This window comes from Aliarcobacter skirrowii CCUG 10374 (genome assembly GCF_003544835.1).
Classification (GTDB): domain Bacteria; phylum Campylobacterota; class Campylobacteria; order Campylobacterales; family Arcobacteraceae; genus Aliarcobacter; species Aliarcobacter skirrowii.
The window spans coordinates 691,409-806,751 of sequence record NZ_CP032099.1 but is presented as its reverse complement, the minus strand read 5'-3'; the positions used below and the strand labels follow the sequence as shown (position 1 = coordinate 806,751).

Annotated in this window: 116 protein-coding genes, 2 tRNA genes and 4 pseudogenes (2 of these 122 running past the window's edge); 45 read left to right on the top strand and 77 right to left on the bottom strand. The window is 25.3% G+C overall.

Annotation, left to right across the window (positions count from 1 at the left end; translation table 11 throughout):
- Positions 1–731, top strand: the 3' portion of a protein-coding gene (locus ASKIR_RS04260) for a YihY/virulence factor BrkB family protein (protein WP_115588569.1). 43 nt of this gene lie to the left of the window's left edge; only the last 731 of its 774 coding nucleotides appear in the window; its start codon lies beyond the left edge, outside the window; its stop codon occupies positions 729–731.
- On the opposite strand, the gene ASKIR_RS04255 is transcribed toward ASKIR_RS04260, so the two are convergent.
- Together ASKIR_RS04255 and murA are read right to left on the bottom strand one after the other, a co-directional pair.
- The gene (locus ASKIR_RS04255) at positions 721–1,275 is read right to left on the bottom strand and encodes an HNH endonuclease (RefSeq protein WP_115588568.1); all 555 of its coding nucleotides are present in this window, start codon (positions 1,273–1,275) and stop codon (positions 721–723) included. The two genes, ASKIR_RS04260 and ASKIR_RS04255, sit on opposite strands and share 11 nt — an antisense overlap.
- Entirely contained in the window at positions 1,272–2,543 is a 1,272-nt protein-coding gene (gene murA / locus ASKIR_RS04250) for a UDP-N-acetylglucosamine 1-carboxyvinyltransferase (protein WP_115588567.1), read from the bottom strand. The genes ASKIR_RS04255 and murA overlap by 4 nt, the downstream gene beginning before the upstream one ends.
- Positions 2,544–2,638: 95 nt before the next feature.
- On the opposite strand from murA, the gene ASKIR_RS04245 reads away from it, so the two are divergent.
- The 8 genes from ASKIR_RS04245 to ASKIR_RS04210 all read left to right on the top strand — a co-directional run bounded on the left by ASKIR_RS04245 (position 2,639) and on the right by ASKIR_RS04210 (position 6,970).
- Positions 2,639–3,517, top strand: coding sequence for a DMT family transporter (locus tag ASKIR_RS04245; RefSeq protein WP_115588566.1), 879 nt, complete (start codon positions 2,639–2,641; stop codon positions 3,515–3,517).
- Positions 3,518–3,551: 34 nt separating this feature from the next.
- Positions 3,552–4,352 (top strand): 3-deoxy-8-phosphooctulonate synthase, encoded by an 801-nt coding sequence (gene kdsA, locus ASKIR_RS04240; protein ID WP_115588565.1) that lies wholly within the window; start codon positions 3,552–3,554, stop codon positions 4,350–4,352.
- A gap of 73 nt (positions 4,353–4,425) precedes the next feature.
- Positions 4,426–4,845 carry a hypothetical protein gene (locus tag ASKIR_RS04235; RefSeq protein WP_066350225.1) on the top strand — a complete coding sequence of 140 codons (420 nt, stop codon included), beginning with the start codon at positions 4,426–4,428 and terminating at the stop codon, positions 4,843–4,845.
- Between the two features lie 286 nt (positions 4,846–5,131).
- A complete protein-coding gene (ribH, locus tag ASKIR_RS04230; RefSeq protein WP_066160861.1) occupies positions 5,132–5,602 on the top strand; it encodes a 6,7-dimethyl-8-ribityllumazine synthase in 471 nt (156 codons plus the stop codon).
- 1 nt (position 5,603) lies between these two features.
- On the top strand, positions 5,604–5,999 hold the full coding sequence (gene nusB, locus ASKIR_RS04225) for a transcription antitermination factor NusB (RefSeq protein ID WP_115588564.1): 396 nt from the start codon (positions 5,604–5,606) through the stop codon (positions 5,997–5,999).
- 1 nt (position 6,000) lies between these two features.
- A complete protein-coding gene (gene pyrF, locus ASKIR_RS04220) occupies positions 6,001–6,699 on the top strand; it encodes an orotidine-5'-phosphate decarboxylase (RefSeq protein WP_082946356.1) in 699 nt (232 codons plus the stop codon).
- Positions 6,700–6,798: 99 nt separating this feature from the next.
- Positions 6,799–6,888 (top strand) — tRNA-Ser (locus ASKIR_RS04215).
- A gap of 5 nt (positions 6,889–6,893) precedes the next feature.
- Positions 6,894–6,970, top strand: a tRNA-Ile gene (locus tag ASKIR_RS04210).
- 336 nt (positions 6,971–7,306) lie between these two features.
- Here ASKIR_RS04210 and ASKIR_RS04205 read toward each other — a convergent pair.
- On the bottom strand, positions 7,307–8,293 hold the full coding sequence (locus ASKIR_RS04205; protein WP_083205871.1) for a replication initiation protein: 987 nt from the start codon (positions 8,291–8,293) through the stop codon (positions 7,307–7,309).
- 17 nt (positions 8,294–8,310) lie between these two features.
- A complete protein-coding gene (locus ASKIR_RS04200; RefSeq protein ID WP_066429689.1) occupies positions 8,311–8,553 on the bottom strand; it encodes a helix-turn-helix transcriptional regulator in 243 nt (80 codons plus the stop codon).
- Positions 8,554–8,899: 346 nt separating this feature from the next.
- Between ASKIR_RS04200 and ASKIR_RS04195 the strand changes: the two genes are divergently transcribed.
- From ASKIR_RS04195 to ASKIR_RS04185, 3 genes are all read left to right on the top strand, one after another.
- A complete protein-coding gene (locus ASKIR_RS04195) occupies positions 8,900–9,310 on the top strand; it encodes an ATP-binding protein (protein ID WP_128994505.1) in 411 nt (136 codons plus the stop codon).
- Positions 9,307–9,858 (top strand): hypothetical protein, encoded by a 552-nt coding sequence (locus ASKIR_RS04190; protein ID WP_066429695.1) that lies wholly within the window; start codon positions 9,307–9,309, stop codon positions 9,856–9,858. The genes ASKIR_RS04195 and ASKIR_RS04190 overlap by 4 nt, the downstream gene beginning before the upstream one ends.
- A gap of 98 nt (positions 9,859–9,956) precedes the next feature.
- On the top strand, positions 9,957–10,205 hold the full coding sequence (locus tag ASKIR_RS04185; protein ID WP_066429696.1) for a hypothetical protein: 249 nt from the start codon (positions 9,957–9,959) through the stop codon (positions 10,203–10,205).
- On the opposite strand, the gene ASKIR_RS04180 is transcribed toward ASKIR_RS04185, so the two are convergent.
- From ASKIR_RS04180 to ASKIR_RS04165, 4 genes are all read right to left on the bottom strand, one after another.
- On the bottom strand, positions 10,180–10,446 hold the full coding sequence (locus ASKIR_RS04180; RefSeq protein WP_066429698.1) for an FtsZ/tubulin family protein: 267 nt from the start codon (positions 10,444–10,446) through the stop codon (positions 10,180–10,182). The genes ASKIR_RS04185 and ASKIR_RS04180 overlap by 26 nt on opposite strands.
- 396 nt (positions 10,447–10,842) lie before the next feature.
- Positions 10,843–11,136, bottom strand: a complete 294-nt coding sequence (locus tag ASKIR_RS04175) for a plasmid mobilization protein (RefSeq protein ID WP_066429700.1) — start codon at positions 11,134–11,136, stop codon at positions 10,843–10,845.
- Between the two features lie 69 nt (positions 11,137–11,205).
- Positions 11,206–11,868 carry an AAA family ATPase gene (locus ASKIR_RS04170; protein ID WP_066429708.1) on the bottom strand — a complete coding sequence of 221 codons (663 nt, stop codon included), beginning with the start codon at positions 11,866–11,868 and terminating at the stop codon, positions 11,206–11,208.
- 99 nt (positions 11,869–11,967) lie between these two features.
- Positions 11,968–12,309 (bottom strand): hypothetical protein, encoded by a 342-nt coding sequence (locus ASKIR_RS04165; protein WP_066429710.1) that lies wholly within the window; start codon positions 12,307–12,309, stop codon positions 11,968–11,970.
- A 79-nt stretch (positions 12,310–12,388) separates the two neighbouring features.
- Here ASKIR_RS04165 and ASKIR_RS10255 point away from each other — a divergent pair, with 79 nt between their 5' ends.
- Complete coding sequence (locus tag ASKIR_RS10255; RefSeq protein ID WP_164966873.1) at positions 12,389–12,538, top strand: hypothetical protein; 150 nt, start codon at positions 12,389–12,391, stop codon at positions 12,536–12,538.
- 1 nt (position 12,539) lies between these two features.
- Positions 12,540–12,668, top strand: a complete 129-nt coding sequence (locus ASKIR_RS10400) for a hypothetical protein (protein WP_014469095.1) — start codon at positions 12,540–12,542, stop codon at positions 12,666–12,668.
- Between the two features lie 28 nt (positions 12,669–12,696).
- On the opposite strand, the gene ASKIR_RS04160 is transcribed toward ASKIR_RS10400, so the two are convergent.
- The 9 genes from ASKIR_RS04160 to ASKIR_RS04120 are packed head-to-tail and all read right to left on the bottom strand — an operon-like array spanning position 12,697 to position 25,093.
- Positions 12,697–13,014: a hypothetical protein gene (locus ASKIR_RS04160; RefSeq protein WP_066429712.1), complete on the bottom strand. Its 318-nt coding sequence runs from the start codon at positions 13,012–13,014 to the stop codon at positions 12,697–12,699.
- A complete protein-coding gene (locus ASKIR_RS04155; protein ID WP_115588563.1) occupies positions 13,004–13,420 on the bottom strand; it encodes a hypothetical protein in 417 nt (138 codons plus the stop codon). Before ASKIR_RS04155 ends, ASKIR_RS04160 begins: the two co-directional genes overlap by 11 nt.
- Before the next feature lie 13 nt (positions 13,421–13,433).
- Positions 13,434–16,136, bottom strand: a complete 2,703-nt coding sequence (locus tag ASKIR_RS04150) for an AAA domain-containing protein (RefSeq protein ID WP_115588562.1) — start codon at positions 16,134–16,136, stop codon at positions 13,434–13,436.
- Positions 16,137–16,142: 6 nt separating this feature from the next.
- Positions 16,143–17,621: a DUF2779 domain-containing protein gene (locus ASKIR_RS04145; protein ID WP_174694326.1), complete on the bottom strand. Its 1,479-nt coding sequence runs from the start codon at positions 17,619–17,621 to the stop codon at positions 16,143–16,145.
- 9 nt (positions 17,622–17,630) lie between these two features.
- On the bottom strand, positions 17,631–17,852 hold the full coding sequence (locus tag ASKIR_RS04140; RefSeq protein ID WP_115588561.1) for a hypothetical protein: 222 nt from the start codon (positions 17,850–17,852) through the stop codon (positions 17,631–17,633).
- A gap of 10 nt (positions 17,853–17,862) precedes the next feature.
- Positions 17,863–19,986: an ATP-binding protein gene (locus ASKIR_RS04135; protein WP_115588560.1), complete on the bottom strand. Its 2,124-nt coding sequence runs from the start codon at positions 19,984–19,986 to the stop codon at positions 17,863–17,865.
- Positions 19,983–20,294, bottom strand: coding sequence for a hypothetical protein (locus ASKIR_RS04130; protein ID WP_115588559.1), 312 nt, complete (start codon positions 20,292–20,294; stop codon positions 19,983–19,985). The genes ASKIR_RS04135 and ASKIR_RS04130 overlap by 4 nt, the downstream gene beginning before the upstream one ends.
- Positions 20,295–20,306: 12 nt before the next feature.
- Positions 20,307–23,888: an AAA family ATPase gene (locus ASKIR_RS04125; protein ID WP_115588558.1), complete on the bottom strand. Its 3,582-nt coding sequence runs from the start codon at positions 23,886–23,888 to the stop codon at positions 20,307–20,309.
- Complete coding sequence (locus ASKIR_RS04120; RefSeq protein ID WP_115588557.1) at positions 23,885–25,093, bottom strand: exonuclease SbcCD subunit D C-terminal domain-containing protein; 1,209 nt, start codon at positions 25,091–25,093, stop codon at positions 23,885–23,887. Before ASKIR_RS04120 ends, ASKIR_RS04125 begins: the two co-directional genes overlap by 4 nt.
- A gap of 119 nt (positions 25,094–25,212) precedes the next feature.
- Between ASKIR_RS04120 and ASKIR_RS04115 the strand changes: the two genes are divergently transcribed.
- Both ASKIR_RS04115 and ASKIR_RS04110 read left to right on the top strand, forming a co-directional pair.
- Positions 25,213–26,151 carry a tyrosine-type recombinase/integrase gene (locus ASKIR_RS04115; protein ID WP_115588556.1) on the top strand — a complete coding sequence of 313 codons (939 nt, stop codon included), beginning with the start codon at positions 25,213–25,215 and terminating at the stop codon, positions 26,149–26,151.
- Positions 26,152–26,196: 45 nt separating this feature from the next.
- Positions 26,197–26,922 (top strand): methyltransferase domain-containing protein, encoded by a 726-nt coding sequence (locus ASKIR_RS04110; RefSeq protein ID WP_115588554.1) that lies wholly within the window; start codon positions 26,197–26,199, stop codon positions 26,920–26,922.
- Here the strand turns inward: ASKIR_RS04110 and ASKIR_RS04105 are convergent.
- The 22 genes from ASKIR_RS04105 to ASKIR_RS04005 form a co-directional block, all read right to left on the bottom strand.
- Positions 26,897–27,859, bottom strand: a complete 963-nt coding sequence (locus ASKIR_RS04105) for a GNAT family N-acetyltransferase (RefSeq protein ID WP_115588555.1) — start codon at positions 27,857–27,859, stop codon at positions 26,897–26,899. The two genes, ASKIR_RS04110 and ASKIR_RS04105, sit on opposite strands and share 26 nt — an antisense overlap.
- A gap of 174 nt (positions 27,860–28,033) precedes the next feature.
- On the bottom strand, positions 28,034–29,065 hold the full coding sequence (locus tag ASKIR_RS04100) for a tetratricopeptide repeat protein (protein WP_115588553.1): 1,032 nt from the start codon (positions 29,063–29,065) through the stop codon (positions 28,034–28,036).
- Positions 29,062–30,150, bottom strand: coding sequence for a glycoside hydrolase family 19 protein (locus ASKIR_RS04095; protein ID WP_115588552.1), 1,089 nt, complete (start codon positions 30,148–30,150; stop codon positions 29,062–29,064). The genes ASKIR_RS04100 and ASKIR_RS04095 overlap by 4 nt, the downstream gene beginning before the upstream one ends.
- Complete coding sequence (locus ASKIR_RS04090; protein ID WP_115588551.1) at positions 30,150–30,413, bottom strand: hypothetical protein; 264 nt, start codon at positions 30,411–30,413, stop codon at positions 30,150–30,152. Before ASKIR_RS04090 ends, ASKIR_RS04095 begins: the two co-directional genes overlap by 1 nt.
- Before the next feature lie 169 nt (positions 30,414–30,582).
- Positions 30,583–31,350 carry a hypothetical protein gene (locus ASKIR_RS04085; RefSeq protein WP_115588550.1) on the bottom strand — a complete coding sequence of 256 codons (768 nt, stop codon included), beginning with the start codon at positions 31,348–31,350 and terminating at the stop codon, positions 30,583–30,585.
- Positions 31,351–31,398: 48 nt separating this feature from the next.
- Positions 31,399–32,136, bottom strand: a complete 738-nt coding sequence (locus tag ASKIR_RS04080; protein ID WP_115588549.1) for a hypothetical protein — start codon at positions 32,134–32,136, stop codon at positions 31,399–31,401.
- Positions 32,137–32,145: 9 nt separating this feature from the next.
- Positions 32,146–33,258 carry a glycoside hydrolase family 19 protein gene (locus ASKIR_RS04075; RefSeq protein ID WP_115588548.1) on the bottom strand — a complete coding sequence of 371 codons (1,113 nt, stop codon included), beginning with the start codon at positions 33,256–33,258 and terminating at the stop codon, positions 32,146–32,148.
- Positions 33,258–35,495: a type VI secretion system Vgr family protein gene (locus ASKIR_RS04070; protein WP_115588547.1), complete on the bottom strand. Its 2,238-nt coding sequence runs from the start codon at positions 35,493–35,495 to the stop codon at positions 33,258–33,260. Before ASKIR_RS04070 ends, ASKIR_RS04075 begins: the two co-directional genes overlap by 1 nt.
- Position 35,496: 1 nt before the next feature.
- A complete protein-coding gene (locus tag ASKIR_RS04065) occupies positions 35,497–36,141 on the bottom strand; it encodes a protein kinase domain-containing protein (RefSeq protein ID WP_164966877.1) in 645 nt (214 codons plus the stop codon).
- Between the two features lie 4 nt (positions 36,142–36,145).
- Positions 36,146–39,496, bottom strand: a complete 3,351-nt coding sequence (gene tssM, locus ASKIR_RS04060; protein ID WP_115588545.1) for a type VI secretion system membrane subunit TssM — start codon at positions 39,494–39,496, stop codon at positions 36,146–36,148.
- On the bottom strand, positions 39,493–40,335 hold the full coding sequence (icmH, locus tag ASKIR_RS04055; RefSeq protein WP_115588544.1) for a type IVB secretion system protein IcmH/DotU: 843 nt from the start codon (positions 40,333–40,335) through the stop codon (positions 39,493–39,495). The genes tssM and icmH overlap by 4 nt, the downstream gene beginning before the upstream one ends.
- 9 nt (positions 40,336–40,344) lie before the next feature.
- A complete protein-coding gene (gene tssK, locus ASKIR_RS04050; protein WP_115588543.1) occupies positions 40,345–41,673 on the bottom strand; it encodes a type VI secretion system baseplate subunit TssK in 1,329 nt (442 codons plus the stop codon).
- Positions 41,673–42,128, bottom strand: coding sequence for a type VI secretion system lipoprotein TssJ (gene tssJ / locus ASKIR_RS04045; protein WP_115588542.1), 456 nt, complete (start codon positions 42,126–42,128; stop codon positions 41,673–41,675). Before tssJ ends, tssK begins: the two co-directional genes overlap by 1 nt.
- An 8-nt stretch (positions 42,129–42,136) precedes the next feature.
- Entirely contained in the window at positions 42,137–43,372 is a 1,236-nt protein-coding gene (tagH, locus tag ASKIR_RS04040) for a type VI secretion system-associated FHA domain protein TagH (RefSeq protein WP_115588541.1), read from the bottom strand.
- A 3-nt stretch (positions 43,373–43,375) separates the two neighbouring features.
- Positions 43,376–43,498, bottom strand: a complete 123-nt coding sequence (locus tag ASKIR_RS10395) for a hypothetical protein (protein ID WP_257122401.1) — start codon at positions 43,496–43,498, stop codon at positions 43,376–43,378.
- Positions 43,495–46,032, bottom strand: coding sequence for a type VI secretion system ATPase TssH (gene tssH / locus ASKIR_RS04035; RefSeq protein ID WP_115588540.1), 2,538 nt, complete (start codon positions 46,030–46,032; stop codon positions 43,495–43,497). The genes ASKIR_RS10395 and tssH overlap by 4 nt, the downstream gene beginning before the upstream one ends.
- Complete coding sequence (tssG, locus tag ASKIR_RS04030; RefSeq protein ID WP_115588539.1) at positions 46,029–47,030, bottom strand: type VI secretion system baseplate subunit TssG; 1,002 nt, start codon at positions 47,028–47,030, stop codon at positions 46,029–46,031. The genes tssH and tssG overlap by 4 nt, the downstream gene beginning before the upstream one ends.
- Position 47,031: 1 nt before the next feature.
- On the bottom strand, positions 47,032–48,804 hold the full coding sequence (tssF, locus tag ASKIR_RS04025) for a type VI secretion system baseplate subunit TssF (protein ID WP_115588538.1): 1,773 nt from the start codon (positions 48,802–48,804) through the stop codon (positions 47,032–47,034).
- Positions 48,805–49,215 carry a type VI secretion system baseplate subunit TssE gene (gene tssE, locus ASKIR_RS04020; protein WP_115588537.1) on the bottom strand — a complete coding sequence of 137 codons (411 nt, stop codon included), beginning with the start codon at positions 49,213–49,215 and terminating at the stop codon, positions 48,805–48,807.
- A gap of 2 nt (positions 49,216–49,217) precedes the next feature.
- On the bottom strand, positions 49,218–50,690 hold the full coding sequence (gene tssC / locus ASKIR_RS04015) for a type VI secretion system contractile sheath large subunit (RefSeq protein ID WP_115588536.1): 1,473 nt from the start codon (positions 50,688–50,690) through the stop codon (positions 49,218–49,220).
- A 10-nt stretch (positions 50,691–50,700) separates the two neighbouring features.
- The gene (gene tssB / locus ASKIR_RS04010) at positions 50,701–51,189 is read right to left on the bottom strand and encodes a type VI secretion system contractile sheath small subunit (protein ID WP_115588535.1); all 489 of its coding nucleotides are present in this window, start codon (positions 51,187–51,189) and stop codon (positions 50,701–50,703) included.
- Between the two features lie 12 nt (positions 51,190–51,201).
- Entirely contained in the window at positions 51,202–52,704 is a 1,503-nt protein-coding gene (locus ASKIR_RS04005) for a TssA family type VI secretion system protein (RefSeq protein ID WP_115588534.1), read from the bottom strand.
- Positions 52,705–52,849: 145 nt separating this feature from the next.
- Here ASKIR_RS04005 and ASKIR_RS04000 point away from each other — a divergent pair, with 145 nt between their 5' ends.
- The 11 genes from ASKIR_RS04000 (at position 52,850) to ASKIR_RS03950 (ending at position 65,719) form a co-directional block, all read left to right on the top strand.
- Positions 52,850–56,491: a hypothetical protein gene (locus tag ASKIR_RS04000; protein WP_115588533.1), complete on the top strand. Its 3,642-nt coding sequence runs from the start codon at positions 52,850–52,852 to the stop codon at positions 56,489–56,491.
- Positions 56,492–56,503: 12 nt separating this feature from the next.
- Entirely contained in the window at positions 56,504–57,376 is an 873-nt protein-coding gene (locus tag ASKIR_RS03995; RefSeq protein ID WP_115588532.1) for a tetratricopeptide repeat protein, read from the top strand.
- A gap of 18 nt (positions 57,377–57,394) precedes the next feature.
- Positions 57,395–58,678: a hypothetical protein gene (locus ASKIR_RS03990; protein WP_115588531.1), complete on the top strand. Its 1,284-nt coding sequence runs from the start codon at positions 57,395–57,397 to the stop codon at positions 58,676–58,678.
- Between the two features lie 163 nt (positions 58,679–58,841).
- Complete coding sequence (locus tag ASKIR_RS03985) at positions 58,842–59,366, top strand: Hcp family type VI secretion system effector (protein WP_115588530.1); 525 nt, start codon at positions 58,842–58,844, stop codon at positions 59,364–59,366.
- Between the two features lie 101 nt (positions 59,367–59,467).
- On the top strand, positions 59,468–62,365 hold the full coding sequence (locus ASKIR_RS03980) for a type VI secretion system Vgr family protein (RefSeq protein WP_115588529.1): 2,898 nt from the start codon (positions 59,468–59,470) through the stop codon (positions 62,363–62,365).
- Positions 62,352–63,212, top strand: a complete 861-nt coding sequence (locus ASKIR_RS03975; RefSeq protein WP_115588528.1) for a hypothetical protein — start codon at positions 62,352–62,354, stop codon at positions 63,210–63,212. Before ASKIR_RS03980 ends, ASKIR_RS03975 begins: the two co-directional genes overlap by 14 nt.
- Entirely contained in the window at positions 63,202–63,522 is a 321-nt protein-coding gene (locus ASKIR_RS03970) for a hypothetical protein (protein ID WP_115588527.1), read from the top strand. The genes ASKIR_RS03975 and ASKIR_RS03970 overlap by 11 nt, the downstream gene beginning before the upstream one ends.
- 9 nt (positions 63,523–63,531) lie before the next feature.
- Positions 63,532–63,789: a hypothetical protein gene (locus ASKIR_RS03965; RefSeq protein WP_115588526.1), complete on the top strand. Its 258-nt coding sequence runs from the start codon at positions 63,532–63,534 to the stop codon at positions 63,787–63,789.
- A gap of 29 nt (positions 63,790–63,818) precedes the next feature.
- Positions 63,819–64,511, top strand: coding sequence for a hypothetical protein (locus ASKIR_RS03960; protein WP_115588525.1), 693 nt, complete (start codon positions 63,819–63,821; stop codon positions 64,509–64,511).
- Positions 64,498–65,355, top strand: a complete 858-nt coding sequence (locus ASKIR_RS03955; protein ID WP_115588524.1) for a hypothetical protein — start codon at positions 64,498–64,500, stop codon at positions 65,353–65,355. Before ASKIR_RS03960 ends, ASKIR_RS03955 begins: the two co-directional genes overlap by 14 nt.
- Before the next feature lies 1 nt (position 65,356).
- Complete coding sequence (locus ASKIR_RS03950; RefSeq protein WP_115588523.1) at positions 65,357–65,719, top strand: hypothetical protein; 363 nt, start codon at positions 65,357–65,359, stop codon at positions 65,717–65,719.
- A gap of 117 nt (positions 65,720–65,836) precedes the next feature.
- Here ASKIR_RS03950 and ASKIR_RS03945 read toward each other — a convergent pair whose 3' ends face one another.
- The 8 genes and pseudogenes from ASKIR_RS03945 to ASKIR_RS10360 all read right to left on the bottom strand — a co-directional run.
- Positions 65,837–67,057 (bottom strand): IS256 family transposase, encoded by a 1,221-nt coding sequence (locus tag ASKIR_RS03945; RefSeq protein ID WP_115588522.1) that lies wholly within the window; start codon positions 67,055–67,057, stop codon positions 65,837–65,839.
- Positions 67,058–67,112: 55 nt separating this feature from the next.
- Positions 67,113–68,324: a hypothetical protein gene (locus tag ASKIR_RS03940; protein WP_115588521.1), complete on the bottom strand. Its 1,212-nt coding sequence runs from the start codon at positions 68,322–68,324 to the stop codon at positions 67,113–67,115.
- On the bottom strand, positions 68,324–68,563 hold the full coding sequence (locus ASKIR_RS03935) for a hypothetical protein (RefSeq protein ID WP_115588520.1): 240 nt from the start codon (positions 68,561–68,563) through the stop codon (positions 68,324–68,326). The genes ASKIR_RS03940 and ASKIR_RS03935 overlap by 1 nt, the downstream gene beginning before the upstream one ends.
- Positions 68,564–68,635: 72 nt before the next feature.
- The gene (locus ASKIR_RS03930) at positions 68,636–70,990 is read right to left on the bottom strand and encodes a YecA family protein (protein WP_115588519.1); all 2,355 of its coding nucleotides are present in this window, start codon (positions 70,988–70,990) and stop codon (positions 68,636–68,638) included.
- A gap of 22 nt (positions 70,991–71,012) precedes the next feature.
- Positions 71,013–71,885, bottom strand: coding sequence for a DUF3391 domain-containing protein (locus tag ASKIR_RS03925; RefSeq protein ID WP_128994512.1), 873 nt, complete (start codon positions 71,883–71,885; stop codon positions 71,013–71,015).
- A gap of 487 nt (positions 71,886–72,372) precedes the next feature.
- A pseudogene (locus tag ASKIR_RS03920) lies at positions 72,373–72,819 on the bottom strand (transposase); the annotation flags it as partial.
- Between the two features lie 35 nt (positions 72,820–72,854).
- A complete protein-coding gene (locus tag ASKIR_RS10465; protein WP_419178132.1) occupies positions 72,855–73,031 on the bottom strand; it encodes an ATP-binding protein in 177 nt (58 codons plus the stop codon).
- Positions 73,032–73,060: 29 nt separating this feature from the next.
- Positions 73,061–73,306: pseudogene (locus ASKIR_RS10360) on the bottom strand (transposase); the annotation flags it as partial.
- 224 nt (positions 73,307–73,530) lie between these two features.
- Between ASKIR_RS10360 and ASKIR_RS03910 the strand changes: the two are divergent.
- Complete coding sequence (locus tag ASKIR_RS03910) at positions 73,531–73,716, top strand: hypothetical protein (RefSeq protein ID WP_115588517.1); 186 nt, start codon at positions 73,531–73,533, stop codon at positions 73,714–73,716.
- A 21-nt stretch (positions 73,717–73,737) separates the two neighbouring features.
- Here the strand turns inward: ASKIR_RS03910 and ASKIR_RS03905 are convergent, their stop codons facing one another.
- From ASKIR_RS03905 to ASKIR_RS03860, 11 genes are all read right to left on the bottom strand, one after another.
- On the bottom strand, positions 73,738–74,505 hold the full coding sequence (locus tag ASKIR_RS03905) for a nucleotidyl transferase AbiEii/AbiGii toxin family protein (protein ID WP_115588516.1): 768 nt from the start codon (positions 74,503–74,505) through the stop codon (positions 73,738–73,740).
- Entirely contained in the window at positions 74,506–75,069 is a 564-nt protein-coding gene (locus tag ASKIR_RS03900; protein WP_066187748.1) for a helix-turn-helix domain-containing protein, read from the bottom strand.
- Positions 75,070–75,458: 389 nt separating this feature from the next.
- Positions 75,459–77,303 carry a group II intron reverse transcriptase/maturase gene (ltrA, locus tag ASKIR_RS03895; RefSeq protein ID WP_228254671.1) on the bottom strand — a complete coding sequence of 615 codons (1,845 nt, stop codon included), beginning with the start codon at positions 77,301–77,303 and terminating at the stop codon, positions 75,459–75,461.
- A 1,040-nt stretch (positions 77,304–78,343) separates the two neighbouring features.
- Positions 78,344–78,562 (bottom strand): hypothetical protein, encoded by a 219-nt coding sequence (locus ASKIR_RS03890; protein ID WP_066390278.1) that lies wholly within the window; start codon positions 78,560–78,562, stop codon positions 78,344–78,346.
- Positions 78,559–79,212: a zeta toxin family protein gene (locus ASKIR_RS03885; protein ID WP_066429255.1), complete on the bottom strand. Its 654-nt coding sequence runs from the start codon at positions 79,210–79,212 to the stop codon at positions 78,559–78,561. The genes ASKIR_RS03890 and ASKIR_RS03885 overlap by 4 nt, the downstream gene beginning before the upstream one ends.
- 71 nt (positions 79,213–79,283) lie before the next feature.
- Positions 79,284–79,538: a hypothetical protein gene (locus ASKIR_RS03880; protein ID WP_066429257.1), complete on the bottom strand. Its 255-nt coding sequence runs from the start codon at positions 79,536–79,538 to the stop codon at positions 79,284–79,286.
- A gap of 1,236 nt (positions 79,539–80,774) precedes the next feature.
- Positions 80,775–80,906 carry a hypothetical protein gene (locus ASKIR_RS10390; RefSeq protein ID WP_257122399.1) on the bottom strand — a complete coding sequence of 44 codons (132 nt, stop codon included), beginning with the start codon at positions 80,904–80,906 and terminating at the stop codon, positions 80,775–80,777.
- A gap of 1 nt (position 80,907) precedes the next feature.
- Positions 80,908–81,180, bottom strand: a complete 273-nt coding sequence (locus ASKIR_RS03875; protein ID WP_066429260.1) for a hypothetical protein — start codon at positions 81,178–81,180, stop codon at positions 80,908–80,910.
- Between the two features lie 2 nt (positions 81,181–81,182).
- A complete protein-coding gene (locus tag ASKIR_RS03870; protein WP_066429262.1) occupies positions 81,183–81,467 on the bottom strand; it encodes a hypothetical protein in 285 nt (94 codons plus the stop codon).
- 2 nt (positions 81,468–81,469) lie between these two features.
- Positions 81,470–81,748: a hypothetical protein gene (locus ASKIR_RS03865; protein WP_066429264.1), complete on the bottom strand. Its 279-nt coding sequence runs from the start codon at positions 81,746–81,748 to the stop codon at positions 81,470–81,472.
- A gap of 12 nt (positions 81,749–81,760) precedes the next feature.
- A complete protein-coding gene (locus ASKIR_RS03860; RefSeq protein ID WP_066429265.1) occupies positions 81,761–82,042 on the bottom strand; it encodes a hypothetical protein in 282 nt (93 codons plus the stop codon).
- Positions 82,043–82,182: 140 nt separating this feature from the next.
- Here ASKIR_RS03860 and ASKIR_RS03855 point away from each other — a divergent pair, with 140 nt between their 5' ends.
- Entirely contained in the window at positions 82,183–82,401 is a 219-nt protein-coding gene (locus ASKIR_RS03855) for a helix-turn-helix domain-containing protein (protein ID WP_066159609.1), read from the top strand.
- A gap of 17 nt (positions 82,402–82,418) precedes the next feature.
- Here ASKIR_RS03855 and ASKIR_RS03850 read toward each other — a convergent pair whose 3' ends face one another.
- The 3 genes from ASKIR_RS03850 to ASKIR_RS03840 all read right to left on the bottom strand — a co-directional run bounded on the left by ASKIR_RS03850 (position 82,419) and on the right by ASKIR_RS03840 (position 83,257).
- Positions 82,419–82,667 carry a helix-turn-helix domain-containing protein gene (locus tag ASKIR_RS03850; protein WP_083205860.1) on the bottom strand — a complete coding sequence of 83 codons (249 nt, stop codon included), beginning with the start codon at positions 82,665–82,667 and terminating at the stop codon, positions 82,419–82,421.
- A 52-nt stretch (positions 82,668–82,719) separates the two neighbouring features.
- Positions 82,720–82,899 carry a hypothetical protein gene (locus tag ASKIR_RS03845; RefSeq protein WP_066429266.1) on the bottom strand — a complete coding sequence of 60 codons (180 nt, stop codon included), beginning with the start codon at positions 82,897–82,899 and terminating at the stop codon, positions 82,720–82,722.
- A 145-nt stretch (positions 82,900–83,044) separates the two neighbouring features.
- The gene (locus tag ASKIR_RS03840) at positions 83,045–83,257 is read right to left on the bottom strand and encodes an acyl carrier protein (RefSeq protein WP_066429267.1); all 213 of its coding nucleotides are present in this window, start codon (positions 83,255–83,257) and stop codon (positions 83,045–83,047) included.
- 142 nt (positions 83,258–83,399) lie between these two features.
- Here ASKIR_RS03840 and ASKIR_RS10245 point away from each other — a divergent pair, with 142 nt between their 5' ends.
- Positions 83,400–83,546, top strand: a complete 147-nt coding sequence (locus tag ASKIR_RS10245; RefSeq protein ID WP_164966875.1) for a hypothetical protein — start codon at positions 83,400–83,402, stop codon at positions 83,544–83,546.
- A 211-nt stretch (positions 83,547–83,757) separates the two neighbouring features.
- Here the strand turns inward: ASKIR_RS10245 and ASKIR_RS03835 are convergent, their stop codons facing one another.
- Positions 83,758–84,321, bottom strand: a complete 564-nt coding sequence (locus ASKIR_RS03835) for a recombinase family protein (protein WP_066388414.1) — start codon at positions 84,319–84,321, stop codon at positions 83,758–83,760.
- Between the two features lie 563 nt (positions 84,322–84,884).
- On the opposite strand from ASKIR_RS03835, the gene ASKIR_RS03830 reads away from it, so the two are divergent.
- The 7 genes from ASKIR_RS03830 to ASKIR_RS03800 all read left to right on the top strand — a co-directional run bounded on the left by ASKIR_RS03830 (position 84,885) and on the right by ASKIR_RS03800 (position 92,108).
- Positions 84,885–86,369: an HsdM family class I SAM-dependent methyltransferase gene (locus tag ASKIR_RS03830; protein ID WP_115588514.1), complete on the top strand. Its 1,485-nt coding sequence runs from the start codon at positions 84,885–84,887 to the stop codon at positions 86,367–86,369.
- Positions 86,287–87,237 (top strand): BsuBI/PstI family type II restriction endonuclease, encoded by a 951-nt coding sequence (locus ASKIR_RS03825; RefSeq protein ID WP_115588513.1) that lies wholly within the window; start codon positions 86,287–86,289, stop codon positions 87,235–87,237. The genes ASKIR_RS03830 and ASKIR_RS03825 overlap by 83 nt, the downstream gene beginning before the upstream one ends.
- A gap of 59 nt (positions 87,238–87,296) precedes the next feature.
- The gene (locus tag ASKIR_RS03820) at positions 87,297–88,145 is read left to right on the top strand and encodes a hypothetical protein (protein WP_115588512.1); all 849 of its coding nucleotides are present in this window, start codon (positions 87,297–87,299) and stop codon (positions 88,143–88,145) included.
- An 849-nt stretch (positions 88,146–88,994) separates the two neighbouring features.
- Positions 88,995–89,351 (top strand): collagen-like triple helix repeat-containing protein, encoded by a 357-nt coding sequence (locus tag ASKIR_RS03815; RefSeq protein ID WP_115588511.1) that lies wholly within the window; start codon positions 88,995–88,997, stop codon positions 89,349–89,351.
- 21 nt (positions 89,352–89,372) lie between these two features.
- Positions 89,373–90,020 carry a hypothetical protein gene (locus tag ASKIR_RS03810; RefSeq protein WP_115588510.1) on the top strand — a complete coding sequence of 216 codons (648 nt, stop codon included), beginning with the start codon at positions 89,373–89,375 and terminating at the stop codon, positions 90,018–90,020.
- Positions 90,021–90,098: 78 nt separating this feature from the next.
- On the top strand, positions 90,099–91,061 hold the full coding sequence (locus tag ASKIR_RS03805; protein WP_115588509.1) for a hypothetical protein: 963 nt from the start codon (positions 90,099–90,101) through the stop codon (positions 91,059–91,061).
- A gap of 21 nt (positions 91,062–91,082) precedes the next feature.
- A complete protein-coding gene (locus ASKIR_RS03800; protein WP_115588508.1) occupies positions 91,083–92,108 on the top strand; it encodes a hypothetical protein in 1,026 nt (341 codons plus the stop codon).
- 243 nt (positions 92,109–92,351) lie between these two features.
- On the opposite strand, the gene ASKIR_RS03795 is transcribed toward ASKIR_RS03800, so the two are convergent.
- Positions 92,352–96,449 (bottom strand): hypothetical protein, encoded by a 4,098-nt coding sequence (locus ASKIR_RS03795; RefSeq protein WP_115588507.1) that lies wholly within the window; start codon positions 96,447–96,449, stop codon positions 92,352–92,354.
- A gap of 484 nt (positions 96,450–96,933) precedes the next feature.
- On the bottom strand, positions 96,934–98,547 hold the full coding sequence (locus tag ASKIR_RS03785) for a hypothetical protein (protein WP_027390948.1): 1,614 nt from the start codon (positions 98,545–98,547) through the stop codon (positions 96,934–96,936).
- 302 nt (positions 98,548–98,849) lie between these two features.
- On the opposite strand from ASKIR_RS03785, the gene ASKIR_RS03780 reads away from it, so the two are divergent.
- The gene (locus tag ASKIR_RS03780) at positions 98,850–99,200 is read left to right on the top strand and encodes a hypothetical protein (protein WP_027390949.1); all 351 of its coding nucleotides are present in this window, start codon (positions 98,850–98,852) and stop codon (positions 99,198–99,200) included.
- 371 nt (positions 99,201–99,571) lie between these two features.
- Here the strand turns inward: ASKIR_RS03780 and ASKIR_RS10435 are convergent.
- Positions 99,572–99,700: pseudogene (locus ASKIR_RS10435) on the bottom strand (hypothetical protein); the annotation flags it as partial.
- A gap of 121 nt (positions 99,701–99,821) precedes the next feature.
- Between ASKIR_RS10435 and ASKIR_RS03775 the strand changes: the two are divergent.
- Together ASKIR_RS03775 and ASKIR_RS03770 are read left to right on the top strand one after the other, a co-directional pair.
- On the top strand, positions 99,822–100,634 hold the full coding sequence (locus ASKIR_RS03775; RefSeq protein ID WP_066159641.1) for a hypothetical protein: 813 nt from the start codon (positions 99,822–99,824) through the stop codon (positions 100,632–100,634).
- A 201-nt stretch (positions 100,635–100,835) separates the two neighbouring features.
- Entirely contained in the window at positions 100,836–102,329 is a 1,494-nt protein-coding gene (locus tag ASKIR_RS03770; RefSeq protein WP_128994514.1) for a hypothetical protein, read from the top strand.
- Between the two features lie 221 nt (positions 102,330–102,550).
- Here the strand turns inward: ASKIR_RS03770 and ASKIR_RS03765 are convergent, their stop codons facing one another.
- The 5 genes and pseudogenes from ASKIR_RS03765 to ASKIR_RS03750 all read right to left on the bottom strand — a co-directional run bounded on the left by ASKIR_RS03765 (position 102,551) and on the right by ASKIR_RS03750 (position 104,601).
- Positions 102,551–102,787 carry a hypothetical protein gene (locus ASKIR_RS03765; protein ID WP_066429287.1) on the bottom strand — a complete coding sequence of 79 codons (237 nt, stop codon included), beginning with the start codon at positions 102,785–102,787 and terminating at the stop codon, positions 102,551–102,553.
- Between the two features lie 82 nt (positions 102,788–102,869).
- Positions 102,870–103,019: a hypothetical protein gene (locus ASKIR_RS10240; protein WP_164966876.1), complete on the bottom strand. Its 150-nt coding sequence runs from the start codon at positions 103,017–103,019 to the stop codon at positions 102,870–102,872.
- A gap of 35 nt (positions 103,020–103,054) precedes the next feature.
- Entirely contained in the window at positions 103,055–103,213 is a 159-nt protein-coding gene (locus ASKIR_RS03760) for a type II toxin-antitoxin system YafQ family toxin (protein WP_115588505.1), read from the bottom strand.
- 3 nt (positions 103,214–103,216) lie between these two features.
- Positions 103,217–103,396: pseudogene (locus tag ASKIR_RS03755) on the bottom strand (type II toxin-antitoxin system RelB/DinJ family antitoxin); the annotation flags it as partial.
- Between the two features lie 119 nt (positions 103,397–103,515).
- The gene (locus ASKIR_RS03750) at positions 103,516–104,601 is read right to left on the bottom strand and encodes a tyrosine-type recombinase/integrase (RefSeq protein ID WP_066429288.1); all 1,086 of its coding nucleotides are present in this window, start codon (positions 104,599–104,601) and stop codon (positions 103,516–103,518) included.
- 279 nt (positions 104,602–104,880) lie between these two features.
- Here ASKIR_RS03750 and ASKIR_RS03740 point away from each other — a divergent pair, with 279 nt between their 5' ends.
- Positions 104,881–105,384, top strand: coding sequence for a ribonuclease HI (locus ASKIR_RS03740; protein ID WP_115588504.1), 504 nt, complete (start codon positions 104,881–104,883; stop codon positions 105,382–105,384).
- Here ASKIR_RS03740 and ASKIR_RS03735 read toward each other — a convergent pair.
- The 6 genes from ASKIR_RS03735 to ASKIR_RS03710 all read right to left on the bottom strand — a co-directional run bounded on the left by ASKIR_RS03735 (position 105,381) and on the right by ASKIR_RS03710 (position 110,416).
- Positions 105,381–106,001, bottom strand: a complete 621-nt coding sequence (locus ASKIR_RS03735) for a hypothetical protein (protein ID WP_115588503.1) — start codon at positions 105,999–106,001, stop codon at positions 105,381–105,383. The two genes, ASKIR_RS03740 and ASKIR_RS03735, sit on opposite strands and share 4 nt — an antisense overlap.
- Positions 105,991–107,058, bottom strand: coding sequence for an AI-2E family transporter (locus ASKIR_RS03730; protein ID WP_066350229.1), 1,068 nt, complete (start codon positions 107,056–107,058; stop codon positions 105,991–105,993). The genes ASKIR_RS03735 and ASKIR_RS03730 overlap by 11 nt, the downstream gene beginning before the upstream one ends.
- Before the next feature lie 20 nt (positions 107,059–107,078).
- Positions 107,079–108,116 carry a CNNM domain-containing protein gene (locus ASKIR_RS03725; protein WP_066350230.1) on the bottom strand — a complete coding sequence of 346 codons (1,038 nt, stop codon included), beginning with the start codon at positions 108,114–108,116 and terminating at the stop codon, positions 107,079–107,081.
- Positions 108,113–109,252, bottom strand: coding sequence for a hypothetical protein (locus ASKIR_RS03720; RefSeq protein ID WP_066350232.1), 1,140 nt, complete (start codon positions 109,250–109,252; stop codon positions 108,113–108,115). The genes ASKIR_RS03725 and ASKIR_RS03720 overlap by 4 nt, the downstream gene beginning before the upstream one ends.
- A gap of 165 nt (positions 109,253–109,417) precedes the next feature.
- On the bottom strand, positions 109,418–109,744 hold the full coding sequence (locus ASKIR_RS03715) for a hypothetical protein (RefSeq protein ID WP_115588502.1): 327 nt from the start codon (positions 109,742–109,744) through the stop codon (positions 109,418–109,420).
- A 12-nt stretch (positions 109,745–109,756) separates the two neighbouring features.
- Complete coding sequence (locus ASKIR_RS03710; protein WP_115588501.1) at positions 109,757–110,416, bottom strand: restriction endonuclease; 660 nt, start codon at positions 110,414–110,416, stop codon at positions 109,757–109,759.
- A gap of 486 nt (positions 110,417–110,902) precedes the next feature.
- Between ASKIR_RS03710 and ASKIR_RS03705 the strand changes: the two genes are divergently transcribed.
- The 4 genes from ASKIR_RS03705 (at position 110,903) to ASKIR_RS03690 (ending at position 114,838) form a co-directional block, all read left to right on the top strand.
- Entirely contained in the window at positions 110,903–111,217 is a 315-nt protein-coding gene (locus tag ASKIR_RS03705; RefSeq protein WP_066160779.1) for a DUF6172 family protein, read from the top strand.
- Between the two features lie 73 nt (positions 111,218–111,290).
- On the top strand, positions 111,291–112,553 hold the full coding sequence (locus ASKIR_RS03700; RefSeq protein ID WP_115588500.1) for a serine hydroxymethyltransferase: 1,263 nt from the start codon (positions 111,291–111,293) through the stop codon (positions 112,551–112,553).
- 13 nt (positions 112,554–112,566) lie between these two features.
- On the top strand, positions 112,567–113,397 hold the full coding sequence (locus ASKIR_RS03695) for a bifunctional helix-turn-helix domain-containing protein/methylated-DNA--[protein]-cysteine S-methyltransferase (protein ID WP_228137878.1): 831 nt from the start codon (positions 112,567–112,569) through the stop codon (positions 113,395–113,397).
- Between the two features lie 253 nt (positions 113,398–113,650).
- Entirely contained in the window at positions 113,651–114,838 is a 1,188-nt protein-coding gene (locus ASKIR_RS03690; RefSeq protein ID WP_228255682.1) for a benzoate/H(+) symporter BenE family transporter, read from the top strand.
- A 55-nt stretch (positions 114,839–114,893) separates the two neighbouring features.
- Here the strand turns inward: ASKIR_RS03690 and ASKIR_RS03685 are convergent, their stop codons facing one another.
- Positions 114,894–115,343, bottom strand: partial view of a pyridoxamine 5'-phosphate oxidase family protein gene (locus ASKIR_RS03685; RefSeq protein ID WP_066349865.1) — the 3' portion only. The gene runs 153 nt beyond the window's last position; the window shows 450 of its 603 coding nt (coding positions 154–603); the start codon falls outside the window, past its right edge; the stop codon is at positions 114,894–114,896.

The following is a 115,343-nucleotide window of genomic DNA, read 5'->3' as shown; positions in this document are numbered from 1 at the left end:
GTATTGATTCATTTTTCAATGACGATACCACTTATTTTGCTGCTAGTCTTAGTTTTTTTACCATATTTTCAATACTTCCAATAATTGCTCTTGCAATTGCAATAATTTCAAAATTTCCAGAGTTTCATGCTTATTTAGATATTTTTACAAATTTTTTACTCAATTTTTTAAATCCAACGCACTCTAGTGAAATTATTACCACTTTAAAAAACTATATATCAAACTCTGACAAGCTAGGACTTTTGGGAATATTTTATATGCTTTTTGTATATATTATGTTTTTCAAAGATTATGACTATATTGTAAATAAAATTCATAAAACAAAAAGAAGAGCTATATATAAATCATTTTTTATATACACAATATTTTTCTTAGTTTTTCCAACTATTTTTGTAGCTTTAAATATTTTATTAACTTTTTATGACAATAGTTTCTTAAAACAGATTCAACTATTTTTGTTTACTTGGTTTATATTTTTTGCTCTATTTAAAGTAAGTGTAAATAAAAAAGTATCTATTAAAGCTGCTTTTATATCATCATTTGTAACTTTAGCAACTTTAAGTATTACAAAAAATCTATTTGTATATTATGTAATTTATAATAAAACTTACACAACTATTTATGGTTCACTTGCTACTTTATTATTTACATTTTTTTGGATATATATCTCTTGGATTATATACTTATATGGTGTTAAAATGTGTCATAGATTAAATACTTTTATGAAATAAATTCATATAGTTTATCTCTAAATATCAACTCCATCTCATTGTAATTATCTTTAAAATTGTTTACAACTTGATTGCAACTGCTACAAAGTAAAATTATATTTTCAATATTATAACCACCACCATCTTCTATCTCTTTTACAAAGCAAAAAGATGCTTGACTTAATCTTTCCATAACAGTTCCACAACGATTGCAAGTTGATTTATCTCTATAAAAAACCAACTCTTTTCTTCTTATAAAATCATTTGGAACTTTTTTATTAGGTGTTGAGTTTAAACCATACCCTTCCCAAGTAAGTTCTCTTTTTACACTATTTTGTGTTATTTTTTTGTAATCAAACTCAATAAACTGTTTGATTAAAGATTCAATCAAAAAGCTCTTTTGAAGATCTAAATTAAACTCTTTTTTTAATCTATTTTTATTTGAGAAATCAAATAGTATTTTTGGATAGTAATTTTCTAAATAGTTTTTTAAAAGATTTACAAAAATCTCATATTTTTCTAAATCATCACTTTTAGAAAATAGAGATTTTATTTTTTTTATCATTTTGGCTCTTTAAGCCTTTTTATATCTGCACCTATATCTCTTAGCTTTCCTTCAAGATTTTCATAACCTCTATCAAGATGATAAATTCTATGAATATTTGTCTCTCCTTGAGCAACAAGTGCTGCTAGAACTAAGGCTGAAGATGCTCTTAAATCTGTTGCCATAACATCTGTTCCACTTAAAGAATCTTTTTTTCCATTAATAGTTGCTATATTTCCATTTAACTGAATATCTGCACCCATTCTAAGTAGTTCACTAACATGCATAAATCTATTTTCAAAAAGTCTCTCATCTATTGTGCTAGTCCCTTCAGCTTGAGTTGCTAGTGCCATAAACTGAGCTTGCATATCTGTTGGAAATCCTGGATACTCTGTTGTTATAATATTTACTGGTTTTATCTTTGATGTTGGAAATATTGTAAGTTCGTTCTCTTTTATCTCTATTTCAAAATTCATCTCTTCAAGCTTTGAAATAACAGCTTCAAGATGAGCTGGAAAAATATTTTTAATTGTTAGTTTCTGATTTGTAATAGCAGCAACACACATATAAGTTCCAGCTTCTATTCTATCAGGAATTACGCTAAATGGTTTTATATCAAGAAGTTTTCCGCCTGTTCCTTCTATTGTAATTTTAGAAGTTCCAATTCCATCTATTTTTACTCCAGCACTTGCTATTACTTCACATAATTGAACAATCTCTGGCTCTTTTGCTGCGTTTATTATAGTTGTAACTCCAGAAGCTAAAGCAGCTGCCATAACTGTATTTTCAGTTCCACCAACTGTAACTTTATCAAAAACTATTTTTGCACCTTTTAATCCATTTGGTGCAGTTGCTTTTATATATCCTTGAAGTATTTCAATTTTTGCTCCCATAGCTTCCATAGCTTTTAAGTGTAAATCAACGGGTCTTTGACCTATTGCACAACCACCTGGAAGTGAAACTTCACAATGCCCAAATCTAGCCAATAGTGGACCTAAAACCAAAATAGAAGCTCTCATAGTTTTTACAATATCATAAGTTGCAGTTGTATTTGTAATAGTGCTTGTATCTATAACTGCCCTATTTTTATCTTGAGTAAAACTTCCACCTAGCATTTTTATTAACTTCAAAAAAGTATTTATATCAGCTACATTTGGAAGATTGTCTATGATAGTTTCATTTTTTGCCAAAATTGTAGCTGCTATTAGAGGAAGAGCAGCATTTTTTGCTCCTGAAATAGAGATATCTCCACTTAATTTTTTGTTTCCAACAATTTTTAAATAATCCATAAATTTCCTAAATAATGTTTAAAATGGCAAAGATTTTATCTAAATCTTGCTTTAACCCAAATTTTGTAATACTTCGCCTTTAAAAGGATATTAGTTTGGAAGAAAATGTAAATAAAGCTATAAAATATATGATTTTGGCCTCTTTTTTATTTGCACTTATGGGAATTATGGCAAAAGAGCTAAGCGATAATCTATCTACAATACAGATTGTATTTTTTAGAAATGTTTTTGGAGTTTTTATAATACTTTATTCAATTTATAAATCTCCACTAAAACAGATTGGTGGAAAGTTTTGGTTACTTATTTTTAGAGGAGTTGCTGGGTTTTTGGCACTACTATTTTTCTTTTATAATATTGCAAATATACCTTTGGGTGAAGCTATGACTTTTTCTAAAACTTCTACAATATTTACAGCACTTTTGGCATATTTTTTCCTAAAAGAGCAGATTGGACTTAAAGGTTGGATTGGTGTATTTATTGGATTTATTGGGATTTTATTTATTGCCGAGTTTGATGGAAGTAGCTTAGAAAAAACAGATTATTTAGGAATTTTATCAGGTGTTGGAGCAGCACTTGCATATACTTCAATACGAGAACTTAGAAGATTTTATGATGGAAGAGCCATAGTTCTATCTTTTATGGCAGTTGGTACAATTTTACCTTTGATTTTTATGATAATAAGTGAATTTTATACAAACTCAAAATTGGATTTTATGCTTGGAACTTTTGTAATGCCACAATCAAAAGATTGGATTTTTATATTTTTTCTTGCTATTTTTTCAACTTATGCACAAATATATATGACAAAATCATACTCTCTTGCTAAAGCTGGAATTGTAAGCACGGTTTCTTATAGTAATATAGCCTTCTCAATCGTTTTGGGGCTTTTTGTAGGAGATGCTTTTCCATCTTTTATAGTATTTTTAGGTATAATATTAATCGTTCTTAGTGGATTTTTAGTAAGTAAAAAATAATAAATAAGATTTAATTAAAAGGAAAATAAAATAGATGTTAACAGTTATGACAGGACCTTGTGTTTTAGAAGATATGGATACAGTTTTAAAAATAGCAGAAAAATTAAGACCTCTAAGTCTTGATAAAAGAGTTGATTTTTATTTTAAAGCTAGTTTTGACAAAGCAAACAGAACAAGCCTAAGCTCATTTAGAGGTCCAGGACTTGATGAGGGTTTAAAAATATTTGAAAAAATCAAAAAAGAGTTTGGATATAAAGTGGTTACTGATATTCACGAATCATATCAAGCAGCTCCTGCTGGAGAGGTTATGGATATACTTCAAATACCTGCTTTTTTGTGTCGTCAAACAGATTTGCTTGTAGCTGCTGCTAAAACAAAAGCAAAAATAAATATAAAAAAAGGTCAGTTTTTGGCAGCAGATGCTATGAAACACCCTGTAGAAAAAGTATTAAATACAAGAGGAGTAAGTGAAGTAAGTTATGAAAGTAGCAAAGAAGCTGGTGTTTGGCTTTGTGAGAGAGGAAACACTTTTGGATATGGTGCTTTGGTTGTAGATATGAGAAATCTGCTACTTTTAAGACAATATGCTCCTGTGATTTTCGATGCAACTCATAGTGTACAAATTCCAAGCACTGGAGGTACAACTGGTGGAAATAGCTCATTTGTACCATATATGGCAAGAGCGGCTGCTAGTGTTGGAGTTGATGGATTTTTCTTTGAAACACATATTGACCCAAAAACAGCAAAAAGTGATGGACCAAATATGCTTCATATTGATCAACTTTATAAAACTATGGATGAGATTTTTGCTATTAAAGAGGCTTTAGGAAACTAAAGCCTCTTTACAAATAAGCTTATATTTTAATTATTTTGATAGAATATTTTCTAAAAATTTTAGGGGATTTTCTATGAATACAACTTCAATAATTAGCCTTGATTTAGGAGGGAAAAACACTGGTTTTTTCTCTTGTACTACAAACGATTTTAACAATTTAAAAAATTTTCAATCTGGAACTATTATTTATGATGAAAGCTTTATTTTATCTCAAGTAAATAGAAGAGGAAAAAGACATACAAAAAGAAATAATCTTAGAAGAAAATTAGCAAAAAGACTTTTTTTGCTAATTTTAAAAGAGCATTATAAATTAAAAATTGATTATCTACCAGATGAAATTTTAGCTCTATTTAATAAAAGAGGTTATACCTATGCTAGTTTTGAACTCTCAGATGAAGAGCAAGAAAGTTTATCTTCTAACATATTAAGCGACACTTTACAACAATATCGCTTAGCTAATGAAACCTACCTAATTCACAGAAATAGTATCTAAGTAAAACTTGATAACACTATACGATATAATTTTACTTCAGATTAGTTTTCAATACCTAATTACCTACAACTATTTCTCAAACTATAAAAACATCTCTATTTATCACTTTATATAAGAATTAAATTCATAATTAGTAAAACAAATATAATAATCTTTTTTATAGCTCTATTCTTATATTTCATTAACACACAATATTATCATTTTGATATTTAAATAGAACCAAAAAAAGATTTTAAGTACTATTTAGATAAAATTTACCCTATTTAAATAAGATTTGGAGAACAATATGAGAATAATAGAGGGAGCTTTAAGGCTAAGAGGAAACGAAAAAGTTGCTATTATAAATGGAAGATTTAATCACATAATCACAGACAGATTAGTTGAAGGTGCAAAAGATTCATTCGTAAGACACGGTGGAATTGCTTCAAACTTGGATTTAATCTTAGTTCCAGGTGCATTTGAGATTCCTTTTGCTCTTGAAAAAGCACTTGCAAGTGGAAAATACGATGCAGTTTGTTGTGTTGGAGCAGTAATTCGTGGTGCAACTCCTCACTTTGATTATATAAGTGCAGAAGCTACAAAAGGTATTGCAACAGTTGCTTTAAAATATGGAAAACCTGTATCAAATGGTGTTTTAACAACAGATACAATTGAGCAAGCAATTGAACGAGCTGGTTCAAAAGTTGGAAACAAAGGTGCTGAAGCTATGGTTACAATAATAGAGATGCTAGATTTATATAGCGAAATGGAAAAATAATTTGGCAACAAGAACACAAGCAAGAGAGTCAGTAATTGGTCTTTTATATGCCTATGATTTAGGAAACGAAGAGATTTCAAAATTTGTTGATGATATTTTAGAAGAAAAAAAGATACGAAATAACCAAAAAGAGTTTGCTTTAAATCTTTTTAATGGAACAGTTAAAAATATAGAAAAAATAGATGAAGAGATTATCAAATATCTTACTCAAGGAACTATTCAAGATGTTGGAAGTGTAGAAAAATCTATTTTAAGATTAGCAATTTTTGAAATACTTTTTGAAAATCTATCAAAAGCAATAGTTATAAATGAAGCAATAGAGCTTAGCAAAAAATTAGCAAGTGATGGAGCACCAAAGTTTATAAATGCAATTTTAGACCAAATAAAAAAGGCTTAAAATGAGTAAAGATATGAAACTTTGCTTATCTTTGGATTTAGAGAGCAAAGAGGAGAATTTAGCCTTAGTAGAAAAGCTAAAAAATTTTGATATGTGGTTAAAAGTTGGTTTTAGAACATATTTAAGAGATGGAAAAAAGTTTTTAGAAGATTTAAAAGCTATAAATCCTGATTTTAAAATATTTTTAGATTTAAAGCTTTATGATATTCCAAATACTATGGCAGATGCTGCTTTTGATATCTCAAAATTTGGTTTAGTAGATATGTTTAATGTTCATGCAAGTGCTGGAATAGAAGCTATGAAAACAGTTATGAATAGAATCAAAGATATTCCAAATCGACCTTTGGTTTTAGCTGTTACAGCTTTAACTTCATTTGATAATGAATCTTTTAAAAAAATATATGGTGAAGATATAGACAAAAAAGCAAGAGAGTTTGCAAAAAATACATTTGAAGCTGGACTTGATGGTGTTGTTTGCTCTGCTTTTGAAAGCCTTGATATTAAAAATAACACTTCAAAAGATTTCATAACTCTTTGTCCTGGAATTCGTCCTTTTGGAGAAGATAGTGGTGACCAAAAAAGAGTTGCCGATATAAAATTCTCAAAAGATAATTTAGTAGATTTTATAGTTGTAGGAAGACCTATATATAAAAGTGAAAATCCAGAATTGGTAGTTAAAAAGATATTAGAAAATATATAATATTTTTAGAAAGAGCTATAAAAAAGGCATTTTTAAGCCTTTTTTAAGTGATTAAAAACTATAATTCCCGTCCAATTTAACCAGTTGGTAACAAAAAACGGACAGTTGGGTGAGTGGCTGAAACCACCTCCCTGCTAAGGAGACGTACTGGCAACGGTACCGAGGGTTCAAATCCCTCACTGTCCGCCATTTGTGGGTCGTTAGCTCAGCTGGTTAGAGCACTCGGCTCATAACCGAGTGGTCGAAGGTTCGAGTCCTTCACGACCCACCACGATTTTATCGAGCTTCTAGCTTGATTTAAGCTTTCATTTTTTTATATCTTTATACCCTGTTTCTACCCATATAATATTTTATGTTTACAATATATTTATTAGCTCTTGTGTATTATCTTATTTTACATAATAGTATTTACTTATTTAGCAGGGCAAAAAGTGCCATTTTATGGTAGCTACAGAGTTCTATCGGCTACTTTTTTATGAGCTACGGCTACTTTTTTATGAACTTTATCGAGCTATCGGCTACTTTTTTATGAGCTACGGCTACTTTTTTATGAACTTTATCGAGCTATCGGCTACTTTTTTATGAGCTACGGCTACTTTTTTATGAGCTAAATTGAGTCAAATATTTCTTTATCTAATCTCTCATTTATCTCTTGCAAATCTTTGTCAAATTTCAAAGTACCCTTCAGAAATTTTTGATAAAGTTTTTGTTCATATTTCAGAGGATCCTTTATCTCTTTAGCTCTAGCTAGTATCCTTTTTATCTGCTCTTGAGCTATTTGTTTATGCCTGGTAGAACTTTGAAGATTTTTTTTCTTTTTTTCTTTGAATTCCTTTAAACTTCTTTCTTCATTCTTAATTATAGTGATTACTAAGCTTTCAACAGCTCTATTTACTTTAATCTCTTGATATTCAAAATAGATATCAGATTTAGTACTTAATTCATTTTTTGCAACTTCTAAAACTTTTCGTTTGAAATTTTTGTAATGATTATAACTTGATATAATTTCAAATTTTTTCTTTTTGTAGTTATAACTACTTGTAAACTTTACTAATAACTCATCTAAAGTTATTTCAATAGTTTTAAATTTTGAGTTTTTATAAGTATCATAAAGGCTAAAATTGTACTCTAACCACTCATAGAACCTTAGAGTATAAACACTCTCAAATTTGTTATATTGCTCGAGCTTTAGCTTTGTAAAATTGTTTTTAAGTTTTAAAAAATGTGGTTTCAAAGAGCTATGAAAACTAAACTCTAAAATATCATTTGCTTTATCAAGTTTAAAATGACTTAAAAAAGTCGTGTACTCTTCTACTTTTTCTCTATTTTGCAAACAAATCATTGTTGTAAGAAGTTGTTTTAAACTCTCACTCAACCAATTTAAATTTTTTCTATCTATGTCTAAAAATTTTAAAATAGTTTGAACTCTTATACTATAAGTAAAAAAGTCATCATCATAAGCATTTATAAGACTACTTACAAAGCCTAAATATCTAGCTTGAATTAAAGTAATATTATATTTACTATTTATTAGATTGTTTGATTTGTATATCAAATCTTTACTATCTTTTTCTCTTATATGCACTATCTCCATTTTTAAATCTCATATCACTACATAGTTTTTACTTGATTTGAAACTATAAAATCAACAACAGCAATTTTTGTATATAAAATTCTTCTTTTTCCAAGTCTTAAATATGATGGTCCAAAACCCTCTCTTCTCCAGCTCTCTAGTTGGTTGATAGAAACTTTTAAATATTTTGATAACTCCTTCGTATTTAACCAGTTTTTATTTTCTGACTTCATATCATTAAGCTCTTCTAAAATACTATTTTTTATATCTTCGATATTCATTTTTATTTTCTCCTTTTTAATTTTTAACCAAATATTGGCTAACATTTTCTCTTAAGAATTATGTAAATTCTTTCATAGTTCTAATCCAGTTCGTAAACGCCAATTTTTGAATGGATTGGAACTCTTCTAAACTTTCAAAAAAATACTTTCCAAACTTCATACTTATCACCTCCTTTTTTATTAATTTATGTAAGTTTATGTAACATTTGATATACTAATCATTGTTTATTTTGTTTTAACAGTAAAAATTAAAAGAACAAAAAACTAAACAAATGTTTAATAATGTTTAGTTATGTGTAATATTGACAAGTATTAACTTAAATAAAGATTAAATTAGTTGGTTATAATGGAAAATGTAGAAAATATACTTGATAAATTGTATTCCTTTTATAAAGTAGGTAGTGCATCAGAACTTTCTGAAAAAATACATACAACACAACAAACTATTTCAAATTGGAAGATTAGAAATTCAATTTCAGCAGTAAAGAAAAAGTGCCGTGAACTTGGTATTTATAATGAAATATTTGGAGATAGTTCTGTTTCTTTTACTCAAACTGGAGCAAATTCAACTCAAATTAAAACTCAAAATAATGAAAAAGATGTATTTAATAGTAGTTCTATAAATAAAAATATAAATATTGATGATGAGTTCTTACCTTTATTTCAAGCTTTATCAAGTGTAGCAGATGTATTAAATAAAAAAGAGCAGCTAAAAGTAGAACTTAAAAAATTAATATCAAAGTTACCTATTTTATGAATCAAGAAACATACACTCAAACTGCACCCAATTCGACTCAGATTAGAACTCAAAACAATAATTATTACAGCTATAATACTTTTAATAAGTCTTTAAAAAACTTTAAAGAACAAATACCTGTAATAAAAATATATTTTATAAATAAAGAAAATTTAATAAATCATACTGCCTTATTGATTTCATTTTTATTATTAATAGCTTATTTTTATACTTTTTTAGGATCTATACTAACTATTTTTATTACAATTATTTCATCTTTTATATATTATCTTTTATATAAAAAAGCAAAAAATAATAATTCAGGATATTTAGAAATCAAAGATAAATCAATAATAGTTAATTTTGATAAAAAATGTGAAAATATTGAACTAAAATTTACAGAAATTAGATCTTTTTTACTAGAAAAAACTATGTATGGTTATCAATTTTTCATATATTTAGAAGATGCTATAAAACCTAAAACTCAATTTAAAACTACTGATATTCATACTGCTTTAGCGATAGAAGAATTATTAAAGTATAAAATTATGGAAAGTATTGAAAAATAATAAAAACTTAAATATTTTCTCTATTCAAACTATAAATAAGAGTATTTAAATTTTAATTTAGATATCATTTTAGACACTATATAAGGGAAATGCATCATATGAAAAAAGAATTTACACAAAAAGTAGTATATATTTTAACTGAGTCATTTTTACCAGTTATATTTTGGTTTGGCTTATTTGGTATATTTATAATATCAATAGATGAGTCTACTATGAATGGTATAAGAGATTTTCAAATTCCTAAGTATATAGATACTTTATTAAAAAATAACATTCTAGAGTTTGTTGCTGTTATTTATATTTTGTATGTTGTAAAAGACTTCAAAGACTCAAAAAATAACGTTTAAATTTTATAATTTTAATGTAAAATATAAATAAAAAAGCTTCTGTAAGTTTTGTATTATCATCACACAATTTTAATAAATCATTATTATCGAAGACATTTAGGTCATTTTTGAGTTCATTGAATTTATTAATAGTTCTATTTGCTAAATCATTTTTCTCTTTACCTTCATGAATAAATGGTTTTAAAGCAATATAAGTTGCTGCAATATCTTTCTCTTTTAAAATATCTACTATTTGTAGCAAAGCTTTAGAACATGATCCTCCAAGTTCTGTAATAATAAAGTTATTATTATCTTTTCTAACTGTACTAAAAGTTAATAAAAATTATTTCATTAATTTGCGATAGTTTATATCTCAGAACTTTAGAGCTGATCTGTCAACACTTTATAGAACACAAAATATTTAACGGTCTCTAGTTTTTTTATCTTTTTTTCTTAGTTTAATATCATAAAACTACACCTATTAGCATTGCAAAACTCTAAGTACATATTCAATCATTTTTTAATTGTTTTAACTTTAAATGTAGAAAACTACACCTCAAAAAAGTACAAATATAAAATTTTGAACGGTCAAATTTTTTATGCTTGAAATAATTAAAATACCACTCAACTATTAATTTTTATGAGTTTATAATTTCATTTAATTTATTCCAAACACTTTAAGCATTACATATTTTGAAACGCTTAGAGATGATTGTTTTGCTTTTTTAGTAATTTCATCTTTTTGTTCTTTAGTAAGGTAAATTACTATTTGTTCTTGTTTTAATTCGTCAGCTTCAAGTTTTGGTCTACCTTTTGGGTTTAAAACTTTTTTAGTCTGCCCTCTTCCAGAGTTTATAAATTCATCTAATTCATTTACACTATTTTGAGTAACTTGATCTTCAACAAATGCAAATGATTTTTTTTCATTTTTCTTAAATATTGATTCTTTCATTTTATAACCTTTATTTTAATTATATTCTATAATTATATTAATATTAATTTATTATTAAATAAATACCAATTAACTATTTACATATTCAACTAGTTCATCAAAGAAGTTATTAAAGTCATGATAAGCTTTAGACTTTTCATCAAGGAATTCAAGTATTCCTAAACCATTTGAAAAAGAGTTTTTATATGCTTCTCTCTCATATATTACACTTTCACAAAGTTTTATATCTTCAAGATTCTTATCTTTTATATATTGTTTTAAATCTTCTATCTTTTTAGTTAAGAAAGGATTTGGACTAGCTTTTGAAATAGTAATAAGTGCTTTAACATTTGGATTAAAAGCTTTAGCTTGATTAAACAAATTTATCATTTTATTTAAAACAGCAATATCTAAATCACTTGGAAGTGTTGGAATAATTACTAAATCACTAATTGCTAAAGCTTGTCTCATTTCTTCACTATCTCTTCCGCCTGTATCAATTACAATAGAAGAGTATTTATTTTGTAAACTTTTAACTTCTTTACCAAGGCTTGTACCAAATTTAGAAACAGTATTAAAAATAAGATCAATATTTTCATTAGCTCTAATGTTTGTAAATACTTCAATACTTCTTTGAGGATCTGCATCAATTAGCAAAGTATCCTCTTTTAAAAGTCCAAGTTTTACTGCAATGTTTAAAGCAATTGTAGTTTTTCCACTACCACCTTTTTCATTACAAACTGAAATTATCATTTTAATTCCTTAATATTTTAATATTAAATTATAATTAAAATGATATTAATTTACTATTAGATTAATATTAATATACAAATAATTTATTGATATAAAACTTTATTTTTGAAGAAAATTAGTTATATTCTCTGATATCTTTTTCATTTTCTCATTAAAATTTTTATCAAATGTACCATCATCTATATAAAATGGTTTTACATAACCTATTTTTTTAAACTCATCTAAACTATATAAAAACTCAAAATATTTATCTAAAACTTCTATTTTAGTAGTTGTTCTAGTTATCTCTTTTTTAAATTTTTCATAGTATTGTTCAATCTCTTCATCTGTAAAATTAAAATTATCAATACAATACTGTTCAATAAAGTGTTTTTGAGTCATTCCAATTTTTGTAATCCACTCTTTTAAATCTTTTTGTTTTTCTTTTATATTATTACTCATTTTGTCCCTTGTTGTCCTCTACTGCTATTTTATAATTTCATTATCCTAATTTTAGGAAATATATTTAAAGGAGCCTATTATGGCAAAACAAACTCCAATGACAAAAGCTGCATCACAAAGAATCCAGTCTGCAACGGCTAGACAAAATGGAGGTCAAACTCCAAAAGGTACTTTTAGTTCAAAAACTCAAAGTATAGTTGATTCAAAATCTTCAAAAGGAAATAAATAAAATGGATACATCAAATATGACTCAAGAGGAATTAGATCTTTGGTCTGATATTAATAATCCAAATAATGACGCTGATATGGATGACTGGGCAGATGCTCATAATCCTAACAACGACGATTATCTTGACTAATTAACAAACTATGAGATTTATCTCATAGTTAAATACACTCTTTTGCTTTTAATTCAAATATCTCTAAAAAAGTATTATAATCTTTTTGATATGAAGAATAAGAGTAGTCTAACTCTGTTTTTCCTAATGCACAAGTACAAATTTCTTTTTTATATAAATAATTTTTTCTTGCTAATGGTTTTTCATAATTTGATATACAGTTGTTAATAATTTCATATTCAATTTTTATTGGATATCTATTTACTTGTAAATCATATTTCTCAACAATATCATCAATATGATGTCCAGCAACTCCACCTAAAGTTAATGCCATTATTAATGATGTAATTTTTTGTTTATTTGTCATTTTCACTCCATAAATCTTTCATTTTAAAGGCATATTGATATAAAGCATAAAAGTATAGAAATATTGCTATTAAAATTAATAATTCAAAAATTATAGTCAAAAAATCTATCTCTTGTGTTGAAGTTTCAATAGGAGGTACGATATAAGTACCTATGAAGTCAACTAATACTATAAAAAATATGTAAATCCAAAACTCTTGATAAAAAACTCTTTTCTGATATACAAATCCCCATACTCCAAAGAATGAGATAAAAATTATTAAATAAATTAATCCTATATAAATATTACTAAAAATATTATTCTCTAAAAATATATAGTCTTCAGAAAACAACCATACATTTAACGAGCTTAAGAATATAATCCCTATCCAAAAAACTACTTTCCACCAAATACTACGCTGTTCCATAAATTTAATTCCTTTATATTAATGTTATTAAATAATCTTTCAATCTTTTACTTTCTTGACTTGCAGTTGTTGAAAATCTCATGATTGGAATATTATATTTTTTCAAAATTCCATCTTTTAATTGATCTCTCTTTAATTGAATTGGATTTTTTTCATGATACTTATAACCATCAACTTCAATTGCCAAAACAATCTGTTTATTAATTTTGCTATATACTAAAAAATCTATATGAGTATTTTCATTATTTACAAATTTAGTTTCTTCTTCATTTAGTAAACTAAAATCTTTAATTATCACTCGTAATTGTCTATGTAATACCACATCTAAATGAAGGAAGTTATCCTCTTTCAGTACTTCATCTATTATAAGGCTCATCAAATTTTCAGATTTATGTTCTGATACATTTTTATATTTTTGTTGATACTTATTTAGATGAGAAGAATAACTTTTATAAAGTAAATCAAATATTGAGTAAATTTTACTTTCTACAATATCACAATTATAATACTTGACATATCCTACTAAATCTTTCATGTTTTGATTCTTTTCTCTATCTGAAACTACTACATAAAGTTTATCAACAGCTCTTGAAACAGCAACATTTAACAAATTCATATCATCAGCAAAATCATCTTCATCAGTCACTACTGTACTTAAAATTATTATATTTTTTTCACGACCTTGATATTTATGTACAGTATCAACTTCTATTTCTTTATTATTTTTATACTCTTCATTTATTTTATTTACTTGTTTTCTAAATGGAGATATTATTCCTATACTACTATTATTTAAATTTGGTAATATCTCATTAGTAATTACATCAATTTGACGTTGATTGTATTTTCCTCTTGCATGATTTCCCTCTGCCGTATTAAATAAAACTAAAGGTGATTCATTTTCATTTTTAACTTTTGTTAAAACAATTAGCTCATCATTATAAAATTTCTTATTACAAAAACCTATGATTTTTGGATTACATCTATAATGTTCTTTTAACAGTGTTTTTGGAACATCCTTAAAAATTTTACTAATTGATAGTAACAAGTTATTATCATAATGATAGGCTTCATCAACTTTGTATTGATTGTAAACAATTTGAATTAAATCTTTTGTTTCATTTGTAATTACATGAGGTAGTTGTTTTAGGTCACCAACAATAACTACATTTTTTGCACAAGATAAAGCTAAAGATCCTGAAAGTACATCAACTTGTGAAGATTCATCTATTATCAAATAATCATATAAATAGCTATTTCCTGTAGAGTTTCTTAATGAATGTGTTGTACTTAAGACAATAGGATATTCTTCAATAAAACTTCTAAAGTCTCTCCACAAAACATCACTATTAAAAATTGTTCTTTTAGTAGCAAATTTATACTTATTTGAAATAAATCTTTTTAATAAGAACATTGACTTTTGAGTATATAACTTCATTTTATTTTCAAAATCAAAATTTGATAACTTATTTTCAAGTGTATTTATTTGTTTAGTTATTTCAATCTCTTTATTCTCGTAAAATAAACTTTGAAGATATTCAATTATAGAGTTTATTGGATATTTGTAAATTGAAAAAGAAAAGAGCCTATATTTTATAAGATTCTTTATTTTAAACAAAAGCGTTATTTTTTTATTTAAAAGTTGAATACTTTCAAACTCTGCCCATAAAGAGAGTAAAGAATCAATATCATACTTTTTAAAACTTTTAAAATGTTCCATATTTTTATCTTTTTTTTCATAATAGTCTAAAAAATGTTTTTTTTCTACTTTAAATTCTTCATATAGTTGCTTTTGTAATGCTAATTCATTCTGAGTAGATAACATCTCTTTAAGAGATTTAATATCTTGACTTACCTCTTGATATAGTTTTTTAAAATCAACCTCAGTTTTTTCACTTACAAAGTTAGGATAACTGCTATCTTGATGATTAAAAAACTCTTCTTGATTATCTTTATTACCCAAAAAAGCTGATATAAAAGACAAATCGTAACTACTTAATTTATCATATACATTTTTTGTTGCTGCATTATTATTTGAAACAATAGCAACTGTTTTTCCTTGCATTATAATATTTGATAAAATATTTAATATAGTTTGTGTTTTACCAGTACCTGGAGGTCCTTCTATAATACTTATTTGATTTGTTAGTGCATTTTTTACAGCTTTTTCTTGGCTTAAATTAAAACCAAAAGGAAAGATAATTGTAGGTCTATTTACAAAAGTATCAATAATACCAGAACTTAAATATTTAGATAAAACACTATCTTCACTTATGAAAGTCATTTTTTTATATTGTTTATCTAAAAATCCAACTTCTTCTTTATCATCAGTATTGTTTAATCTTTCTGCTAAACTTTTTAAATACTCTAATACACTATTTATCCTATTATTGTTTAAAGAGTTTTTTTCTATTTTAATATGCTTTTTATCATATAATCTACAACTACCATCTTCAAAAAAAATTCTCAAATGACTTTTAAAATCAAGAATTTTACTTATCTTAAATAATTGTTTACCATTTGAAAAAATAATACAACTATTTAAGTTTATCTCTATGGGATTTTCAATTATCTTAACTTTATCTAAACTATATGAATATTTAGTATCATTACTTTTAAAAACAATATCAACTTTATTTTTATTAACATCAAAATTTTCAATCTCTTCTGTTTTATCAACATCATTTATTAGAATTAAATACTTATTTATATCCATATAACTTTACTTTATCTTTTTTAATTTCTCTAAAATTTTCACCATAGCCAAAGTATCAAGTTTACAATACTCTAAAAGTGAATTTCTAAGTTTTTGTTTTTCTTTTTCATCAAGTGAACTAAGTCTTGCGAAAGCATTCATAGCTTGGCTTCCATTTTGAACACCATCTAGTTCTTTGTATGCTTTTTCAAACTCTGGAACAAGTGCTGGTAAAACATACTTGATAGAATAACTTCCATTCATAGATGGAGTTACATACCATTTCTTTTGAAAAGGAACCATCAAATCTTGCATATTATCATTTATTGATAATAGATGTTCACTCAACTCTTCAAATAGTGTTGAAAGTCTTTTTATTACACCTTTTTCAAAACTCATGTTATAAGCTAATACCGTTACATCTTTTGGGATATCTTCACAAAGTCTAAAAGCAAGTTCATATCTACTATCAACACTATCTTCTGCTAAATACTCTTTATGTTCTAATGTGCCATCTTCATACTCAATATGAAGTGAATATTGAAATGGTATTTGTTCGTAAGCTTTTAAACCTTTATATAAAGGAATTGCTTGTTGATATGTTTCAAAATCTAAGTGATATATTGGATAAGTTAGATTTTGTAAAAATGATTTGATATTTTCTATATCTATATATATAATTTTTGATTTATAGTTTTCAACTGCTTGTGCTTGAATAGAAGTCATATCAAAGTCATGTGGAACATCATCTATATTTATAATACCTTGACTATAAAGTTCTATTTGTTTTTTACTTCCAAGATTAAAAATATTAAATATAGAATAATCAGGTATTTGTCTTTGAACTTTCCAACAATACTCTTTAGCATCACATTCATAAGGATTATTACAATGCTTACCTATATCTACATTTGGTTCATTTTCTTTATCTTCTAAATATGTTTCAAACTCTTTTAAAATATTTGGAATATTTGATTGTAATGATATAACTTCATTTGTAACATCAACTATTTTAAAAAGTTGATTTATATCTAATTCATCATCTCTAATATATTCATTATTTATATGAACTACATTTGCACTTTTTATTTTAAAACCTAAGTTTTTAAGTACATAATATTGAATAGATACATCATGTAAATATATATCTTTTACTTCTGTTGAACTTTTAACTTCATAAATAGATACTTCATTATTAGAAATAGTTAAAATATCTACCATAATTAAAATACCTGAAAAATTAAAAGTAGCTTCATAAATATTTTCTACTTTCTCATCAAGCCACTGTTTTGTCGTAGATATCATCTCATCATAGTTTTTTGAATATGGGACTTCTTTTCCATTTAGAAAAAGTTGACAAGCAAAATCTCCTACTATATTTCCAGTATCAAATACTGCAAGGGCAGACTCATCAGGTGGTGTTAATACACTTGGCTTATATTTTCTAAGCCACAGTGCTTTGGGGCATTGGATGCCTTTTGTATAGAGGGATTTTGATAGGGTCATTATAAATTATTATCTAACATATTTATATTTAACATTTAGATTAATAAAACTATTTAAACCATCACCACTTTGAGCAAGTTTTTTCATATGTTCAATATTTTCTTTTCCTGCACTTGCATATGAATATACATAAATTTTTGCAGTATTCCTAAATTTAACATTTATTTTATCTGAGCCTATTTCATAAGCTTCAATACCTGAATCACCATTTATATCTTTATATTTTATCATTTTTTATCCTTCAATTTGATGTTTGTTTTATAATTTCAATGTCTTTATCACATTCTTTAATTATATAATTGGGTACAGTTTGATACACACAAGGATTTAGCTGATATATATAATCATTTTCTATATGAAAAGTTTCATTAATAAATTTTCTTATAGTACGATTATTATGATTATTATTGTTTAAAACTCTATATATTTGTAGCTTTTCATAATTATTTGTAGTTTTCTCATATAGTCTAATTAATTCATTATTGTCATTAATATTTTGAAAACATACACTATATACAAAAGGTTCATTTATACTATTTTTAATCTCTTCAGATGCATCATTAATTTCAGTTTCTGTCATATCCCTATCTTCAGTAGAAGATTGATACTTTGGTACTTCTCGCTTATGGAATATATTTGATAATAACTGATATACTAATCCCTTGTTATTTGTAACTTCATTTAATCTTCGTAAATAAATTAATTTATTTATCTGTTCATCTAAACTTAATATATTTTCTTGGGCAATTTCTAAAAAAGTTTTAATATCATTTTTTGAAATTGATTTTTCAGATAAAATGCCATCAATATTTTCTAAAAAGTAAGCATTTGGTTTAACAACATTAAATATATCAGAATGATGTAAGATAATGTCAACTATTGGTTCAAAATCATGAGTCAACATCAATACAGTTTTATTCTTAAAACTATTATCACCCCTAAATAACTTTTCAATTATTGCAAACTTTTTGTTTTTATCGAATGATGAAATTGGGTCATCAAGTATTATCAATTGTTGATTATTTTTTAAAACATCATACATAAATAATATAAGTGCAAAAGCATTTTTTTCACCATAACTTAAATGATTTCTTGCATTATCAATATTACTATCAATAAAATCATTATGTTTAAGCTTCATTGAATATGTTTGTTTTGAAACATCTTCTTCTATATTTACAGAATAATTATATCCTGCATATTTAAGAAAATCATTTATTTCATCTTTATAGGTTTTAATAGTTTCTTCTATTCTTATTTTCTGAAGTCTCACTTTCCCTTGTAATTGTCCTGATTTCTGCAAAATTGACTCTAATGAATCATTTATCTTGTTTATTTTTTGAGATGTAGTTTCAGTATTTAAATGATTAATATACTCTATGTTAATTTTTAAATCTTTAATAATAGTATCAACTTTATCAAAATCTTTTAAGGATTGAAACCCTAGCCTTTTTATATTTATAAGTTTATCTATTAAAGTATTTACTTGTTCCTTTATTTCAAGAAGAAAATTTTCTTCCTCTTTTTTCAATCCATCAACATTTTTTGATATTGAAATTATATTATCATATGTATCTTGAGTAAAATATGCTTTTAATTTTGATACAGTTTGAATCACTTTATTTAAATGTTCAATTAATTTTGAATCATACTTTTTTTCTACAGTTAAAATAGTTTCTTTTTTCTCTTCTATATCAGATGATGTACAAAAGGGACAACATGATGAAATATCTAAATAATCTTTCCCTGACATTTGCCATTTAAGCCAAGTGATATTTTTCTCATTTTGTATGAAATCTTTATATACAACAAGTTCTTCAGGAATATTTTCAACCAAATTCCCCTTTCCAACTCCTTTAAAAAAAATACTTGATTTAGATAATCCTTTTGCATTCCCAAAACTTTGTAAGAGTTCATTTAAGTCATTAAGCATTATTTCTATGCCTTGATTTTCATCAAAGGTTTTAGATATTTCTATTATCAACTCATTTATTTCACTCATACCATTTTTATAATCATCATTGTTAATAAAAATATCAAAACTATTTTTTAGAACATCATTGGATTGTAAAACAATTTGATTTACATAATCCTCATTAAATACAGCTATACTGCTAATTGTTTCAATTCCTATTACTTTAGGATTATTAGTATCAGACTCATTTCTATATTTAAAAGGCTTTAATTTAAGTAAATCTGAAGTAGCATTATTCTTATCATTAACTGCATATTCTATAGCTTTTGAACTTGTAGATTTTCCAGTTCCATTTATTGCATATTTAATATTCAAAGAATTTTCAATAATTTTAATACTACCATTTTCTATACTATTACAATTTTTCAGTTGAATATTAAATTCACTCATGAAAAAATTCCCCAATCTCTTTCTACAATCCAATTAGGAGTCCAACTTATATAGTCTTTAGGTTCAAATGACTCATCCAATATTTCAACTTTTTTAACTTGTTCGGGTAAAATTGAAAGATTATGTTTTCCATCTGGACTATTTAAATCTAAGAAATGAAATCTATCTTTGCCATCTTTATATCTTCTACTTTCTCCATAATCAAATGGTACACACTTTCTATTTCTTAATAAATTATCTTCTTTTGCAATAAAATCTACAGATAAGTATCTTTTCTCATGAATTGCTTGTAAAAACTTCTCTAACATTCTATACTCCTTCTAATTTAAATTTAAACCACTCGTTCCATCACCCTTAGGCATAACCCTAATCTGCAATGGAATTCGCTCTTTTAATGCTTCCACATGGGAAATCACACCTACCATCTTTCCTGAACTTTGAAGTTGATTTAGCGCATTTAGTGCCAACTCTAAACTATCACTGTCAAGTGTTCCAAATCCTTCATCCAAGAAAAGTGAGTCTATACTTATCTTTTGACTTGCAAGTGCTGAAAGTCCAAGTGCTAATGAAAGACTTACTATGAAGCTTTCACCACCTGAAAGTGTACTTACAGGTCTTACTACATCCCCTTGAAAACCATCTATTATTTCTATTTCTAGTAGCTTACTTGAATCACTACTTCTTTGAAGTTCATATCTTGGACTTAAGATCTGTAAATGTTTATTTGCTAGATAGATTAGTTGGTCTAAAGTGATACCTTGAGCAAATTTCGCAAATTTATCACCACTTGCTGAACCTATCATTTCATTTAGTTTTATCCATACTTTAAAGGCTTCTTTTTTCTTTTCTAACTCTTTAATTTTATCTTCATGTTTTTTCATATTTGAAGCATTGATTTCAAGCTCTTTTTCTAAACTACCTATTGATTTTTGGAGTTCATCAATAGAAGTTTGCAACTCTTTTAATTCATCATTTAAAGTTTGAAGTTCTTTATCTGTTAGATTTAACTCTTTTTGTTCAGATAGTTTTTTTGCTGTATCTATTTTTAGAGTTTGAATTTGAGTATATTTTTCTTCTAGAGCTTTACACTTCATAGATAACTCTTCTCTTAACTCTTTTGATAAAAGTGCTTTCTCAAACTCTTCTTTTGAACTAAAACTGTTTTCGAGTAAGGCATTATTGAAATTTTGTGTTATCTCTTCTAGTTTTGTATTATCATTAATTTGTTTTTGATTTAACTCTATTATTTGAGTATTTAGTGATTCATTTTTTGAATTTAGATTTACTAACTCTTTTGATAAAGAGGTATATTTTTCGTTAATAGTGTTAAATTTATTTGTTATCTCTTTTTCAAAGATATTTAAATCAGATACATCTAAAATAGCTTTACTTTGAATCTGTAACTCTTTCGTTTCAGTAGAAATTTTAGAAAGTTGTTCAGCGTCTATTTTTAAACTTGACTCTATTGATCTGATTTTTGTATCAAGCTCTTTTAGTTGTATTGTTAAGCCTTGAAGTTTAGTATCAAGCTCTTTTTTTGATGTTTCATTATTTATAAAACTATCTTTTTTTGCTACTATTGTTCTAAAGTTTTCTTCAAACTTTTCATCAAATATTAGTTCATATTTACTATATACTTTTGAAAGTTCCTCATCTAAACTTTGTTTTTTAGACATGTTTTGAATTTGTTCATTTTGTAATTGATCTATTAAACTTTTTAATTTATAAAGTTCTTGTTCATTTTGAGAAACTAAAGTTTGTTTAGTATTTAACTCTTTTTGAAGATTATCCCTTTGAGCTAAAACTTTATCTTTCTCATCTCTTATTTTTATTATATTTTTTAACTCTTCTTCTAAAAGTTGCTTTTCTTCTTCTAAATTTGTTTTTGAATCATCTGTTAAAATAAAATTCAATGAACTAAATACTTGTTCTATATCTTCTTTATTTTTTAATAATTTATTTAGTTCTAAAGTAGAACTCTCTATTTTAGTTTCTAGTTTTGATAAATTTAATTCAATAGTTCGTAAAGCTTTATTTTCATCATCAAATATCTGCTTTTTTTGAGCAATTATTGAAGTTGTTTCATCTGCACTTACACTTTTTTTATGATTTACAAATGGATGTTCTTTTGAACCACATAAGAAACACTCTTCACCTTCTTTTAGATTTACTCTATCACGCTCATATTTTGCTATTAAAAGTTCTGCTTCTCTTTTGTCATTTAAAGTTTGTATATGTGTTTGAATTTCATTTATTAGTTTTGTTTTTTCTTCTAGATTTGTTTTTATAGTTTTTGATTCATCTTTTGAAGAAGAGATGATATTTTCTTCTTTTAATATAGATTCCAACAATCTTTTATATTCATCTACAGAAGTAATTAGTTTCTCAATACTCTTTAATCTATCTCTATTATTTACTTCTTTTTGATTAAAACTTGAAGTTTGAATTTCTAAGTTTTTGTACTCCTTATCTTTTACATCAAACAGTACTTTTATCTCATCAAACTCTTTTTTTGCTTTTGTAAAACTATCTTGTAAAGTCTTTTCATTTAAATTATTATTTTGAAGTTTTTCTTCTATTTGATTTAAAAGTTTTAGTACATCTTTATAATCATTTACATTTTTTGAGATTAAAGATATCTCTTCTTTTAATGATTCATCATTTTTATTTTTAATTAGATAATCATTTATAGTTTTTAACTCATTATCAATTTTTTCTTGATTTGTTTTTAAGAGTTTTAAATCTTCATCTAGGTTTATTTTTTGTTCATTTTGAGAGCTTATTTTATTTTCTATCTCTTTGATATTTTGATATTTTGATTCTATTTTAGTTTGTAGTGTTCTTACTTCTTGAAGTTTTTTAGAGTTTGAATCAAATGAAATTTTCTCTTTATCTAATTCATCCTTTGTTTTTAATGATTCATTTGTTTTTGATTGTAAGAGTTGTTTTAAATCTTCTAACTCTTTTTGAAGTTTTTCTAGTTTTTCTTTATCTTGATTTATTATTTGAGTTAAAGAGTTTTTTTCTTGATATATTGGCTGAACATTTAAAGCTTTATTTGCTAAGTCTAGTCTCATAAAGTCTTCTTTTTTGTTCTCTTTTTCAAGACTGATTTGCTCAAACTCTTGAATATACTTAGTATTATCAGCTTCTAATTTTTGTAAATTTTCAAGCCAATTAATTACCTTTTTTAGTTCATTTCCTTTAGTATCAAGTTCAAGTTTTTGAGCTTTTGAATTATTTAAGATTAAAGTCTTTTCAGTAACAACTTCATTTGATAAAAGTTCAATATTTCCTAATAAATTTTCATCTAATTTAATCTCATCATTTTTTCTAGTATAAGTTTGATATATCTCTTGTGATATTTGTTTATAGATTTGTGTTCCAGTAATCTTTTCAAGTAGACTTGAACGCTCATTTTCCTTTGCTTTTAAAAAAGCATCAAAGCTTCCTTGAGCCAACATCATAGATTGAATGAATCTATCAAAATCAAGCCCACTTAAATCTTCTATATATTTTGGAACTTTAGAAAGATATGATTCTAAAACTTTTCCTGTTTCAACTTCACTAATTTCCATCTTAGCACTTTGAAAAGCTCCATCAGAACTTTTCCTAGCTCTTTTTTGACTCCAAGAACTTCTATAAACTTTTCCTTTTACTTCAAATTCAACTTCACATAAACATTCCCCTGTATGTCTACTCATTAGCTCATTTGGGTTTGTAAGTCTTGCAGTTCTTCCATATAAAGCACAAGTAATGACATCTAAAATAGTACTTTTTCCAGCACCTGTTGGTCCAGTAATAGCAAATAAAGATTCATCTTTCAAAAACTTTTCAAAGTCTACTTCAAACTCACCTTTTAGTGAGTTAATATTTAGTAATTTTATTTTTAATATTTTCATAGGCTTTGCACCTTAGAAACTACTTCTTTAAAGTTTAAAAGTAGTTCTTTTTCAAGCTCTTTATCTTCTAAATCTTCAAGTTCTAATCTTTTTTCAAATACCTGTTCAACTGATAGTTCATCTAAACTTATAACTTTTAATTCATTGGCTTTTAATTGCTTTTCACTTTTATCTATTTTTACAGCAAGAAGTGTTAGTTCAAGTTTTGAAGCAAGTTGTCTGATTTCATTATTTGCATACATTGCATTATCATCTTTTATATGAACTTCTATCCAAGAGTTTTTATCTTCTATTTTAGTAAGTTCATTTTTTATAATTTCAAAATTTCCTTTGATAACAATTAGTTTTCTAAAAAGTGGAATTTCTAACTCTTCTATATTTATATTATTTTGAGTAAAAGATACAAGATTTACTTTTTTAATATTTTTTGATTCTGAAAAACTAAGTGGTATTGGAGAACCTGAATATCTAACATGTTCATTTTTTCCAACTATTTGATTTATATGAAGATGCCCTAAAGCAACATAATCAAACATAGAAGCTAAATAATCTCCGCCAATATCAATAGTTCCACCAATATAAATATCTCTTTCACTTTGAGAACTTCTACTTCCAACAGTTGTTAAGTGTCCCATTGCAATTATTGGGATATTTTTATCTTTTTTACTTTTTTCTTGTTTTAATTCAAGTGCTTTTTTGTAGCAATTTTCATAATAAGCTTTAATACCACTATTTGCTAATTTTTCTTTTTCACTTATTGTTATTCCACTTAAAGATTCTCTAATAACACTATCTCTTAAAAATGGAACAGCACAAACAATAGATATTAAATCATCATTTTTATTTATAGGAATAATTACATTTTCATCTTCATCACCAGTTGTAATAACATGAACATTTAAAACTTCTAAAAGTTGCTTTGGTGCTTTTAATGTTGATACTGAATCATGATTTCCAGCAGTTATAATAGTAGTAATAAGTGTTTTAATATTTGATAGTTCTTTTAAAAAATTATAATAAAGCTCTAAAGCATAATTTGGAGGTGTTCCAGTATCAAAAATATCTCCTGATATAACTAAAACTTCAACATGTTTTTCTTTTATAATTTTTAAAAGCCAAAAAAGAAAAGCTTCATGCTCATCTACCCTACTTTTTCCCATAAAATTTTGACCAAGATGCCAATCTGATGTGTGTAAAATCTTCATTTATGTTTCCTGATGTGTATTAGGTTTATTATAGTTAAAACAATATAAATTGTTAGTTATTTGTTTCTTCTTTTCTATATTATTGTACGATAATGCAAAAACAAATTTTAGGAGAAAATATGAACATAGACAAGTTATTACAAGATTTTTTATTTCATTGTAAATTTGAAAAGAATCTAAACCAAAAAACTATTGTAGCTTATACAATAGATATAGAGCAATTCAAAAAATTTAAGAATTTAAAATATATGAGTATTAATGATATTAACAAAGACATACTAAAGGAGTATATTGAATATTTATATAACTTAGAATTAAAACCAAAGTCAATTAAACGAAAATTAGCAACATTAAAAGCTTTTTTTTCTCATCTTGAGTTTGAAGAAATTATTACAATAAGTCCATTTAGAAAGATAAGAGTTTCAATAAAAGAACAGAAATTACTACCAAAAACAATTGAAATTCAAAATATTAGAAAACTTTTTAAATATATTTATAAAATAAAATCCAATTCTAATGAAATAGAAAAATATTCATATAAAGCACTTATTAGAGATATTGCTATTTTAGAATTATTATTTGCAACAGGGCTTAGAGTATCAGAGATTAGTAATATTAAACATCATGATTTTAATTTAAGTACTGGAAATATAAAAGTTTTAGGCAAAGGTGGGAAAGAAAGAACTATCCAAATATGTGAGCAGGAAGTAAAAACAGCTTTAAAAGAGTATTTGTCTCTATTCAAAGATGAAATACTTAAAAAAGAGTGGTTTTTTATTAATCGATTAGGTAATAAATTTACAGAATATTCTATTGCAAATATGATTAAAAAATATCAAATAAAAGCAAATATACAACAACATTTAACTCCACATATGTTTCGTCATAGTTTTGCAACTATGCTTCTTGAAGAAGGAGTTGATATTAGATATATACAAGGAATGCTAGGACATGCATCTATTTCAACAACTCAAATTTATACTCAAATAAATATGAAACAACAAAGAAAAATTTTATCAACAAAACATCCAAGAAGAAACTTTCAGTTCCAATCTTAATATAGCTTATCCTATTAAAATGAATACATAATAATAGGATATTATATGTCATCTATTGATTACAATGAAATTCAAAAAAATTATAATAATATTGATGAAATCTGGACAGAAGAAGATTCTTGGCATTTTTATACTTTTATAAAAATTAAAAAATTTATAAAAAATGAAATCAAGAAACTTAATTTAGGGAGTAATTTTACATTGTTAAATGCTGGCTCTGCTGGTAATGATTATGAAATTAACTGTGAAAAACATATTCATGTAGATTTAATAGAAAAAAATATAATTGATAAACCACATTATATAATCGGGTCAATAGAAAAACTTCCTTTAAAAAACAATGAATTGGATTTTATTTTATGTGTAGGTAGTGTAATAAATTATACTGATGCATTATGTACAATTCAAGAGTTTAGCAGAATTTTGAATACTGGAGGATATTTAATCTTAGAATTTGAAAATAGTTATAGTTTTGAATATTTTTTAACCGATAATTTTAAAAAGAAAGCTAATATTGTAAATACATTCTATAAAAATAAAGAAGAAAAAATTTGGATTTATTCACATAAATTTATTAAAGAACTATTAGAATTAAATAATTTTAAAATTATAAAATCAAAAAAATTTCATATATTATCTCCACTAATTTATAGATTCTATAAAAATGAAAAAGTTGCCAGTAAATTTTCTATATTTGATAGTTTTTTATCACATATTCCTTTTCTAAAAAACTATTCATCAAATATTATTTTACTTTGCCAAAAAGTTTAAGTATTAATTTAAATTGTTCAATACCCTTTTTTGAAACAAGAGAATAAACTAAAAAAAACATTGATGTATTAATTATAACAAAGCTTATTGTTTGCAATAAAGACATATCAAATGCTTTTCCTAATAGTAAAGTTATTAATGCAAAGATAAAAATAATCCCCAAAATTGTAGTTGTATTTTTTATTTCCTTGCCAACATTAAATTCACTATAATTATTCATTGGCTTAATTCCACCATTTATATTAATTTCACTATGCAAACTATCAAATATTTTAACTTTTAATTGTTCTATAATAATCATATAAGATTTTAAATCTTTTTCTGATAGAAATTCTTTGTACCACCTTACATAATGATTATTATAAATAGTTTCCACAATCATTTTATAAGTTTCTTTTTTTATTACTCTATCCTCATATGCAGGAAAATATAATATTTTTGCTTCAATTAAACTATCATGATTATTAATACCTAAAGAAGGTTGAAAATATTTAGATTGAATTTCTCCAAAGCCATTCATCTTCAAGAGTTGTAATAGTGATTTATTTTTTGATTCTACCTCAGTAACAATAAAATTATATTCAAATTTATATTCTTTAAGAAATTCTTTTAAAAGGGCAATTATCATTTGAAAAGAATGATTTCCTCTATGACTAGATGCAATTACGAAATAGTCAATTGTAATAAAAGACTCTTTTTTAAAATATAAACATTGTGAAAAACCTATGATTTTGTCATTCTCATAAAATCCAAAAATTAAAATTTTATCCTCAAATAGGTTATTATAATTATCAATCCAATAAATTATTTCATTGGATGAAGTCCTTAATTCTGATGGCATTTCATTTATATAAATATCTAGAGCCTGTATAAAGTCTTCTGATTTGCTATCTTCAAATAATCTTATAATATAACTTGGTGATGAAATTGTTTTCAATATAATATCCTATTATTTTATATTCAGTTATTATGCCAAAAATTAGTTTTAGTTATGATTACTGTAAATACAACTATCTATTATTTATAAATTCTTTCTATTATTACTCTTTGATCTTTCTCTACTCTTTTATTCTCATTATTTAATACTTCTGTATTTAAATTATTTCAAGTTTTAGTTCTCTAAAAACTCTAAAACTCTTTTTGGTATTTTTTCTTCTTTATTATCTTGTTTCATTAGATTAATATATTTTTTATAATTCTCTTTTGCTTTTTCTTTATTATTTATTCCAATATAAGCATCTGCAATATTTAAATATGCAACTATTCTATTTGGGTACTTTTCTATAATCTTTTCTAATAAAAATATTGCTTCTTCATTCCCATCTACTTCTTGTAGATAATAAGCTATATCGTTATATATTTGAACTGTTTTATTTGTCAATGGATATTTTACAAAAGAGTTTACTAAATAGTAAGTATCGATTTTTATATCTTTATCTTTAATTTTATTCATTAATTCTTCCAAAGATACTACTTTTACTTCTTCTAAAACTACAATTTTTCCTTCAACAATTTCATCTTTTTTACAAAAACCTGTTTCTACTAATCTATTGATTATTTTCTCTTTATTATAATATGGGTATCTATACTTAGCTTTATAAGATAAGTTTAAACTTATTGAATTATTTGAGTAATTTAATATTTTTTTATTATTCTCACTTACATCTATTAAATTATACTCATTATTTAATTTTTTTATAATTTTAAAAATATATGGGGTAAACACCATTTCTTTAAATCTAATTTCAGAGTCTAATTCTATTTGTACAAAAATTAAATTTATATAATCCTTTTTATCACAAACTATCTGTTCAAATGCTTGATACTCTGCATAGCTATAATTATCATTAAAAAAATGTTTTTTTGTCCCATTAAAATGTAAATAACCTTTTAATTGATTATTTTCTGGAATTCTATATGGAAGAATTTCTGCATTTTCATCTTGCCACAAAGGAACATAGTTATATTTTATAATTTCCGTTGTAATATCAAAATTCTTAGTTTTAAAATTTAAAGATTTTATTTGTTCTTTAGGATTTTCTGTATGCCAATATTCTTCCATATATTCAACTTCTTCATCTGTTACAACTGCATTTAAACTTATGCTAAAAAGTATTATTATAAATATTATTAATTTCTTCATTTTATTAATCCTAAATATTTTGCTATTTTTTCAAACTTATTCCATCTATCTTCTAATCCATTTGCTTCTTCACTATATTCTGGCATAAATGGTTTCTTTTGCTTTTGTCTAGCATTAACACACCAACTAACATTATAAACATCTATTTTAGTTGCTCCTTTATCTGCATATTTATTCACACTTCCACCTCTTGCAGATAAGTTATTCCACCAATAACAAGCTGAAGCTACTGAATAATCTATATTCGTAGAAACTAAATCAGGATTGTCCATAAAGTTTTGTTTATCATTTTGGTTTTTCTTATTATATTCATCTGTAAATCCTTGATAGTTTGTCCTTCCCGTTATTTGAATTAATCCTCTTCCTCTATATTTATGACCATCTTCTGGACTATTTCCTAAATCTTCTTTATAGTATTTACAATTAAAATATTCTGGTTGTTTACATTTAAAATCAACTTGTTTCCCATCTTTTATCATTGGTTCTAAAACTATATCTTTACCTTCAGGACTTTCCCTATATTTCTTATAACAACTATTTTGTATAGCTATACTTTCACGATATGTATCATCTTCTTCAAATTTTTTAAATCCACCACTCTCATGTGCAGTTTGACTTAAAAAATGTGCAATCCTTATTGGAGTATTTATCTCATACTGTTTACAATATTTATTTAATGCTTCAAGAAGTTCTTCTTCTTTTTCTATATTTGTACACCCCATAGCAACTAGCATATCTTTTGTGATTAATTCTATCTCTAAAAACACTTCTAAATCATACTCTATATCATATTCACCTTCTCCATCAACATCAATCCAACCCTTTACATATGCTATATCTTCTTGTTTTATATTATTATCATCTATTATTTTTTTTATTACAAATTTATATTCTGCTATATCATCTTTTACTTCTACTGTAAACTCTTTTTTAAATAAAATATACTCTTTTTTATTCTTATCTTCTGGAAGTTTTATATCATATTCTTTTGTTACAAATGCTATACTTCCCTTTAGCGGTTGACCATCATCAAACATAGCAGTTACATCCAATGTTACACATTCATATATATTTTTCTTTATCATTATTTAAACCCCATATTTCTAAGAGAATTTTTCTCTATTATTTCCTTTGCTTTCACTCCACCATTAGAACTATTACTCTCATATTTACTTGTCTTAAACTCTATTCCACTTTGGTTTATTATCAAAGCATTACTTCCGCATCTTAATACTACTTCTTCATATCCTTCTAAGTTTATCTCATTTGATTCTTGTTTACTCTCATTTGATTTTAAATGATAGTTTTTTATATTTATTCCAAAGCTTTTACTTACTTCTTTATACAAGTTTTGTAAAAACTTCTCTTTCTTATCTTGTTCTACATATCTATGTACATATCCTTGTATTGTTTTTACTACATTATTCTGTACATTATAGTTTATATTCTCATTTACTACTATATTCTTTGTTTTATTTACATTAAGATCAATATTCTCTGAAATATTTATTACTCTTTTATTCTTTATTTTCTAAATATTTAATATTCCAACTTTCCTCTTGTGGTACCCATTTACCATCTGCTAAAAATACTTCAATATTCGCTTCTTTAGTATATTCTCTATCACAGTGATCATTTTCATAAAGTTTATTTAAAATTTTCTCTTCATTAAAATATGGAAAATCTCTATTCTCTTCATATGATTTATCTATTCTTAAAGACAAATTGTCTTTTACAAGCTCCAAATCAAAAAAATTTGGTACATATCCGTAAAGTTCATAATATTTAGCCTTTATTAAATCTAATTCTCTAAAAAGAATATTTTTGTCTTTACTTGAAGACCTTATAATAGATGATATAACTATCTCTTTATTTTTAGAAAGACAAGCAACAGCATATAGTCTTTGATCATAAATATCTATATTAAAAGGTTCATCACTGATTAAAGAATAACCTATTGGAAAACCAATGTTTGTTAAAATAACATCTCTGTCAATAGCAGGAGATATTCCTAACCTTGTAATCTCTCCATTTATTTTAAAAATCTTTATAAACATTCCAGAAAATCTATCAAATACACTACTATTAGGCTTTAATAAATTATTGTATTGTTCATATGTTATTATATTGTTTGAATTTAAAGTTGTATATTTACTAATAATATTACTATCTATAAGTTTATATGAACTAACTATCTCTTGATACTCCTCTTCTGTCATTGCTAATACATTTGAAGTATAAAATAATCCTAAAGCAATTACTATTTTTAATATCTTTTTTTTCATTTTCTATATTCCTGTAATTTCATATATTCTTTTAATTTAATTTTTATTTCAGTCACTATTATTTATATTCAAACTGTTTTTTTGTGGAAGCCATTTATCATTTATAAGAACTTCAATATTTGCTTTTTCAGTTAATTCTTTATCACAAGTATTTGTTTTATAAAGTTTTGCTAAAATCTTTTCTTCATTAAAGTAAAAAAATGTTTCATCTATTTCTAAAGTATTCTTTTCTTCTACAAGATTGAAATTAAAAGAATTTTCTACATATCTATTTTCTCTAAAATAATTAAAAATCATTAAAGGTAACTCTTTAGAAATATTTTGCTTATCTTTAGTTAAGGATTCTAAAATTGAAGATACTATTAGCTCTTTATTTTTAGAAAAACAAATTACAGTATATAACTTTTGATCATTAATAATTGAATCAAAAAGGTTATCACTGCTTAAAGAATTAGCCTTTGGATAACCAATACCTATTATAATTATATTTCTATTAATAGAAGGATTTATTCCTAACTTCATATTTTCTTCATTTATTTTAAAAATTTTTCTAAACCTAGCAAAAAACATACTATCTTCAAAATTATTAAACTTTAATAGATTTTTATACTCATTATATGTTGTTATATGAGTTGAGTCTAAAATCTTATAATTATCAATATTTTCACTATCTACAAGTTTATAAGAATTAATTATTTCTTGATACTTTTCTTGTGTCATTGCTAATATATTTGAAGCATAAAACAATCCTAAAACAAATAATATTTTTAATATCTTATTTTTCATTTTTTCTTCTTATAATCTCATATATTTTTTGAGCTTATGAAATAATTGTAATCTACTTAATGGTTTATTTATATCATTGTAACCATTTGGTATTTCTTGTGCATAACCGTTTATTTCTCTACTTATACTTAATACAACACTATCATCTGAACCATTATCAGCTAAAACATTTATATCTCTTTGTACAATACCATTATTTCTCCAATAGTCACAAGCTGAAGCAACAGCATATTTTTCTTCTTTTATTAAGTTAGGATTTGATTCAAAGTCTTGTTTATCATCTGGATATTTAGAATTATATCTTTGAGTAAAGTTTTTATAAGCACTTCGCCTAGTTATTTGAATTAATCCTCTTCCTCGATATTTATATCCATCTTCTATTTGATAGTAATATTGTTTATTTGAATCGTTTGGATTTATTTTAGTATTTTCTTGTTTTCCACCATATTTACAATTAAAATATTCTGGTTGTTTACATTTAAAATCAACTTGTTTTCCACCTTTTATCATTGGTTCTAAAACTATATCTTTTCCTTCAGGACTTTCTCTATATTTCTTATAACAATTATTTTGTATAGCTATACTTTCACGATAGGTATCATCTTCTTCAAATTCTTTAAATCCACCACTTTCATGTGCAGTTTGACTTAAAAAATGTGCAATCCTTATTGGGGTATTTATCTCATACTGCTTACAATATTTATTTAATGCTTTAATTAAATCTTCTCTTTCACTTGCTTCTTCACACCCCATAGCAACTAACATATCTTTTGTAATCAACTCTTTACAAACCTCTAAAAATACTTCTAAATCATACTCTCTATCATACTCACCCTCTCCATCAACATCTATCCATCCCTTTACATATGCTATATCTTCTTGTCTTATATTATTATCATCTATTATATCTTTTATTACAAATTTATATTCTGCTCTATCATCTTTTACTTCTACTGTAAACTCTTCTTTATATAAAATATACTCTTCTTTATTCTTATCTTCTGGAAGTTTTATATCATATTCTTTTGTTACTAATGCTATACTTCCTTTTAACATTTTACCATCATCAAACATAGCATCTACATCTAATATTACATTTTCATATATACTTTTCTTTAACATTATTTAAACCTCATATTTCTAAGAGAATTTTTCTCTACTATTTCCTTTGTCTTAACTCCACCATTAGAACTATTACTCTCATATTTACTTGTCTTAAACTCTATTCCATTTTGGTTTATTATCAAGGCATTACTTCCGCATCTTAATACTACTTCTTCATATCCTTCTAAGTTTATCTCATTTGATTCTTGTTTACTCTCATTTGATTTTAAATGATAGTTTTTTATATTTATTCCAAAGCTTTTACTTACTTCTTCATACAAGTTTTGTAAAAACCTCTCTTTCTTATCTTGTTCTACATATCTATGTACATATCCTTGTATTGTTCTTACTAAATTATTTTGTACATGATAGTTTATATTTTCATTTATTACTATATTTTCTGTTTTATTTACATTAATATCAAGATTCTCTAAAACATTTATATGTTTATTATTTATTACATTCTCTATTAAATCTTTTTGTACATTTATCTCATAATTATCTTTTACATTTAGTTTTGAGTTCTTATTTATACTCTCTTCTTTATCTCCTCTTATTATTACTCTTTGATCTTTATCTACTCTTTTATTCTCATTATTCAATACTTCTGTATTTAAATCTCTTTGAGCTCTTATATTTATCTCTTCTCTTCCTTGGTAATCTTCAAACATTAGTTCATTATAACCTATACTATCACTATATTGTGGTGTTGTATATGTCCTTATATAGCTCTTTGTTTTATTATTTGGCAAGGAATATGCTAGTTTATTCTCTCCATTATGCAAAGTCCCTATTATTATTGGGCAATCTGGATCCCCATTTACAAAGCTTACTATTACTTCACTATTTACTCTTGGTATAAACATTGTCCCATAGTTATCTCCACTTGACATATTTGACACTCTTAAGTAGCATGATGCTATTTTATTTCTTTCAAAGAAAAAAAGTACTCTTACTCTCCCTTCTTCATCTACATCTATACTATTTGCTTTCTCTTTTAAGCTTTCATTATTTATATCTTGGCTTGTTACTATTGCTGTTTGTATTCCATATATCTTTGGCTTTTTTATTGTTCTTTGGGGTCTATATATTATATCTTTTGGAATTGCTTTTAGTTCTACGCTATATTGCATCTCAAATTTCTGTGTACTTGATTCTATATCTACATATTCATCTAATGCATTTGGAAAATATGCTTTAGATCTTACTTCTAGTACTATTATCTCTTGGCTTTTATTTACTTTATCATCATATAAGTTTATTAATTTACTATCATCTATTATTAAATCATTTGAAAAAGCTTCTATTGTATTTGACAATGAATACTCTATCTCTGAATCTAGTTTACTATATCTATTTAAGTCTTCATAGTAACTCTCATTTAATAAATTCAGTTTATCTCTTAATTTCTCTTTTACTATTCCATCTCTTAGTTGTTTACTACTTGTATTCTCTTTAGGATTTACTACTTCTCCACTTCTTATTTTAAACTCTAAGTTTGGATTATTTTTATCATAGTAATCTTCTATAAAGTGTGTCGCTTTAAACTCTATTTTATTATTATATGTACCTACAACTCTATTAGATATACTCATTCTATTTGAGTACTCATTTAAATCACAAATAACTACTTTAAAGTTTGGCTCTTGTGAATCTATTACTAGGCTATATCCCTCTTCTTCACAAAGCATTTTAATAAATTCTAAATCACTTTGATTATATTGAGTTGTATACTCTTTTATTCCATTATCTTGACTATATTCACTCTTATCTATATTATTTACACAAGATAAGCTTAGCAATGAAGAGTATCTTGATATGATACTTTGTATAATATCTACTGAACTTAGATTATGAAATATCTCATAACTATTTGTTAATCCCAAATAGTATAGTGGATGTACTACTTTTACTTTATATAGACTCTTCTTTGATACTATACTCTCTTCTTTTATACTAAATACTTTCCCATAAATAGTCTTATTTGTCCTATTTGTTATATCTTCAAGTATTATCTTTATATCTGTATCTACTATAGCTGTTATATCTAACTTATCTTCACTTATAAATATTACTTCATATTCATAAATCTTATTAACTCCACTAAGCCCTTCTAGTCTATATATTGAATATCCATTATTTAATAATATATTACTTCTATAATTTACTAGCTCTACTCTACCTCTTAGCTCCTGTACCCGCTTATTCCTATTTCCTATAGCTTTCCCAGCTTTTATAACTTCCCCTATACTCATCTTATCCCCTTGTACAATATCTATTTAATTCTTTTATTACTAACTTTAAAGAATATTTATCACAATCAAAAGTTGGTTCTTTACCAGATAATATATTTTCTGATGAATATTTATTGTTTATATAATAATTAGCTTTATAATCCAACTTTAGAGTATCTTTTTTATCTAAAGACACTCCAAAATCAAATATCTTTATGTTATTTTTTAATACCATAATATTACTTGTAGATATATCAGCATGAACTATCTTTTTTTTATGTATATATTTTAAAGTTTTTTTAAGATTTTCTGATATTTTTTTGATATCTTTTTTAGTTAAATTATTTTTATTAATATCTTTAAGAAGTGTTCCATATAAGTACTCTAGTACTATATATGGAACATTTAAATTTGTATCTATACCAAAATCAAAAACTTTTATAATATTATCATGTGAGAGTTGCCTGAGTATTTTGTATTCCATAAATAAAAATTCATTTATATCTTCTTTATTTAATAACTTATCATTTGGTATTTTCAAAACAACTTCTCTTTTAGTTTGAAAATACTCTTCATAAATATCACTTGCCTTATAAATATCACAAAAACCTCCACTAGAGATTTTTTCTTTTATAAAATATCTTTTATTTATTAGAGTATTTAACATTATTCTATAAACCTGATGGTAAACTAAATTTAAGTCCATTACTTCTTAAATATAAAGGAACTATTGAACCATCTATTATATATGAACTTTCATATCCATACTTACTATAATTAATATCTAATGTAAGATTTTCCCCTTTAGATAAATGATTTTTATCCAAAAACTTAAATATAGCCCATTCATCATTACCAATATACTCTTCTATAACAATTTTATTTGAAAGATCAAACAATTTGAATTTTAAATTAGAAATATTTTTTATATTTGGCCAAGATATTCTTTTTGATATTATAGGTCCGTGTTCATATAAAAGTATATTAGAGTCATAAGAAAATTCAGAAGTTGCTAAATTTGTAGATAGAAAACTAGGCTTTATATTTATAGAAAAACCTAATGTACCATCATTTTTAAATATTGATTTTCTTATCTCTTCAGCATGTACTAAACTTTCAATAAATTCTTGTGAAAAACTAAGTCTATTACCATCAATATTTCTTGACTCTACAACAGAGTTCTTATAATTTATTTCTATAAAATTAGAAATATATTTTTTATAAAAATTATCAAAAATACCATCTTTTCTAAAGAATTCATTAAAATCATCTAAATCTACATTTATATTACTACTATTATTAATAGGATATTTATCTCTTAATCTATCATTATAAAAAGATATTACATCTCTATTATATTGATTTAAAATATAGTTTTTAGCATTTTTTACTATAAAATCTAAGTTAGCTTGAATGATTGTCCCATACCATTTCTTAATTTGTATTGGCATTAAATTTAATTCAACTAGCATAGGAGATATCTTACCTTGAACTCTATTTGAGATAATATCAAAAGAGTCTTTTTCTAAATTTATAGAACTATTCATATTATTCATAATCTCATAAATTTTAGTAAATTCACTAAATAAAGAGTTCAGAGGTCCTTTTCTTTTATAATCATCATCTAAAAGTTCATTGTAGTTTTTATAGTATTCTCTTAAAGATTTAACACTTTGTGGATCTATTGCAGCATCTTCTACTAAATTAAATGTAGATTCATCAGTTGTCTTATTATCTTCAGAAATACTATTTTGTAATATTTCTATTTTAGAAAATAAATTTGTATTTATTTTCAAATTTTTTAATATTGTTATTATAGGAGAATCTGGAGATAAAAATATTGCTAATTGATTGTTTAATTCAAACAAATCTGTAAATGTAACAACAGTCAAACTTGATAATGCTTCATCCCAATATCTTTTATAATCAGCAAAATAATACCTAATTATTTTATCATAGTAATCTTTTCGCTCTTTTTTTGTAAGATTAATTTTATTACCAATTATCCAATTATTATCTAAAATATCATCAAGAACTTTTGCTCCATCTATTAAAACTATATCGTATCCAGCTTTTGTATATAATCCTGGAATTTTATATTTTGTTCCTCTAAACAAATAAGTATTTTCACCTAAAATCTCAGAAAAAGAGAAGCTTTTTTTATCTAAATATTTAAACTTATTTTTCCACTCTTCATAAATAAGTTGTTCTGTGCTTACTTTAATTAAGTTTGCTCTAGATTTATCTACTAAATGCTGTTTAATATTATATTTAAAATCTAATTCCAATAAATTTGCCCAATCTATAGCTAAATTTTTTTGAACTTCTTCACTATTAATTATCTTTTTCCAATTTGATTCCATATAATTCTGTAAAAATTTATTTTCTCTTTTTTCTTCTATACTAAGCATCAAATATGCCTTTGTATTATCCCATGTTTTAGAGAAATCATTTAAATCTTTTCTTAAATTATTCTCTATTTGGTTTACACTTTTATTTAATAATAGTGATAAAAGATCTTTATTATAAACATCTTTAATATAATTTGATTTATCATCAAATTTAAAAAATATTTTATTAAACAAATTATTAGTTCTTAAATCTTCTTCAAGATTATTTACTATTCTAAATTGTTTTAAAACTTTTGAAAGTTCTTCTAAATTACTTTTAGTATCTATTTTATTTTGTAAATCAACAAGTTTAATTATCTCTTCTTTATATTCTGATAATTTATCATTTAAATTCACAAAGCTATTTATCATAAAAAAACTACATAATAATATAATTAATACCGATGCTGTATAAGTTATAACTTGTGTCTTTTTTACTAATTTTTGATATTTTTTGTCAATAATTCCTATATCAGCTTCTTCAAATATCAAATCTTTGAGTAATTTTTTCATAAAAAGTGCTTTAGGCTTTTCACTTAAAGAATAATTTCTTTCTATAGATGTAAAATATATTCCTCTTAACATTAGTGGTTTTCTATATCTTGTTTTAGAAAAACAAATATCAGTAAAGTATATAATCTTTGAAGCCAACTGAGATAACTTTTCTGTAAATAAAAATATTTTTTCTCTATTTTCTTCTATCCATTCTGTATGTATTTTATCAATAATAGAACTATTTAATCTTTGTATTAATTCTATAAATTCATTTGAAATATTATTATTTTCTAAATCTTTATTTTTGAAAGTAATACCAAAAATCTCGCTCTTTTCTTCTTTACTTAATGTATTAAAATATTCATTAAACCCATCTATCTTATCACTTTTAGTAATTACTAAATATATAGGTATACTAGATTTAAAAATTTGAGACAATTCATCAAATCTATCTCTTAATTGTTTTGCAAAGTTTTCTAAATCTTTATTACTTCTATTTAAAAAAGTATCTATGCTTATAGTTAATATAATACCATTAATAGGTCTTCTCCATCTCTTTTTAGAAAATAGCTTTAGAAAATATTTCCATAATATTGGGTCTTCTGGATTTTTAGTCTGCTGAATATAATGTCCTGGTAAATCAATAAATATAGATTTTTCAGAAAAATACCACTTAAATCCTTCATTATCATCAATATTTTTATCTTCATAATTAATAGGAAAATTAAGCCCAGAATATTTTACTAATGAACTTTTACCTTCTCCCTCTTCTCCCAAAACAAGATACCAAGGTAACTCATATCTAGATTTGATTTTGTAAACTGATGCTCTTTTAACTATTTTTAAAGCATCATTAAATTTTTGCTTAAGCAATTTAACTTTTTGTTTAATTTCATTTTTATATAAATTCTCTAATGTTTTAGCTTCTATAAATTCCTTTGTCTCTTTCTTACCATATAATTTTATTAATAAAATTGTAGTCAAAGTACCAAAAAATATAAGAAATGCTATTAACAATCTAAAATAAATAGCTTTAAAACTATCAAAAATAAGAGGAAATATGAAAACCACTATTAAAGATAATATCAATGAACTTATAATTAATATAATAGAAAACTTATTTTTTAACTTAATCATGATATATGTTCCTTACTAATATTTTCTATTTTATGTATACTTAAATTTATTAATTCTTTTGATACCTCATCACTCTTTTCAGAAAGTTTAAAAGATAAGAAAAGATATATCAAAATTAATAATATAGATACCAATGAAATAACAAGAGAATATGAAACTTTACTAAAAAGTTCAAATCTCTGTTTTGATGGCTCAACTTTTTTATAAAAAGTTAAAGGTTCTCTTCTTTGAATTATTTTTATTTGTCTATAAAGACTATCTCTTATGCTATTTATTTCCATCACACCTTTGTTAATCACTCTATATCTTCCTAAAAAACCCAAAGATAAACAAATATACATTAACTCTAGAATATTTATATATTTAGCAGGAGTTTTAAGAAATTTTTCCAATAAATGAAAAAAATTTTCACCACCATAAGTTTCATTATGAAAAATACTCAATAAACTTTTATTAAACCAATCGTCTGTTTCAGATAATTTTTCATTTAGTTTTTCATCAATAAAAGTACATAATATATATCTAGAAACTAAAATTTCCATATTTTCTATTCTATTATTTATACATTTATCATTAAAAATATTTATTCTTGATATAAATTCACTTCTAATTTTATCGACATCTACACCTTCAGCATCATCTCCTATTTCTGATAAAGCTTCAAATAATGGAATTGATGCAGAGATAAATGGATTTACATTAGAGTTATATATTTCATCATAATCTATTTTTGAAATAGTTTGATTATAAAAATCTTCAAAACTTTCATTTTTACTTTTTGGAAAGTTTGTAATATTACTTTTATTTATATCCCTTGTGATAATTTTTGTTTTTTCCATAATCTCCCCTTAATTATTTTTAATTGCCCAAAGAGTAAACTCTATATTAGGAATTTCTGTTGAAAGATGAAAGGCAAATCCTGATGAACGTTTCAACTCTTCTATATTTTCTTCATTTAATTCTAATTTAAAATACAAATGATTTACTTTATAAGGAATCTCTTTTGGAGCATTAGATAATGGTTTTAACTGATACCCAACTAAATGATAATTTACTAAATTTCTAATAGTTTCAACTGTACCAAATTTTAAACTAACTTCTAAAATTTCTCTAACTTTATTAGAACTAATATCAGAAGATACACTAAATACAAATGTTGAATTATCAATCATATCTTTACTATTAATTGAAGCAACATATATTCCATATTTAGCTTTATTTATAGGAAGAACTATACTATTTTGCTCTAAAACTACAACCAACATTGATTTGAGCTCTTGTAATAAATTTTTAAAACTTTCATGCTGTTTCTGATGATTATAATTAATTTGGCTAAGCAATCGTTTTTCTTTTTTCATAAATACAGCAAGTTCACTTGTAAAACTAACTAAAATAAAAAATATTCTCTCTGGATGTACTTTATCTTGAGTTAATAGAAAATTTAATTCACTTTCTACTTTATTCAACAGTTGTAACAAAAGATAATCTCCTATTTCAGTTGTTTTCATAACTGTATTTGTAATCTTTTCTGACAGTTTCTCTGCTCTAAATGTAATAGAACTTAATAATTCTTTCATTTGAGATAATAATAAATTTGAAAAATTAAAATATAAAAATATTGGTGAAAACTCTTTATCTAAAGAAATTGTACCACTAATAGAAATATCTGATACTTTGCAGACTGGTAAACTAACATAAGAATCTAATTCTTCTTCAAAAGATAGTTTATAATTATAATCTGCTACTAATAGTTCACAATTACTACTTTCACCTGTATTAATATTTGGTACATTTGATAAAGTTCTAGATTTAAATCTAGTTTGAATATTTTTATGTTCATCGAAATGTATTTCATCACTTTGCGGTATATATATTGGTAAAGATAAATATAATATTTTATTGACATCTTTTGATGTTATATCTACAAGCAAAGTATTATTTTGAGAATTCACTTCAAAAAGTGTTCCATCTTGAAATATGCCAGATGCATGTTTTATAAGTATTTTTCCACTATTTAGAAGATGTTCATCTATTTCTAATTTAAAAAAACCCCAGTTATTGGATATTAAACTCTTTGTTCTATTCATAATTTCTAAATCAAAATGCCTATCATTTTGCTGAAAGTGTTGTGGTCTAATAAATAAACCTTCTCTCCAAATAACTCTACAATTTTCCATTATTTTTCTTCTCTTTCTATATTAAAATTTCTAATTTCTAATTTTTCATAATTATATGAATCTTTTTTAAGTTCGATTATGTTTTTCCAGTTATAGTCATTATCTATTTTCTTGAAATTACCTATGATCCCTAAATATTTTGTTCTTTCTCCAAAATATATTTTATATGTTTGCTTTTGATTTGTTAAAATAATATGCTTTGATTGTGATACCAAATCATCTTTTAAACTATCATTAGATTTTTCAACAAGTGTCCAATAATCAAATTTTGAAAATTTACCAGCTTCTTCTAATTCATAAAATGTAAGCATTAACGGTGAAGATTTTCCATAATCATCTTTATTCAAATCTTTACTTGTATATATTTCAAGTTCTAAATGTGTTGGTTTTTTTGCACATGAAGAAGCAAATAATAAAATAGATATAAGTAATATAATTTTTAATATATTTTGCATTTTCTCTCCTATAATGATATTTTTTTTAAATTTTCTGTTTGTCTTTTATACTCTTTAGATAAACTATCTAATAAAAAAGAAGATATATTCTCAATATTTTTATTATAATTTGCAATATAAGCATCCCAGAATTGAATTCTTTTTGGGATTAATAATTTAAATTTATAATTTTTATAAAATGTATCTTCTAATTTCTTTGAATTAAATTCATCTATTAATGTTGGAATTAATTCAGCATATGATTTTGACATAGCAATATTATGATTATCTATTTCAATAAATGACTTTTCTATATATTTAGATAAAGGAATAATACTATCCATTGGATTTATCAAAGTCTTTAAAGATTCATTTATTCCTTGTTTTATTGGATTTAACTCTTTATCAGAAGGACTTGTTACTCTAAATGTTGAATCACTTATTATTTCATCTTTCATATCAAGAGATGATTTTAAAAACTTTAAAGACGAAAGAACAATGTTTGCTATTTCATTTATAATTCTTTCTTGTTCCTGCTTATTTAATAAACTTATATCAATACCCAACCTATTTTCTAAAATTTCTATAGCTTCACTATTTTGTGCTATATCAACAATCTCTGTTTCTATAGTACCTTCAATATTATTGTTATAAAAATCTAAATTTATGATTTTTTCTTCAATATGTTCATTTAATTTATTTGCTGTTTCTTCTAAATCATTATCTTCTTTATTTTCTATAGAATTTGTATTACTTAATATATTTAATATACTATTTTCTTCTTTATTATAATCATCTAGTATGTTATTGTTAAGGCTTTCAAAACTTTCTTCTTGTAAAAAACTATTTTTCATAATACTACTATTTTCAAATAAAAAATCATCATCAGGAATTAATAGTTTTGATGAATTAACTTTTAAATCATTATATTGATTTATATCTATATCATTATCATCAATTAATATTGCTTTTAATTCATAATCTCCTATAATAAATATATCTAGATTATTTATTTTTATAGGTATATCTTTTGGAATCTTTTTATATGGATTCTTTATATAGGTACCATTTGTACTAATATCTGTTATATAATAGAAGTCATTTTTATATTCGATTAACGCGTGTTTTGAAGATATATATAAGCTTTCGTCTTCCAATATGAAATCTGATTTTTTAGATCTTCCAATATATCCATTATTTTTATCAAAATTGTATGAATTAATATACAAATTTTTTCCACTAATTATTTCTAAACTCAAATACATAATTTATTTTTCCTCTATATTTTCAATTTCTGGTTGAGTTAAATATAGTGGTTTGTAATCTTTACTTAGTTTAAAACAACCATTAAAAATAAAAGTTATTAGTATAATAAATAATAATTTTTTCATTCTGTCCCCTTTAAATTAATATATATTTCTTTATTCTCATCAATAGATACTTGAATTTCTATAATTTTACTTTTATTCATTACAGAATCTAAATATACTTTTGATAATTTTGGTAAAATATTTAGATTTATAATTAAATCAATATTTCTAGCTCCTGTATCTATACTATTAGAAAGAGTAACTATATAATCAAATAGACTATCTTCTAAAGTTAATAAAATATCTTTCTTCTCAAATTGTTTAACAATATAATCTAATTTTATTTTAGTAATTAATTTTAGAGCCTCATCCTCTAAATTCAAATAAGGAACAACATTCATTCTTCCTAGTAATGCTGGTTTTAAATATTTAGATAGCACAGGTACAATCTCTTTTGTAATCTCATCAAAACTTATATTTTTATTGTTAAGATATAAATCAGTTATTAGATCTGTTGCAAGATTTGAAGTCATTAAAATAGTTGTATTTCTAAAATCAATTATTCTTCCTTCTGAATCATTAATTTCCCCTCTATCAAAAATTTGATAAAAAATATTTAGAATATCTGGATGAGCTTTTTCAATTTCATCAAAAAGAACAACACTATATGGTCTTACTCTAACTGCATCAGTTAATTGTCCACCTTCACCATATCCAACATATCCAGGTGGAGAACCAATTAACCTTGATACAGTATGTTTCTCTTGAAACTCAGTCATATTAATAACTGTTAAAAACTTTTCTCCTCCATACATTAAATCTGCAATAGCTCTTGCTGTTTCTGTTTTACCTACTCCACTAGGTCCAACTAATAGGAAAACTCCTGAAGGAGAATTCTCTTTTTTTAATCCTGATACAAAAATTTGTAAAAATTTACTTAAATACTCTATTGCTTTATTTTGTCCAATAACTCTTTTTTGTAAATTATTCTCTAATTCCATAACATTTTTTATTTGTTCACTAACCATATTACCTAGGGGAACACCTGTCCAAGAAGATATAACTTTTGCTATTTCATCTTTTGAAACTCTTTCTTGAATAAATTTATTTATAGAATAATTTTCATTTAACTTATTTTGAATCTCTTCTATTGATTCTTTATTTGTTTCTATTTTTAATTTTAATAATAATTCTTTCTCTTTCTCAAAACAACTATATTGATATTCTAAAGTATTTCTTAATTCAGATATATCATCTTCTAAAACTTTAATATTATTACTATAATCCTTTATAGATTTTCCACTATCTCTTTGTAAAGAGTCTAATTCTCTCTCTTTTTCTTTTATTTTTATATTCAACTTTTGTAACTCAAAAGGAATATTAGTTTTACTAATTTTAACATTTGCACAAGCTGTATCTAAAACATCTATTGCTTTATCTGGTAACTGTCTTCCATTAATATACCTTGCCGAAAGAATAGCTGTATTAACTAAAGCTTCATCTTCGATATAAACATTGTGAGCTTCTTCATATTTTTTAGATATTCCTCTTAGTATAGTAATAGTATCTTGTATTGAAGGTTCAAATATATCAATCTTCTGAAATCTTCTTGATAAAGCTGGGTCTTTTTCAAAATATTTCCTATACTCTAACCAAGTTGTTGCTGCTATTGTTTTAAGTCCACCTCTAGCTAAAATAGGTTTAAGTAAATTTGCTGCATCAGAAGTACCTTCACTTCCACCTGCACCAAATAAAGTGTGTGCTTCATCTACAAATAATATAATCTTTTTAGCACTTGATTGTATCTCTTTTATTATAGATTGAAATCTTCTTTCAAATTCACCTTTAACACTAGCTCCTGCTTGTAAAGCTCCTATATCAAGCATTAAAATCTCACTATCATATAGTTCTATTGGAACATCTTTATTTATAATCTTTATTGCCAAGCCTTCAACAACAGCACTTTTACCAACTCCTGCTTCCCCAACCAAGATTGGATTATTTTTTCTTCTTCTCAATAAGATATCAATTACTTGTTTAATCTCATCTTCTCGACATAAAACCATATCTAGCTCATTATTTCTTGCTAATTTTGTCAAGTTTATTGTATATTTTTCTAATTCTGTTTCTTTATTATATATAATTTCTTTTTTAGTATCTTCTAGCTTTAAACCTTTTATTAAATCTTTAGCTTCATTTTTATTAATACTTTCAAAAAATCTAAAGTATTTAGTATTTGAATATTTAAATATATTTTCTAAAAAAGACAAAATCATACTCTCTTCTGTAATAGTATTTGAAGAGAATTCTACAATAGTTAAATAATATGATTCTTCTAACCAAGTTACTAGTAACACTGAAAAAATAGGATTTTTGCTTTCTGTTGCAATAATTGAACTATTTTCAAGAATGTTTAACAAATTATTAACATCTATTTTATATTGTAAAATTAGTTTATTTATTAAGCTATTTTTATTTTTTAGCATAACATATAAAATATCTTCAATTATTATTTCATTTCCACCCCTAGATATACATCTAATAGCACCTTCTTCCAAATAAGTTTTACTTATAAGGTCTAAACTATTTATCAAATCTTTTAATTCTATTTTCAATTCACTCCCCCTATTTTTCTAATTGAAACTACTTCTTCGTCTCTCATTTTTTCACCAATCCAGCAATTAACTCCTAAATGAAAATCACTATCTTTTTGTAAAATAAAATCTTTTTGTTCTTCTTTTTTTACATGTATAATTAACTCATAACTAAGAGGTTCTTGAATAACAAAAGCTATTAATTCTTCAAATTCATAAATCTTCTCACTTAAAAAGCTATATTTTTTTAAATCTTCAAACTTTGAATTTCTTAATACAATGTGAAATTTATTATTTCTTCCAATAACAGAATCTCCTATTAATATATTTTTACCTAAATATGAATTTTCAAATCCTAAATTAGTTTTCTGCCAATAAGGAATATTATATTTCTCAGGTATAAATTCAATAATTTCTAAATCTTCATGTGATAAATAATGTCTTAATATAGATTTGATATTATTTGCTGATTGAAATCTCATATTTAACAATCCCGTATAACAAAGAAGTCTTGTAATATTTATCTTAGACTCTTTATCTACAAAATTCATTCTTAAACCTAAAAAAGACATTATATATCTTGAAAATGTATCATTTAAATCTTTTTTAAACTGTACATAATACCTATGTTTTTCCCAAATAGGATAAACAAATCTTTGTAAATGATGATTAAATAAATTTAGAAAGTCATATAATATTTTGTCAGATTCTACACTTTTTAAAACCAACTCACTATAATGAGTAGGCATAGGAGATTGGCTTCCAAATATTGATAAAAAGTTAAGAGTAATTTCAACAAATATTTTTTCTTCTTTTTCTATAAAAACTAATGATGAAACATCTGATTTTTGAAAAGATAAACTAGGATTTGCTTTAAATATAATATTATCATAAAGAGCTTTCTCACTTTTTTCAGGATAATAAAGCTTTAGAGTTACTATAACTATCCTTATTACTTGTGACAATTTAATATTTTTTATTTTTTTATTTAAATCACTATTTATCTTTTCTATTGTCATTTTATATTACCATTTTACTACCAATTTTAATTGGCCATTCAAAAGTATCTTCATTTAATACTTCAACACTTAATCTATGAAAAGAATTTAAACTTCCATAGAGTGAAAAAAATTCATTTATAACAGTACAAAAAAGATATGCTTCACCTAATGTAGAAAACTTACTTTTATCTAATTTTATTTTGATATGATGTCCTTTAATAGGAAATCCCTCATCTATATATTCACACTTTGAATAATCTATTGAAACTAATCCTTCTAAATTTCTTGCATTAATTTCTCTTTGTTTTAAATCATATGCTCCATAGAAATCATATACTGCTAAAACTCTTCGTAAAGTATTTATATCAGCCAAAGATAAATAATTCAAAGACATATTAGAAATTATTTTCCATAAAAAATCTTTTGCAATTGGTGGTGGATAACTAATTGTAGGTACTGTAATATTTTTAAATGGAGTATTTACACTATTAACACCAATTTTAGGTATGCATATATCACCTATTCTAAGATTTGTTGGTATATTTCTATTTGTACAAAGTAATTTTAACGATACTGTTGTACTAATATTTGAAAAAACATTCTCTCTTGATACATTAGAAAATCTAATATAGCTATTAGTTCTATCTCCCTGATTAGAAGTTTTTGTTTTAATTGAATAAAACTCTCTACCTTCTGCTGAATGTTCAAATTCTTCAAATGGTAACATATCCTGATAAGATGATGTTTTATCAGACCAAGCTCTTACATTTTCTACACTAAAAACTTCACCTTGTTCTTTTGTTAATTCAATAGGTTCTATTAGGTATTCATCATTACTAAAATCTTTTTTAATAGGAACTGCATCTGTATTAAAAATATTTATTATAGGTGTCGCATTTAAAATAAAATTATCTTTTGTTGGTATTTCTTGATTAGTAAATGTTTTCGAAAAGCCAATCTTTATAGTAAAACTCTTACTTTTATCTAAAATATCTTCTTCTACCATTTTCATTTTTGATAAATTTAATAAATCTATAAATAAAAACTTATCTCTAAAACAAAAATATTCTTGCAATAATATATATCCTGAGAATAAGCTTTCAGAATAAGGTAACATATAGTCTTTATCATCTAAACCAACTGCTTTTATTGAACTTTTATCTATTATAATATTCTTTAATATTTCACCATTTATATCTTTTAACATTATAGATATATTTTCTACATATTTTAAAAGATATAAATATAAATCATAAACTACATATTTAGATCCATTTAGGAATAATCTTAACTTCTCAATTTTTATATTTAAAAGAGTAGTTGCTCCTGTAGCTTTAAAATCTAGTTCTATAGAACTTTTTTTATTATTTGAAAAATATTCAACACTTTGTAAATCAATAGGTAAAATTTCAGTATCATACACTGTTCTAAAGTTACATTGCTTAACATTTGGTTTTACTTTACTCATTACTTCACTATTTTTAGGAATAAAAATAGTTTCATTTGATTCTTTATTTATCGCATATTGAATAATACTATACGATGGAATTACTCTATTATAATCTGGCCATAAGATTTGAACCAATGTATGTGCAACTTCAGGAAGTTCTTGGTCAAGTAACTGATTTAAACTCCCACTTAAAAAAGCAAAACCTTCTAATAGTCTTTCAACATCTGGATCTTGTCCTTCTTTTGATAAATATGATGATAATCCTGGATTATTTTTTGAAAACTCCAATCCCTTAGTTCTCAAAGAGATTAACTCTTTTTTATAATAGTCATTAAATATCATTTACATCTCTTTATGCATTGTAGTTATTCCACTACCCAATAAATTAGCTTTAAAAATAATATTTTCAACATTTTGTCCAGATTTTTTTAAAACACCTTCGATTATAATTTCCATTTTATTTGCTTGTAATGATTCAATATTAACACGAACCCTTGCTCTTAAAAGCCTAGGTTCATATTTATTAATACAAATTTCACACTCTTGTTCAAGTTTTTCTATAGAATCATTCATACTTAGATTTATATTATTTAAATCAGGTTTTCCATAATCTTTTAAAATTTGTGCACTACCAGCATTTGTTGAAAAAATCTTTGATAAATTATTTGCTATTGATTTATAAATAGCATCTTGTCCTTTTATATTTTCATATTCATTAGGAGATAATCTTTCAAATAAACTTCCTCTATACATTTTTATTCTTTATCAAGCTTTCCAATTAAAGATAATTCAAAACTAGCTCCCATATATTTAAAATGTGGTCTTAAAGCAATTTTAACTTTATACCATCCTGGATCACTTTCAACATCACTTACTTCTATACTCATATTTTTAAAAGGTCTTTTACTTCTAATCTCAGCACTAGGATTTTCTTGATTTGCTACATATTGTCTTGCCCATTTATTTAATTCTAATTCTAAATCAGCTCTTTCTCTCCAAGCACCTATATATTCTCTTTGTAAAACTTTTATATAGTGAGACATTCTTGTAATTGAGAATAAATATGGTAACTGTGTACCTAATTTATAATTTAATTGTGCAGCATTTCCTTCTGGAGTATCTGGGTAAACTTTTGGAAGTTGAGTTGAACTTGCCGCAAAGAATGCTGCTGAGTTTGCTCCTTTTCTCATAATCAATGGTATAAAACCTTGTTCTGAAAGTTCATACTCTCTTCTATCTGAAATTAGAACTTCTGTTGGAATTTTCATTTCAATATCTCCCATACTTTCAAAAGTATGTACTGGTAAATCTCTCATTTCTCCACCAGATTTTGGTCCAATTATATTTGTACACCATCTATAGTTTGCAAAACTCTCAGTTAATTTACTTGCAAATGCATATACAGTACTTCCCCAAAGATAATTTTCATGACTTGCACTAACATCTTCTTTGTAAGTAAATTTTGAAATTGGATTATCTTCTGGATGATATGGTGGTCTAAGTAAAAATCTTGGAAGAGTTAATCCCACATATCTAGAATCTTCATTTTGTCTAAATCCTCTCCAAGCTGCAAATTGTGGTGAGCTTAATACATCTTCTAAATCTTTTAAATTTGGTAAACCTTCAAAACTATCTAAACCAAAAAACTTTGGTCCAGCAGCAGAAATAACAGGTGCATGTGCCATAGCAGCTATTGAAGCTACTTTATTTAAAAATTTCATATCAAAATTTGAAGGAGAAAGTTCATAATCAGCAATCATTGCCCCAACAGGTTGTCCACCAAATTGTCCATATCCACTTGTATATATATGTTTATACAATCCTGTTTGAGTAATATCTAAACTATTTTCAAAATCTTCCATCAAATCTTCTTTTGAAACATTTAATATTTCCATATTTATATTTTGTCTAAAATCAGTTCTTTCTACAAGTAAATATAATCCTCTCCATTTTGACTCTGCTGATTGGAAAGTTTTATGATGAATAATCTCATCCATTTGAGCAGAAATTTTTTCATCTATTCTTGCAATTAATCCATCTACTAAAGTTTTATTTACTTTTTCTTCTTTATTATCTATTTTAATAAGTTCTTGAATTAAAGCTTCTACACCAGATTTTACTATATTATAACCATCATCATTTTGCGAAATTTTTGTTTGTGAAACTATATTATCAAGTAAACTTGATCCTTCATAGTTGGCATTTTGATTAGATAATTGTTCTTGCATATTTACTCCCTTATTTGCTTTCTGTAACTAAATTTAATTCATTTAGTAATTTTTTTCTTTGTTCTTCATCTGCTACTGCATCTTCTATTGCTTTTCTAAATGCAGGTACATTTCCTAATGGTCCTTTTAATGAAACTAAAGCTTGTCTTAATTCCATAAGTTTTTTTAATTCTGGTACATTATCAACTATCTTTTCTGGAGAAAAATCAGCAATATGTCCTACATTTAATTTAACATCTAAACTATCACCCTCTTCTTCACTTATTTTATTTGCTACATCAAATTCTAATTTAATATTCTGTGCTTTTAAAACTTCATTAAAATTATTTTTATCAATTTTAATAGCTTTTTTATCTTCAATTAAACTTTTTTCTTCATTAGGATTAAAATCTCCTAAAACAACAAGTTTAAAAGGTATTTCAACATCTTCTGACACATCCCCTGTAGCAGGTTTATAGGTAACATTTATTCTCTCTTTTGGTGATTCTGACTGTTTCATTTTTTTATTCCTTTATTTTAAATTTATTTTATAAGCCTGATGTATATCAACTATACACAGCTTTTTATAGACTTCTTCTATCTTATCTTTATGGTATTCTGAACTTCTAAAATTAGTTAATATAAAACTATAAATTCTAGAAACTAATTTTGGATTCCAACTATCAAGATTAAAATATTTAATTTCATCTAATATGTGTTCTAAATAAATATTTGCTATATCTCTTCTTGAAATTGAGACAACAAACTTTAAAAACTCTACTTTAGTATTAAATTTCTCTTCCATACTTTTTGATAAAGAGATCTTTTCTTCAAAAAAACTAATTGATTCTTCTTCATTATTGTTTGAAATAAAATTATGAATTTCATCAACTATATTTTTCTCTTCATTTACTTCTTTAAATTCTTCTTTATCCCTATTTTTATTCTCCTTATCTATCCAAGTTTTTGTTTTTAATGATGCAAATGGAGTACCATCTGCAAATGTTAAATTTAGAATTCCTTTTTTTAGTTCAATAAAATTTAAAAGCTCTAATTTAACTTCATTCGCTTGTTTAATATAATTAGTTTTTTCTAGTATTTGATATGTATAAAAATGACCATCTAACCAAAAAGGACAATCTTCCAGTATTTTTTCTGATAAATTTAAGGCTTCATCGTATTTATTTTGCTTAAAAAGTTTTTCTACAGATTGTAGATCTTCTATTAATGGTGCTTGTATTTGAGTTTTATTTTCTTGTGATGTAGGTATATCTTCTATATCAATCAAAGATATAAATCTAGTTATTCTAATAGATTTGAAGTTTGAATAATCTTTTTGTCTATAATAATCAGATAAAGAAGAAGCACTCTTTTTTATACTTCTTAAAACTTTATTAGCATCAAAATCATTTGTGATAGTATCATCTATTTTTAATTCAAATTTATTTTCATTTATTTGCTTTTCATCTGCTACTTTTATAGTTTCGACAACTTCTATTTTTTCTTTATTAATTTTAGGAGTAAGTTCCTGTTTTTTTATTAGCTTTAAAATAGTTTTAAAATAATCTCTATTTGTTTCACTAACTTTTTTTAAAGCAAGTGATAAATCTAAAATCTTACACTCTAATTCAGAATCTTTTAAAGAGTTTTGCAAATTTAAATTATTTTCTATCTCTTTTGTAAGAGTAGTTTCTAACCATTCTATAATATTTGTTTTTGAGATTTTTGATTTTGGGTAGAATGAAGTATAAAACTTATTAATAAATTCTATAAAACAATCTATAGAATATTTAAGCCCTTCTATTTGATTAATTTTAAAATTTGTATAAAACCACCAAGTGGCAATTTTAAAATCTTTTGTATCTTTAGATAATAAAGTTTCACACTCTGAAAGTACAGTTCTAAAGTCACAAGTATCTTGAGTTACACTTGAAATCTTATCTATTTCAATTTCAATATTTAAGTAACTATCTTCATACTTACAATCTTTTCCAACTACATCATTTATTTCTTGCAAAATAGATTTTCTTATCATTTCCCCTACCTAATTTTGAAAAACTGTAACCATTCTAATCTATTAAAACTTTATTTTAATCATTTTGTATAAAATACTATTATTTTAATAGTTATTCTGTTACCATACTTCCCTATATATTATTTATTTGTGTAATTGGGGAAACATGGGGAATATTTATCAAGTAGTAGAAAAGGGAATAATTAAATGTATGTGTGGTGGGATGGTTGAGTTAAAATCATCTGTTCCAAATCAAATGATAGGAGATTCAAAACCACTTTATTGGAAAGATTTATTAGATGCTCCTATTAAAGGTTGTCCTAGTTTAGTTCCTTGTACAAAAGTTGTATCTATAACTGATATTGGAACAGAAGAAAATGTTGCAGATAGTAACAGTAGTTTTCTTTTAAGAACAGATGGTTTCAAATCTGATCAAGGTAAAGGTATTCTTTTAGAAGATCCTGGACAATCTTCTACTTCTACTCTTCCTAAACCAAGTGCTGAAAAAGTATTTGTAGAACTTGAAGAGTTAAAAGAAAAAGAAGAAGAGCTAAAAGAAGATAAAAAAGAAAATATCTCTACTTATAAAATAAAACTATTAAGAAAATCAAATGATATTTATAAACCTTTAAGACCAATAAGAGATTTAAAACTTTTTGAAGAGCTATCAATAACAGATAAAAAAGATACATATTTATTAGAAAATATATATAGTTTTTATCTCTCTTATTTATATATATATGATGAAGTTTCGTATAAAGAAGTTAAAATTTCATCTCAAAGTACTTTATATCATGAGAAAATAGATGAAGTATTTTTTATATATGATGGAGAAAAATTAAACTATATTCCACTAGAAGAAGATAAAAAGATAACTATATATTATAGTAATATAAAACTAGATTCTCCAAAAGAAGAGGATTTAAAAGATTTACATAATATTACTATTGACACAACAAATTTAGATGAAAAATCTAGCTTTTTTGTAGTAGAAAACCATGGTTTAAATAAAAGTATTATTTCAGAAGATGATTTAAAATTTATTAAGAAGAAAGAGAAGGATGAAGAGTCTAAAGAGCATTATATAGTTGGAATATTTGATGATATTTTAGGTGAAATTGAAGATTTATATAATAACTATCATGACTCTTTTAAAAAAGCATATAGAAACAACTACGATAATATAAACCAAATAAAAGAGATAAACTCATATCCATTTACAATATCAAGTATGATAGATAAGTTTTATGTAGATGAAGATACAAATAAAGCTTTTAAAGAGTTAAATGAATATTTTAAAGATATTGTAGATATTTTTTTATCAGATGAGAAGTATTTAAATACTTTCTTTTTAAAAAACAAAGGAGATATATCTTGGATATTTGATAGGGATAAACACAATATTGGTTTATCTTATTTGAATATGATTAAAAATAGATATTATCCATTTTTTGAAGAGTTTTCTTATAGTACTGCTTTAAAAAAAGATGTATTTAAAAGAAATTCAAATAAAGATAATTTCAACATTTTTTTTGAAGGTAAAGGATTTAAATATATAGAAAAAATCCAATTTAAAGTTAATAATTTTAATTTTAAAAATAGTATATATTTTACTCCAAAAAGCAAAGATTATGAAGCTATTTTAAAAAATGCAAATGAGTTTTTAGCAACTATTATATTCTCTATTATTTTTTCATCAGATGAAGAGTTTGAAGCTATTATAAAATCTAGTAACTCTGCTTCAAAGCTTGAAGCAAATAGAGTTGAGTTTGATAAGATTTTAAAAAATATAAGACCAATAACTTTTATAAATACTAAAAAAGATGAAGAGTTAAAAAAATTTATAGAAAAAGATACTATTTATTCTCAAATATTAAATAGAGATTCAAAAAACTCTTCTGATAGCTATTTAAATGATTATGAAAATCTTGATTTACTAAATACAAAACAATCATTTATTCAAGATGGAAAAACATTTGATAGCTTTATAAAATCAAAATATCTATATTTTAAAAATAGTAGTTTTTATAAAAATATTAGTAAAGATGAAGATACTCCAGAAGAGATTATAAAAGTAATTCATAATAAATTAAAAAGTGAAGAGTTAAAGAATATTTTAGAAGCTTATAAAAATATAAAAAATACTAATCTACAAGAGTATATTCTTTTTTCAAAAAACACTCTTTATATGCTTTGTGCTCCTAGATTAAATATAGATGAAGAGTCTATATTTAACAATATTTTTCATAAAGATTTATCTAATATTTTTAAGTTTTATACTTCTATGAGAGTAAAAATGAAAGGAATTGATGAAAATAAAAAAGAAGATAGTAATAAAGAACTTAAGAAAGAGGAAAAAGGCAAAGGACTTGCAGATGATGCTATTGCCGATTTAATAGTTCAATATAGAATATCAGCACTATTTTTTAATATGATTTCAAAATCTTATACATTTGCAATACTTCAACCTAAAGAATCAGATTTTCATAAAAATGCAATGACTTTTATACCTTATGAAGAAAAGACAGAAGAAGAGAAAAAAGATTTTAAACTTAGATTTCATTTTATAAATGAACCTAAGTTTACTAAACAGATATTAGAAAAAGTAAAAGAAGTTGAACTTATTTCTAAAGCTGTTGAAGATATTTTGGATGAGATTATTAAAAATGAAGATAATTTGAAATATAAAGATAGTGTTGATAAATATTTAAAATCTTTAAGAACTTTCTCATCTACTATTGCTTTTTTAAGAATTATTGATTTTACTTTGATGGATGATAAAAGTTTCAAAGATTTTTCACAATTTGCAAATGATGTTTTATCTTTAACTATATATGTAACAAACTTCTTAAAACAAAAAAATATATTAAACAAGAATACTCTAGCTATCTTTACAAAAGAACTTCAAAAAGATAGAAAAATGTTATTTACAAATCTAAGTACTACAAATAGATTTAATATTATATTTATTATTATCAACTCTATAATTGATAGTAAAAAACTTTATGAAAATGATGATTATGATGCTTTAGTTACACATAATCTTCTTTCGATTCTAGTAATTACTACTATGATTTTTCCTGCTTCTACTCCAATTAAAATTTTATATATTTTTTTAGAAATTGTTATTTCATCAGTTGTTAATCATCTTATAGAAAGTGATTTAGTAGTATTTTTAAAAAGAACCATTTTAGCTAAAAACATATCTACTTCTAATGTTTTATTTAATGATAATAAAGTTTATACTGCTCACTTCTTGGCAAACTCTTTTAAAAACAACAAAGATGTAGATGTAGGTTTTAAATCTGATAAAGCTTTAATTAATTTTATTGGAGAAAACTATTTCTCTTATAAAGATAATTTTGAATTAGCTTTTAAAAATGAATTGCAGTTCTTATATACTAATCTGATTGGATTGAAGTTAGAAAAAATTAAGTATATATCTGAAAAATCTAAGAATGAATTTATTATTGATAGTAGAAAAGTTTATTTAGATATTAAAGAAGCTATCTTAATTCCAAATACTTTAATAGAAGATGAAAAGTTTGTATTAACTTTTGATGGAACTAATTATTCAAAAGATGATTTAACAAATAATAATATATTTAATCCATTTAAAGATGATACTATCATATCTAGCTTTGTTTTTAGAAATATATTTAAATATTCATCAAATTTATCAATTATCACATCTTCTGTAGAGCTAAATTATTCTATTACTTACAATATAAAAAAAGATGCAGATTTTTCTTCTACAAAAATTTATATTGATATAAATAAAATAGAACAAATAGAATTTGATAAATAAAAAGGAAATAAAATGAATAATAAAATAAAACAAATATTTGCAATATTATTACTTCTATCTTTAGTAGCTTTTATAATAATGGCTTTCTTACCAGAAGAAAAAAAAGTTGAAGAGATTGTGAAGAAAGAACCATCTATAAAACCTTTATATTGGAATGGAGAAGAAATATATTCTTTTGGTTATGAAAATAGTTTAGAAACAACAGCAAAAAGAGCTTTTAAAGAAGCTATGGATTTATTTTATAAAGATAATTATGAAGAAGCAATGATAAGAATAGAATATTCAAACTATATTATGCCTTTAGCAGAGAATTCAGATTTAGCTTGTCAAATATTAGATGATTTAAATAAATTTGAAGAAGCTATTCCTTGGTGTACACAAGCTTATGAATTAGGAAATGATAAAAGCTTAATTGGTATTGCTTTAGCTTATAGAGGAGTTAAAAATTATGAAGAAGCTCTTAAATGGTTTCATTTGGCAAATGAAAAACAAATTCCTAATTCTGCAAATGGTTTAGGTTTAGTTTATTCAGCTATGAAAGATTATGTAAATGCTGAAAAGTGGTATTTACAAGCTATGAAAGAGGACCCAAAAAATACAAATGCTCTAAATAATTTAATCTATTTTTATATAGTTCATGTAAATGATAAAATAAGAGGTGCTGCTTATGCTATTGCTTCTGTTAATAATGTCTTTCCAGCAAATACTATTGCAAAATTCTTAGTTGTAACTCATAAAATACCTTTAGAAGATTTACAAAAAGCTTATGAGTTTCAATTAAATAACCCTATTTTACCTTATCGTTATGAAGAGAAAGGAAGAAGAATCGGATTTTTAAATGAGAAAGACTATAAAGAAGCATTTGAAAGATATAAAAATAGATAATAATTTAGAAGTAATAAAATGTCATATTTTTTTATAAACCAAATAAAAGAGATAAATGCCTATCCCTTTACAATATCAAGTATGATAGATAAGTTTTATGTAGATGAAGATACAAATAAAGCTTTTAAAGAGTTAAATGAATATTTTAAAGATATTATAGATATTTTTTCATCAGATGAAGAGTTTGAAGCTATTATAAAATCTAGTAACTCTGCTTCAAAGCTTGAAGCAAATAGAGTTGAGTTTGATAAGATTTTAAAAAATATAAGACCAATAACTTTTATAAATACTAAAAAAGATGAAGAGTTAAAAAAATTTATAGAAAAAGATACTATTTATTCTCAAATATTAAATAGAGATTCAAAAAACTCTTCTGATAGCTATTTAAATGATTATGAAAATCTTGATTTACTAAATACAAAACAATCATTTATTCAAGATGGAAAAACATTTGATAGCTTTATAAAATCAAAATATCTATATTTTAAAAATAGTAGTTTTTATAAAAATATTAGTAAAGATGAAGATACTCCAGAAGAGATTATAAAAGTAATTCATAATAAATTAAAAAGTGAAGAGTTAAAGAATATTTTAGAAGCTTATAAAAATATAAAAAATACAAATCTGCAAGAGTATATTGTTTTTTCAAAAAATACTCTTTATATGCTTTGTGCTCCTAGATTAAATATAGATGAAGAGTCTATATTTAACAATATCTTTCATAAAGATTTATCTAATATTTTTGATTTTTATACTTCTATGAGAAAAAAAATGGGAAGTCTAGAAAATGATGCTAAAGCCGATTTAATAGTACAATATAGAATATCAGCACTATTTTTTAATATGATTTCAAAATCTTATACATTTGCGATACTTCAGCCTAAAGAATCAGAATTTCATACAAATGCAAAAGCTTTTATACCTTATGATGAAAAGACAGAAGAAGAGAAAAAGAGTTATGAAAATAGATTTCATTTTATAAATGAACCTAAGTTTACTAAACAGATATTAGAAAAAGTAAAAGAAGTTGAACTTATCTCAAAAGCTGTTGAGGATATTTTAGATGAGATTATTAAAGAAGGTAAAAACAGAGATTTACAAAATAGTGTTGATAAATATTTAAAATCTTTAAGAACTTTCTCATCTACTATTGCTTTTTTAAGAATTATTGATTTTACTTTAATGGATAATAAAAATTTCAAAGATTTTTCACAATTTGCAAATGATGTTTTATCTTTAACTATTTTTAAAAAACAACTTCAAAAAATAAAAAATGTTATTTATAAATCTAAACATGATTAATTTCATATATAAATTATTAAAATTTTAGAATGATTTGGTAACTTTTAGTAACTAAAATAAGTAATTATAAAATTAAATAATAAAAATTAGATTTACATATCTTTTTTTTAAAAAAATATAGTAACATTAAATTCTAATTTAAATATTACAACAAGGAGCAAGGATGAATAATCCAATATTTATTTCAATAGAAGGAAGTACTCAAGGTCTAATAACTGAAAGTGCTTTTACAGCTGAATCAGTAGGTAATTTATATCAAAGAGGTCATGAAAATGAAGCTTTAGTAAAGTCTTTTACTCACAATGTAAAAGTACCTAGAGATATACAATCAGGACAACCTTCTGGTCAAAGAGTACATGAACCATTTACTATCACTAAACTTATAGATAAATCTTCACCTCTTTTATATAATGCTTTAACAAAAAGTGAGACTTTACCAAAAGTTGAATTAAAATGGTATAGAACGAATTATGAGGGAAAACCAGAACACTACTTTACCACTACTTTAGAAGATGCTGTTATTGTCAATATTAATACTTCTATGGATATGGGAATTGACACAGACAAAGCTGTAATTTCTCCTTTAGAAGAAATTTCTTTCTCTTATAGAAAGATTTCTTGGAGACATGAAGTAGCAAGTACTTCGGGAGAAGATGATTGGAGAATTGGTGTAGGTTTAAATGCTTAACTAATTTATTAATTCAAAGATGAAATGTCATCTTTGAATTGATTATAAAGTATATATATTTTTTATATTTTATAATCAGTTCTTTAATCGTGGGGGATAAGATGAGTATAGGGGAAGTTATAAAAGCTGGGAAAGCTATAGGAAATAGGAATAAGCGGGTACAGGAGCTAAGAGGTAGAGTAGAGCTAGTAAATTATAGAAGTAATATATTATTAAATAATGGATATTCAATATATAGACTAGAAGGGCTTAGTGGAGTTAATAAGATTTATGAATATGAAGTAATATTTATAAGTGAAGATAAGTTAGATATAACAGCTATAGTAGATACAGATATAAAGATAATACTTGAAGATATAACAAATAGGACAAATAAGACTATTTATGGGAAAGTATTTAGTATAAAAGAAGAGAGTATAGTATCAAAGAAGAGTCTATATAAAGTAAAAGTAGTACATCCACTATACTATTTGGGATTAACAAATAGTTATGAGATATTTCATAATCTAAGTTCAGTAGATATTATACAAAGTATCATATCAAGATACTCTTCATTGCTAAGCTTATCTTGTGTAAATAATATAGATAAGAGTGAATATAGTCAAGATAATGGAATAAAAGAGTATACAACTCAATATAATCAAAGTGATTTAGAATTTATTAAAATGCTTTGTGAAGAAGAGGGATATAGCCTAGTAATAGATTCACAAGAGCCAAACTTTAAAGTAGTTATTTGTGATTTAAATGAGTACTCAAATAGAATGAGTATATCTAATAGAGTTGTAGGTACATATAATAATAAAATAGAGTTTAAAGCGACACACTTTATAGAAGATTACTATGATAAAAATAATCCAAACTTAGAGTTTAAAATAAGAAGTGGAGAAGTAGTAAATCCTAAAGAGAATACAAGTAGTAAACAACTAAGAGATGGAATAGTAAAAGAGAAATTAAGAGATAAACTGAATTTATTAAATGAGAGTTACTATGAAGACTTAAATAGATATAGTAAACTAGATTCAGAGATAGAGTATTCATTGTCAAATACAATAGAAGCTTTTTCAAATGATTTAATAATAGATGATAGTAAATTAATAAACTTATATGATGATAAAGTAAATAAAAGCCAAGAGATAATAGTACTAGAAGTAAGATCTAAAGCATATTTTCCAAATGCATTAGATGAATATGTAGATATAGAATCAAGTACACAGAAATTTGAGATGCAATATAGCGTAGAACTAAAAGCAATTCCAAAAGATATAATATATAGACCCCAAAGAACAATAAAAAAGCCAAAGATATATGGAATACAAACAGCAATAGTAACAAGCCAAGATATAAATAATGAAAGCTTAAAAGAGAAAGCAAATAGTATAGATGTAGATGAAGAAGGGAGAGTAAGAGTACTTTTTTTCTTTGAAAGAAATAAAATAGCATCATGCTACTTAAGAGTGTCAAATATGTCAAGTGGAGATAACTATGGGACAATGTTTATACCAAGAGTAAATAGTGAAGTAATAGTAAGCTTTGTAAATGGAGATCCAGATTGCCCAATAATAATAGGGACTTTGCATAATGGAGAGAATAAACTAGCATATTCCTTGCCAAATAATAAAACAAAGAGCTATATAAGGACATATACAACACCACAATATAGTGATAGTATAGGTTATAATGAACTAATGTTTGAAGATTACCAAGGAAGAGAAGAGATAAATATAAGAGCTCAAAGAGATTTAAATACAGAAGTATTGAATAATGAGAATAAAAGAGTAGATAAAGATCAAAGAGTAATAATAAGAGGAGATAAAGAAGAGAGTATAAATAAGAACTCAAAACTAAATGTAAAAGATAATTATGAGATAAATGTACAAAAAGATTTAATAGAGAATGTAATAAATAATAAACATATAAATGTTTTAGAGAATCTTGATATTAATGTAAATAAAAATATAAATGTGAATATAGTAGAAAATTTAAAGTATATAATAGAAAAGGATTTTATAGAGAGTATAAAAGGAAGTAAAATAGAGTATGTAGAAAAAGATGTGAAGCTAAGATATCTAAATAATCTATTTACACAAGTTGATAAAGATTTTAGACTAGATGTAAAAGGCTCTTACCATATAAAATCAAGTTCAATAAAACAAGAGGCGAATATAATAGAACTAATAGCGAATAATGGAATCACAATAAGAAGTGGAGCAAATAGTATAACAGTAGATGGAAGTGGTATTCATTTAAACTCTGCAAGTATAAATACTCAATCTTCTTTAGAGGGTGTAAATGCAATTGATGTTGAGATGCCTATTATTGATAAACCAAAATATGAGAAGCTAAGAGTAAAAGAATTAGAATCAAATATATTAAAACAAAACAGTATAGAAGAGCAATTAATTTTTAAAGCAAGTGTAGAGAAATATAAAGATGAAAACTGGGAAGCAACAAATAGTTTATCTGAGTTTGAATTAAATCAAATAAGATGGGTAGTTGTAACAAACAATGATAAAGAAGATAAAGATATTGTACAAGATGAGATAAGTGACAATGTTATAGCTATAAATGAATTTGAACTAAAACTTGATATCTCAAAATCAAATAGATGTAAATATGCTCATATATTTTGTTATGTAGATGATTATTTATTAGAAGGATATAGTTTAGTAGAATTAAAAAGAGATATAAAAGTAGATGATATAAAACTAAACTATATTTCAAATGAAGAAGTAGAACTTGAAGCTATTTTAAATGTAGATGAAGCTACACAAGAAGAGTTAGAACAAATTGTATGGAATATAAACTCTAAAGATATATTAGCTTATAATGGAAAAACTAAAATACAACATAATATAAAAGATGAGAAAGTATATAAAACAATGTTTAATGCATATATAAAAGATAATCAATCTATTGAATCTAGTGCTAATACTTCTGCTGTGTTTGATGAAGAGAAGATGAGAATTAGTGAAATAGGATTTGAAAATGCAAAAGTTTAATCTGGATGATATTGTTGATTTTTATATAAAAACAATAAATGTTCCAGAAAATACAACGGTAAATATTGGACTAACTCCTTTAGATATAAATAAAAATAGTTTTGATAATAAAATGGTAAATGATACAACAACAGTTAAAAAATATAAAAATGAAAACTTTGCTAAATATCCATTTATTCCAAGAGATATAATAAAAGAACTAAAGATTAATGAAAAAAATGTTTTTTATATAAAAGGTTGGATAGATGCAAATAATGATAAAAAAATATGTATAGATAAAGAAGAAGTTATACTTGAAATTGTAAAAGATGTTTTCATAGGACTTATGCATAATCCAAGTAATAATAAAGTTCATCTATTAACAAAAAAAGATATTGAAAAATATAAACTTAATAATATAAATCCAGTAACACAAGCATTGGAAGGAAAACATCCAATTTTAGCAGGTTCAGGCTCTATATATGCAGGATTATATGGCTTTGGAGATTGGGCAAGTAGACTTTCAGGTTTTAGAGATTGGCAATTAGACAATGAAAACAATGAAGAAAAAAACAAAGCTTCATTAGAAACAAAATATATATTAAAACTTATAAAGTATATTATTTCAGATGAAAATGGGTCAAGAAAGATTTTTTTTAATTCTGTAGAAAAGTATATAAAAGAAAATCCAACATATGTAACTAGTAGATTATTGACTGGTATTGGAATGGGTATTATAGTACAACCTAAAAATAATAAAGTTCCAGTTGGGCTCATAAGTATTTCATCTCCTGCAATCTTAGGAGATATAACTTTTACTGCAAAAGAAATAGATGATTTTGCAAAAGGTATAGTTCTTGGGAACTAATATTAAAAACTCAATTAAAAATTTACTTAAAATAATGCCTTGCTTATATTCAAGTAATAAAGTATTAATTCTAAATGGTATTTCATATAGAGTTAAACTCTTTTATGTAATCTTATTTTGGACTATTCAAGGATTGTTTGGATTTACACTTTATCCTATTTTTGGGTTATTTATGTTTGGTATTATTTTAGAAAATTCAAATAATTCAATTTTATTATCAACTACTATAACTCTTGTGTCTTTATATATTTTAGTATATGTGATACTTTTTATTTTTTCATATTTTGCACCATTAAAAAAAGAGATATAAGGAAAACAATTGAAAATATTTACATTTTTTACACTATTATTACTATTCATAAATAGTTTTATTTCATATTCTTTATCAGGTTCTTTTATGTATATGTTAGGAAATGTTTATGCTATACCTTTATTACTTATGGGACTTTTTTATATTTTTAAAGACTCTAGAAATAAAAAAAGTATGCTAAAAGTTCTTTTCTTCTCATCTATTATAATTTTCATAAGCCTAATTGGTAATATTCTTACTATTATTCAGAATATTCAAATTAAATAATTATTGTAAATAATAAAATTTATATAGAGATGCCTATTATTGATAAACCAAAATATGAGAAGCTAAGAGTAAAAGAATTAGAATCAAATATATTAAAACAAAACAGTATAGAAGAGCAATTAATTTTTAAAGCAAGTGTAGAGAAATATAAAGATGAAAACTGGGAAGCAACAAATAGTTTATCTGAGTTTGAATTAAATCAAATAAGATGGGTAGTTGTAACAAACAATGATAAAGAAGATAAAGATATTGTACAAGATGAGATAAGTGACAATGTTATAGCTATAAATGAATTTGAACTAAAACTTGATATCTCAAAATCAAATAGATGTAAATATGCTCATATATTTTGTTATGTAGATGATTATTTATTAGAAGGATATAGTTTAGTAGAATTAAAAAGAGATATAAAAGTAGATGATATAAAACTAAACTATATTTCAAATGAAGAAGTAGAACTTGAAGCTATTTTAAATGTAGATGAAGCTACACAAGAAGAGTTAGAACAAATTGTATGGAATATAAACTCTAAAGATATATTAGCTTATAATGGAAAAACTAAAATACAACATAATATAAAAGATGAGAAAGTATATAAAACAATGTTTAATGCATATATAAAAGATAATCAATCTATTGAATCTAGTGCTAATACTTCTGCTGTGTTTGATGAAGAGAAGATGAGAATTAGTGAAATAGGATTTGAAAATGCAAAAGTTTAATCTGGATGATATTGTTGATTTTTATATAAAAACAATAAATGTTCCAGAAAATACAACGGTAAATATTGGACTAACTCCTTTAGATATAAATAAAAATAGTTTTGATAATAAAATGGTAAATGATACAACAACAGTTAAAAAATATAAAAATGAAAACTTTGCTAAATATCCATTTATTCCAAGAGATATAATAAAAGAACTAAAGATTAATGAAAAAAATGTTTTTTATATAAAAGGTTGGATAGATGCAAATAATGATAAAAAAATATGTATAGATAAAGAAGAAGTTATACTTGAAATTGTAAAAGATGTTTTCATAGGACTTATGCATAATCCAAGTAATAATAAAGTTCATCTATTAACAAAAAAAGATATTGAAAAATATAAACTTAATAATATAAATCCAGTAACACAAGCATTGGAAGGAAAACATCCAATTTTAGCAGGTTCAGGCTCTATATATGCAGGATTATATGGCTTTGGAGATTGGGCAAGTAGACTTTCAGGTTTTAGAGATTGGCAATTAGACAATGAAAACAATGAAGAAAAAAACAAAGCTTCATTAGAAACAAAATATATATTAAAACTTATAAAGTATATTATTTCAGATGAAAATGGGTCAAGAAAGATTTTTTTTAATTCTGTAGAAAAGTATATAAAAGAAAATCCAACATATGTAATTAGTAGATTTCTAACAGGAATAGGATTAAGTGCTTTTGTTCAACCAAAAATCAAGGTTCCAGTTGGTTTTGCAGGTATAACATTTCCTGCATTATGGGGAGACCTTACCTTTTCAACCAAAGAAATAGATGATTTCGCAAGAGCTATTATAATAGGACAATAAAATGATAAAAAAAACATTTAAAAATCACTTTGATTTAATTTTTCAAAATTATACTATTATTGATAATAAAGAGTATAGATTACCTTATTATATATATATTCCTAAAACTATTTTGAACTTTATATATTTATTTGGAGGATTTATAATTTTAGCTGCATTAATTGGAGAATTATTTGAAATTTTTAATATTAAACTATCTTTTAGTGCAATTATTTTTTTAACAATACTTATTCCAATACTTTTAAACTATTTAATTGTATATTTTTCTCCTTTAGTTAAAGTAGAAACTATAGAAGAAAAACAAAACAAATCATTTTGGAAAAAATATAAAGAGTATAAAGATAAATATAAGAAAAACAATTGAAAATATTTACATTTTTACACTATTATTACTATTCATAAATAGTTTTATTTCATATTCTTTGAGACCATTTAAAATTCCGTGTCTAGTAAAATTCTGATAGGAGAAATCCACCCAAACTTAGATTTTAAGCTCCGTGTCCAATCTGCCCTCGAAAAATATTGCCAATTGTGAAAGGGTTAAATTCCAATTCCACATTGGCATATTCCATTTTTTAGTAGCATTTTGAATACCCATATAAAGCAATTTTAAAAGTGAATTTTCATTAGAGAAAGCTCCTTTGGTTTTAGTAAGTTTCCTAAATTGTCTATGAACTGATTCAATAATATTTGTAGTATAAATCACTTTTCTTATCTCTGGAGGATATTTAAAATACACCGATAGGTTTTCCCATTTATTTTGCCAAGATTGTAAAACTATAGGATAAAGTTTCCCCCATTTATCTTCAAGCTTTAACAGTTCATCTTCAGCTAATTCTTTTGTACTTGCTTCATAAACTAATCTTAGATCTTTCATAAACTCTTTTTGGTCTTTAGAAGCTACATATCTTAAAGAGTTTCTAATTTGGTGAATAATACAAAGTTGTACTTCACTTTTAGGAAATATTGCTTTTATAGCTTCTGGAAATCCTTTTAAACCATCAACGCAAGCAATAAGTATATCTTTTACACCTCTATTATTTAAATCAGTTAAAACACTCAACCAAAAATTTGCACCTTCTGATTCTGAAAGGTAAAGTCCAAGTATATCTTTTTTACCTTCCATATTGACACCTAAAACAGTATAAACTGCTTTACTCACATATTTCCCACCATCTTTGATTTTATAATGTATGGCATCCAGCCATACAAAGGGATACATACTATCAAGTGGTCTACTTTGCCACTGTTTTACTTTGTCAATGATTTTATCTGTTATTGCACTGATGGTTGCTGTTGAAATGGATACTTGATATATCTCTTCAATATGTTTGGATATATCCGTATAACTCATACCCAAACCATACATTGAAAGTATCTTCTCTTCTATTTCATCCGATAAGGTGGTTTGATGTTTCTTTACTATTTGAGGTTCAAAGGTTCCATTTCTATCTCTTGGAGTTTCAAGTTCAAAACTTCCATCTGAAGTTCCTTTGATGGTTTTTCTATTGACACCATTTCTTCTATTACGAGTACCATTTAAAACATCTTGAGCAATATGTGATTCTACTTCTGCTTCAAGTGCTGCTTGAGTAAGCTGTTTTATAAGTGGAGCTAAAAGTCCATCTTTACCTGTTAATCTTTTTCCATTTTTAAATTCATTTAAGACTTCATTAAAGTCAAACTCAAATTGTTCTTCCATTGTCAATCCTTGATATTCATATTTTATCAGATTGACACGGAATTTCTAACAGTCACTAAAAAGACTTACTAATCTCATTATATAAATATATAGCTCTTTGTGAACTATCTGTAACAACCAAAAGAAAATCAATAATTGCTGATTGTAAACTTGTTAAGTCTCCAGTTAACATTGCTTTTTGTGCATTATTTAAATTTTCTATTTTTGTATTTATATTTTTTAAAATATTTTTCAACTCTATTAATTGTTTTATAGTATCTTTATTTGGAATTTCTTGATAAAAATTAATTGAGTTAATAAAATCAAGACTTAAATATTTAGGATTGTAACTAAGTTTTTGTAAATCATTACCAGAACCAGTATTCATTTCAGCAAAAAAAATCAATAATGGTAAATTTAATTCTTTTTCAATTAAAAAAGGTTTTATAAATTCAGATTTTTGATTTGTATTAACAATAATTGTATTATTATTTCCTGTTTGTAATATACTATTATTAGAATTTTGTATTGTATTATTTGGGGTTTCTGATTTTTTATACTCAGGTTCTTTTGCAGGATTAAAAAAATATAGTATAAAGAATACTGCAAAACCACCAGTTGCAGTAATCACAACTCCTGGAATATTGATTTTTGCTTGTATAGATTTTTTAAAAATCCCCGTAATTAACAATGCAACTCCTAAACTTGTAAAAATCCTAATTAACCAATACTGCATACCAGTATTTATAGAATCTAAAAAAATTATAATAGCTGATATAATTAAAAATATAATGCCAATTATTAATGAAGTCCACTCAATTTTTGTACTATTCAATTTATATTTCTCCTTTGATTCAAAACCTTCAATTGGTATATTATTTTTTACAAATTCATTTTTAATACTTAGTGCTTTATTTTTATTATATGTTCTTAGGATAGATTGAGCAGTTTTTAAAAAGTTTTTTTGAGGTTTAATTTTATTTCCCAATACTTTTTCAGAAAGCCTTCCTATTGTATCCCAATATTTTATTGAAGCTTCTAATATATTTTCTATACTTGTTAAAACATCATTAATTTGAGTTTTAGATAAATCTTGATGTTCAGATGAAATATTGGTTAAAAATGCTTCAAATTTTGTATAAAAACTTGAAGCACTAGAAACTACTTCATTAATAGTAGTTGATAAAAAAGTTGGTTGTTCAGATAAAAGTTTTTCTAAATTATCATCAAAAACTTTTTTCGCATTTAAATAATCATCTTGAATTGAATCAAATCTTTCATTATTCATTATTTACCATCTAATACTTTTTTTATTTGGTCTAAAATATTTATTGTATCGCTCATATCTGCTGATTCATTACAATAACATGTAGTATCAGAGATAATATCAGAAACAATTTGATCAAACTCTTCTTCACTAGTTGAGTTATTTATTTTAGAAAGTATTTTTTTAACTTCACTTTCTGTTGGTTTATTCAAGAATTCATATTTTTTTTGTATTAATTCTGCTATTTTACTATTTTTCACTTATTTTCTCCTCTTTGATATAATCTATTATTTTACAAAAGTTATTCAAAATATAACATAATAAATACTTAATTACATACAACATTTCTTATACTTCTTACCACTTCCACAAGGACAAGAATCATTTCTACCTACTTTTTTAACAATTGTTGCAGTCTGTAGTAAGCGTCTTTCTCTTAATTCACAAACTTCTTTTTCTAAAAGCTCATCATATTCATTATCAAAATAAAAATATTTAAAATCTAATTTTAAATTATCAAGTGTAAGCCTATCAACAAAAATTAAAAACCAATTATTAATTTTATGCTCATATGACATTACTTTACAATAAAATTCCATATCTTTTTTGTTTTCATAACTATCATGTATAAAAGTAAAACCCTTATTCTCACTATTTAAAGACATTGAAAAGTTTTTTCTTTTTTTATTTAAAATATTAGTAATCTGTTTTTCAATTTCTAATTGATGTTGTTCATCGTAGCTCATTAAAAGTTTTGCCAAAATAGAAGAGTTTTCTTTATTAGTAGTTTCAATTTTTTCTATTATCTTTTTTGTTTTACATTTATTCAAAAAGCTTGGCTTTTGTATCTCTTTATATAATCTTCCATCCATTGATAAATAATACTCATCAATAGGTTGACTAAAACCATCAGTAACCATCATATAGTGTTGCTCTGGAAAATCAATATCATCATAATACATACCATTATGTAAAAAATGTCCAAAAATATCGATTTCTTCCAGTGTTCTAATTTGTGGATAATCATTAAACTTAATTCTTCTTTCTAAATATAACAAAAACTCTGCTGGAGAATCTATTATTTCAGATATGATTCGCAAATCATTAATATATACAGACCAAATCCAATCTTTTCCTTGCACAAAACCAAATCTTTTTAATGAGTTTAAATTTGCTGTAATATGCATTAATGGTTCTAATGTTGTATTAATCATATAAATATTATTTATTTTTGATTTATCTATTGTAAGTATTACTTTTTTATTTTTATCTCTAAAATTAGAAAAATCATTTGATTCAATATAACTTTTTGCTCTTATAGCTTGTTGATATGCCTTTTCAACAATATCTTTTGTATTTCTTTTTATTTTATCAGTATTCCCTTTTTTAGCCCCAATAGTAAGGTTATTACTTTTTGCTTCTATAATAAATATATTATTATCGTAAGTAATTATTCCATCAACTTCATCATCAATATTATATTTTAAACCTTTGTATGCTTGAGCATTTGGTAAAATAGATTGAAATAGTTCTAAAGATATATCTTCTAAATAGTCTCCTTTTTTACTATAATATTGTTTACTTTGTTTATTTTGAGGTATCAAATCTAAAATAAGATTCTCAATTATCAAGTCAAGATTATAATTCATTGTAGGAGAATTAAAACAAAAAAAATCTTCATCAATTTTCACTAAAGGCTTTTTATAAATTAATGATTCATTCATTGGGAAATATTCAATTTTCCCATTTTGAAAGATATCATTACTTCCAAGAGTAAGACTTAATTGTTCTAATATTTCATTTGAAAGTAGTGTTTCATGTATTTTGAAAATAGAATCATGTATAGAGATTTTTGTATCTTCTTCAATTTGCTTTAGATTTTCATGAATTTGTTTGAGTTCTGCTGATTTTTTATAATCATCAAAAAATTCCTTTAATTTCCCTTCTTTTTTAGCTAGTTCACTTTTTTTAACAAACTCTTCATGTGCTCTTTTCATTTCTAACATATATTTTTTTTGAATCTCCATATTTGATAATGGAGTATTAGCAATTTGTACTAGTTCATCAATCAGCTGTTTTGAATTAATCTTATAATTATTCATTAATAATTCATCATATTTTGAAAAAAGTTCTCTGCACAATTGAATTTTATGTTTTGGGTATGAGTCACCTTTGATAGTTAAATAACCTAAAGCTTGTAAAAATTTCATATCATCAGGTGTTTTGTCTCTATCCATAGAAGTAATCATAAAATAGTAAATTAACTGCTGATGAAGTTCCTCTATATTAGATTGTATTTTTGATAAAACCTCTTCAGTTGATACATTACCTAAATTGTAGTTTTGTATATCTACTGATGTCATAATACTTAATAAATAGTCTAGATAACTATTATTTAATTTACCAGCATTTTCAATCACTTTATCAGAAGTAGTGATACTATAAATAAGAGAAAAATAATCTAATGTTTGTTGTGGATTACAACTTAAAAGGTCTTGTTTAATATTCTCTATTAGTTTTACAATATCACTTTCTAATTTTGGTAAATGTTCTTGTTCAAGTTTTTTAAATCTTTCTTGTTGTTCTTCAATATTTTCTGTTGGTAAATTTTGTTTCTTAATTTCTTTTTTTACTTTTTCAATTTGTTCTTTAAAAGGATCTTTTAGCTTTGGCATTTTATAAATCATAACGACTTCCTTTAGTTAAATTTTAATGTATTGTAAATATTACTTGATAAGCACTTGTTTCAAAACTTTGATGGCTAACTACAAACTTTTTATTATAATATTCTTTGGTTAAATCATTATCCCCAATAAGTGAATTTAATACATCTTTTGGTAGCTCATTTTTAAGTGATTTAATTGTTAAATCATTACACATATTTACAAATAAGTTATATGATTTTTCAATTTTAAGTTTATCTTTCTTATAAAAGAATAATTGTAGTTCCAGTTTATTTACATATTCTACTTTTCCTTCTATTCTATAAAAAATATGGCTAAATTCTTCTGATATTCTTAGATAGTTAGATGTACCACTCCACGTATCAGAATATGATCTGCGATAATCTTTAATTTCTACATTACTATCTATTAAAAATGAATTTGCTATAAAAGGATGCCAACCTTTTTTTATATCAACTTCATAAATATTTTTTTTCAACTGATTTAGTTTTTTTATATCTTGAATAGATTTTTTTATTGAATCTTTACTAATATCATATGAAAATAAATTATGAGACCATTTTTGAAAACTTTTACTATCAAAATTAAAAGCAAATATTCCTTTTAGCTTAGCATATCGTAATAAATTTTTATCTTTTACAGCATAATTTAAAGATACAAAACTACTTTCATATGTAACAATCGTAAAAAATAAGTAAAAATATGGAATAGCCATTATAGATAAAAAAGTTGGTACAAAAAAATCATAAAGTGTTTTTGAATTTGCAAACTCATTAAAATTATTCAAATACTCTTTAGCTGTAAGAAAAATTAATATAAAACCAAATATAGAAAGTAAAATATCAATAAAAGAATTTAATGCTTTTGTATCTTCTTTATCAATAACAACTTTCGCCATTGATAGGAAAGAAACAATTGATATAAATATTAATTCAAAAAATAAGTTAAATGTGTAAAAAGTAAGTATAAATTGGAAAATTACAATTAAGGATAAAGTATCTTTTAACACTGACTTTATACTAAAAGAATTTTGTTTAAAATGAGTAATAACACCAACCCCTATTAACCAATAAATATAGTTTTTTATTTGATGATTTTCCCATAATCCTACAATATTTAAAATATATATTAATATAAGAGAATAAAAAAACATTATTAAAATTGGCGTAATAATCTTTTTGCTAAAAAAAATTTCTAATACACTTTTAAATGAATCAATAATATCTTTACTACTTTTATATAAAGCAAAAATTATAAGAGAAAAGAAAAGTATAGCAATTACAATTTCCCTCGTATTAAAAATATCTGTTATCGTAGAAACCGAGACCATTTAAAATTCCGTGTCAAGTAAAATTCTGATAGGAGAAATCCTATCACACCCAAACTTAGATTTTAAGCTCCTTGTTCAATCTGCCCTCGAAAAATATTGCCAATTGTGAAAGGGTTAAATTCCAATTCCACATTGGCATATTCCATTTTTTAGTAGCATTTTGAATACCCATATAAAGCAATTTTAAAAGTGAATTTTCATTAGAGAAAGCTCCTTTGGTTTTAGTAAGTTTCCTAAATTGTCTATGAACTGATTCAATAATATTTGTAGTATAAATCACTTTTCTTATCTCTGGAGGATATTTAAAATACACCGATAGGTTTTCCCATTTATTTTGCCAAGATTGTAAAACTATTGGATACTTTTTACCCCATTTATCTTCAAGCTTTAACAGTTCATCTTCAGCTAATTCTTTGGATACGGCTTGATAGACAGGCTTTAAATCAGACATAAACTCTTTATGGTTCTTTGAAGCCACATAGCGTATTGAGTTTCTAATTGTCAAGTGCAGTCGAAAAATGTACCACTTTGTAACACCTATTTGTTAGAAATATCTAACAAGCCAGCTTCTCTTTTTTGTTTTAATCTATAGCTTTCACCAGTTACATTTATTATATGTGAATAGTGAATGAGTCTATCTAGAATTGCAGCTGTTAATGCTTCATCATTATTTAATACCTCCTTCCATTTTGTAAAAGATAAATTTGAAGTAATAATTATTGAACCAAGTTCATATTTTTTATTTACTATTTGAGGTTCAAATGTTCCATTTCTATCTCTTGGTGTATCAAGTTCAAAGCTACTATCTGAAGTACCTTTAATAGTTTTACTATTGAAGCCATTTCTTCTATTTGCTCTACCATTTAAAACATCATTAGCAATATGAGATTCTACTTCTGCTTCTAAAGCAGCTTCTGTTAGTTGTTTAACAAGTGGAGCTAAAAGTCCATACCTGTTAATCTTTTTCCGCTTCTAAATTGATTTAATATTTCATTCTTGTGCTTGCACTCTCTTCGAGAAAATCAAAATCTATTTGTTTTTCTTCTTGCATTGTCAACCCTTAAAATTTGTATTTTATCAGATTGACACGGAATTTCTAACAGTCCCATTTTATTGTTTTTTATATATTTACTTATTATAAATAGCTTTATAAACCTTGCCAAAATCAAATATCACTTGTATAATTCTTTAAAACTTACACAAGGATATAAAAATGAAAATTGGATATTTAACTATTATGATTTTTACAAATCTTTTAGCTGTTGGTATATTTCATGCTGATTATGAAAATGCTCAAACTGATGTACTAATTATTCTTTTTACTGGAATGGCATCTATATTTGTTATTTGGAAACAAGATCATCCAATTATTAAAAAAATAGTTGATGATTTCTTTTAAATAATTAAAATATTTAAACTTCTATTTTATACAACAATCATTTATATCATCTTCAAAATCTATCCAAGATTTTAGTTCTTCATCTTTTTCATAAATCTCATCCAATAAAACTTTATGAATAAATTTTTCAATTTCATTTCTATACCAATCATACGGTTTTGGATTTTTAACTAAAGTATTTATTCCCTCATCATTATCTTTTTCATAAAATAGATCTTTTGATTGTATATTTCTATAAAGATGCTCTGTATTTGATGTTATATGGTTTTTTAAATAATCATTTACAAATTTTTTAGGAGTAATAAGTGCTTTTTCTAAAACATAATAAATATCAAATAAATCTCTATACTTTTTTCTATTCCAAAAAGCCATTGTTTTCATATAGACAAGAGTTTCAAGAGAAGAAACTTTTAAGTCACTATTTTCATAATATGTAAATTTGTCATTTTTCCAAATTTCTTCTTCAAATAGATTAAATGGTGGTGTAAAAAATTCAACTTTTACACCATTTAACAAAAATTTCATATAGCTATAATTTATATCTGCACCATCATTTGAAACATAATCTTCCATTGTTTTATCATGATCTATTATTTTTCCACCATATTTAAAAATCATATTACTAATCTCTTTTGGAGATAAATTTAAAGTTGCAAAATCTAAATCCTCAGATAATCTATGATTTATTCTATAACTTAATGCTGTTCCACCAACAAATCTAATATCAAAGTTTTTAAATAAATCATCATTACAAATAATCTCTAAAACTTCTTTTGTTTTTTCTAGCATCTATATTTTCCTTATATATTTTAAATGGGTATTAAATGATTTTAAGAGTTTGATATCTTTTTGTTTAATAATATAAGGCTTTAATCTATCTTCTCCAAAATATTTAATAAGAAGCATTAATCTCTTATCATTCCATGATGATAAAACAATATTTATAAAATTTGGTATGTCGTAAATGTGACCATTTTCTACACTATAAAACAACTCTTCTCCAAAAATCTTTTTATCTAAAACAATCTGTTTTTGAGATACTTCAATAATTGGTTTTATTAAATCATTTTGTAAATATTTTTCATCTGTTTTTTTACTTGTTCTTTGTTTTTGCTCATCAAATTCAAAACTATTTAAAAACTTTAGAAATTGATCATCTTTATTTAGTTTAATTAATATTTTCAGATAATTTTCAAAAGATATTTTTCCACTTTGCTCAAAAGTTTTATAAGTTGCATATTTTATATCAACAAAATCAGCAAACTCTTCTTGAGTTAAGTCTAAAGCAATTCTTTCTGCTCTTATTTTTACTTTTGATAAAGCAATCAATTTATCTAAATTTTTATTTAGCATCTGCATACCTTAAGTATTTATTTTAATTGATACTATTATATCAATTGATATATAAAAATGCAAATATATTATACTAATTGATATTATTATATCATTTGTACTTAATAGATATATTTTTTTAAATAAACTTAATTGAAGAAGAGTTTTTACACTCTTTTTGGTGTTTAGCATAAATAGTAAAAAGAGCAACAGTAGACAATAAAGAATCCTACAGAATCAACTGGAAACTAATTTAAATAGCGATAGGTAAGAATTTGATACACAACTCATGAGAGCTACTATCTCCAACTTTTCCCCCGCTTCACACCGTGCGTGCGACTTTCACCGCACACGGCGTTCCATCAAAGTTTATTCAACTTTATACTTAAATACTTAAATCAATTAAATCTTTATAGACAAATTTCAAGATTACCAGCTTTAGTTCTAAATTTATTTAGTTTTTCAAGGATAATCTTATTAGTAGGTACATATTTCAGATATTTGTTAATTGTTTCCGTTTGTGTTGAATGGATAAGCTTATGAACTTCTTTAGTAATTAGTACCAAATTGTTATAATTATCTAATCCACCTTGACTTCTTGGTTGAATGTGATGACATTCCATATTTCCAATTTCTAATTCTTCTTTAGTTATAGCACATTTACCTAATTGACCAATATATAAAGATATACGATTATCGTTATATTCTATTGATTGTCCTTGAATAGGATTTTCAATTAGATATTTGATAGTCTTGTAATCCGTAACTTTTTGAGTATTGTGGATTTTGTCTCTATCTATTGGATTGTAGATATTTGTTTGACTAAAGTTCATTAGTTTTGAGTGTTGGATATGGGGAAGTGGCAATAAAGGTTTATTGCCCAACATTCTTAACATTTGACTTTTACCGTATACTTTTTTAATGTAGTCTGGTAATTTATCTGATTTATTTACTCTTCTACTTTTAAGTCTAACAAAGATTTTAATTCTTGTTTGATGTGAGAGTTTTGACATATCAATATTACAGTTAGTGGCACAATTGTAATAATTATGAACACCTATGACAAAGGAGTTGTATAAATCTATTGCTAGGTTTAAATTTACCTTTGGTTTTTGTATATGTTTGATATGTTTTCTAACACTTTCTTTTATTTTACTCAAAGCTTTTTCTTGAATATGTGATTTTATTGTCCATTTAGTATCTTTATTACCCTTTTTGCCTTTTCTATGTACTTTTAATTTTATACCTAGAAAATAAGAGTAATTTTTTCGTAAGTTTACTATTTTTGATTTTTCTTTGCTTACTTCAAGATGTAGTCTATTTTTTAGCCACTGTTTGGAAGCTTCAAATAGTTTTACTGCGTCTTGATGGTTTCTGCAAAAGAGTTTGAAATCATCTGCATATCTTACTATATATACTTCTTTTAGTTTTGTTGTTTTTTTAAGAGAGGCACATTTGTTATTATTTTGTGTGTAGTTATATTGTGTTGGTATTTTTTCCCACTGGGAGACAATCCACCAATCAAATTCACTCAGAACAACATTCGCTAAAAGTGGGGATAATATTCCACCTTGAGGAGTTCCTTTATCAGGTATTCCTATATTCTCGATTTGGGCTTTGAGCATTTTTGAAATTACTGCGATTAGAGATTTATCTCTTATTCCCAATGTCCATAGTTGTTTAAGAAGTTTTCCGTGATTTATATTATCAAAGAACCCTTTTATATCAACATCTACAACATAGTGTAGATTATTTTGTTGGGCAAGAAAGTATGCTCTACTAATTGCGTGTTTTGTACTTCTTAAAGGGCGAAATCCATAACTATGTTTGTAAAATTTTGCTTCACAAATAGGTTCTAACACTTGCAATATGCATTGTTGTATTAGTCTATCCATAATGGTTGGTATTCCTAATGGACGCAATTTGCCATCAGGTTTTGGTATTTCTACTCTTCGCACCTTATTAGGGAAGTAATTTTTCATTTTGTTTTGAACTAATTTTATAAGTGTTTCTGGTTCAAGATTAGCCAAATGACTAATATTTTTACCATCTACACCTTTTGTGTGGCTACCGCTGTTTTTCTTGATGTTTCTATATGCTAGTAAGATATTCTTCTCACTTGTAATGATTTCCATCAAATGAGTGAACTTTGTATCTTTTGAACTTTGCATATATAATTTATCTTGAATATCTTGCATTTGGTAGTATTCATTGTTTCTTAGTTTTTGTCTTTTGAGATTCATTTGATTTTTCAAAATCGAACTCCTTATAGGAAATTCTCTCTTAATCTTACTCGAACTTTTGATTTGTATTTAGTTTTATTCGTTTAATAACATTTGACTAAAGCCTTTTCCTAATAAATCCATTACAGATTTCATTCAATATTATATTGTCAGTATAATATAACGGTAATGGCTTCGCTTTCACTAGAGTTAAAAGATTTTAATATCTTGCGAATTTATATATCTTAATATTTCATAGACCACTAAGTCTCCATATCTCTAGTTTACCTTGTTCCAATTCTTCTATCTTTACATATATCCTTAGATGTTTCCTTTGAGCCTGTATATTGGATAGTGCCTGTAACACTATATGGAATTTCATATATTGCATTCTTACTTTACCATACATACCCTACATTTGTAGTATATACATTTCTGCATATTTAATTTCTAGACCCGTACATTCGGAAATTTGTCAGTGCTTATGCACATTCTCATCATAGATATTTTATAGACACCCGACCTATCACTACTCGACCACCTCTGGTTCGCATTGCCTCATCAAGATACATCTTATGTTAGGGTAGCTCTTAGCCGACTTCAACGGGCTTATAACATTTTATATTTAGCGATACAAAATGCTATCCGTAGTATCAGTGTAAGCGTTTCAGGGCGTTACTCCATCATTCCACTTATCGAAAAATTAGTTTGCCAATATATTTAATGACCTATTGGCAGAATAGCTTTTCACTATTCAACAAGTCGCACACAATAAATTATTGTGATTCTTCTATTTAAAAGAGAAAAAATCAAACACAACAATCTATCTTCCAAAAGTTAGTATTACTTTTCCAGATAGAAGTAAATTTGATACATATGGCACATTTTTAACAAAAGGAATGAATATTATTGAAAGAATAAAACCTATTAAAATTTTAATAGAATAAAAATTATAAATATTTTTGAGCGATTTTTCTTATAAAATTGAAAATTGTATAATGTTGTTTGTTGGTTTTTTACTAAAAAATAGCAAATTAATTCTGACTACTTTATAAAATCTATTCAATGAAAAATTAAACTGCTAAGATTTTATTCTGAAGTCTTTCAATGTCTGCTAGTGTAGTTTTATGAACACTTCTATCTCTATTCTTTAGAGATATTTTTGCAGCTAGATATTTATCAGATGCAGTATAAGTTTTAATAGCTTGATAATTTGAAGAATTCTTAAATTCAGATACTTTTTTTAATATATCTGGTTTAATATTTTGTTTTAAATAATCTTCTAAACTCATAAAATTTCTCCTGCCAATAAAATATAAAATTGTTTTTCATCTACATCTTCGTGAATTATATCATTTTCTCTATCAAAAATATTTAAAATGATAGCATCTTGAAAAATAGATTTAATAAGTAATGTTGTATCGAATGAATTTTTAAAGCTACTTTTGACAACATCTAAAGGAACTTTCCTTTTTGTAATTGATTCTCTTTGTTTAGCAAATTCAAAACTTTTTTGAATATCTCTAAAAATATAGTTTATTTCAACTACATAACCTTTGTCTAAAAGTCTTTGAATATTACTTTGAGCAATAGTAGCTTCAGCAAAATTTGAATCTAATATAAAAGAATACCCTTTTTTAGTTGCTCTATCAAATAACCAATTTACACCTTTTGAAGCTGGTTTTTGATAATCACTTGAATTTGTGCCATTATATCCAATAGGTGAGAAGAACTCTCTAATATAATCAATATCCATGTGTAATAAAAAAGGTTCTTTCTCTTTTCTACTTATTGCATATTCTGTTTTACCTGCTCCGCTTGCACCTGCTGTAAAAATTGCAGTTTTTATATCGTGAACTTCATAACCACATAAATATTTTTCTAAAAAATCTTTTTTGTTTTCTTTTAAATATTTTAAAGCCTGCTCTTCTGTTTTATTCATAATTTAAATCTTTACCTTTTATTGATTGATTTAATTATAATGTTTTATTATAAAATTTAAAATTATAGATTCTAGTAAGGTTGGCAAGATAATAAATAGTCTATATTTTTAGACTTTATATGATAATAGTTTTTAAAACTATCAAGTTCGTAACTAGTTGCTTCTGTTTGAATAGTATCAACAGCATATTTTTCTAGTTCTGTAAATTTATTACACTCTTTATTAAATAGGTCTAAAAGTTTATCAACTGTAAAATGTGAGTTTTTATCGCCAATAGAGTTATTAACAGTAGATAACAGCATTGGTGCATATTCATTAATACTCATATTAGACTCCTTCACATTTGTAATATTCAATATTACATTATAATATAAAATTGTTAATACTGCAATATATCAATTTTTACTTAATGGCTTTGTAAGGGAAAAAACAAAACCCTACTTTTTCTACTTCAATATTATTACTTGCAGGATTTGTTTCAACACTTTTTGTATGGGGAAAAGATAAATTTAGATTTTTAATAGTTAGGTTTTTTAATTATTATTGAAATTGACATAATTTATAATATTTGTTAAAATTTTGATGATTTTTAGTCTTATTGATTAAGTTAGTAGAAGCTGCTACTTCTACTAACTAAGTCTTTATCTTAATATACTTTCGTAAATACTAAGTATAGCAACAGCAAATCAATAAGACTTGACCTATCATCGCACCATCATCCTTTCTAGCTTTTTCAAGCAAAAGATTTAGCATATCCTCTTAGTCAAATAGAAAATAGATAGTGCTTTAACTTTAACAATATTAATTTTTCAAATTATTTTAATCCAAGAAGAGCCTTTTAACTCTTGTCAGTATTTAGCATAAATTTCAAGCTATTCAATTTTTAATAGATTTTGAATCTCCTTGATTAAAGAGGTAGAATTATCACTGGAATGACCCAAGTTATTAGTCACTTTTTTATTCAGCTAACACCTTGGTTCGCATTGCCTCATCAAGACAACTCTTATGTTAGGGTAGTTATTAGCCGACTTCAACGGTCTTATAACAGTTTATATTTACGATATAAAAAATGCTATCCGTAGTATCAGTGTAAGCGTTTCAGTGCATTACTCCGTCATTCCACTTATCGAAAAATTAGTTTGCCAATATATTTAATGACCTATTGGCAGAATAGCTTTTCACTATTAAACAAGTCGCACACAATAAATTATTGTGATTAGTTTGCTAGATTTAGCAAGATTTTTTATTTTCTTTTATTTTCTTTCATTGTTAGGTAAATGATACCTACTAAGGCTAACACAACTGGTAAAAATAATCCAATAGCAGAGCTTATCATTTTTTCTCCTTTTTCTTTGGAGCTTTCATAAAGATATTCATTAATATTGGAATTAAAGCTACAATTGTAGTAAATGTTCCTAATGCTATTAGTCCTTGAGTTTCATTAATCATTTTTATCCTTTAAATCTTTTTCATATGAATATTTACCGATAAGCAATAATATATCTATTAATACAATAACTGTCATTAAAATTGAACCTGGATTTATTAAGTTTTGTTGCATATTAATCCTTTTTACTATTTTCATTTTTATCTTTTAAATCTTTTTCATATGAATATTTTCCATAAGCAAGAAATATTGCAAATGTTAAAATTATCATCATAATTATTGATCCTGGATTAATTGGAAATTCCATTTTATCTTCCTTTATATGATCTTATTCTTTTTAATTTTAGATATTGTTTATATCTTTTAAACTCTCGTTTAAATTTATCATTTATGTCTATTGCTAGAAGTATTAACATAATCAACCACAATACAAAAGCTATAGCTATTTGTCCATCATTTACTCCAAAATATATACTTATTGCAATATAGATAGCTAAAATATAAATATGTAATTTACCTATATTTGCAAAGTTATATAAACAAATAAATAAAAATTTATCTAAACTATTTATTGGTAACATTTTTAATCCTTTATTTCACATTTTGTAACTGGAATATTAGTTGAACCTTTAAAAAAACTATTTTTATCTACACTCCAGTTATCAGCTTTTGAAACATCAATTTTTAAAGAACCTATATTACAAATAAGCTCTTTATTGTTATTAAAGTCATCTATTAAATTAGCTCTTTCATTTAGATGAAAATATAAAACTATAAATGGTAATGAAAATAGAACTAATATTATAAAAAATTGTGTTCTTATTTTACTTGATAGATATTCATATTTTTTTAATCTCTTTTCATTCATGGTTATTCTTCTTTCTTAGTTATATCATCTTTACTATCTGATTTTAAAAAGCTATTAGGACTTCTATCAACAATTTTTACTCCAATAGCTAATAATACAATCCAAAAAACAATATATAAAAGTCCATTATTAAAATCAAAATATTCATATTCATTATTAAAGAAAAGTGCATAAACCATAACAAATAAAAGTGAACCTAATAAAACTAAAATAGATATTACAAAAAGAAATTCTCCAAGTCTACAAATCATTTTATTACCTATTTTATAAAAATTATACATGCTATCTCTCCTTTATTTAATATCACAATTATAGATTGTAAATATATTTACACCATTAGTTATTTGATAAGTTCTTTTTTTATCAAATTCATAACCTAGTTCTTTTGAAACAATATTGTTCTTGCATATTAATTCTTGATTATTTTTAAATGCATCTTCAATCTTTTTTTTATCAGATTTATTATCATAGTATAACCACCATATAAATAGTAGGAATATTGCACCAACAGCAAAAATCCACATATATGAGAAAAACAGTTCTTTCTCTTTTTTACAATCAATTTCTGTTTCCATTTTGTCTCCTTGTATTATCTAAAATAGATATTATTTTATATATTATATTCTATTAAGGATAATATGTCAAGAAATATAACCTATAATAGATAAATTTATGATACAATTAAAACTATATTAGATAATAAATAGGATAATTTATGACAAAAGAAGATTTTTGTAAAAGATTAAAGGATATTAATCTTACACAAAAAGAGTTTTCAGAGATAACACATGTACCCTACTCTACACTAAACAATTGGGGATTTCATGATATTCAAGTTCCAAAATGGGTAGGACCATTTATAGAGCATTATGAAAAAGCAAAGAAGTATGATGCAATTAAGAAGATGATATTAGATTCAAAGGAAGTTTTATAAGATTAAGTAAATTTATATTACTTACCTTTAAAGAACTCACAAATATCAATATTTAATATTTTTGCAATTTTATGTAGTTGAGCTATATTAAACTTTCTTTTATTAGCATATAGTTCAGCAGCAGACACTAAACTAGAAGATTTATTGCCCATCTCTAAAGATAATTCTAATTGGCTCATATTAGCTTTAGTTCTATACTTAGCAACATTTTTACCAATTAATCTATAAAGTTCATCAGTACTTAATTTATTTATATCTTTACTCATTTACCTACACTACATTTGAAGTGTTTAAGTATAGTTGTGTAATAATTCTTTATCAAGCTACAAATGTAGTGTAAACACAAGTTAATTTATAAGGAGGACTATTATGGGAACTATTTTGACTAGCTTGATGTTGGGCGGCATTATTTGGGTTGTCATGTGGATTTTTTATAGTGCCATCAACATTGTTAGAAGAATCTTTAAGTAAAGCTTTATCTTTAGAATTACCAAACATTTTATTATAAGCTAAGTACCATTAGCATAATAATAATTATTCATTAGATAATTTGACAAATGTGTACAGGTGAATAGTTTTGTCAAATATTAAAAATATTCTGAAAGATTTAAAACTATTATTTCTAATTGATTAGATATATTTCTTACAATTTTTCTATTTCAAATATTTTATTTTTTATATCTTCATAACTTTTTGCTTTTATATAGTTTTCTAACCATGATTTTACCCAAATTGGTACTTTATTTGATTTACTCCAGTTTGTAATACTTGTATAATTCATATCTACAATAGTTGAGAATTCTTTTTTTGATAAACCAGATAGTTCAAGTAAATGTTCAAACTCTTTATAAATCATTTTTACCTTTTTCACATTAAATATTTATTATTTTAACTAAAATGAAATAATAAATGTATTTTAATTTGACTAAATACACTATTTATGTTAAGATTTAATTAATATAAAATTATTTATGTTATTTGAGAAAAAAGGTAAAACTATGTTAGACGAATCTATAATTAAAATAAATACTATATGTAAAGAATTAAAAGATGCGAAAAAAGAACTTGAAAATATAGTAGAAAATATAAATGATATTTCAAAAAAAATAGAAAAAATAGAAATAGATCCATCAGAGTATTATTAAAAATAACGAAAATATTAATGAGGTTTGACATATATATTTTTGGCTATATCAAGTAAACATGGTATAAAATGTTTGATCTGTCAACAGAATATAGGACACAAAATTTTGAACAGTCTCTCCCTGAATCTCTTACTTCTGGTACAGTTTTTACTGATGAAAAGCTTTTCCCCAAAAGAGTTGAATTCTTGAACATATGAAGTAGTCAAATTGACTACTTCTTCTTAGCTACATCTTTAATTGCTCTATAGATTGTATTACGAGCTACATGAAAAAACTTAGATAACCATTCAACAGACTTTCCTTTTTCATGCTGCTTGTATATAACAATTTTCTCTTTAGTATCCAGAATAGCTTTTCTGCCAAACTGAACACCTTTTTTCTTTGCAGCTTCAATCCCTTCTCTCACACGTTCATTTATTAAATCACGTTCAAACTCTGCAATAGCACCTAACATTGTGAATAATAGTCTACCTGCTGGAGATGTTGTATCAATGTTTTGATGTAATACTTTAAGATTTACATCTTTATTTTGTAAAAACTTTGCAGTATTATGAAGGTCTATTACGGACCTTGCTAATCTATCTAGTTTTGTAATATAAAGTACATCACCTTCTCTTACGAAACCCATCATAATTTTAAACTGTTCACGATTTGCTTCATTCTTTCCTGATCTTTTTTCTGAAAATATCTTTTCACAGCCTGCACTCTTGAGTTGATCAATTTGATTCTCAAGATTTTGGCTTGAAGTTGAAACTCTTGCATAACCTACATTCATAATAAATCCTTTGTATTGAACTTACTATTTATCTCATATATTGGAAGGAATGTAAAGTAATATCTATTTTCCTAAATGAACAGGTTGTTGAACTTGTTTTAATAATTCATCTTTTCGTGTCCTATTTTTTGTTGACAGATCATCCTAAATATAGAAAACAGTTTATCTGGAATGTCCCCTATAAACTAGACAATTATTAATCAAGCAACAACCTCTCACTTTTGGAACAGTTTTTAGTAAAAAATAGCCTGTCCCAAAAAGACTTGAATTGTGGAACATACTCCAAAAGGTACAGGTTGTTGAACTTGTTATTTTAAACTAGATACTTTTAAATTCTAAGTGTGAATTCATGTTAATACTAAGCTTTTTTATTTTTAGTAAATTGAAATTAAAAAATAATGTAATCAATCTATATTTTAAAAAATTTCTCATTTTCTGATAATTCAAGAATAATATTACCATATAAGATTTTCAAGGAAAAAAATTACAATTTACAATATAATTAATCTCTATGTGAGATTTAAGTATAATAATACAAATTAATAGGAGATTGTAGAATATATATGACGAAAGTACCTCAATTACCTTTTTTAGAACAAATACAAGAGCAATCTATTTCATATAATGAACTAAAAGGTAATGAACACAAAAAGAACCTTGGCCAATTTTTTACAGATATTAATATCGCTAAGTTTATGGCTTCTTTAGCAAATGTCAATATAAAGCAACACGAAATAAATATATTAGATTGTGGTTCTGGGAACGGTATTTTAGCTATCTCCTTATTACAAAGATTAGACACTTTAAACCTTTCATTAAATGTAAAATTACATTTATACGAGATAGACCAAGACATCATATATAGTTTAAAAAGCAATATAGAGATGCTCCAAAGCCATTTAAAGAATGTAGATCTATCTTTCACAATATACCAAGAAAACTTTATACTCAAAGATATTAATCAAAAGTTTGACTTTATAATATCCAATCCGCCATATTTCAAATTAAATAAAGCCTCTAACGAAGCGGTAAAGATGAATTATGTTGTACATGGACAGCCTAATATTTATATGCTTTTTATGGCCAAAAGTATTGAACTATTAAAAGATACAGGAGAGATGATATTTATTACTCCAAGAAGCTTTACATCTGGAAGCTATTTTAAAGCTTTTCGATGTTTCTTTTTGAATAATGCACATTTTGAACAAATCCATATTTTCAATACAAGAACAAAACACTTTAAAAGTGAGTCTATATTACAAGAAACGATAATTACAAAAATTGTAAAAAAACAAATAGATAAAGTAATAATTTCATCATCTGAGGACTCAAGTTTCAGTGACTACAATGAAATGAAAGTTGAAAATGAGCTAATCGTTGATGCACACGAACCAGAATGTGTTATTAAACTACCTCTTAATCAGTACGATGTTGATATTTTAAAAACATTCCATCGTTCAACTCAAACTTTACAGTCTCTTGGTTATGTTGTTTCAACTGGGAAAGTGGTAACTTTTAGATCTAAAGAATTGATTACTAATGAGCACACCAAAAACACTGTACCATTAATTTGGATGAATAACTTTAAAAATAAACAATTAGTGCATCCTTTAGACTTTGGTAAAGAGCAGTATATTAGCACAGATAATCCAAGTCTCTTAATAGATAAATCAAACTATATTATTATTAAAAGATTTAGTTCTAAAGAGCAAAAAAAGAGAATAAATATAGGTTACATATTTAAAGATAAAATTGAATATACCCAAATTGGATTAGAAAATCATTTAAACTATCTTTATAGAAAAGATGATGAAATGAGTAAAAAAGAGCTAATGATACTTGGAGATTTTTTAGACTCAGAACTAACAGACAAATATTTTAGAATCTCAAATGGTAATACTCAAGTTAATGCAACGGAGCTAATGAACTTACCGATACCAGATGACATATATAAGGAGCTAATAAGTGCAAGAAAACACAAAACAGAGAATACAAGATACGAAAGAACTACTGAGAAAATTCAATATACCAGAGCTTTATCTAACTGATTTAATGGCTTTAAGCTTTCTCTCTCTTTTAACACTCGATAGTGATAAAAAGTATAGTGCTGCAAGTAGTAGAATGATGAGAATACATGATATTTTGAAAAATATCAGTGATGTATTTGATATTAACTATGCAGAAAATAGCAGAGAAACAGTTAGAAAAAGAGTAATAAGAGTGCTAGAACAATCAGCATTAATTGAAAGAAATCCTGATGATCTAACAAGACCTACCAATAGTGGAAAAACTGTTTATCAAGTGGCTGATGAAGCTTTAGATATTGTAAAAAAATATCAAACTAAACAATTTGATAAAAAAGTTGAACAGTTTTTTAAAACACATACTTCGTTAAAAGAACAATATGCGAAAAAGAGAGACCTACATAGAATACCTTTAGTTATCGATGGAGAAGAGTTTACTTTATCCTCTGGAACACATAATGAGTTACAAGTAAGTATAATTGAGGATTTTGCTTCAAGGTTTGCTCACGGATCTAAATTACTCTATGTTGGAGATACTGAAAATAAATATATCTATGTAAATAAAGAAAAGTTAGAAGAGCTTGGTATTCCAATATCTGAAAATGATAAGCTGCAGCTACCAGATGTAGTTTTATATGATGAAACTAAAAATTGGTTATATCTTATTGAAGCAGTTACAACTCACGGCCCGATAGATCAAAAGAGAATTATTGACCTAGAAAAAATGTTTGAGAACTGTTCATCTGGCAATGTATATGTAACAGCATTTCCAGATAGACCAACTTTTAGAAAATATATTGCAGAAATTGCTTGGGAGACGGAAGTTTGGATCTCAAGTGAACCAGACCATATGATCCACTTTAATGGTGATAGATTTATGGGACCACATTAAAAATATAAAAATATAAAAATATAATATTTTCAATTCATTTTGAGAGGAATAAATACACTATGAAAGAGGAAGTTAAAAGATTAGCACCAACATATGATACATTGAGACAACTCTATACCCTTTCAGGTAACCAATGTGCATTTCCTAATTGTTTCAATATGATGTTTGATATGAATGGAAATTTTGTAGGACAAGTATGTCACATTGAAGCAGCATCAGAAGGTGGAGAGAGATTTAATCCTCATATGACAAATGAGCAAAGAAGGCATTACGATAATCTACTTCTTTTATGTTATTCTTGTCATATTGAAACTAACAATGTTCATAAATATCCAGTAAATGTTATGAAAAAAATAAAACAAGATCACGAACAATTATCTTGGAAATGGATGGATAGTGCTATAAAAAATATGTATAATTCTTTTGAAGATGTTACGAAAACTACAATTTCTAAAGATGTAACTTCTTTATCAAATCTTTATACTACTATTGATGGTCAAGATTACAGAAACAATAATGAAATATTAGTTGATGTAACAATTTTTAATAGAGAAATAAAAAAATTTATAAAAATGTCTCCTGATGCAGTCAATCTTTTTAAAATAGCTTTTGAGAGAGCTTCTACAGATAAAAGTAAATTAGAATGGGGACATGGTGATATGCTAATTTATTTCTGCTATGAAGAGTTATTTAGAACCATAAGAATAGAGCAAAATGACTATAATTCTATACTTGATGAACTTATACGGAATTATTTTATAACTTACGATGATGATGAAAAAATGTTTTTTATAATTTTCCCTAATTCAGAGTCTAATTTTTGGTTTTATATGAAAGAATATAGTTTTAAAAAGCCTGTAAACTTTGATTATGTATTTAGTAATTTCGATTTTACTTGCTTTGATTAAAAAAGTTATATCATAAATTTAATTAGGACTATGATATTAAAATGGTAAATGATTATCAAATATAAACATATGGCTCTTAGGGTGTATAAAAAATTGTATATAGATATTTTTCGCACTCTAAAAGTACCATTTTAAAGGGCTTTTTTACAAAAGGGAACAAAGTGATATCCTGTGCACCACTTAGTACCCTTGAATGAAATAAAAAAAGAATATTCTGAACCCTAATCACAGATCTTATTCCAGTGTGTCTTAACTGTCATGCAATGATTCACAGGGGACGAAAAACTATTTCAATTGAAAAAGTAAAGAGATATATTAAAGATGCAAGAGAAAACACATAACAAATTAGAGGAGCCAATCAAAAAACTTATGCTGGTTACTGATTATTCATTTTAAACGTTCCACAACCTCTTACTTCTTAAGCAGTTTTTACTAATGGTAAGCTTCTTCCAAAAAGAGTTAAAATTTGAAACATACTCCAAAAAGAACAGGTTGTTGAACTTGTTTTATAACTCATCTTTGTAGCAATTTTCTGTTTCTACTCCTCATAATATATTTAACATTTTGCAGTTTTATTACGATATCACCTTAAGATATATACATTATGTACTATTATCATCTAAATATCTACAATAATCATACATAAAAAGCATATCATAAACTTAAAATTTATTTAAGAAGTATCTCAGTTTCCAATGTTTTTTATAGTAATATTTAGAAAAATACTTTATTTATGTTGTTTGTAGGCATTTTGATATACAACACTTTTATGTATGTTATTTGTTCATTTTTAGGGTATTTTATATATAATGTATATTTAATAAATAGTTATGTATAAAAGGAGAATAAATGGCAGATTGGGTATTTAACCGCAATGGACAATCAACATTAATTCATGACAATGATTGTTTTAGAAATCGTAATGGTCAAGTAATAGCTTGGATATATAACGACAATATGTATTCACTTCAAGGACGACATATCGGTTGGTTTGAAGATGGAGTTCTCTATGATAATCAAAACAAAGCTTTGGGCTTTTTGCGAAACTCAACAGGGTATTTACCGAGTCGTCCTGGAATGAGTGGTACTCCAGGTATGCCAGGGTTTTCTGGTCGTCCAGGGAGACCTGGTTTGTCGGGTACACCTGGAAAGCCAGGAAGAAGTGGTTGGTCATCAAATGATTTGGCTAATTATTTCAATACTTAACAAAACATTGAAGAGACATAAATGCCATTAGAAACTAAAACTATAGATGAAGTCTTAAACTATTGTAAAAGAGATTTGCCACAAGAACATGATTGGTATATTCATGAGTTTGACTTTATTAAAGATCAAGCTTTACAAGAATCTCTTGCAAGAGAATTTTATACAGCCAGATACATTTATAAATTAATGGAAGCATTATTTTTAGAAGACTTTGAACTACATGCACATTTGAAGTTTCAAATTATTCAATATGCTTCAATCTATGAAGCTGTAATCAACTATTTACTATTAAATAATTTTAAAGAAGATGAGAATGTAAAGAAAATATCAACACATATAAGTCTTAGAGAAATTGCAGCTCTTTCAGGATTAACTAAGATTACATATGAAGGTAACAAAATCTTTACATGTCTAAAAAAAGAAACAAAAACTCCTTGGACTTCAATCCCTTTCCATGATAAAGTTGATGCTTCTGTAGATATAGGCTTTGTTAATGAAATTTATGCAGATGAAATAAAAAGTTTTTACACACTAAGAAATAGTATACATATTGAAGCTGCAGCCAAAAAAAACATTGAGTATGAAATTGAACAATCAAAACTTGCATACAGAAGATTGCGTCCATTTATTGATAATATAAAAGCGTTTCTCAATGCTGAAAATACATAACAAAACAGTGGAGCCAATAAATTACCCTACGGGCAATTCATCGGCTCATTTTAAACGTTAGATATATAGGAACTGAAATTGAAAACACAAATAAATATATTGAGACTAATAGCTCCTCCAATAACAAATTATGATGCTGAAAGACTCAAAGATGACAAATCTTGGAAAGAAGCATTAAGTAGTAGTAATCTTTATATGATTGTACAATGCTATGAAAGTTTTTTTATTTACAATGAAGATGAATTATTTGATAGTATCTCTAAATCATTTACTTTAAAATTAAAAATTGTAGTTGACAACATTGAAAGTAGTTTCGAAATAAATTTACGTGAGTTTGCAAATTTATATGATGTCAATCTTGAAAAAAGTAAAATATCTTTTGCTTTCAATAAGTCCACAATCATCTTTTCGGAACTTGAAATAGAGACGAATGAGGAAATTAGAATTATTGAGACAATGACACCAAAAATGGTTTTAGCATTGAAATCTTATGGATTTGATAGTTTATTTGTGAACTTTACAAATTTTATAAAATTAAATAGATATTATCTTCACTATATAGGAATTTCCAAATCACAGGATAGCTTTTCAAGACTGGTCGTAAAACCACATGATAAAAGACTTAGAATATTATCTAACGAAAATACTTTTGATAAAAATACTAGATTAACAGACGAGATAATGTTATTATTTTTTAAAATAGAACCTTTTAGAATACAAATAGTTAATAATACTATTGATAATAGTTTAAATTATACTAGACTAATATCAGATGCAGAAAAAGCATTTATTTCAATATTAAATAGTGATTATAACAAAATAAAATATAAAGACTACCCTAAAACAAATGATGGATTATATAATGATAATTTCACTGGCTATAGTTATAAGCTTGGTAATCTGTTAACATTAGTTACAAGTGATACAACAATTACAGGAGATATGTTCTCTGAATATAATCTTATGTGTGAGAATGCTGATACAATAATGATTCAAGGTGATAGTGTTGAACTAATATCTAACAACAGTGGAGAGAAATAAATACACTAAGGATTAATATAAATGGGAAGGGATGTAACTTTATACCCCAAAAAAGCTACAAGAGATGAACTTAAAAAATATCTTGAAGATTTAGGTTTTGAAAAGTGTGGACACTTTTGGGATTGGCCCAAAGGAACCATTAATTATTCATGGTTTGACTATGAAGATTTTAAATCTATAGATGGTGTTTCTGCAGATATATTTCCTGTGTCAGATGATGAATTGAGTATCACCGGTAATGAGTGGGCTCTTCACGTTCGTAATCTTTACAGTGCAAGTTGGCACGATGTTAAGATGTTTAATAATGTCCTAAGAGGAGCAAGAAAGCTTTTCGGTGGTACGTTGCAAGGTGATTATGGAGCTAATCGATATGCTCAGTTATGGGATGATAAAAGCACACCAATAAGTAGAGGAATTACAGCAATATATAGCCATGTAAGGCAAGAAATTTCGGCTGTCAAATTTGCATTACCTGAACCATCCATACAACAACTAAAGCCTGCAGATGGGAAAATTGATGACTTTATAGAATATACCCAAACTCTTGATCCTAGTAGAGTTATCTACAATGGGCTTGTACCTTTTGCTGTTTCAATGTTTGAGTTTTTTTTCTCACAAGCATTTCAGGTGCTAATAAAATATGATCCAGTAGCACTTAAAAAACGTGGAGAACATAGGCAAAAACTAGACTTTGAAACATTATTAGAAGTAGAGAAAAAAGATGCAACTATTGAAAATATTATTGCTCGAAATTATACATTTCAAAATCTTAATCAGCTAAACAAGGCCTATAAAGAGTGGCTAGGTATCGATGTTAGAAACATCCTCTACAAAAAGAAAAAAATAGGAAGATCTGTAACTTTTTTGGAAAATCGTATTTCTGAAATCATTGAATATAGACATGGCATCATTCACCATTTTGCTATTGATCGTTCTTTAACAAAAGAAGGGTACGTTCATATGTTAGAAACAATTGAAAAAGGAATAGAGGAATTTATTTTATTTGTAGAAAAGAAATACAACTTTAAAATGGATGAGCATGCCTAACCCATATAACAAATCAGAGGAGCCAATAAATTACCCTGCGGGCAATTCATCGGCTCATTTTAAACGTTAATTTACTAAACCTCTTATTTTTGGAACAGTTTTTATGAAGGGAAAGCTTGTCCCAAAAAGAGCTGAATTTTTGAACATACTCCAAAAGGTACAGTTTAAGATATAACTTAATATTACTTCTGAAAGTCATACATTTCACCATTTTTTATAAGCTTCTTTGTATGAAAATATTTATTAGTCTAAATCCATAACTAATGGATAAAGAGACATCAAACTACCTATCGCTTGCTGTAACTCATCACTCCAAATTTGTAGTTCCTTCATATTTAATTCATCTTTATCTTCGAATATAGAATCAGGATAGAGGTGAGTCCAAAAATTACTTAATTCAGAAACTACATCAAGATAAATATCATTCTCATTTTCTGATTTTTCTTTAATATATTCTTGTAAAACAGTTAATTTCTCGATTACAACGTTAATCGAATCATTAATAACTATATTGATATTTTTTACATAACTAGTTAACACTTTTTTCCCATAGTTTAAATTATCTGGAAGATTCTTTAAGTCTTTGATATGAGAAACATATCTAAATAATTTTGAAGTCAAATCAAAAATTTCATTTATCATGGTTGCTGTAGATGAAGAGAACTGAGATAGTTTCAATAACTCACATTCACTTTTAGATAGTTTTTTTGGTATATGTTGAAGAGGATTAATTTCTTCTTCATTACTAGATAGCAAGAAGTGATTTGTTGGCATTGGAATGATAAAATTATTAACAGTATAAGTATTTGCAATTGGTATAAATAAAATTCTTTTCCAGTACCATTCCAAAACAGTTTTGGCAAATGGAGTTAAATTATGTATATATTTACTAGTCTTCATTATAGATTCAAAACAAATGTACCAAGCTTGTAAAGCAGAATCATTTTCAACTTTAATATATAGGATATGGTTGTTTTGTTTATCAGGATCTTTTTCTAAAAAAGAAAATTTTGTTCTTGTCTCATTTGTATTTAACAATAGAAGTACTTCATTTAATAAGTTCTTTTTTCGGTCTTCAAATCGTTTTGTTAACTCTTTTTGAGCTCTCTTTGTTTTGATGTTAGGGTTGTGAGCAAAAAAATACCATAATTGTCCGAGTCGTTCAATTGTTAACTTCTCTTGATTCTTTAAATCTTTATTGAGTTTATATTCAGTTAGTTCAGAAAAAATGTTATCGAATTCTTTTTGTAAAACTGGAATATTGTTAATACTTTCTAGTAAGTTAATCCATGATAGATGTAAATGATTAACTGGAAAATTTTGCATTTCAAATTTTTGAATTAAATTATTACGTTCTTCTGATGATAGTTTTCCCGTGAAAGCATTAATATCAAATACTGAAGCAGCTTGTAAAAAGAAATTTCCTAAATTTGTTTTATAGTCTCTAAGTACTTTTTGAATTGAAGCATATCTTTTGATTGAAAGATTAATATTATTGATTTCAATAGATCCTTTGATGAAGATTGAATCTTCATCAAAAAATCCCCATTTATCCACTGCTGTGATTGGTAAAAGTATTTGCTGTTTTAAAGTAGAATCTAATTCGTTCCATTTCTCTATGGCTCCTGATTTACGTAGTGGATCGATTGCTTGTTTATTATGAAAATATTGTTCTAGTAGACTTATGGTTATTTTTAAATATTCTAAAATTTTCTGACGTAACATCATTACATCTTCAACGTAATCATTCCAAGTTTCTGGTCTAAAAAAATTATTAGTTATTCTGCGAAACATTGCATTTACTTCTACAAATTCTTTAGTATGAAGATTTTCAACAGGAATACTTTTTACACTTTCATCATGATTAATCATTTCAGAAAGTAGATGTCCATATCCTTGAGATGATATAACTTTTTTTTCTGGAAATAATTTATGTAAGATGTCAATAACTGCCATTGTTTTAGCATGAACAATATTTTCTTCATCATCAGAATGTTTATTGTCTTGGTCTATGGTTAAATCAAAAGTTAAAAAATGAGCTTTAATATTTTCTTCCGTCTCTTCAATACCAATTACATTCTCTTTTTTACATAAACGTTCTAAAATTATTTTTCTATTTAAACTTTGCCATTTTAAAAATGATTTTGGATATGCAAGATATAAGGATGTAGCAAAATGACTAGCTATTTTTATAGATTTTATTTCTGCTTGTTCAAGTGTATTTTTGTCTATAAAAGATACATCATTTATAATACTACATTTACAAAGCCATAACATCGTTTTAGATAGAGCATACCATTCTTCATCTTTTTTTGGTGTAAAAAGTTCTTGTGGAAGGTCTTGCAAATATTGTGTTAAATAGTTAAGTTTGAAATTAGCTATTTCAAGATGATTGCGTATTTCAATCCATTTTAAGCGTCTTTCTTCTGGTATTGGTAAACTAATTAAATCCTTCCATGAATCATTGATAACATTGGCTATATCAGCTCCTAAAGTAAGAATAAAATGTCCTTCTGCTGTATTAAAAATTTCTTTAATATAGTCTAAATGTTCTTCAACGAATTCTTTGACTGAAAGCCAAATTAAAGCCTGAATAATTTTTTCAATGGAAATCCAATTATTTGGATTAGATAATAAAACAGTAGAAAAAATTTCTTCTCTTTTGTCAAAATGATTTATAAATGCATGAAGCAAAATTATGCCAACATCTTCATCATGTATCAACGGCCATATTATTTGAAACTGCTCTATCCAAGGGGCATATCCTTCATCAATTAATATCTCTTCTAATATTACTGAACGTAGAGGATGATAAGCTTCTATCCATTGTTTTGAATCATCAATTCTAAGAAAATATTCAGATTCAAGTCTTTTAAATAGTATTTCTGGAACAATTTGAAAGTGCTGAATTGTCTTTTTCACATTTATTCTAGCACCAGATGCAGTGGCAACTGCTATGCATCGCAATATAGAGATTATATGATTATTATTTTCATCTATTAATCTATCAATTTGAGATTGTAAACGCTCTTTAAGTCTTCCACCTTGAGTAATAAGATAAACAAATTCAAGTAGAGAACCTTTGCTTCCAAATGCATTCCATGCATCTGTAAAATTAAGATAATGCTTTATTGATTGTTTATGAAATAAAATTTTGAAAATTTCTGTAGCTTCTTCTTCATCAAATTTTAAGTCAATATCATTAAATGAAAAGTCTACCCCAGTTATATAAGATTTTTTCCAGTCTTCTTCTCTAATTGTAATTAAAACTTTAATATTTGAATAGTTTGACAAAGATTGTACAAGCTCTTCCCAACCACTATCGTGTGGAGAAACATCCATATATACAAGAATTGAAGTATCTAAAGCATTTGCATGTTCTGAAATAGCTAAAGCACTCTCAAGTGCATCAGTTCTATTCTCTGTTAATTTTATTTCAAAACACCATGATTCAGGATAAAACTCATGTATATATCTGTAGGCTAATGTACTTTTTCCCTGTCCTGAAGCACCATGAATAAAAAGTATATTTTGTTCAGAATGTAGCTTTTGCATCCAAGTGAGTTTACTTAAACGTTTGACATCAAGATTTAAATGGATATGTGATATTTTTGCTGATTCACCTTGATAATATGAGATGGCTAGTGACTCTTTTTGTTTTTCATTAATTTCTAAAAATTCTATAGGTTGTATTACTGAAAACCATTTTTTGTGATAAGACTCTCTTCCTTTTAAAAACTTACTAATATTTATGATTTTATCTTTCAATATACTTTGGTTTATCATCCCTTGTTCTTCAGAGAAGTCATATATCCATTTAGTTAGTAAGTCAAATGCATGGTCTTTATTTATTCCGAGTAATGAGTCCTTTAAAACATCATCTATATTTTGATATATCTCTTTTTCTATTACTACCATCGTTTTCATTGAATTAAAAAGATTTTCTAGTTGATTTTTATTACATTTGAAATTCTCTTTACTCAATAGCTTATTAATGACATTTTGTCGTTCGACCCCATCTTTATTACAAGCATTTTTTAGTTCTATTCCAATAGGTCCAAATTTAACAATATAAATACAGATATCTGGGTTAGTTGATTGAAGGTGAACAAGTCGTTCAAAGAAAGAGTTTTTAAAATCACTTAATGAAAGAGAGTTATTACCACTTTTTACTTGTATGGCTTCAATAAGTTTTTTATTATTATCAAATATAGCAAGATCTTCAGCTCCTTCAGGCTGGAAAGTATATGAATGAGAAGATGTAAATATTTTATATAAAGCATATAAAGCCTGTAGCCTAAATCCTCTATATGTATATGTAGCATTATCTGTAGAAATCATAAATCTCCTTATCTACGAAAGTATAGTATACATCTATTTAAAACCTGTGTTTATTAACAAAAAAAATGTTCTAATTGAAATGTTCACTATAGATTTGATGAACTTTATATTGGAATGTCCCCCCTATAAAGTAGACAGTTTTATTTATTCAAAAAACTCTTATATTTGAAACACGACTTTAAGTTTTGGTTAAAAGTTCCAAAACTACTTACTTTTGGAGTAGTTTTTACGAATGGAAAACTTGTTCTAAAAAGAGTTGAATTTTTGAACATACTCAAAAAGGTACAATTAATTGATTTGAATAAAAATGACATTCACTGGTATATTTTAATCAAGATAAATATAGGATCTTAGTTAAGTGAAGATAAATATTGTACTATTCAAAAAATCTTTGATTTTTATTTAAAAGAAGACAGTAGATACAAATACTAAGAGTTAAAGAGATATCTCATATAGAGTATCTCTTAAGTATGTCTATAAACTCTTATATTTGCCCATGGTGCAATCTATTTACAATAAGTATATCTTCGTATTGTTTACTTTTTTTAAGTATGTCTATTACCTCATAAAACTTATGAGCAATATTTTTATCTATGCAAATAGATAGAGCTTTGCTGTAAAAGCACATACTCCCATTATTTGCTATTTTAATAGAAGAACCCGTTGATGAGTTAAATATATTTCCAAAACTATTCTGGTTTGAGGTGATTATTGACTGAAGTTTATCTAATATTTCAAAATCTATATCAAAATCTATATCAGTGTTATCCTTTTTGTAAGAAATCGAGCATTGAAGTCGTGCCCTATTTTGTTCTGTAATTTTAATTACAAAAGGGTTATCTTTCTCTTCAATATAGCAACCGGTAAAGAAGTCGTACTCACTAATGAAATTCTTATTTCCTCCATATTCAATAATTGAATTTGGATTTAAAAGCAAGGGGAGTTTATCCTTTTCAATAATATATTTTAGGGCGGGCCAAAAGATATTAAGAAAATCTGAGTTGACAACCTGGCGTATATTGGAGAATTCAAGAAAATTACAATTATTGGCTAATGTTTGATAGCAAAGTTGCTTAGGAACTCTTAGTGAAAACTCTGCAAGTGTATGATTGCTAACTACATCTTTATCAAACATCTCTATATCTTCTTGAATGGCATCGAGTAAGTTACTGTTTTTTGACTCTAGTTTACTTTTAAAATATCCAGTATATGATTCTTTAAACTTTTCAAGCTTTGCTACTTCTTTTGCAATTTTTAGTGCAGAGACGACAGACTTTGAGTAGACCTCTTTTTTACTATTCCCAACTTGAATATGTAGTATATCAAGAAGATCGCATATAAAAGACTCTGTAATTGAGTTGGAAATTAAAAAGCTATTTGGATTTTGATAATAATCCATAAGTACCACTTTTATTCTATCTTTTACTCCAAAGTGGTCTGTAAAGGATGCATATGGACAACTGCCTTGTCTTGGAAAATCATCAGACATATTTTTTAAACATTCGTAGAGTGATTGTTCTCTGTTTATAATAAACTCATCCATGAAAAGTATTTGTAGTTTTTGATTAGTTGCACATATCATGTAAATATGGTCATCTAAATTTTTACCATAAATATCGTTTTTGTATGCAGCTTTTGCACTTTTAATCAGTTCCTCACCTATAGTGCTAAACTCTTCATATTTTTCACCCGTTAAAAAACGTATAGTCTCTTTACTGCTTACAACCCTTGGACCACCATCATAATCGTCATCTATTTCCATATGGGTTTCAACATATTGAGTAACAATAAATATTTTGCTCAATGTTGCTGAAAAATAGTAGTAATCTTTTAGATTTGAATTTTTATTAATAGCGTACTTGTATAGATTATAAAGTGTTTCATAAGTAAAACGCTTCTCTTCTTGGTCTTCTTTAATAAAATGGTCATAGATAAATCCGTCCATACGTGTATTAGCTGGTGCCAAGTGTTTGTATGTTTCAACAATAATACTAATTTGTTGAGAGTCACTGATATTGTTCTGTTTTGAAAATCCCTTAACAATATCTAGGCATGACTTAAAAATACGTGTTGTAGAAGTAGTTTCTTTTTCGCTCATAGTGGTCCTTTGTTATTCATGTTACGTTAGATGTAACAGTTACGCTTTGAAAAGTATATCAAAAATAACAAAGCTTTTCAAGAGCAAGAGTAACGCCTAAAAAAGAAGGCTAGTATCATTTTCCAATATATCAAAGAGTGAGTATATAACTAATATTAGGTGCTTTAGTTCCCTCTTTTTGAACAAAGTAACTCTTTTAAATCTCTTGAGGCAGTGGCAGAAGAAGTTTTTGTGATAGCTGATAGGGATACAGTAATGAGAACACAAAACTATAGACCATCTCTTCCCTTAACCTCTTATATTTGAAACACGACTTTAAGTTTTGGTTAAAAGTTCCAAAACTACAGTATATTGCATTATTAAAATATTATAAAAATGATAATAATATTACAAATTTTAATTCTGAATATTTTTCATATAAATGGATACAAATATTAAATTTATTTGCTATAGATTTAGCAAACAGATATGAATCAATTGAAGTTATTAAAACTTCAAAAAAAGCCAAAGAAAGAATTAGACATGATATTTATGATATGGAATATCTTCTCTTTGCTTTAGCGGAGGGAAACTTTGCAACAAAAGAGGATAAATTAATTAGATGGTTTAAACTTTTATCAAAAGACGGTACTTGTATTACAAATAAGATATGATAACAAAACACAGGAAGAAGAACAAGTTATAAGTGCGAAAATATCGAGCTTTTAAATCTCGTATAAATAAAATTTAAAGACCAAACTATCAAGTCGTTTCACCACTTGTCCTTCAGTTTGGTCGTTCCTCAACCTCTTACTTTTGGAGCAAAATTAGAAAATCTAACTTATTAGCCTAATAGCCTTTTTAAGAGATGTAATTTGTTCCAAAAAGTGTTCAAGAAGTAGAATTTATTGATTCTCTCAAACCCTTAAGACTTTTTGAACAACAAAAATCACTTTTAAGTCATAAGTTTAAAGATGCATTTTTCAATCATTTAGAATTACAAATTCTATCAGACTGGAATGACCCCAAGATGGTAGACACTTTTTTATTCAGTTAACACCTTGGGTTGAGTAACACTATCATTGTATCTTTTCTCAAATTCATTTGGACTTATAAAATCTAAAAAACTATGTCTTTTTTTTGAGTTATAAAACATTTCTATATATTCAAATATTTTATCTTTTTAGGAATTAATTAATCTAATATATTGTCTTAATATTTAGTGGCATTATAGAATATAGTATAGAGAATATTAATAATTTAACTATTGAAAATAATGCAAAAGAGGTTGAATAATGTCATTAAATGAAGAGCTAAGATACAAATATGCTTTAGATATAACTAGAGCTTTTAGTAGCGAAGAACACATAAAAAAGTTTCTTAATTTTTTTATGGATGAAGCTACATTATTTGCTAATGAAATCGATAAGGATGGTAATCAAATTCCATATCCAATTATATATAGTGACAAGGGTTTTGTGTATCAAACTGATTACAACTTCTTAGTACATTGTATTGCTAAATATTTTGCTTCTTCTAATGTTAAATTTGATATTTATTTAAGCATTTTAAACATATTTGGTATTAGAGTTGGCAAGAATGATAACAATGTTTTTAAGCAAAGAAGAAGAGCATATTTAATCTTTTTGTTGGAGTATGTTACTGGATTATTTAGTTGCAACAATCAGAATAATAAGACTACTACTATTCAAAATTCTACTGCTATTTTGTATGAATTTAAAGGTAATTATTTTCAATATAAAGCAGTTTCTATGCAAGGTACATTTAACATTACTAGTAATTTATTTGGTATTCCTTTGTATGTTGGACAAGAAAAATGGGTTGCTTTTAGAGAAAGATTTAAGCAGAATTTTGATGAAAATAATATGAAACAAGTAGCTTTTTTACATAGAAACATTGATGCTTTTTTGAAAGAAAATGATGTTAAAAAGTTCAACTATTTTATAATTAATACTGTAAAAATTAAAGAATCTGGTAGGTATATTAAGTACGATGAAATTTCAAGAATTAATTATCTTGAAGACTTAAATCGTATTAATATTCCAAAAATAGCAACTCAAGAGGATAGTGTAAGTGATGAAGATTAATTTGCCTATATATATATTTAATAATATATATAACAAAATAAGGCTTTTTTACCCTTTTCACATGAACAAGGAGTATCTATTTTCGCCTATATATATATTTAATATATAAATAGTCTTTTTTCATCTGACTGAAGATTTTTACTATATATATATTTAATACTGTTAGTAGTAGAAAATTTGATTTTTAAATGTATAAATATTATGAGTAATTTTGAATATTTGTTGTATTTAATATTGCTATCAATTACAATTGTTTTTTTATTAATTGTTTATTTTTATAACAAGCGACATGCAAAACCAAAACATATCAGAAAAGAAAAAGAACATCTTTTTTTAAAAGAAAACAAAGAAGTTATTTATAAACGAAATGAAATGTTTGATTGGGATGTTTACAAAGATGAAGTAAATCTCAATGAGTTAAAATTTTTAGGGATAAACATTTGGGAAGATCAAGCAAGAGCAATTAAAAGAATAAAAGAATTAAAAAAAGAGTTTGAAGAAAATAAATATATTCATTTAAATGTTATAGAGATGTTTTTTTTATTAGAAGATTCATCTGAGCAAATTTCAATAAGCGAGAATGGAAATTATTATGTTCACTCTTTTGGAATTAAAACTTTGTTAGAAAAAGTTTACGATGTTCAAACTAAGCAAAAAGTTGAGCAAATAAAATCTAATTTAATTAATTTAAATAAAGAGATTGAGATAGATGCAAAGAGATTATTTTTTATTATGAAAAATGCAAAAAACTTTGGACTAGATAGAATTTCAGATAACTCAATTTTCTTTCAATTCTTAACAAGGAAAAATGAAAAGATTGTTATTGATTTAGAAGCCGAAGAGAATATGATTAAAGATAATAAAATTAAAGTTACTCTTGAAGAATTTAAAGAAGAAGATGAATTAGAATCTAAGAGAGCTTTGGGAATAAGTAGCTCAGAAGAAAGAGATTTAACAAATACTTTTAGAGAAATGACAGAAGAATTTAAAAGAGAAAATAAAGTAACTAGTCTTGAAGATGGTGTGACTGAAATAATTTATTCAAATGGACTTCAATTAAAAAAGAAAGGCCCTTGGGAAATTATTGATGTGAAAACAATAGAAGATAGACAGAAGATAGAACTAGAAAAGGAACAACAAAAAAATAAAGAAAAAAATAAACTTGCTAAGGGAGTAATTGAAGAAGATGTTAAATTAACTAGTGAAGATAAAAAAGAAGCTTTAGTTAAAAGTGAAGTTAAAGAGAACGAGAAACCAAAAGTTAATTTAGAAGAAAAAGATTACTTGATTGTGCCAAATAAAAATAACTATCTATTTTCAAAAAATGGAGAGCTTGTTTCATTTTACAGATTTTTTAAAAATGCAAATGATTTAGAATCTTTAAAAATTGAAATAAACCAATTATCTAAAGAGAATCTATTAAAAATAATTGAAATTTTAATTTCAAATAATTTAATTAAAGTTTTGGTTGGTAATGCCGAGATACCAATGTTTGTTAAATCAAATAACTTGTATTACTTAAACTATGAGTTAATGATTTATTTCTTTATTACAATGGTAAATGAGCAAAATAAGCTCATAAAAGCTTTAAAAGGTACAAATAGTACTTTGGTATTAGATTATCCTGTTTCGTTCGTTTTAGAGTATTTAAATGCGTTTAAAACACTATTTAATATTAATATTTTTATAGATTAATAATGTAAGCATTCAAAATTTGATTTTTTGAGAGTTTTAAAAAGTAAGAGTATTTGAATAACAAACAACAAACCCCATACGGAAATGTTATTCATACTCCCCTATTAAGGTGTTGTTTTACTTTGTAGTTTTTTTATTTTGTAGTTTTTCTGCTCGTTTTTTCCCAGCAACTAAAGTTATACCAAAAAGAGCAATTAAGCCTAATATAATATTTGCTTCCATCATTTCTCCTTTTTATCTAAATAGATTCCAACATATGTGAAAATTATAGCTATTAGAAATCTGATTGTCAAATCAAATGTAAAGCCTTCATCAACAAGTCTATCTATTATAACAGCATAAGTTCCTATTGCTATTCCTTCAAACATTCTACTTGTAACATATAAATTAGCTTTTTCTTTATATTTATAAAAAATAAAAAGTGCTAGATTTAAAAAATAGTCTATTAAAAAATTCATTCTTTCTCCAACTATAAAGCCAAAAGGCTAGATTAGCCAAGAGTGTAATCACTATTATCCTAAGAGGATAAAATCTACCCTCTTAGGCAACAGTTTTATATATAGTTTCTCCATTGCTAAATCTAGCAAATTCTTCTAATGGTGTTGAATACATTTCAAAAACACTTTCAACTTCATCTATCATTTCTGATAAAAGAGCTTCAAGTCTTCTTTGAAGATTTCCCAGATTCATTCTAAGAGCTTTATTCTCTTCAAATAAAAACTCTTTTAATTTCCAACAAGTTCATGATCTAAAGCTTCTGATGGTAGTTTCTTATTTTCCAATAATAAACTAACAAACTTTATATATTTTTCATAGTGTTTATCAGACAGCTTTGTTTTACCATAATCTTTTATAAACTGTTTTGTTCTAAATAGTTTATACATATTTTATAAATCTTTTAAAGTGATTTCTTCACCCTTAAACTCTTTAGCTTCTTGCATAGCTTTTAGAGTATCTTTATTTGGAATTTTTACCTCAAATGGAATACCATTATTAAGTTTTACCATATTTAAAAATATCACTATTGCTTGAGATGTACTAAGTCCTAATTTTTTAAAAATAGCTTCAGCTTCTTGTTTTCAATCACTATCAACTCTAGCTCTAACTGTTGAATCCATCATTTTTAAATCCTTTTTGTTTATTGTAGCCTATGTGCTACAAAGTCAATATATAATAAATTTTTTTATTATAATCCTAAATTAATAACTGCTTCTCTTCCACTATCAGGAGCTAGTTTTGCATATCTCATAGTCATTTTTATATCTTTATGGTTCATTAGTTTTTGAATAGTAAATATTGGTGTTCCATTAATAGCTAAGTGACTTGCGAATGTGTGTCTTAATGTATGGATTACAACTTTGTTTTTTCTATCACTATTATCAATGCCTTCATTAAAAAGTTCATCTAAAATTGCTCTTAATCTCTTTTCTGGATTAGTTGTAAAGATTTTATCATTTAAAGATAAATTTGCTGTTCTAAGCTCTAGCAAATGCTTTAAATCATCTGTTAAAAATGACTTATAGGTTGAATTGTTTTTAAAATCCTTTAAAGTAATAAGATTATGAGCAAAATCTATATCTTTTTTATGTATATTCAAAATAGTTGCAAGTCTAGCTCCAGTATTTAAAGCCAATTTAAAAAATAAATAAATGATATTATCTTCTTTTGTTTCATTATATAAAATTTGTATCTCATCTTTTGTTAAAAATCTCTCTCTTGCATTATCTATATTACAAGTAGTAATATATTTTGTGAAATCATTTTTCAGTAAATCATTTTTCAAAGAGTATTTACCAATTGTTTTTAAAATATTTAATATGTTATTGATTGTTTTAGGTGCTAAAGGCTTTTTAGTATTAATAGTTATTTTTTGGTTTAAAAAATGTTTATATTTTTCAATATCTTTTTTATCTAATAAATCTATATCATAGTTTTTGAAATAAGGCAAAACATGGACTTTATAGTGATTTAAAGTTGAACCAGATATATTTTTCTCTTTGAAATAACTTTCTGCTAAATATTCTATTGATAAAATTTGTTTCTTTTTTCTAGCTGCTATTACGGGTGCCTCTTCTCCATTTCTTTGTTTTGTTAAAATCTCATTTCTTTTTTGATTACAATATGTTTCCCTAATACCTTCACTATATTTACCAATCTTTATCCATATCTTTTTATTATTTTCATCTTTGTATGTGATATAATAAACTTTATCAGTTTTATCATTAGTAATAATTTCCCTAAAATATATTCCAGTTAATCTTGTTTTTGTCATTCTTTTTTCTACCCTATTTATACCCTTGTAATATTTTTAACAGTTTATAGCAATGTCTATTAATGTTTATTAAAATTTATGAATTATTTAAAAATGCTTATTTTAAGGCTTTTCAAGGCTTATTTATGTTTAAATTGTTTATTAAAGGTTTACTATGAAATATATTGAAATCGGCTCATAACCGAGTGGTCGAAGGTTCGAGTCCTTCACGACCCACCACTTTATAAAACTTTCAACACACTTCAAAATTACTTTTAAAACTTAAAACAAAGAAAATAGATGAACAAAACCATAAGATTATTTACAGATTCAAGTGTAAATCCACAGAGTAAAATAGGCTTTGCATCTTATTTGAAAATAGAAGATTTAAATATAGATTTAAAAATTTTAAAAAATAGAGTAAAAACAAAAAAATTTGAAAATAGTAGTTCTACAAAACTAGAGCTTCAAACTCTACTTTGGGCACTTGATGAGATTTTTTATGAAAACAAAGAGATAGATTTTTCTATTGAAGTTTATACAGATTGTCAAAATATTATATCTTTAAGCAATAGAGAAGATAGATTAAAAACAAACAACTACTATTCACTAAATGGTAAACTTATAAAAAACCATGATTTATATAAAGAGTTTTTTGATAAAAAAGAGAGATTAAATTTAACTTTTATAAAAGTAAAAGGGCATAAGAAAAAATCTCTTAAAGATGAGATTGATGATATATTTAATCTTGTTGATAAAGCTTCAAGAAACGCTTTAAGAGAGTATTTAAACACTCACTCTTAAAATGGTTTTGAATCTGTTGTAAAGTCCAAATCAAACTGCTTTCTAAACTTTGGATTTTGTAAAATACTATTTATAGATATAAAATCTCTTCCAAAAAAATCATAACTATAACTATATATATCTTCCCCAAAAAGCTCTTTATAAACACTATTTACAAACTTACTATTATAAAAGCCTGTTGTATTTAAATTAAAACTATAATCAAAAGATATTTTACTATTTTTTATAGTTTCTAAATAATCAAAAAGTTTTGAACTATCAATATCCTTTTCATATCTTAAAACTGCTAATCTATTTGCAAAATATACATAAGATTTAAAAGGCTCTATTTGTAAAAACTCACTATTTTCAATATCAAAATCATAGTGTGCTACATAAAATTTATTATCTATTTTTAAAACAACTCCAATATCACTAAATTTTGAATTATCTACAATTGAGAAGAAATCACTAAAAAGATTATCCTCTTTTTTTAAAATAATATCTCCAGTTTTTACAATAATTTGCTCCTTTATCTTTTCAGGAACTAAATCATCTTGACTCTTTTCTATAAATTTTTTTGATTCATAAGAGGCAAAAAGAAGTAAAAAAATTATTGCAAATAGTCTAATTTTCATTGTTTCTCAAAATATTTCCATCTTCAGAAATTAGTATTGCCAAGCTTTTAGTGCTTTCAAATTGTGATAAAATTATAAGTAAAATCATCATCAAAGGAACTGCCAAAAACATACCAATTGTTCCCCACATAGCACCCCAAATAACCAATGATAATATAACAACAAATTGTGACATATTTAAACTATTTCCCATTAGTTTTGGATATATTACATTTCCAATTACAAATTGAACTACACATAAAGCTGCAAATATTGAGATGATAGAGCTTAAATCTGTAAACTGAATAAGAGCAAAAACAGTTGGAATTAAAACTGCAATTATTGATCCAATTGTAGGAATAAAATTTAAAATAAAAGCAATAAATCCCCACAAAACTGCTGCTTGTAAACCAAAATAGTGACAAATCAAAAATGTTAAAAATCCTGTTGCAAAGCTTACAAGAGTTGTAATTAAAATATATGTTCTAATTCCACTTGAAATAGATGTTAAAACTTTTTTTGCTTTTTGTCTGTTCTCATCTTTTTTAAAAAGTGCATTTAATTTTGAATTAAAAAATCTTTGGTCTATTAATAAAAAAAGTACATATAAAAAAATCTGCATTGTATTGCTCAAAATTGAACTAAATGCCATAAATATCTTATTTATAACACTTGAAATATTAAACTCTTTAAAAAACTTTTGTAAAGGCTCTTTTAAATCCATTGAAAGCAAAGAGGATATTTTATCTATTACAATATTTATTTTTGAATCCAACTGAGATACAACAGAACCCAACTCTAACATACTTGAAGTTATAAATGTACCTATGTTTATCATTAGATAAATTATTATGACCAAGGATAAAGGAGTAGCTGTATAGTTTAAAACTTTTTTATTTATATATGGTATTTTTTTAATCTCATTTGCTAAACCATTAATTAAAAACCATATAAAAAATGCAATTGCAATTGGTGTTAAAATATTGCTTAAGCTATTAAAAGAGTAAAAAATCAGAAATGTAAAGGCTAAAAAATAGAATGCTCTTGCAAAATTTATCTCTTTGTTTAAGCTATCCATATCTACCCTTTTTTTATAGTTTATACTCTTTGTAATCTCTTACTCTCATCTTTTGCAAACTCTTGCATATCTGTAACTTGATCCATCTCATCTACAATCTCAATTCCAAGCATTGTCTCTAAAGCATCTTCAAGTGTTACAACTCCACTTGTTTGCCCATACTCATCTTGAACAATAAAAAGATGCATTTTCATTCTAATAAACATATCAAACAAAATAGATACAGATAGATTTTCTGGAACCTTATGAACAGGAACCATAATATCTTTTAAAAGAGTCTTTTTCTTCTTTTTAACTCTTTTTTCTAAAATAGTTTGTTTAAAAACAACTCCTACTATATCATCTATTGATTCATTATATACAGGTATTCTTGAATAAACATATAGATTATCATTTAAAAGTGCCTCTTTTACGCTTGTTTTAGAATCCAAAGCAAAAACAACAGTTCTTGGTGTCATAATATCTTTTGCTTTAATATTTTTTAGTTTGAATAAATTTTTTATTAAAACACTCTCTTTTGCCTGTAAAACACCCTCTTTCTCACTCATATCTACTATTGTAATAATCTCATCTTTTGAGAAGTTTGCCTCATTTTTTCTACCTTTTTGTAAAGCATTTGTTATAAAAGTAGCAAGAAAAATAAAAGGGTAAGTAATTTTAACCATAAATGATATTATATAAACAGCTGGAACTATAAACTTTCTCCAATAAATAGCACCAAGAGTTTTTGGAAATATCTCAGATATAAAAAGCACCATCAAAGTTAAAGTAAAAGCAATCACAGCTTGCCAATTTGAACCAAAAATAATAGCAGCTTGCGCACCAACACCAGCTGCTCCCATAGTATTTGCAAAAGTATTTAATGTAAGAATTGAAGATATTGATTTATCAATATTTTGTTTTACATCCTTTGCTAAATCAACAGTTTTTGAGCTATAACCTTTTTTATCTAAACTCTCAATATATGAAGATGTTGAAGATAAAAGTGTAGCTTCCAGTAGTGAACACATAAATGATAAAATAAGTGTTAAAAGTAAATATGTAATAAGTAGTGTCATTTTTTAAACTCGATTATTGAGATGTTTTTTAGAATATGTTTTATATCTTTAGAATGTAAAATATGTTTATCATTTAAAACTTTCATAAAAAATCTAACTTCTGCATTTGTAAAACCATCTGGCTCCTTCTCTTTGATTGAAACATCACTATTTTCTAATTTTATTCTATACAATTTTTTATTTGTCAGTTTTGCATAATATACAATATCAAGATCTTTTTGTGTAATTTTTTCTATTGTAACAATAACTTTATCAAAAACTACATTCATATTAAAATCTGGATACAAATTTTTAAACTCTTCACTTGAGATATATCCAATATACAATTTAGTATAAATATCAAAATATAGACTCATTTTATAACTTGAAAAAAAGCTTAAATCAACACTAAATTTTGGGTTAGATCTTGCACTATTTAAAATCCACTCTAAAGTTGGAAAATATGCAAATCTTTTGTATTTCAAGCTGTATGCCTCTACAAACTTGCTATTTTCTGGGGCTTTTAGAGTTTGTAAATCATTTTTTACTTTTTTAGCAAAAATTATTTTTTCTATTAACTCTTTATCCTCTAAATCATTTGTTATCCAAATAGTTGCATAAGGTGGAAAATTTTTAAGTCCTGTTGAACCTTTTGTTAAAACTATTAAAGATTTAATCTCTAAATGTGGAAAAATCATCTTCAAAAGTGCATATTTTTTTGCTAATCTTTTATTTAAACTTGCAGTTTTCTTTGATGTACTCATCTCTACAAAATATAAACAACCATCTGTAAAAAACATTGCATCAAACTCACTTATATCCTTGTAAGCTGATTTAAAAACAATTTGTGAAGTTCTATCTATTAGAAGTCCACTTTTTATAAATTTATTCTCCATATCTTGATATGGACCTTTTAATACAAAACTTTTTATATCTTCACTATTTAAAGCATAATTTAACAATAACTCATAAATAATATTTTCATAAATCTCACCTTTAAAACTACTATAAGCTGTAATATAAGATAAGTCATCTTTTGAAATTTCATTTTTTATAAGTGATTTTAAGTTTTTGCTATCGTATGAGTAGTGAAAGAGATTTTTTTCTATCTCTTTGGTCTCTAAATTTCTTATATATTCTGGTATTTTTATGTTCAATATTTTCTCTTTAATTAAAAAATAGATTAGATTATATCAAATTTATCTTATAAACTAAGAATTTCTTATTAATACGGTAAAACTAAGAAATCTATTTTTTTAATTTTAAATAAATTCTTATATTACCTTGTTTCATTTGTTTTTTGGTCCCTTATTTTGTCCCTTTTAATATATATTACACTCTATATATTCTGAATATTTTTTATCTTGACAATATCCTCTTACTTTTCTATCCACCTGGTATATATTATGATTTAATTGTATATGTATATAACCATGATTTTTATCTTTGATTGTGTATTGATAGTAATCTCTATAATCTCTTATATTAATAATTACTCCATCAATTTTTATTGAATTTTTCTTTTTTATATTATTGTTTTGCATTTGATAATTTTTAACAGGTTCTGCAGCTCTTTTTATATTCATATTTACATTGTTTGCAAATAATATATTTAAACTCATTAAACTCAAAATTAATCTTTTTTTCATTTTATCCCCTTTTTAGTATTCTATTATGTGATATTGTAATGTTTTACTCTCTTTTAAAAACATTTCAGCAGATTTATCTAAAATATAATTTGATGTAACAAATTTAAGTTTTATATTTTTATCAAAAAGTCTATTTTGATTTATATATTCTGTACAACTACCAACAAATGCTTTTAATTTTTCGTGATTTATTTTATACTTGGTATCAGCTCTCCAGTTTTTACATTGAATTAAAATAAGTTCATTATCTTTTTTACAAATAATATCTATTCCCTTATCTTTAACACCATTTTTAATTCCATGTAGTTCAATTTCATATCCATCTATTTTAAAATAACCAGCTACAAACTCTTCATATTCTTTCCCTTTTTCTCTTAACTCCTTCATTCTTTTTCCATAAGATTTTTTTTCTTCATCTGTGTATTGTTTATATCTTGTTTTTTGGTTTTTATTTATCTCAACAATATCTTTTTCTAATCCCTGATTTATATTATGTTTTCTATTATTGAAGTAGCTGCTATTATATTTTTTATTACTAAAATGATTTTTGTCATTTTTTCTATTAAAAACAAATTCATAATCACTATTTTTATAACTTCTTTTTCTTTCATTTTTAACAGATGCTTTTAAAACTATTGCAATTATAAAAACTATAACAAATAAAATTTCCATTTCATTAATTCCCCCGTTTAATTAATTTTTATTTTTTCTGCTTCCATAAGATAATAAAATATTTAATCTGTTTTCCATAAAATATATAATCTAGTGAAATATTATCATTTTGTGAAATTTATATTATATTTTCATATGGAGTAGTTCCTCTTTTTCTTCAATAACTAACTGTATTTGGCTTAAAATTAAAATTTTCTATTATATCTAAAAAAGTTAAAAATAAAAATTCTCATATTTTTAACTCTATTTAGAAATATGTTTTGTTGAATATAGAAAAATTTGTTAAATGTGCTTGGGGTATTATAAAAAAATAAAGTGTACAAATAAATAGTAATGATAGAATTAAACAAATTTCAAATATTGTCCCTGATTTTGTCCCTATTTTAAACTAAAAGTTTATTAACTAGCTTTGTATCATTATTTTTTTATATTTTATTTTGTTTATCTTGTAAACTTGATATAATCTCTTTTTTAAAAAGGATTTAGATGAAAAAAATATTTAATATAAATGTTGAAAACAAAACAAGAGATAGACAAGTTGACTCTATAAAAAATGAAGTTAGAAAATATATAAAAAGAGAGAAGAGTAAAAAACTACCAGAAGGCTTTAACTCTTGGTTTTTTGATTGTAAATTTGGAGAATCACAAGATAGTGCAAAAGAGATAAATTTTGCTGATGTTATAAAATCAATTGATTTTGCACAAAAAGAGAATTATGATAGTTTTTATCTTGAAATTGTTGCAAAAGCAGTTTTTAAAGAGAAAAAATCATCAAACGATGATCAACTTTTAGAGGATTAATTTATAGCAATTTTTGGATTGTTTATAAAATACAATTTTGTTAGAATTTTAAAAAATTTCATAAAGGAAAAATATGAACTACATAACAAACGATAATTTAGAAGTAGCAGATATTGAAGTATTTGAAATAGTTGAAGCAGAACTAAAAAGACAAACAAATCATCTTGAGATGATTGCAAGTGAGAACTTTACATCTCCAGCAGTTATGCAAGCAATGGGAAGTGTATTTACAAATAAATATGCTGAAGGTTATCCATATAAAAGATATTATGGTGGATGTGAACAAGCTGATAAAGTAGAACAACTAGCTATTGATAGAGCTTGTAAAATCTTTGGATGTAAATATGCAAATGTTCAACCTCATAGTGGAAGCCAAGCAAATGGTGCAGTTTATGCAGCACTACTTAAAGCTGGTGATAAAATCTTAGGTATGGATCTATCTCATGGTGGACATTTAACTCATGGAAGTAAACCAAGCTTCTCAGGGCAAAACTACTCTGCATTTTACTATGGTGTTGAACTTGATGGAAGAATAAATTATGATAAAGTAGAAGAGATTGCAAAAATTGTTCAACCAAAAATCATTGTTTGTGGTGCAAGTGCATATGCTAGAGAGATTGACTTTAAAAGATTTAAAGAGATAGCAGACTCTGTTGGTGCTATATTATTTGCTGATATTGCTCATATTGCAGGACTTGTTGCTGCTGGTGAACATATGAGTCCATTTCCTTATGCTGATGTTGTAACAACAACTACTCATAAGACTTTAAGAGGTCCAAGAGGTGGTATGATTATGACAAATGATGAAGAGATTGCTAAAAAAATAAATAGTGCAATTTTCCCAGGACTTCAAGGAGGACCTTTAGTTCATGTAATTGCTGCTAAAGCTGTTGCATTTAAAGAGATACTTGATCCTAAATGGAAAGATTACGCAAAACAGGTAAAAGCTAATGCAAAAGTATTAGGTAAAGTTCTAGTAAGTAGAGGTTATGATATTGTAAGTGGTGGAACAGATAATCATCTAGTATTAGTATCTTTCTTAAATAAACCATTCTCAGGAAAAGATGCAGATGCAGCACTTGGAGATGCAGGAATTACTGTAAATAAAAACACAGTTCCTGGAGAGACAAGAAGCCCATTTGTAACTTCAGGTATTAGAATAGGAAGCCCTGCACTAACAGCAAGAGGAATGAAAGAGAAAGAGTTTGAATTTATTGCAAATAAAATTTGTGATGTATTAGATAATATTGAAGATAAAGAGTTACATAAAAAAATAAACAAAGAGCTTGAAGAGTTAGCTAGTAAATTTGTGATTTACAGTAGTTCGACGTATTAATAAAGAGAAAAAAGTGGAAATAGAAAAAAATAGTTCTACTTATAATCAAATAGAAAAAGCCATCAAATACATAGATGAGAACTTCAAATCTCATCCAAGTGTTGATGAGATTGCAAAAAATGTTGGAATGAGTAAGTACCATTTTATAAGAGTTTTTAAAGATTATGTTGGTCTTACTCCTCAACAGTTTTTGCACAGTGTTACTTTAAACTATGCAAAAGAGCATATAAAAGAGTCCAAATCTATTCTTGATAGTAGTTTAGATATTGGACTATCAAGTTCTAGCCGTCTTCACGAACTTTTTGTAAACTTAATTGGAGTTACTCCAAAAGAGTGGAAAGAAAAAGGTAAAGATGTAGAGATAACTTATGGCTTTGGGCAAACTCCTTTTGGTGAAGCTTTAATAGGATTTACATCTAAAGGGATATGCTATTTAGGTTTTTGTGATAACAATAAAAAAGATATTTTTCAAAGATTTAATGAACTTTGGGAAAATGCAAACTTAGTTTTTAATGAAAAATTAGCAAATGAGTATTTGGAAAATATCTTTATAAAAAATAAAAAGTATCCTCTTTTTGTAAAAGGAACAAACCTACAAATAAATGTTTGGAAAGCATTAATAAATATTCCAAATGGAGAAATTGCAACTTATAGCGATATTGCAAATATTGTAGATAAACCAAAATCAATAAGAGCAGTTGCAAGTGCTATTGGAAAAAATCATATTGGATATCTAATTCCTTGCCACAGAGTAATAGCAAAAAGTGGTGCGATGAGTGGATATAGATGGGGAATTGAGAGAAAGAAAAATCTACTAGATTTTGAAACAAATAAAGATGAATAACAATTTTTACAATAATACTATCTCAGCTTTTAAAAGCAATTCATATATTTGCTATTTTGTCAATAAATGTCTTTTTTTTTGATGTCGCATTCCTATCTCTTTTTTTAGTAAAAATCACTTTAAGTATAAAAGAAAATAGTATATTCCACAATCCAAAAATTGCTAATTTTAGGGATTATTAGCAAAATTAAATATTAGCAATAAACAGATTGTAAAACCTGTTTAATACACTTATACTTCCTTAACATTTTTTATAATTAAGGAGTATAAAATGAACAGTAAAATATCGGCAATTCCTCCAATAATAGCTGGATTAATCTCAGTTATTGTTAATTACGGTGGAACTTTTATTTTAATATTTCAAGCAGCACAAATGGCAGGTCTTAGCCCTGAACAAACTGCTTCTTGGGTTTGGTCTATTTCTATTGGTGTTGGAATTACTGGAATAATGTTAAGTTGGTACACAAAAGAACCAATAATAACTGCTTGGAGTACTCCAGCAGCTGCATTTTTAGTAACTGCTATTGCAACTGTTTCTTATTCTGAAGCTATAGCAGCATATATATTATCTGCTTTTGCTTTTTTTATTTTAGGTTTGTCTGGATATTTTGGAAAATTAATTCGTCTCATTCCATCTGGAATTGCATCTGGTTTATTAGCTGGAATATTACTACAATTTGGAATTTCTGCTTTTACAAATATGACAATTAGCCCTGTTTTAGCAATTTCACTATTTTTTATTTATCTTATTACAAAAAGATTTTCTGCTAGATATGCTATTGTTACTGCGTTAATATTTGGATTTATAATATTAACTATACAATCCCAAATTAACTTTTCTAATCTTGAATTAAAACTAGCATATCCTATCTTTACAGAACCTACCTTTTCACTCAATTCAACACTAAGTATTGCTTTACCACTATTTTTAATAACATTAACTGGACAATATATGCCTGGACTTTTAATACTTAAAAATGATGGTTTCAAAACAGAAGCAAAACCTATTTTAGCAGTTACTGGATTTGGTTCTATTTTAATGGCTCCTTTTGGTTCTCATGCTTTTTGTTTATCTTCAATAACCTCTGCAATTTGTACAGGAAAAGAGTCTCATGAAAATCCTAAAAAAAGATACATAGCTGGTATTGCAGCAGGAATATTTTATATCTTAGTTGGTATTTTTGGAGTTACTCTTGCAAGTTTATTTGCTGCTTTTCCAGCAACATTTATTAGCTCTTTAGCTGGACTTGCTCTATTAAGTACAATAGCAACAAGTCTTACAAATGCAATGAGTGATTTAAATAGTAGAGAAGCCGCAGTTATAACATTTTTAGCAACAGCAGCAAATATAAATTTATTTGGAATTGGCGGTGCGTTTTGGGGATTAGTTTTAGGTCTAATTTCATACTTTGTATTAAATTGGAAATTATCAAATAAGTAGAAGATATAAAAATATCCAAAAATATAAATATTTATATTTTGGATATTTACATAAACTATTTTTTATAAATTTCCATTACTTTTATAGTCTCATTATCTATTTGTGAATTTCTATTTTTTAATTTCTCTAAAAATTTATTTTTTCTCTCTTCATTTAAGTTTTGCCCTACTTTTATTTTACAACTTTGAGTTTCAATTTTTAATTCAATAATTGCTGTTTTATCAAGCATTTTTGTGTACATCCCTTTATTATAAGCAATTTCTTCAAAACTATCTTCGTTTTGAAACTTCTTCATCAAAGCATTTAAAATATCAGCTTTTTTATCTTTATCTTCTATAAAACTCAATTTTCCTTCAAGCAATACAGAAGCAAAAAATTGAGTTGTAGGACAAGCTGCCATTGTATCACTAAAATATGAAGGTATAAATGAGTATGGTTTTACTACTAAAAAAGCTGCATTTGGATTTGATTTTATGGCTTCAATCTTTTTTCCTTCTTTTGCTCC

Bases quoted from the DNA above. Each gene is read 5' to 3' on its own strand.
- ASKIR_RS10255 (WP_164966873.1), top strand. From the start codon at position 12,389: ATGGCAAAACAAACTCCAATGACAAAAGCTGCATCACAAAGAATCCAG.
- ASKIR_RS03865 (WP_066429264.1), bottom strand. From the start codon at position 81,748: ATGTATAATTTTTATAAAATAGGTAATAAAATGATTTGTAGACTTGGA.
- ASKIR_RS10395 (WP_257122401.1), bottom strand. From the start codon at position 43,498: ATGAAAAAATTATTATTTATTATACTAATAACTTTTATTTTTAATGGT.
- ASKIR_RS03845 (WP_066429266.1), bottom strand. From the start codon at position 82,899: ATGTTTGGTAATTCTAAAGATAAAGCTTTACTTAAAGATTCTTCTAAC.
- ASKIR_RS03990 (WP_115588531.1), top strand. From the start codon at position 57,395: ATGTCATATTTTTTTATAAACCAAATAAAAGAGATAAATGCCTATCCC.
- tagH (WP_115588541.1), bottom strand. From the start codon at position 43,372: ATGTATTTGAGTTTAGAAATAATTAGTGGAAAAAATTTGTATATTAAT.
- ASKIR_RS03870 (WP_066429262.1), bottom strand. From the start codon at position 81,467: ATGAATGAAAAGAGATTAAAAAAATATGAATATCTATCAAGTAAAATA.
- ASKIR_RS03910 (WP_115588517.1), top strand. From the start codon at position 73,531: ATGAAAATTGGATATTTAACTATTATGATTTTTACAAATCTTTTAGCT.
- ASKIR_RS03960 (WP_115588525.1), top strand. From the start codon at position 63,819: ATGCCTATTATTGATAAACCAAAATATGAGAAGCTAAGAGTAAAAGAA.
- ASKIR_RS04130 (WP_115588559.1), bottom strand. From the start codon at position 20,294: ATGTTAGAGAAGTTTTTACAAGCAATTCATGAGAAAAGATACTTATCT.
- ASKIR_RS03795 (WP_115588507.1), bottom strand. From the start codon at position 96,449: ATGATTTCTACAGATAATGCTACATATACATATAGAGGATTTAGGCTA.
- pyrF (WP_082946356.1), top strand. From the start codon at position 6,001: ATGAGTAAAGATATGAAACTTTGCTTATCTTTGGATTTAGAGAGCAAA.
- ASKIR_RS04065 (WP_164966877.1), bottom strand. From the start codon at position 36,141: ATGTTAAATACTCTAATAAATAAAAGATATTTTATAAAAGAAAAAATC.
- ASKIR_RS03930 (WP_115588519.1), bottom strand. From the start codon at position 70,990: ATGATTTATAAAATGCCAAAGCTAAAAGATCCTTTTAAAGAACAAATT.
- ASKIR_RS03925 (WP_128994512.1), bottom strand. From the start codon at position 71,885: ATGGCGAAAGTTGTTATTGATAAAGAAGATACAAAAGCATTAAATTCT.
- tssK (WP_115588543.1), bottom strand. From the start codon at position 41,673: ATGGAAAATTGTAGAGTTATTTGGAGAGAAGGTTTATTTATTAGACCA.
- ASKIR_RS04155 (WP_115588563.1), bottom strand. From the start codon at position 13,420: ATGGAACAGCGTAGTATTTGGTGGAAAGTAGTTTTTTGGATAGGGATT.
- ASKIR_RS04125 (WP_115588558.1), bottom strand. From the start codon at position 23,888: ATGAAAATATTAAAAATAAAATTACTAAATATTAACTCACTAAAAGGT.
- ASKIR_RS04075 (WP_115588548.1), bottom strand. From the start codon at position 33,258: ATGTTAAAGAAAAGTATATATGAAAATGTAATATTAGATGTAGATGCT.
- ASKIR_RS03945 (WP_115588522.1), bottom strand. From the start codon at position 67,057: ATGGAAGAACAATTTGAGTTTGACTTTAATGAAGTCTTAAATGAATTT.
- ASKIR_RS03850 (WP_083205860.1), bottom strand. From the start codon at position 82,667: ATGAGTAAAGATATAAATAAATTAAGTACTGATGAACTTTATAGATTA.
- ASKIR_RS10245 (WP_164966875.1), top strand. From the start codon at position 83,400: ATGTTAGACGAATCTATAATTAAAATAAATACTATATGTAAAGAATTA.
- ASKIR_RS03710 (WP_115588501.1), bottom strand. From the start codon at position 110,416: ATGGAAATTTTATTTGTTATAGTTTTTATAATTGCAATAGTTTTAAAA.
- ASKIR_RS03820 (WP_115588512.1), top strand. From the start codon at position 87,297: ATGAAAGAGGAAGTTAAAAGATTAGCACCAACATATGATACATTGAGA.
- tssM (WP_115588545.1), bottom strand. From the start codon at position 39,496: ATGATTAAGTTAAAAAATAAGTTTTCTATTATATTAATTATAAGTTCA.
- ASKIR_RS03700 (WP_115588500.1), top strand. From the start codon at position 111,291: ATGAACTACATAACAAACGATAATTTAGAAGTAGCAGATATTGAAGTA.
- ASKIR_RS03855 (WP_066159609.1), top strand. From the start codon at position 82,183: ATGACAAAAGAAGATTTTTGTAAAAGATTAAAGGATATTAATCTTACA.
- ASKIR_RS03765 (WP_066429287.1), bottom strand. From the start codon at position 102,787: ATGAATTTTTTAATAGACTATTTTTTAAATCTAGCACTTTTTATTTTT.
- ASKIR_RS03770 (WP_128994514.1), top strand. From the start codon at position 100,836: ATGAGTAATTTTGAATATTTGTTGTATTTAATATTGCTATCAATTACA.
- ASKIR_RS04185 (WP_066429696.1), top strand. From the start codon at position 9,957: ATGAAAAAAGAATTTACACAAAAAGTAGTATATATTTTAACTGAGTCA.
- tssF (WP_115588538.1), bottom strand. From the start codon at position 48,804: ATGATATTTAATGACTATTATAAAAAAGAGTTAATCTCTTTGAGAACT.
- ASKIR_RS03750 (WP_066429288.1), bottom strand. From the start codon at position 104,601: ATGACAAAAACAAGATTAACTGGAATATATTTTAGGGAAATTATTACT.
- ASKIR_RS03955 (WP_115588524.1), top strand. From the start codon at position 64,498: ATGCAAAAGTTTAATCTGGATGATATTGTTGATTTTTATATAAAAACA.
- ASKIR_RS04235 (WP_066350225.1), top strand. From the start codon at position 4,426: ATGAATACAACTTCAATAATTAGCCTTGATTTAGGAGGGAAAAACACT.
- ASKIR_RS03885 (WP_066429255.1), bottom strand. From the start codon at position 79,212: ATGAATAAAACAGAAGAGCAGGCTTTAAAATATTTAAAAGAAAACAAA.
- ASKIR_RS10400 (WP_014469095.1), top strand. From the start codon at position 12,540: ATGGATACATCAAATATGACTCAAGAGGAATTAGATCTTTGGTCTGAT.
- tssC (WP_115588536.1), bottom strand. From the start codon at position 50,690: ATGCAAGAACAATTATCTAATCAAAATGCCAACTATGAAGGATCAAGT.
- ASKIR_RS04080 (WP_115588549.1), bottom strand. From the start codon at position 32,136: ATGAAAAATAAGATATTAAAAATATTATTTGTTTTAGGATTGTTTTAT.
- ASKIR_RS03810 (WP_115588510.1), top strand. From the start codon at position 89,373: ATGCCATTAGAAACTAAAACTATAGATGAAGTCTTAAACTATTGTAAA.
- ASKIR_RS04070 (WP_115588547.1), bottom strand. From the start codon at position 35,495: ATGAGTATAGGGGAAGTTATAAAAGCTGGGAAAGCTATAGGAAATAGG.
- ASKIR_RS04145 (WP_174694326.1), bottom strand. From the start codon at position 17,621: ATGACCCTATCAAAATCCCTCTATACAAAAGGCATCCAATGCCCCAAA.
- ASKIR_RS03730 (WP_066350229.1), bottom strand. From the start codon at position 107,058: ATGGATAGCTTAAACAAAGAGATAAATTTTGCAAGAGCATTCTATTTT.
- ASKIR_RS04095 (WP_115588552.1), bottom strand. From the start codon at position 30,150: ATGATAAAGAAAAATATATATGAATGTGTAACATTGGATGTAACTGCT.
- ASKIR_RS03905 (WP_115588516.1), bottom strand. From the start codon at position 74,505: ATGCTAGAAAAAACAAAAGAAGTTTTAGAGATTATTTGTAATGATGAT.
- ASKIR_RS03735 (WP_115588503.1), bottom strand. From the start codon at position 106,001: ATGAAAATTAGACTATTTGCAATAATTTTTTTACTTCTTTTTGCCTCT.
- ASKIR_RS04100 (WP_115588553.1), bottom strand. From the start codon at position 29,065: ATGAAGAAATTAATAATATTTATAATAATACTTTTTAGCATAAGTTTA.
- ASKIR_RS03900 (WP_066187748.1), bottom strand. From the start codon at position 75,069: ATGCTAAATAAAAATTTAGATAAATTGATTGCTTTATCAAAAGTAAAA.
- ASKIR_RS03980 (WP_115588529.1), top strand. From the start codon at position 59,468: ATGAGTATAGGGGAAGTTATAAAAGCTGGGAAAGCTATAGGAAATAGG.
- ASKIR_RS03985 (WP_115588530.1), top strand. From the start codon at position 58,842: ATGAATAATCCAATATTTATTTCAATAGAAGGAAGTACTCAAGGTCTA.
- ASKIR_RS03840 (WP_066429267.1), bottom strand. From the start codon at position 83,257: ATGATTTATAAAGAGTTTGAACATTTACTTGAACTATCTGGTTTATCA.
- ASKIR_RS03775 (WP_066159641.1), top strand. From the start codon at position 99,822: ATGTCATTAAATGAAGAGCTAAGATACAAATATGCTTTAGATATAACT.
- ASKIR_RS03725 (WP_066350230.1), bottom strand. From the start codon at position 108,116: ATGACACTACTTATTACATATTTACTTTTAACACTTATTTTATCATTT.
- ASKIR_RS04200 (WP_066429689.1), bottom strand. From the start codon at position 8,553: ATGAATATCGAAGATATAAAAAATAGTATTTTAGAAGAGCTTAATGAT.
- ASKIR_RS04165 (WP_066429710.1), bottom strand. From the start codon at position 12,309: ATGAGTAATAATATAAAAGAAAAACAAAAAGATTTAAAAGAGTGGATT.
- ASKIR_RS04000 (WP_115588533.1), top strand. From the start codon at position 52,850: ATGGGGAATATTTATCAAGTAGTAGAAAAGGGAATAATTAAATGTATG.
- ASKIR_RS03835 (WP_066388414.1), bottom strand. From the start codon at position 84,321: ATGAATGTAGGTTATGCAAGAGTTTCAACTTCAAGCCAAAATCTTGAG.
- ribH (WP_066160861.1), top strand. From the start codon at position 5,132: ATGAGAATAATAGAGGGAGCTTTAAGGCTAAGAGGAAACGAAAAAGTT.
- ASKIR_RS04195 (WP_128994505.1), top strand. From the start codon at position 8,900: ATGGAAAATGTAGAAAATATACTTGATAAATTGTATTCCTTTTATAAA.
- ASKIR_RS10390 (WP_257122399.1), bottom strand. From the start codon at position 80,906: ATGGAATTTCCAATTAATCCAGGATCAATAATTATGATGATAATTTTA.
- tssB (WP_115588535.1), bottom strand. From the start codon at position 51,189: ATGAAACAGTCAGAATCACCAAAAGAGAGAATAAATGTTACCTATAAA.
- ASKIR_RS03875 (WP_066429260.1), bottom strand. From the start codon at position 81,180: ATGTTACCAATAAATAGTTTAGATAAATTTTTATTTATTTGTTTATAT.
- tssG (WP_115588539.1), bottom strand. From the start codon at position 47,030: ATGACAATAGAAAAGATAAATAGTGATTTAAATAAAAAAATAAAAAAT.
- ASKIR_RS03740 (WP_115588504.1), top strand. From the start codon at position 104,881: ATGAACAAAACCATAAGATTATTTACAGATTCAAGTGTAAATCCACAG.
- tssE (WP_115588537.1), bottom strand. From the start codon at position 49,215: ATGTATAGAGGAAGTTTATTTGAAAGATTATCTCCTAATGAATATGAA.
- ASKIR_RS03705 (WP_066160779.1), top strand. From the start codon at position 110,903: ATGAAAAAAATATTTAATATAAATGTTGAAAACAAAACAAGAGATAGA.
- ASKIR_RS03950 (WP_115588523.1), top strand. From the start codon at position 65,357: ATGATAAAAAAAACATTTAAAAATCACTTTGATTTAATTTTTCAAAAT.
- ASKIR_RS03995 (WP_115588532.1), top strand. From the start codon at position 56,504: ATGAATAATAAAATAAAACAAATATTTGCAATATTATTACTTCTATCT.
- kdsA (WP_115588565.1), top strand. From the start codon at position 3,552: ATGTTAACAGTTATGACAGGACCTTGTGTTTTAGAAGATATGGATACA.
- ASKIR_RS03880 (WP_066429257.1), bottom strand. From the start codon at position 79,538: ATGAGTATTAATGAATATGCACCAATGCTGTTATCTACTGTTAATAAC.
- ASKIR_RS04205 (WP_083205871.1), bottom strand. From the start codon at position 8,293: ATGGAGATAGTGCATATAAGAGAAAAAGATAGTAAAGATTTGATATAC.
- ASKIR_RS03715 (WP_115588502.1), bottom strand. From the start codon at position 109,744: ATGAAAAAAAGATTAATTTTGAGTTTAATGAGTTTAAATATATTATTT.
- murA (WP_115588567.1), bottom strand. From the start codon at position 2,543: ATGGATTATTTAAAAATTGTTGGAAACAAAAAATTAAGTGGAGATATC.
- ASKIR_RS03890 (WP_066390278.1), bottom strand. From the start codon at position 78,562: ATGAGTTTAGAAGATTATTTAAAACAAAATATTAAACCAGATATATTA.
- ASKIR_RS04140 (WP_115588561.1), bottom strand. From the start codon at position 17,852: ATGATAAAATATAAAGATATAAATGGTGATTCAGGTATTGAAGCTTAT.
- ASKIR_RS04190 (WP_066429695.1), top strand. From the start codon at position 9,307: ATGAATCAAGAAACATACACTCAAACTGCACCCAATTCGACTCAGATT.
- ASKIR_RS04160 (WP_066429712.1), bottom strand. From the start codon at position 13,014: ATGACAAATAAACAAAAAATTACATCATTAATAATGGCATTAACTTTA.
- ASKIR_RS03815 (WP_115588511.1), top strand. From the start codon at position 88,995: ATGGCAGATTGGGTATTTAACCGCAATGGACAATCAACATTAATTCAT.
- ASKIR_RS03830 (WP_115588514.1), top strand. From the start codon at position 84,885: ATGACGAAAGTACCTCAATTACCTTTTTTAGAACAAATACAAGAGCAA.
- ASKIR_RS04110 (WP_115588554.1), top strand. From the start codon at position 26,197: ATGTCATCTATTGATTACAATGAAATTCAAAAAAATTATAATAATATT.
- ASKIR_RS04170 (WP_066429708.1), bottom strand. From the start codon at position 11,868: ATGATAATTTCAGTTTGTAATGAAAAAGGTGGTAGTGGAAAAACTACA.
- ASKIR_RS03760 (WP_115588505.1), bottom strand. From the start codon at position 103,213: ATGTATAAACTATTTAGAACAAAACAGTTTATAAAAGATTATGGTAAA.
- ASKIR_RS04085 (WP_115588550.1), bottom strand. From the start codon at position 31,350: ATGAAAAAAAAGATATTAAAAATAGTAATTGCTTTAGGATTATTTTAT.
- ASKIR_RS03785 (WP_027390948.1), bottom strand. From the start codon at position 98,547: ATGAGCGAAAAAGAAACTACTTCTACAACACGTATTTTTAAGTCATGC.
- ASKIR_RS04150 (WP_115588562.1), bottom strand. From the start codon at position 16,136: ATGGATATAAATAAGTATTTAATTCTAATAAATGATGTTGATAAAACA.
- ASKIR_RS03975 (WP_115588528.1), top strand. From the start codon at position 62,352: ATGCAAAAGTTTAATCTGGATGATATTGTTGATTTTTATATAAAAACA.
- ASKIR_RS04115 (WP_115588556.1), top strand. From the start codon at position 25,213: ATGAACATAGACAAGTTATTACAAGATTTTTTATTTCATTGTAAATTT.
- ASKIR_RS10240 (WP_164966876.1), bottom strand. From the start codon at position 103,019: ATGAATCTGGGAAATCTTCAAAGAAGACTTGAAGCTCTTTTATCAGAA.
- ASKIR_RS04175 (WP_066429700.1), bottom strand. From the start codon at position 11,136: ATGAAAGAATCAATATTTAAGAAAAATGAAAAAAAATCATTTGCATTT.
- icmH (WP_115588544.1), bottom strand. From the start codon at position 40,335: ATGGAAAAAACAAAAATTATCACAAGGGATATAAATAAAAGTAATATT.
- ASKIR_RS04135 (WP_115588560.1), bottom strand. From the start codon at position 19,986: ATGAGTGAATTTAATATTCAACTGAAAAATTGTAATAGTATAGAAAAT.
- ASKIR_RS03940 (WP_115588521.1), bottom strand. From the start codon at position 68,324: ATGAATAATGAAAGATTTGATTCAATTCAAGATGATTATTTAAATGCG.
- ASKIR_RS04120 (WP_115588557.1), bottom strand. From the start codon at position 25,093: ATGAAGATTTTACACACATCAGATTGGCATCTTGGTCAAAATTTTATG.
- tssJ (WP_115588542.1), bottom strand. From the start codon at position 42,128: ATGCAAAATATATTAAAAATTATATTACTTATATCTATTTTATTATTT.
- ASKIR_RS03860 (WP_066429265.1), bottom strand. From the start codon at position 82,042: ATGGAAACAGAAATTGATTGTAAAAAAGAGAAAGAACTGTTTTTCTCA.
- ASKIR_RS04255 (WP_115588568.1), bottom strand. From the start codon at position 1,275: ATGATAAAAAAAATAAAATCTCTATTTTCTAAAAGTGATGATTTAGAA.
- ASKIR_RS03800 (WP_115588508.1), top strand. From the start codon at position 91,083: ATGGGAAGGGATGTAACTTTATACCCCAAAAAAGCTACAAGAGATGAA.
- ASKIR_RS04005 (WP_115588534.1), bottom strand. From the start codon at position 52,704: ATGATAAGAAAATCTATTTTGCAAGAAATAAATGATGTAGTTGGAAAA.